Below are 115343 nucleotides of genomic sequence, written 5' to 3'. Positions count from 1 at the left end.
ATTCGATGATTTTGGCCAATTTATTTTTAAATCGGTTAGACGCTGAAGTAAATAGAAGGCGAGACGAAATTCAATTGATTCTGGCGCTTGGCGGAACTCCTAAACAAGCTATTCATAGTATTTTAAATTCCGCAATCAAAGCTAGCATGATTCCTACTGTAGAAAGCCAAAAAACAATTGGACTCGTTCAGCTTCCCGGCATGATGACAGGCCAGATTATTGGAGGGGCAGATCCGATACAAGCAGTCAAATTCCAGCTGCTCATCGTTTTTACTATCCTAGCCTCTGCTACGCTTTCCTGCGTCATCTTAAGCCGCTTAACATATCCTACCCTTTTTAATAGCTATCATCAGCTTATCCGTGAACATACATAAAAAAGAAGAAAGGAGACTCCTTTCTTCTTTTTTATTGAGCAGCTTTTTTTAATCTTGTTCCTACGTCACTTCCAAAGGTCACTCCTAAATCACCGAGCCATCTTCTATAGGCAATACTCAGTCGGTCCGGATTCAAATGAAGCTCTGCTTGTAAGTCAAGCGGCAGCTCTTCGGGTTTTTGACTTTCTACAATGCTCGTATCTTGTTCAATAATAAGCTGCTGAAAATCACGGAAATATTGATCAGGTGCATCAAACGAATAGTTTCTAGAAACCAATGCAAACACAGTCGACTTTCTTTCCTCTTCAGGTAAAACCGCAAACAGCATCGAAAAGATTTCACCCGTTTCATAGTTCACTTTTTTCAACCTTGCAACGGCAGGACGAAGAATTTCAAAAGTATAATAAATAGTCGCAAAGTTACCCGTACCATCTGCATCTGCGTACACAGCGATTTCGTCAGAAATGTATCGGTTATCTTTCCAATGTACCTTATAATCAGGAATTTCGGCGTAATCCGAGTGTCCAAGGCTTCCTTCGTGAACAAAAGCCAAATGGCTTACATCTAGAAAGTTTTCTACGACACGAGGAGCTGCTGCCTGCAGAGTATGAGGATTGGCGCAAACCGTTTTAAATCCGGAGTTAAGGTATTCGTCATACTGAGGAAGAGGAATATCACTTGCCTCGCTGTTCATCTTCACCCATATAATCCCATACTTTTCAACGCAATCATATACCTGTGCTTTTGCTTTTGAAGGAATAGCTCTTCCCGGCGGCTGTTGAGGAATTTTCACACAAGCCCCGGCACCATCGTATTTCCAACCGTGATAAGGGCACACAATGCAATCATCTACTACTTTCCCAAGAGATAACGCTGCACCGCGATGGATGCACAAATCTTTAAATGCTTTAATGGCATTAGTTGTGCGAAACAGCGCAACTCGCTCTTCTAAAATCGTTACTTGCAAGGGCTGATCTGTTAAATCATGTGAATAAGCTGCAGGCAGCCATTCCTTAGCCAATACTAAATCTTTAATCATCTGCATCGCCTCCGTACGATAAGTGAATTTATTTCTTGTTTATAAAAAAAACCGCAGAAATAGAAGGAGTTCTTCTAATTCCGCAGCTTTTTCGTTCCGTAAAACAGACTATAAGCGCGCGAAGATTCTACATAATTGCAGATAGAGCGACCTTAGCACTTCATCTACAATAACAATACGTATTCATCGCTATTTTTTTAATCTCAATACCTAACCCTTGCATATTGAATAAAAAGCGGCCAGCCGCTAAAAGCTTTTCTGTCCACTGATTTCTCTTATTTTTACTTTATCAATTTCCCACTGAAAAATCTCTTGCTTTGTAAGCATCTCTCACATAATTTTTTCGGTTAAACGAATAAAAGCTGCGGTTTTTAAAACCGCAGCTTTCTTTATCATGAGCTCATATAACTGGCTGTATATTTTTTCGTCTGTTTTTGTATTTCTTGATTTAAATGTTTGAAAAATGAGAGCGTTTCTTCATAATCCGTCGCTTTTTCATGAAACTTCAATGTAAGATTTTCTTCAAACAACGTTTCTCCTTGATGACCGACCGCTTTTAGCTGAACATCTGTAACAATACCTTGCGAAATCGAACATAATAAATAATTAAAGCAATGAACCGGAACGATATGCATCAGATGGAAATCATCAATAGTTCTATCACTTTTTGTTTTCTTAAATTCCACAGTGAGTTCTTCCGGATGAATAAACACATTTATATGCTGTTTGGACAAACAAGTAGGATTCATTTTTTGTGTATACTCACAAAATTCCAGTCCAATAAATACAGAATTCTCGGAGTCAGCTTCAATGAAGATTTGCGAATTTTTTACCATTGTCCTCGTCCTCCATATTCAATCTAGTTACCCCACCACTGGCACTTGTTTGTAGAATATTACCAGTTCTTCTCTATTTTATCACTGATTTTTCTCAGTGCCTATTTAACAGACGGAAGTTCTCTTTAAAAGAGAAGGAACTGACAGGCAGTTCTTTATGTGAGAAGAATGAACAAAAGACACCTCTTTTGTTTTATTGAGGTGTCTTTTGGTATCATCAGCCTGTGTTACGCAATCCTGCTGCAATGCCGTTAATCGTTAATAATGCTTCTTTTAAAAGTTCTTCATTTAACGTTTCAGCCTCATCTTCACGCAGCTTGGAAATAACCTTAACTTGCAAGAAGGTTAGAGGGTCCACATACGGATTTCGTAATTTAATAGATTCTTTAATCGTAGGAAGATGATCCATTAATTCTTTTTGCCCCGTGATTTGAAGAATCATTTCTTTCGTAACATTATACTCTTTTTTAATAGCGGTAAAAATCCTCTCTGAAATAACCGGATCTTGTACCATTTCTGTGTATTCTTTTGCTGCCATTAAATCTGCTTTTGTTAAAGCCATTTGCAGGTTATCGACGGTCGAGCGGAAAAATGGCCATTCTTTATACATTTGCTGAAGAAGCTGTATATCTCCGGATTTCTCTACTAAATGCTGTAAGCCCGTACCTGCAGCGTACCAGGCTGGAAGCAGCTGTCTGCTTTGCGTCCATGCAAATACCCATGGAATTGCTCGCAAGTCTTCAAAGCGATCACTTCCTTTTCGACTCATTGGACGTGACCCAATATTTAAAGCCCCGAGCTCAGGAAGAGGTGTAGCTTGTTTAAAGTAGGTTAAAAAGTCTGGATCGTTGAAAACAAGCTCTTGATACTTACGTAACGAAGCAGTTGAAATCTCGTCCATTGTTTCTTCCCATTCATGTGTGCGAATATCACATTGTTCAGCTTCTTGAGAAACATTTGCTGCCGCTGTAAGAAGAGCTGAGACCGCTTGTTCAAGGCTTCGGTAAGCAATGTCATATAAAGAGTATCTAGAAGAAAGAACTTCTCCTTGCTCTGTAATTTTAACACCGTCTCCTAGCGTCTCAACAGGCTGAGATAAAATGCTTCGGTTTAACGGACCTCCTCCTCGGCCTAGTGAGCCGCCTCGGCCATGGAAAAACTTCAGACGAACTTGATACTTCCTCGCCATATCGTGAATTTCCTGCTGCGCTTTGTAGAGCTTCCAATTAGCGGTAAGCGTTCCGCCATCTTTGCTTCCATCTGAGTAGCCAAGCATGATTTCCTGCAAATCCTTCTGTTTTCTTAAGTGCTCTCGATAAAAATCTAATTGAAATAGCTGTTCCATAATCTTAGGACCTGCTGTGAGATCATCGATCGTTTCAAGCAGCGGAGCTATATTTAACTTGCTTTCAATGCGGCCATCTGCATGAAGGCGGTAAATACCCGCTTCTTTGGCAAGTACCATGACTTCTAACAAATCACTTGCAGACTGCGTCATACTGATTAAGTAGACTTCAATGGATCTTTCTCCAAATTCTTTATGTGCTCGATGTATCATGTTAAATACTTCAATTACTTGCTGCGTTTCTTTAGAGTAATTCTCTACAAACGATAGCACAGGTCTTGGGTCTTGAAGAACTTTCCCTAGCAGCTCAACTTTTTTCTCTTCTGTTAACGCTGAATAATCTTCAGCTAAAGAAACAGCATGGAAAATTTCTTTGATTGCCGCTTCGTGTTCTCCGCTGTGATTACGGATATCAAGCGTTGCTAAATGAAATCCAAACAGCTCAACTTGGCGAATTAATTTACACAAGCTTTTCAGCTGATAATCTTGAGGCTGATGCTTTTGCAAGCTATCTTTGATGAGAAACAAATCTTGTAAAAGTTCTTCCGACCTTTGATAACCTGCTTCCGACTCTCCGACTAAATTTAATTTATGAAGCATAATCGTAAGCTTGCAGCGATATACTTCGTGTTTGATTCTCCATCGCTTTTTCTCAGGCAGCAGCGATATTTCTTGATTAATAGAATTAAGAAGGTTATCTGAAACCGCGACTCTTTTTGTAGACTGACTTAACCTTTGTCTCAATTGAGTAAGCGACTCTTTATATTTACGAATAGCTAACTTCCTTTGTTTGACAAGCGTTTGCCACGTTACTTTAGGAGTTACGTTTGGATTTCCATCTCGGTCTCCGCCAATCCATGAACCAAATCGAAGAATATTAGGCACTTTCCAATTTTCTTCGGGGTAATTCTCCTGCAATGAATTTTCCAATTCCTGATGAAGTTGAGGAAGCACTTCAAATAACGTTTCATCAAAATAATATAATCCATTGGATACTTCATCCATTACGGTTGGCTTGCGATCTCGCAGTTCATTTGTTTGCCATAAAATCAACACTTCGCTAAACAGTCTTTCTTCAATTTCTGTACGTTCACGTTTTGTTAACGTTGGATTATCCAAGTTTTTCAGAAGCTCAGCCATTCGTTTATGAATATCAAGGACACTTCGTCTAGTGGCTTCTGTTGGATGTGCCGTGATGATAAGCTCAAGTGATAAAGTTTGAAGCAAATTAGCAATTACATCTGGCGCCACGCCATTATTTTTAAGCGAAACAACGGCGCTTTCCAATGAACCCGGCTGCATAATAGAATCTTCTTGCTGCTGATATTCCCGTCTGCGACGAATTCGATGATTTTGCTCTGCAATATTAACTAAATGAAAATAAACGGCAAACGCCCGAATAACCTGCGCGCGCATCGGCTGTTCAAGAGTAACGATTTCATTTTTTATTTCTTTATAGATGGCTTCATCTTTGTTTTCTCTAAGTGATTTTGCCACTTCGCGTATTTTTTCTACTTTGTTGAGCAGTTCTTCTCCACCTTGATGAACCAGAACTTTCCCTAACAATTGACCGAGAAATTTTACATCACGGCGCAGGGCAGTGCTGCTGTTTTGTCTTTCTGCTGCTTCTACTGTTACCATTAGACACGACACCTTCCTTTATAAATGTTGTACTTTTTAAACTTTTTAGAAAATTATATTAAATTCATATTACCATGAACGAAAATAAATTTCATATAATTTTGTTTCCTCCTCTCGATTAGGAGGAAAGATTCATCAAATATAAAAAAGAGGATGAAGCATAACGAAATGAATCCAACCCTAAGACGAACAAATGGGATACATAAGCTGAACCGCTTGTGACACCGCAGTTGATTGGAATACTTCACCTCTCCTTCCAATCGACTGCTAGAAAGAACGAAACAGCTGAAACCTACGTTCACCATAACAAAAAAAAAACGAACCACTAATCAAACGTGTTGATCAGTGGTTCGTTTTTCACTTGAGCTAAAATACTTTTCAGCCTCTCTTTTATGCTACCAAGGTTGTCCTAAATCCAACACTGAGGCTAGTTCATTGCTTTTTTTACGCACTTGTTTACGTGTGGCAGCACGATCTGCCCCCGTTTGAAACAGGTATTTTTCTTCTTCTGTTTCTGGAATAAGCTCCGGTACTGCGCGGGGCTTTCCATCATCATCCATTGCCACAAAAGTTAAAAATGATGTAGCTGCAATTTGACGCTCCCCGGTTTTTAAATTTTCTTTAATCACTTTCACAAACACTTCCATTGATGAACGACCTGTCCATGATACGTATGACTCCAAACATACAGAATCCTGAGGCGTAATAGGGTGCAGAAAGTGAATAGAGTCTGCTGAAGCCGTCACACACTCTGTACGACTGTGACGATAAGCTGAAATGGACGCAATCATATCAATATCACTCATTAATTTTCCGCCAAATAACGTATTGTGATTATTAATATCATTAGGGAAAATGCGGCTCGTTCGAACGGCCTTTGTATCTTTACAATAATTTGCTTTCATTAGTAAGAACCTCCATTGATGCCTATCATAATAAGAATAAAAGAATGAATGAACCTATACTAGCATATTTCAATAAATTTAGCTTTACAAAAAACTCGTTGATTTATTTACAGAAAACAAAAAAGAGGTTGAGACATAACGAAATAAATCCAATTGAAAGACGAACAAATGAGATACATGAGCTGGACTGCTTATGACACCGCAATTGATTTCCGTGCAAGGCTTCGCTTTCCGCGGGCGGGCGCTGAGCCTCCTCGTCGCTTACGCTCCTGCGGGGTCTCACCTGTTCCGCTTTTCCCGCAGGAGTCTTCGCCTTGCCCTCCAATCAACTGCTAGAAGGAACGAAACAAATAAAACGATATGCATCATCGCAAAAAAACGAACCACTCATCAAACAGATTGATGAATGGTTCGTTTCTTACTTGGGCTCAACTATTTTTGTCCTAGCCTCTTTTTTGTCTATCGAATGTAGCTCGATCCAAACGTTTTACCTAAAGAGTCACTGTATAGGTCACTTGACTTCACAGTCCATTTCCCATCTTCTTTCACCATAAAGATTCGTAGCGGACGACTTCCTTCTTTCGTTTCTAATTCATTTACAATATCTTTGAATTTAGAAGCCGCAAACTCTTCAGAGTGTTTTGTATCGTAATCTTTTGTTTCATCTGTATATGCTCTCTTAAGCTGCGATACGTATGAATATAAGTCTGATAAATTAACAGTAGTGTACTCCACTTCTACTACAGCTTTATTATTTGCATTGGCAATCACATTTGTCTTTACGCTTGCTTTTTCTTTCAAAACATCTTTATACATGTTAAAAAAATCTTTTTTTGCTTTATCGGTTAAACTATTAGAAAACGCACCTTTTAATTCCTCATTAAACGCTTTTTTCTGTTCTTCTATGACAGCTGTTTTGTCCGCTGTTACATATTTATCATAATCTACATTTTCTTTGTTTAAGTAAAGAACTTCCGTGTAAGCTTGCAGAGCTTTTTCTGGGTCTTGCAGCTTATTATAGCTTTTCGCGTATTTCTTCGTATCCAGTGTTAATGTTACTTCGTCAATTTCTTCATCATAATCAGATGATTTTGGCTGAAGCCCAATTTTGTACTTTTTATCTTTTTTGACTTCAAAGACGAACATTAATTTTTTTTGCTTCCCAGCGCCAATCTTGTCAGATGAACTGCTTTCTAGTCCAAGTTCCCTACTGTTCACTCCCGTTTTTGGAGATAATTGTTCATCTCCTTCATATAAATACACACCGTCGTAATCCGATAAAGATATACTGTTTTTGGATACATTTTTCACTTTTAAATCAACTTTCAACAGCCCCTTTTCTTCACTTGTAGCTCCTTCATCACTATCTACTAAAATATAAGAAGCGCTGTCAATAGATGCTTCAATCGCCTTATTTTTAGCCGAAGTGGATCCTCCCGTTTCCTTAGAACTGTTACAAGCCGCTAATACTAGCATAAGTACAAAAACCAAAGCCAAAACATTCATTTTTTTCACAGCTGTCCAATCCCCTTTATTTTGTTTTTTTAGAACTTTATCCCAAATAAAGGTTCCCTCTGTGTAAATCATTAAACCTTAAAATCTATGTTTTTTACAATATTTTGATAAAAACTAAGTCTAAATTCTCCATTCATCTAAATAAAAACACGAGCACCGGCTCGTGTTTTTTTATTTAGATTTAAAATTTTCTTGATTGATTTGTTCAGCTTCTTTCATATATCGGTTAGATTTGCCACTTTTAATTCCCCAGTAATAAAAGGCTAATGATACGCAAGCAATCACTAGCATATCCCATCCGAAAGGTAAAATATTTTTGCCTCCGAATTTTTCGCTTCCTATGTAGGAAATAAAAATCATGCACGCTAAATAGATAAGCATCCAAGCCCCGGTTAAAAATTCTTTTTTAAAGCCCACCCATTTATTTTTCGCTTGGTAATAAAAATAAACTGGCAGGCCAATTGCCATAATAAAAATCACTTCACCTGTAAGTGGCCACCTTGCCCAGTAAAGCGTCAAAGAAGCAAAAACGAAGCCGCATGGCGCAATAACTGATGCCCCTTTTAAATAAAATGGACGGTAAAAGTGTGAAGCCGTTTTTCTTAATGTTATAAGCGCTACAGGGCCCATAATATAAGAGATAAGCGTCGCTACTGAGATCACTTCTGCTAAGACACCCCATCCTCTAAATAAAAAGAGAAACAAAAAGCAGGCTGCTAAATTTAGCCACATAGCTGGGCGCGGGACATTGTAAAGTGGATGAAGAGTACCAAATATCTTTGGCAAATATCCATTTTGCTGCATCCCGTATAACATTCTAGAAGTCGTTGCCGTATATGTAGCACCTGTGCCGGAAGGAGAAACAAATGCATCTGCGTATAACACAATTGTTAGCCAGTTAATTCCAAGCGCAATCGCTAAATCAGCAAAAGGAGAATTAAAATTCAAATGATTCCATCCATCCGCAATTGATGACGGACTTACTGCTCCGATAAAAACAATTTGTAATATAATGTATACAATTCCAGCAATAAAAATTGAACCAATTACAGCTACCGGAATCGATTTATTAGGTGATTTTGCTTCTCCTGCCATATTTACAGGACTTTGAAACCCATTAAATGCAAACACGATACCTGATGTTGCCACTGCCGTTAAAACACTCGCCCATCCGTAAGGTGCTACCCCATGCTCACTTGAAAAGTTCCCGCTATGAAAACCAGCAAAAAATAAAGCCCCTGCCGTTAAACCAGGAATAATTAATTTAACAATCGTAATAAATGAGTTTGCTTTAGCAAAGAGATTTACCGTCCAATAGTTCACAAAAAAGTAAATGAATAATAACAGAGACGCAACTGCCAACCCCTTGGACGTTAAAATGCCATTGTCTACTAATTCATGAGTCCAGCGAGCCCATTTCCACGGCCAAGTACTCATATATTGCACAGATGCAATAGCCTCCACTGTTATCGTTGAAGCGATTGAAATCCAGTTAGCCCAAGCAGCCAAAAATCCAATAAATGATCCGTGTGAATACTGAGGATATTTAACCATCCCCCCTGCTTGCGGAAACATCGCGCCCAGTTCAGCGTACGATAGGGCAATGGTCAAAATAACTACCATTCCAATAACCCATGAAAAAATAGCCGCGGGTCCTGCAATTTGAGCTGCTTTCCATGCTCCAAACAGCCATCCTGAACCGATAATCGAACCTATGCCTGTCATGGTTAAAGCAAATGTTCCCATCTTCCTTTGCATATTGCTCATCCAAATCTACTCCTCTTCCCTAGGAAAATAAAAAAACACTTGCGAAATTTTCTCAAGTGTTTGCCCAGGCGCGCGGCTTATACGCTATATGCTCCCCCATGGTCATCCATGTTGCGCCAGTCACATATAGGAATATATTTTTTATCAGTATATAACATTCATTACTATTACTCAATACACAAAAATGTTTACATTACTTTTACAAAAGTAATTAATTATTCGTAAAATTCCGAATAAATCTTCTTAAAATCTCTTCCTAATTACAAAAAACAACTAAAACTCTAACCTTGCTTATTATTTGATTCTTTTACTTAACGAGCATATCACCTTCTAAAAATTATATTAATATATATTATTCATTTACAAAATACGAATTAACATCTATATATCCATAGAATTCTTGCACTAGCCCCTTTACTTATATACAATATGAAGAAAAGATACTAAAGTAAACTGCCCACCACTTAGCTACGCTTGAAGTGGGAGACTTCTTTTGGGAAAACGTTAACACCTACATATCATGCACTTCGCAACGAATGAAGTACTTCGAGCAAACTTCTCTGTTTACGCAAGCAAAAAACAGGGAAAATTACGAAAAAAGATTGTTAGAGGGATGCTTATGAATTATGCAAATGTAAAAGTTCTTTATTTTGATGACGACGGAACCATTCCAAATCACCCTCGTCTTCCAGTTTTGTTGTATGAACACGTATTTATTAGTAAGAAAGAGAAAGTAGAGAGCATTTTTAATTCTCACAACTGGAAAAACAGCTGGGTAGGCGGCATATATGATTTTCACCATTACCACAGCAATTCTCATGAAGCACTAGGTGTAATTAGCGGATCTGCACGCTTAAAACTAGGTGGACATATGGGAGAAAATATCGTGGTGCATGCTGGGGATGTACTCGTACTCCCTGCAGGTACAGGACATATGCGTCTGCAGTCAACTGCTGATTTTAAAGTGGTTGGAGCTTATCCAGAGGGCATGGATTACAACTTACGAACAGGAAAACAAACTGATCGCCCTCACGTATTTGATGAAATTGCACAAGTACCTATTCCTACAACAGATCCTGTTTATGGCGACAAAGGACCATTGACAGAGTGGTGGAACTAGACAAGCACTTATTGTCTAGTTTTTTTATTTGCTTGTTTTTATAGCTTCCATAAATCTATATTTGAACATACAAATTCTTTTTCTTTAATGCAATAGCAATATACTTTATCTCATCGAGAAAACTACCTTTCTTCTTTTCCGTTCTTTTTTTGTTTCAAAGGCAACTGCGCTTAGGTTCTCCCCTGCTTTTTCTTCCCTAATCATTTCAAATATCTTCTTCTCATACCCTTTTTTTGTTTTTCTAAAAAAATTTTCGTAATTTATAACGAAATTTTCAAAAAACTTATTGCTTTACTATGTCAGACTTGCTATCATAGTGAACATTGTTAGATAAATTTTAGAGGAGGAGTAAAAATTGAACAGAAAATTCATAATATTTATTTTATTCATCATTCCGTTTATTGCTCAATTCGCTTTTTTACCTTTTGTAAATAACATTCATCCAATTATTTTTGGATTACCTCTTTTGCATTTATGGTTATTTTTATGGGTCTTCTTAACGCCTGTGTGTACATTTATCATTTATCGTTTACAAAAATCTTGGGGGGACATTGAATAATGCAAGGAAATTTAACCGCACTTTTAATCACATCAGCAATTGTTCTTGTCGTTATCGCCATTGGCTTTATAGCAGGACGTGACAAATCATCTAGAAGCTCCGTTGAAGAGTGGGCTGTAGGGGGAAGACGTTTTGGAAGCCTGCTCGTCTGGCTTTTAGTAGGAGCAGATTTATATACTGCTTATACATTCCTAGGTCTTACAAGTACAGCTTATCAAGGAGGAAGCATCGCATTTTTTGCCATTCCTTACTCTGTTTTAGCCTTTTTAATTTCATATTTTTTTCTTCCAAAACTTTGGACTGTTGCTAAAAAGCACAAACTTACTACACTTGCTGATTATGCTAGAGAACGTTTTAGCAGTAAATTTCTCTCCTCTTTAATTGCCATAGTAGGTGTATTGATGCTTATTCCATATATCGATCTTCAGCTTAGCGGTATTCAAGATACTCTTCGCGTTGCAGGAACTGGCTACATTAATGTAAAAGCTGTCGTTATTCTTTCATTCTTTCTTGTGGCTCTTTATACTTTTTTCAGCGGAATTAAAGGTCCCACTTATACGGCAATTATTAAAGATATTTTAGTATGGGCGATTATGTTATTTATGGTTGTTTCTCTGCCAATTATGCATTTTGGAAGCTGGGGCAACATGATTGACAATGTTGCAAAGGATGCACCTCAGCTATTAACGATCCCAACACAAGGACCTAAGGGCATTCCATGGTTTATTACAGCATCACTCGTATCTGCTTTAGCTTTATTCATGTGGGCCCACGCTGCTACAGGTGTTTTCACTGCTAAAAGTGCAGATTCGCTTCGTAAAAATGCTGTCTTCTTACCTCTTTACAATATTGTTTTAATTCTAGTCATCTTCTTAGGGTTTATTGCTTATCAAGTATTACCTCAAGATACAACGGATCCTAGATTAGCATTATTAACCTTGATTCAATATTCATATGGTGGCATTGGCCAAGGGTTAGCTTATGCAACGATTGCTCTTGCTTCATTAATTCCATGTTCTATCATGGCTATCGGAGCGTCTAACTTATTTGCAAATAATATATTTAGAGATTTAATTAATCCAAATGTACAGGGTAAAACATTAACAATGGTTACTCGTTCTATGGTTTTTGTTGTTATTGGACTGGCACTTTTATTCGGTTTATTATTCCCACAAGCACTTGTTTCCCTACAGTTACTAGGGGTATCCGGCATGGTACAAATCTTCCCGGCTATTGTTATCAGCCTGTTTTGGAGAAATCAATCGAAAGAAAGTACGATTGCTGGATTAGTAGTAGGGCTGGTTGTAACGTTTACCGTTCATGCCACAGGAAATTCATTTGGCCTTTATGAAGGGTTCTGGGGATTATTATCTAACCTACTCGTAGTTTTTATTTTAAATCCAATCTTTGCTGCAAAAACCAAAGCAGCAACAAATGGCGTGAAAGAAACATTATTTTCTAAAGGCACTACGCAAACTGAATTAAAGAAAAACGCATAAAAAAAAGTTCAGCCAACTGGCTGAACTTTTTTTAGATAATATTCTCTTTTTCAGAAGGGGATGAAGTCGATTCTCTTTCCCAACATTCAATATTCTGATTGTTTTCTAATGCATCTTTATAAAAGACTGGATTTTTCCCTTCCTTTTTCTGCTGAGTATAGTCATGCAAGGCAGAAAAAGCCACTTTCGATAATAGAAAAATAGCAATTAAGTTCACCACTACCATCATCCCCATAAATAAGTCTGCCAGATTCCATACAAGCTGAAGCTGAGCAACCGACCCAAAAATAACCATCGCTAAAACGCCTACACGATAAGACCAAAGCCACATCTTATTTGAATTTAAAAATTCAATATTCGTTTCTCCATAATAATAATTGCCAATTAACGTACTAAAAGCAAATAGAAATACCATGATAGCTAAAAATCCTGATGCCCAAGAACCGATATGTGTACTAAGAGAAGCTTGCGTTAATTCAATGCCGCTTAGTCCCTGCTTATAGGCGGGAGATAAGAGAACGATAAATGCTGTGCTTGTACAAATCACGAGCGTGTCCGTCAAGACACCAAATGCTTGGATAAGACCTTGTTTAACTGGGTGACTCGTCACTGCAGTTGCCGCCGCGTTGGGAGCACTTCCCATCCCTGCTTCATTGGAAAACAGTCCGCGCTTTACTCCGTTGATTAACGTTGCACCAATTGATCCCCCAAGCGCCTGTTCAAATCCAAATGCATTTTTCACAATTAGAGATAGAACGGCAGGCATTTGATCAATATTTTTAAAGATGATGAACAGAGCCATTCCAATGTATAAAACGGCTAATACGACAACGATGTATTCCGATATCTTGGCGATGCGTTTGATACCGCCAAAAATAATTATCGCAAATATAACTGTCATAATAATCCCAATCAATAAGCGGCTCGTTCCGAAAGAGTTCTCAAATGCCAGCGTAATCGTATTAGACTGCACAGCGTTAAACACCAGGCCAAATGACAGTGTAATGAGTACAGCAAATAGCCCGCCCATCCATCTTTTATTTAACCCTTTTTCCATATAGTAAGCGGGTCCTCCTCGAAATCCGTTTGACCCTTTTACCTTATAGATTTGAGCGAGTGTACTTTCTACAAAACTTGATACTGAACCGATAATGGCAATAATCCACATCCAAAATACAGCACCCGGGCCACCAAGAGCAATAGCAATCGCTATACCGGTAATATTTCCTGTTCCTACTCGAGCTGCCATGCTTATGCAGAAAGCTTGAAACGGGGAGACTCCCCCATCTTTAGCCGCTCGTCCTTCTTTCAAAACAAGTACCATTTCTTTCAACATGCGAAACTGCAAAAAACGAGAGCGGATCGTAAAATAAATACCGATTGATACAAGTAAAATAATTAATAAATTCGACCAAAAAAAATCATTGATGACACTAATTACACTTTCGATTGCTTGTTGCACGCCTATCACCTCATTAGAAAATTTGGTAGAACAAATGCAAAACATGAAAGTTTTTTCTCTTGGTGTTTATATTATTGAAGCGAATGAATAGTACGTAAATAGACTAAAAAATACTCAAATCCCATTCTTTTGCGATTTTTTTTAGCAGCGTAACGCCTTTTACGCTATTCCCGTACTCATCAATAGCTGGACTGTAAATTCCGATACCGCATCCGTCTGGAAATGGAGACTGCTTTTTCGTATTAGGTGGCACCAATGACATGATTCCTCCTGATACACCGCTTTTAGCTGGCATACCAACAAATGCCGCAAACTTTCCTGAGGCATTATACATACCGCATGTAAGCATAAGCGCTTTTGTTAATTTAGCTACTTCTTTTGGAATTACTTGTTTGTGAAACACTGGATGATATCCGTCTAATGACAGAATTAATCCGATCAGCGCAATATCTTCAGTCGTTACTTCAATTGAGCACTGCTTTAAGTAAACCTCTAGAACTTCTTCTACTTCTCCTTGTAAGTAGTTTGTTTCTTTTAAATAGTAGGCAAGCGCACGATTTCGATGAGACGTTTGCCATTCTGATTCAAAGACGGTTTCATTAATGAGTGGTGTTTTCCCAGTAAGCATTGTTATTACATCAAACAAATAGCTTAGTTTTTCTTTTGCCGTCTCTCCAGATAAAAGAGATGAAACCGTTAAAGCACCGGCATTAATCATAGGATTGAACGGCTTTCCTGGTTTATGCATTTCCAGTCTTATAATAGAATTAAATGCATCTCCAGTTGGCTCTACATCTACTCTCTCTAGTACGTAGGGAATGCCGCAGCATAAGCAAGCTGCTATAAAGCTAATGACTTTAGAAATACTTTGAAGAGTAAATACCGCTTCATAATCCCCAGACTGGATAACCGTTCCGTCAGCACCAATCAAACAAATACCTAATTGAGACGAGTCCATATCTTTCAGAGCGGGGATATAATCAGCCGTTTTTCCTTCTGACGAAAATTCTTTTATTTGCTCTACCCACTCGTGTAACTGCTCTTTTGCAGTGACCTGTAAGTAAGACATTTCCTGTTCAATTTCTCGTTTCATTAAAATCACCTCATCACTTCATTAACTTTTTATTTTAAAGCGCTTTCATAAAGCGGGATTTCATTTTCGTTTTTAATGTACAATGCAACCTACGAGAGCATACAAAAACCTACAAAACTTTTTGGAATTATATTTTTATCTTTGGTACTCTTCTCCATTGTGCTGGACGCTGTCACAATGTATACTAATTCACGAATCACTTCAGGAGGTGTAATTATCTGAATTTTAAATCTTTCATTCGAAAAGATCCGTACATTTTATTGCTCATGCTCATTACTGTTCCGCTGGCGGGAGAGCTAAAATTTTATCCGTTAAATGAAACGTTTCGAATTACATTTGGAGCTCCAACATTTTTCTTTTTCCTATTGCTTTTAAAACGAAAAACCGTTTTATCTGGCGGATTGTTAACCGCTTTAAGCGTCGTTCTCTTTCGCATTATGCTCGATTATATCACGCTCGATCATTTTCAATTTGCGGCTTCTGCACATACGCATTACCCTACGTTTTTCTTTTACTTTACGTATGCACTTTTATTTTTTATTTTTAAAGTAAGCCGCATGAACTATAGTGCTATTGTGATTGGATTAATTGGACTCATCATTGAAATAGCTGCTGATATAGTCGAACTAACTGCGCAGTATATCGTTTTGCACACAACCATTCATATCGATTCATTATCGGACATGGCCGTTATTGCTTTTGCTCACAGCTTCATTGTACTTAGCTTTTTTAATATGATGACAATTTATGAATCACAGTCACGAGAACGTCAAATTCGCAAACAAAATGAGCACATGCTAATGCTTATTACAAGCCTTTATGAAGAAACCGTTCATTTAAAAAAGACCCTTCATAATACAGAAGTGATTACAAAAGCCTCGTACGATTTATACCGTGTATTACATCAGCAGGAAAAAGATCATTCTGTGCTTAACCAATCGCTCAGTAAAAAAGCGCTTCGGATTGCCGGAGATATTCACGAAGTAAAAAAAGACAACCAGCGTATTTTTGCGGGCTTATCTAAAACAATTTCAAATGAAAGTTTCCAAAATTATATGAAAGCAGAGGAATTAATCGAGCTGATCGTACGCATCAACAAAAAATATGCCGATTCTCTTCACAAACAAATTAGCTTTTTTTCCTCTGTCACCGGGGAACATTTCAGCTACCACGTTTACACAATTTTATCGATCATTAATAACTTGGTAGCAAACGCAGTGGAGGCGATTAAAGATGAGGGAATGATTGTTTTATCCGTACATAGACAAGCTGAATTTGTAGAATTTCATGTACAAGATGATGGTCCTGGCGTGCCTTTGAAGTACGAAAAAGCTATTTTTGAACCTGGTTTCACCTCAAAATACGATCAATTTGGAAATCCCTCTACTGGAATTGGCCTTTCTTACGTAAGAGATATTGTTCAAGAACTTGGAGGTACGATTGAAGCTAAACAAGGAGATAAAGGGATGATTTTTATCATTCAAATACCTCTTTGTAGTCTAATTCAGAAAGGATGAGTTTATGCGATTTTGTATTACAGATGATGATTCAGCCATTCGTTCAACGCTCAGTCAGCTGATTGAAGATGAGGATTTAGGAGAAGTTGTAGAAGAAGTCGTAGACGGCAGCTTTTTAGATGCCTCTACGTTAAATTTAAAGCAAATTGATATTTTATTTATTGATTTACTTATGCCAGGACGAGATGGAATCGAAACGATCCGTCATTTAAAAGATTCATTTAAAGGAAAAATGATTATGATTTCACAGGTAGAGTCCAAAGAATTAATAGGAGAAGCCTATTCATTAGGAATTGAATACTATATTACAAAACCAATTAATCGAATTGAAATTTTAACGGTTATTCGAAAAGTAATTGAACGAATCTCTCTTGAGAAATCAATCGATGATATTAAAACCTCCTTGAATAGTTTAGCGACAGCCCATCACGCTCCTCCTTCAAGCCAGCCGATAACGAAACAAGCCCATCTATACGATGTAGGGAAATTCTTATTAGCCGAATTAGGTATTGTAGGAGAAAATGGTGCAAAAGATTTACTGGATATTTTACAGTTTCTGTACACTTATGACCAAAGAGAAAGTGTGGAAAAACATTTCCCTTCTCTAAAAAATATTTTTGTGAATGTCGCTGAGAAAAAATTGGGAGCTCACGCGTCTTCTATTGAAATTAATCGTGAAACCAAGGCTTGTGAACAGCGAATAAGACGAGCAGTTACTCACTCACTGAATCACTTTGCTTCTATTGGATTAACAGATTTTTCAAATCCAAAGTTTGAAAATTATGCTTCTAAGTTTTTTGACTTTACAGCCGTTCGTAAAAAAATGAAAGAACTGCAGGGAGATTCTAAAATTTTGCCGATTCGCATTAACACCAAAAAGTTTATTCAAATATTTTTTCTTGAAGCCAAGCGTTTGTTAAGCCAAGAAAAAAGCTGGTATTGACAGAAAAGACGGAAAAGGTTCAAATCCCTCATCCGTCTTTTATGCTAATTGATTCAGTTTTACTAAGGCAGGACCATATACAGTACGCAGAAGCAGCGTCTCTTCGCCTTTTGCGTATTCCGCTAGAGAAAAGGCTCCTTTTTCTGTTTCTACCTGTACATCTACAGAAACTGGGCATCTCTTTAGCTTACTGACTATCATTTCCGCTTGTTTCACCGACAAATAAGAAGAAAGGCGAATAAGTACATCTAAATCACTGGTTGTCGTGACAACTTCTTCACCGCTTGCAAGCTCGAACCCTACACTGCCGGTTGGTCCCCACGCAAATTTTTCAAAAATAATAGCCACCTCTTCCAAAGCGCGTATAGCTGGCATGTTTCTAGACTGGGCGTTTTGAAAAAATGAAACGAGATTTTCCGGCCTAATTGTTTGTTTAATGGCCTCCTCAGATAAAAAAGCACCAAAACGCTGATTCCTTCGTTCTCCTCTTACTCCAATAGGTATCAGTTTATCTCGGTGAACAGCACGCCTTACCACTACAAATGGAGCCTTGGCTAATGAATATTCCACCCACTCGGGGATAGGTGTATAACTGATAAGCTTTGCTTCCTCTTTTAACTGAAGCAAATCATGAGCTATATATTCCATTGTTTTTCCAACTCACCTCTTACCCATAAAGAAGCTTTTCGCCCTTCCTTTCTTGCTTGCTCACTGTGCAGCCGGCTGCTTAAATCGTATACACCTTCACAGCGAACATCTTCTACTGCTCCAATTAAAATATCTTGAATCATTTGAACGTCGCGCTCTGTGGGCTGCTCTGCTTGAATACCGCTAACCAGCTCATATAAAGCGCCAAGTGAAGCAAATGATTTAATATCATAAGCCATGGACGGGACTTTCTTTGAAGCTTCCTCAAGTTCTTTTATACTTCTTTTAGTAATGCGCGCTGCCGACTGTTTGGACATGGCGTGAACATTCACTCCTTCGTCTTTTAAAGCCAAAATTCGATTCGATTGGTATCCATGAGCCAAAAATGCTCCTGAAATTGCTTTTCCGACAATTAACGTAATAACCGGATGACCTGCTAAGCGCGCTGCTGCATAAGCATCAGCTGCAGCAGCGCAAGCATAGTGAATACCTAGAAGTTCTTCATGATAGCCATACGCTTGACTCGGTACGTCCACAATGGCAATTATAGGGCGCGGAGATTGATTTCGATCTTCTTGTATTACTTCACGAACGTGCTTAGCAATTGCCCATCCTTCATCTAGTCCTACTTCCCCTTTTCGTGCACGTAAGAAACGATTATAAGGATTAGGTACAACCGATATATATCGGACCTTTTCTCTTCCTAGCAGTGCGTCTTTATAAAGAACGGAAGGAATTTCAAAATCTGCTTCTTCATCATTTATTAAAGCGTTAATCCACACGCGACCGCGGCTGTTAGGCATGCTACCTGGAACTTCGTTCAACGAGTAAGAGACTGCTGAAGGGATATGTTCATTTTTTGTTGCTTTATACAATTCTTGAAATTGATAAGGAGCCATTTTTTCTGAAGGATCAACCTTGCTAAGCAAATGCCTATAAAAATCTACTTGTTCTGTTTTACTAGCTAATTTTTCTTTTTTTTGAAACGTCTCTTGAACCGCTCGTTGAATAGCAGTAACATCATCCTGTGCTAATGTATCTGCAAACCCCGTTTCATAGCGTTGAATACCGCCAATCGTTTTCCAGATTAAGCTTCGGTCTCTTGCATCAAACTCTTCAACCCCCGCTTCTTGTTCGATCACTTCCGGGCCGTTAAGACCAAACCTTGCTTCTTTTGTCACAATGAGATAACTAAAGAGTGAAGCAGTGATAGACATTCCTCCAAAGCAGCCTACATTTCCTGAAATAACTCCGACAACAGGTGTATGCTCACGCAGAGCAACTACCGCTGAGCCAATTTCAGATATCGACAAAAGTCCATAATTCGCTTCTTGCAGCCTTACCCCTCCTGTATCGAATAGAAAAACAGGTCTAACAGGAACACCTTTTTTGTGATTATTAAGAGCTAATTCTAAAGCTCCTGCAATTTTAGCTCCCGATACTTCACCAATGCCTCCCCCTTGAAATCCTCCTTCTATTGAAATGACAACTGCTGGCTCCCCTGCTATTAGCCCACTTGCTATGATGACACCATCATCGCTTTGAGGAACAATATTTTGCTTAGGTAAATGAGGCGACTCGATCCCGTCAAAAGGGCCGAGCAGCTCACGAAATGTACCTTGATCTAAGATTGCCTGGGCTCGTTCTCTTCCATTTAACTCAATAAAGCTTTGATTATTCACTCCCATTTTCACTCACCTCCAAAGCTTGTGCAAGACGCAAAGCGACTACACCGGGCGTAGCACCGAAATCATTAATTACAATTTTCGCTTGAATCATATGAGCACTAAAAAACCGATCTAATACGGCTTTCCAGGTTTCACTAAACCCTTCACTTCCTGTTCGTACTGATACGTGAGCATGTTCTTCATCAGAAGGAACCATTAAGATTTCTAAATCCCCTGAACCAACAACGCCTACATGTGCGCGCTGAGTTAACTTTCGATCGGCTTTGTATTTAAACACTAACGTTTCCATTAGCCACTCACTCCTCCCTGCAGACGTTTATGATTCTTTAAAAAGAGATATTCGATCTAAAAATAATACAGCAGCCAGCAAATCTGCACTTCCACCTGGAGAAGCGTTAGATGATAGAAAAATATGATCTAACGCTTCCAGCCGCTGTTTTCCTATTGATGTAGATACCCCTCCAACTTCTAACACATTGGATGCCGCCATTTTAACCTCCTCTAATACAACTGGACCAGCACGATGCAAAATACACGTATCATCAAGATTGGCTATTAGTGTTACTAAAGTATCAATCCGCGCTGATGTTTCATGTATGCCTAGCTTGCGAGCCTTATGTAAAGCAGGCAAGCCTATATGAATCACGTGAGGAAATCCTTGCTTCGCCTCTCCAGCCGCTCCTTTTGCGCCATACTTTTTTTTCACACGAAGTCCATTAGATGAATGCAGAGTACAAAAGCGATCTGCATAACGAGCAATTTTTCCTGCAGCTTCTGTGATGGATGCAGGTGATGCTTGAATACCGCAAACCGCTGTTGCAGAAGCAAGTAGACCTAATGCCCAAATAGCTCCCTTGTGTGTATTGACACCATCCGTAGCCGCGTACATAATTTGTTCACCTTCGCGTCCAATTCGAGCAATTTCTTCCCTTAGCATCTGACTCGGCTGCTTTCCTTGACTATATAATGCAATCTGTGAGAAGGTCGGTTGTAAAGCATAAGCAGAGGCTAGCAGCGTCTCAATATTCATATCTTGATGAGATCCAGTTGTTGCTGCATCTACAAGCCCCGGCTTAGGTGTAAGTACCGCTTCATCAACCAAAGCGGTAACTGCCATTTTAGCTATCAGGCATGAAGAAAACACAGTTGTTTTTGGCTCTTCTTGAATACGCATATTTTTTACCAGCTCCTAAATTTAGCAGGCGGATTATATAAACCATCTGACCATTCTACTAAATCTTCTACACTTTTCGCCGCTAACAGCGAACGCTTTGCTTCCGTACGGCGAATCTGTAAATCTTCCGGAAAAGCCACTAAGCCATCTCTGCGCATTCTTTCCACTTTATTTTGGTTGTGCCGTAACCCTATAGGCGTTACCCCCGCTACTGCTTCAAGCGCTGCTTTTCTTTCTTCCAAGCTTTGTGCTTTATATAAATAAGCAATTCCTTCTTCAGTCACGACATGTGTCACATCATCCCCGTAAATCATGACAGGAGCAGTAGCTAAGTTTGCTTGTTTAGCTACATTTACCGCATCCAAAGACTCAACGAAAACAGGCTCATTTCCTGATTGAAAGGTTTCAACCATTTGTACAACTAGCTTTCTGCCTCTTGCTAATTCATGCTTATCGTTCATCATATCCAACCAAGCAGACGTAGAATGCCGTCGGCCTCTAGGATCATGCCCCATGTTAGGCGCTCCGCCAAACCCTGATAAACGTCCAGATGTGACGGTAGAAGAATTTCCTTCTCCATCTATTTGCAAAGTTGATCCCACGAAAGCATCTACCGCATATTGACCAGCGACTTGACACATCGCACGGTTTGAGCGCAGGCTGCCGTCGCGTCCTGTAAAAAATACATCTGGACGGGCTGCTGTGTATTGTTCCATTCCTACTTCTCCGCCAAAGCAGTGTACGCTCTCAATCCATCCGCTTTCAATAGCCGGAATTAACGTAGGGTGAGGGTTCAGAGCCCAGTGCTTGCATATTTTACCTTTCAGCCCTAACTTTTCTCCATAGGTAGGCAGCAAAAGCTCAATTGCAGCTGTATTAAAGCCAATGCCATGATTTAATGATTGTACGCTGTGGCGCTCATAGATACCTCGAATCGTCATCATAGCCATTAGAATTTGGAGCTCTGTAATATGACGAGGATCTCGGGTAAATAAAGCTTCCAATTGATAAGGCTGATTGGCCACGACGATACAATCAATCCAAGAAGCCGGAATATCAACTCGCGGAAGTTCTTCAACAAGTTCATTTACCTGCACAATGACAATTCCGTCCTTAAACGCTGTTGCTTCGATAATCGTCGGCGTTTCTTCCGTATTTGCTCCTGTATATAAGTTACCTTGTGCATCCGCTTTATCGGCAGCCACTAATGCAATATTGGGAATTAAATCAATGAAAAGGCGTCCGTAAAGCTCTAGATATGTATGAATTTCTCCCATTTTCAACGTGCCATCTTCAATCATTTGAGATACGCGAAGACTTTGAGCACCGGCGTACGAAAAATCAATTTTTTCAGCAATTCCTTTCTCAAATATGTCGAGGTGTTCCGGGCGTGAAATACTAGACATAATCATATGAAGACCGTTTATTTTATCAGCGCTTACTTCATTCAGCGCCTTTGATAAAAAAGATGCTTGCTTTTGATTGTCTCCTTCAAGCACTACTTTATCTCCGGGTGATATAAGCAATTCTAACGCTTCAATAATGTGTTCATTATCCAATAACTTTCCTTTAAGAAGTTGGTCTATTTTCGCAAGGCGAGCTGCTTTTTGATCTCGGCGGGTTGTCCATGATTTTGAAGTTTTTTTTATTCCACTCATGTTCTAGCTCCTTTCTTCTACTCCTAAATTAATGCGCTTACATTTTTTCTTTCTCCATTAAAATTAACACAGATTTCATAGTAGATTCGGCTGCAGAAATAGCCCTTGCTTCCGGAAAGCTCTTAGCAGTCAAATCCGTTAGTACTCTTCCTGGAGCCATTTCAATATATAATCTTGTACCCATTTCATACATAACTTCCGTCATATCATGCCAACGGACGGGCAGGGCAACACTCGCTGCCAGATCTTCCTTAATATCAGCAGCTTTCCATAATTTCCGAGCTTTACAATTACCTATAAAAGGAACGATCGGGTCTTTTCCTTTCACTTCCGTTATTATTTTTCGTAATTCGCTCGAAACTCCTTCCATAAGAGGACAGTGAGAAGGCACCTTTACATGAAGCATTTTGGTTTTCCTAGCCCCTTTTTTAGATGCTTTTTCAAGAACTTCCTCAATTGCTTTTAAGGTGCCAGAAAGCGTTATTTGATCAGGAGCATTTAGATTCGCTACGTAAACAGGAGCTGCATCGGTGGATATTTCATGTACAATAGAGAGAAGCTGATGTTCGCGCAGTCCCATTACAACCCCCATACCATAACCATCAGGATAGGCATTTCCCATCAGTTCCCCTCTTTTTCCCACAAGAAAAAGAGCTTCTTTAAAAGATAACACTTCAGATATAACTGCTGCTCCAAACGCCCCTATTGAATGCCCTCCTACCACGTCTGGCGAGTAACCTTTGTTTTTAAACGATCTAGCCGTAGCCACTCCTGCAATAAAAAGACATATCTGAACATTTTTATTATATTTTAATTTTTCTGACGAATCTAACGATAATACGTCTTGATTTAAAGCCTCACTTGCTTCTTCAAACGTAGTCGTTAATCCCCATTTATTTTTTATATCATGAAGCATACCAGCATATTGTGCACCTTGTCCTGGAAATAGAAATGCAACACTCATCGTGTTTCTCCTTTCGACTTTATATCACCCAAGGAGATAATGGATACTTTTATTATAAAGAACATAGAATCAATAACTCTAATACATATTTCTTATATATCCTATAACTTGAAATCTATATAAAAAGAGAGTTAGACATAACGAAATCAATGGAATCTGGAATCTAAAGATGAGCGAATTGGATAAATGAAAAAATCCGAACGATTCATCGTTCGGATTTTCCTTTAAGTAAACTGCTTTTGTCTCAGCCTCTTTTTGTTTGCTACATATGAGATGGGAAATGCGGAAGCACTTCTTCACCAAGCTCATGTATGACTTCTTCAGCCGGACGCTTACTATCAAAAAGAGCAAAAAAGAGATGGTTAACTCCTATTTCTTTATAAATAGAAAGAAGCTCAATTAATGTATTACGCCCTGCTCGAAATCCTAAACGAATTGGCGTTGGCATTTCATTTGGATCTTCTGCCAAATCTAGATGCATAGGTTGTGTAAAAGGTTTAAAAACGCCTGGATGATAGATATCAACCAGTTCTCTCCACTGTTTAATGGCTTCTGCTTGAAAATGCGGATGACGAGGATAATACATCCAGCCGTCTCCATGCTGTGCAAACCACTCCATATTTTGCTGGCTGTATCCCGTGATCATCGTTGGAATACGTTTCGTTGGCTTAGGAACAACATTTGCTCCTTGAATGGACCCCAAAGCAGACTGGATAGATGGAAATTCTTTATTTAACGCTTCTTCTAAATAATGAAAAGCCTCTGCAAATCGCTTTCCTCTTTCTTCATGAGGAATACCTAACCCTCGAAAATCTGCTTGACGGTCTCCAGAGGATACGCCCATAATCAAACGCTCAGGAAAAAGCTGATCAATGGTTGCCATTTCTTTAGCTACACGAAGCGGATGGCGTAAAGGTAGCACAATAGCAGATGTACTGAGAGCAATTTCTTTTGTTTGACTGGCAAGGTAAGTCAAATAAATAAGCATATCATAAATTTGACCCGTGGCTGGATCGCCAAATGATGGATCTTGAAGAAGGACATCACGGAACCATAAGCTTGTAAATCCATATTGTTCTGCAAGCTGCGTGAGCTCTACTTGTTTCTCCATCGTAGGCGTGGCATACTGATAATTTTCAAGCGGCATATGCAAACCTAACGTTAACTCATTCTCCTTATACATACGACGATACGCCTTATGATGTTGAAATGTAGTCATTTGCTTCCTCTCCTTTTACAGCTAAGAGATCATCGCAAAAGGCGATGATCTCTGTTTTATTTTGCTTTTGCTTCTATTGAGCGGCTCCATGCGGTTAATAAGACCGCTCCTAAAACCATCACTCCTCCAATCCAAGGAGTATGAACAAGACCAATGGAATCAACAATCAGGCCGCCTACAAAAGAACCAATAGCAATTCCAACGTTAAATGCAGCAATATTCAGCGCAGAGGCTACGTTTACTGCTGAAGGAACATACTTTTCAGCTAAGTTCACGACCAGCACTTGCAGTCCAGGTACGTTCATAAATGCCAATAAGCCCATGGCAAAAATCGTAATTGTTCCCGCTACTTTAAACGATGCAGTAAACGATAAAATAACTAAGATAACGGCTTGAATTAAAAACATCCAAAATAATGCTTTTAACGGATTTTTATTCGCAGCTTTTCCTCCAATCGTATTTCCGATGGCTACTGCTACGCCGTATACTAATAGCAAGATACTAACTGCGCTTGGTGCGTATCCTGTTAACTTTTCAAGAATAGGTGCTAAATACGTATAAGCTACAAACGTTCCGCCATAACCTAAAGCAGTAATAGCAAACGATAGTAAAAGCGGCCCGTTTTTCAAAATTTTTAATTGATCACTAAACTTTGCCGGCGGCGCTTCTTTTAAGTTTTTAGGCACTAAAAGAGCACTGGCAATAATGGCAATAACGCCAAGTAACGCTACTCCCCAAAATGTTGCTCTCCAGCCGAAAGCTTGTCCGATAAATGTACCAAGTGGAACACCTGTAACAGTTGCAACTGTCAAACCTGTAAACATTAAAGCAATGGCACTTGCCCGCTTATCTTCCGGCACCAAATCAGCAGCGATAGTCGCACCGATAGAAAAGAAAATCCCGTGTGAAAATGCAGTAATAATTCGTGCTATAAGCAGCAGCCCAAAGCTTGTTGATAAAGCTGCTACTGAGTTTCCTACGATAAAAATAACCATTAATAGCATCAGCAATGATTTTCTGCTCATTTTACTTGTTAATGCTGTTAATACGGGCGCTCCAAATGCAACTCCCATTGCGTACCCTGAAATTAATAACCCTGCTAGTGTAATGGAAATATTTAAATCATCTGCAAGCGATGATAATAAACCTACTGGAACAAACTCTGTTGTCCCGATTCCAAAGGCGCTAATAGCTAGCGCTAATAGCGGCAAAGCACCGCTTTTTTTACTTTGTTGTGTTTGTGAAAGTGTATTCACTTCTTAACGCCTCCTGTTCGTTATAATAACTTTTTATAATAGCTTCTCTTACAGCTGATTAGCTTAGGTACCCTTCATATATTCGCTAACCGGCCATCAACAATTGTTATTATGAGCGATGTAGAACCAAAGAAAAAGTACGCACTTTCAAGTGATATAGGTACCTGGAGGTTACAATAAGCGTAAATACTAAAGTCATGAACTATTGGGTATTCTAAAAAAATGCTTACACCTAGAAAATTCTGCGCTATAGTGGTATGATAAACATCAGAAAAAATGCGAAACCATGCATTTAACCGTTATCTCTAGAACAAGGAGAGTTGTTAACGTGAAAAAATATAATATTCCAGTGGAAGCGGCACTAGAAGTCATTGGAGGCAAGTGGAAAGTCGTTATTCTTTGCCACTTAATTAAAGGGACAAAACGCCCTGGAGAATTAAAAAGAATTATGCCGCGCGTTACACAAAAAGTATTAACGCAGCAGCTTCGTGAGCTTGAAGCAGACGGCATCATTGTTAGAAAAATGTACAATGAAATGCCGCCTCGAGTAGAATATTCTTTAACAGATTACGGATGGTCTTTAAAAAGCATTCTTGATTCACTATGCTCTTGGGGAGAACATCATATTGAAAAAACGTACCCTGATAAAGAAGCTGTACTTATGCAGCCTGTAGAAGAAGTCACTGTTTCTAATTAAAAAAAGCTGACTAGATAGTCAGCTTTTTCATTCCCTTACTTTCTTTGTTTTTTCAGACGATGTACGTATTCAGGAGGAACCTTTATGACAGAACAACTTAAAAAGAAAATTAGCCTTCAAGATGCTATCAAACAGCAGCTTGCTAATAAGAAAAATCAATCTTCAAGTAAAGCTAAGAACGGCAGTACCAATCAAGCAACCAAAAAGCTGACGAGTCAACAAACCAAAAAAACGAATAATCAGCGAAAGAGAACAGGTGTATAATGAACGGACAAAATAGAAAAGACGTAGCCCCTGGAATTGAAGTCGACATTGTTTTAAAAGCAGATCAGCGTTCTGGAAAACTTACACACGGAACGGTCAAAGACATTCTGACCAATTCAAGCTTTCACCCGCACGGTATCAAAGTTCGTTTAACAGATGGACAAGTCGGACGCATAAAAGAAATTTACCCAAATTAAAAAAGCATGTATTTTACATGCTTTTTTAATTTACACTTCAAATAAATCTACTTATCATTTCCTACTTTTGTTAAAATAAAGAAGCACTGTCGTCCCCTTTCTTTCCCTTGGGAACTCACGCAAGGAAAAAAAAGGTGGTGGATAGTCTGAGACGAATCCTCAAGTCATTTTTCCTAGATGCTGAGAATGTTCAGCTCCTAACGGCTTACGTGGAGCTTTTAGGAGCCATAGTCGCTCTTATTTTGCTATTTTTCCAGTAGTAAAATAAGTAATCACCGATAAGTATCGTCTAAAGGGTTCTTCATCCATAAGGCTCGTGTGCTGATTGTCTTTAGGGAATGGTGTTTGGCGGCACTTCCCTATAGTAAAAAGACAGCTTCCTTGCAGAAATGGACAAGGTGTAATCAACTACGGCCGATTATGGGTGCAGGACCTTTTTCTTTATTAGTCTATGTCTTTTTTTTACTTCCCATACACAAAAATAAAAAAACCTCCGAGTTGGCGGTCTCGAAGGTTTTTTCTAGTGAATCGTTTTCGACAAATCCTCATCCGGGCTAACAAGGTTCAGATCTAATAAGATTATGTGATGAATTTCTTCACCTTACAAGTTAAACTTGTCAAAGCTAAGAATTCATTCGCTTGTTAAGAATAACTGAACGTGCGCTCCGGATTGTCATTTTTCCTAGCCTTAGTATATCATATTTGTTGAAAATAGGTAAAAAAAGTGTTCGACAAAGCTTGTCAGCAGCTCTTTACCTATTTCATATTTTTCAAAACAAAAAACATTTTACAAATATGAAGGAATTTCATACTATTAGATAAAAGATAGAAGATAGAAGTATTCTGACTTGGAGAGGATTTCAATGAAGCAACCACAGTTAGAAAAAGAAATTCGAGCCTTACAATCAGATATTTACCAATTAGCTAAGAAAACAAGCAGCTATTCTCACGGTGAGATCTTAAAATTAAGTCAAAAGCTAGATCAAAAAATTGTTCGTTACCAAAAGCTTTTTAACCATACCAAATAAGAGCCGCGTAGGACTTTCACTTGCTATCCCCCAAGTACCATAAACCTACAGATAAAACAGATGTGTTTTATTCGCAATAGGTACATCTCTGCTTCCCTAATTAATTAGGGAAGTTTTTTATTTAGAAAATTAAAACCTTCTCCTTTCCTTTGGTTAGTTGTCATACAAATTGGGTATTCAATCAGTAGGCCTTAAAACTTATTTAAGAAACTTAAAGGAGAGAATGCATGATGAGTAATGCTGATACTACCGAAACAAAAAAAGGCGCCGATTTACTAGTAGAAAGTTTAGCAAGTCAGAATGTGCCTTATATTTTTGGCATTCCAGGAGCCAAAATTGATGGCGTATTTGATGTTTTGAAAGAAAAAGGACCGGAAGTAATTGTTTGCCGCCACGAACAAAATGCTGCGTTTATGGCAGCTGCTATGGGAAGATTGACAGGTACGCCGGGCGTTTGCCTTGTCACATCAGGTCCAGGTGCCGCTAATTTAGCCACTGGCCTTGTCACTGCTACTTCTGAAGGTGATCCAGTGGTAGCCCTAGCAGGAGCCGTTCCAAGAGCAGATCGATTAAAAAAGACGCATCAATCAATGGACAATGAAGGACTATTTAAATCTATCGCCAAATTCAGCGTTGAGGTAGAAGATGCTGCAAACGTTCCAGAAGTGATAACAGACGCCTTTCGTGAAGCTGTTTCTTCTCCTTCAGGAGCATCTTTTGTCAGCTTGCCGCAGGATGTAATGGATGGCGAAACATCAGCTTCCACTCTATCCTTTCTAAAAACTCCTACGATTGGCGCTGCTAATTTAGACGCTGTTGCCCAAGCTATACACACTATTCGCACAGCAAAACTACCTGTTTTACTTTTAGGTATGAGAGCAAGTAAATCTAAAGCAGTGGAATCAATCCGTCAACTCGTAGCAGAACATGACCTTCCTGTCGTAGAAACGTTCCAAGGTGCGGGAGCTGTTTCACGAGAGCTTGAAACTCACTTTTTTGGACGAGTAGGTCTTTTTCGCAATCAGCCTGGAGACGTCTTATTGAAGCATGCTGACGTCGTCTTAACAATCGGATATGACCCAATTGAATACCCTCCTTCTCTTTGGAACTCAGAAAGTCAAAGAAGCATTATTCATTTAGATGATGTACAAGCACAAGCTGACCACCATTATCAGCCGGAAATTGAGTTAGTAGGGGATATCCCAAGCACCATCGACATATTAGCGGATAAACTCCCACATTTAATACGTTCAAAAGAAAGTGCTTCTTTTTTAAAAACGCTAAAAAGCAAACTTGAACAACCTGACGATCAGTACGAGTTTTCTAATGACACTCACCTTCATCCCCTACAGTTAATTGAAGCTCTGCAGGACTTTGTTGAAGATGATACTACCATCACATGTGACGTTGGTTCGCATTACATATGGATGGCTCGTTATTTTCGTTCCTATGAACCTCAGCATTTACTATTCAGCAACGGCATGCAAACGTTAGGTGTTGCTTTGCCTTGGGCTATTTCAGCTGCACTCGTTCGCCCCCATAAAAAAGTTCTGTCCATGTCTGGAGACGGCGGGTTTTTATTTTCAGCTATGGAGCTCGAGACAGCTGTTCGGTTAAACTTACCAATTGTTCACATTATCTGGAACGATCGAACCTACGATATGGTTGGCTTTCAACAGCAGATTAAATATGGCCGAAAATCTGCGGTAGAGTTCGGGAGTGTAGACTTTGTTACGCTTGCTGAAAGTTTTGGTGCCAAAGGATTTAGAGTGAACTCACCAGAAGAATTTTCGGACACTCTAGCAAGCGCTTTTCGTGAACAAGGCCCCGTTATCATCGACGTGCCTGTAGATTATAAAGATAATGAAAAATTAAATACACAGCTACTGCCAGATCAAATTAACTGAAAGGACTGAGTAAAGAATGAGCAATAAAGAAAAATTAACGATTCACCAAACTTCCACTATGATTGCTTTATTGGACGGAGTATTTGACGGTGTTGTCACATACAGGGATTTAGCTAAGAAAGGTGATTTCGGCATCGGCACGTTTAATCAGCTGGATGGTGAAATGATTGCCTTTGACGGAGAATTTTATCACATTGCTGATGGGAAAGCCGCACCTATTAGTGAAGATGCAAAAACACCTTTTGCCATTATGACAACCTTTTATGAAGATATCTCTTATCGTGTAGAAGAGGAAATGAACCGTGAACAACTAGAAACCTTAATGAACGAGCTTATTCCCAGTCCGAATTTATTCTATGCAGTACGCATTGACGGGAAGTTTAAAGAAGTAAAAACTCGCACTGTTGCAAAGCAAGAGAAACCCTATCCTTCCATGGTAGATGCAGCTGCTGATCAGCCTACATTTACATCTTCAGATGTAAATGGAACACTAGCAGGTTTTTACACGCCAGAATATTCTTCAGGCATCGGTGTTCCCGGGTATCACCTGCACTTTATTGATGAATATAAAAAAGAAGGTGGACATGTTTTAGACGTCTCCGTTCAGGATGTTACCATTCAAATTTGCAAAAAAACGAAATTAAATCTCAATTTATCGGAAACAAGTGAATTTCTAAATGCTAATTTAGAAGACCATGATGTAGAAGAAGAAATTGCGACGGCTGAATAAGAAACGATACTTTTACTGATAAAAAAACTCTCATCGCTGCGCATGACGATGAGAGTTTTTTTATGAACACTTCGTGTATCTTTAAGTTTCCTCCCATTTCTATTAGTAATATAGGTCTCCCATAAAACCACGGAAGAAAGCCTAACACAGAATGATACATAAGAAAGAAAGCATAGTATCATAATTACCATATTGCAACAGCTTTACGCTGTATATAAAAAAGGAGGTTTTTAAGCAATGTTTTCTAAACGGCCCTTATCTGTACTTCTTATCTCGACTTTATCTATGATTATTGCTTTTTCAGTATGGTCTGTCTTCGCGCCTATCGCCGCAGATATTCAAGTGATGTATTCATTAACCAACGCTGAAAAAAGTATCTTAATTGCCACTCCCGTCTTATTAGGTTCACTCATGCGGATTCCGATGGGAATTTTAACAGATCGCTTCGGCGGAAGAAAAGTGTATTCGTTAACAATGCTTGCTCTTTTACTCCCTACCATTTGTGCAGGCTTTACTCATTCTTACTCCATGCTGCTCTTTTGGGCATTTTTTATCGGCATGGCTGGAACAACATTTGCTATTTCCATTACATATGTCTCTAAATGGTATTCACCTCAAAAGCAAGGTTTTATTTTAGGAATTGCCGGGATGGGCAACTTAGGATCAGCGGTAGCAAGCTTTAGTATTCCACTTATCTTTTCTTCTTTTGGCTTGCCTTGGGTATTTTGGAGTTTAGCAATTGCGGTAGCTTTAATGGCTCTTTTATTATGGGTAGGAACTTCAGACCACCCTTCTGCTGCTTCTCCTAAAACGTTGCAGGAATCTTTATCGGTATTAAAATTTAGAGAAACGTGGTTTTTGTCCGTTTTCTATTTTTTAACATTCGGTGGATTTGTCACATTCAGCATCTATCTCCCTACCATTTTGCACGATCAATTTAATGCATCAACCGTAGACAGCGGGCTGAAAACAGCTATTTTTGTTGTATTAGCAACGTTTGTACGGCCTCTTGGAGGATATTTATCGGATGTATTCGGAGCAAAAAAAGTACTCACCTTTGTCTTTACCGGAATGCTGCTAATAGGATTATTTATCGCCTTTACCATCAGCTCCTTCGCGCTATTCAGCGCAGGTTGCTTACTTGCAGCCATTACCCTTGGTATCGGAAATGGAGCTGTTTTTAAAATGGTTCCATCTGTTTCAACAGGAAATATTGGAGCTGTTACGGGGATCGTAGGAGCATTCGGAGGAGTAGGCGGCTTTTTCCCTCCTATTGTGCTAGGCTTTATAAAAGATTCAAGCGGAGATTACGTTGTCGGTTTTTCCTTACTAGCGCTTTTTGCTCTATTCTGTCTCTTACTGAATTATTCTGGATTCAAAAAACAAGATGTACGTATTAACCAAAAGCACCTTGCCTGATTCCACGTAAAAAGCCTCTTTTTGCAAGAGGCTTTTTGCATCAGCATTTTTAATAACTGCTTCTTTTTACAGAAGGGCTAATATTCACGGCACTTACTTTAAAGCCAGGCATCTTACAGGCGGGATCTAATTTCTCAGAAACAAGGTTATTAACATTTTGAGAATCCGCCCAGTGAAAAGGAACAAATACGGTATCTGGCCGAATGCCCTCTGAAAATTTGCTTCTTACCACAATCCTTCCATATGAAGATTCAATTTGTACTAATTCTTGATTCGATATTTCATATTTTTTCGCTGTTGAAGGGTGAATTTCCATAAAAGATTCGAAATTTCTAGCAGATAAAGATGCACTTTTTCGTGTTTGTACACCCGTTAAATAGTGTGACACCACTCTCCCTGTTGTTAAATAGAGAGGATATTTTTTCGTTATTTTTGCTTTAGGAACAATAGCTTGATTCGAGACAGGGACCATCATCGCCTTTCCATCACTATGAGCAAAACGTGTTTCAAACAGGCGCTCGGTTCCTTTATCTGTTAAGCTTCTGCATGGCCATAAAATTCCTTTTTCCGCTCGTAATCGTTCGTACGTAATACCGGAGTAATCCGCGATTCCTCCTTTACTTGCTATTCGCAGTTCATTAAATATTTCTTCAGCTGATGAAAACGAAAAATATTCCTCTTTCCCTAAAACTTTAGCAATTTCACATAGTATTTCCCAGTCGTGTTTGATTTCGCCACGGCGCGGAAAGCTAGCTTCGCGCAATGTAACTCTTCCCTCTACATTTGTCATCGTTCCTTCATCTTCCAAATAAGAGGATGCTGGTAAAATTAAGTTTGCTAATTTTGCCGTTTCTGATTCAAACAGATCTGCTACCACTAGAAATTCAAGCTTTTCAAAAGCCTTCTTAACAAAATTAGCGTTTGGATTTGAAACGGTTGGATTTGAACACACCAGAAACAGCCCTTTAATTTCACCGTCATGAATTTTTTCAATCATTTCATATGCAGAAACACCTTTTCTAGGAAGATCTTTCTCCTCTATGTTCCAAACATCTGCTATATACATCCGATGCTCGTGATTTTCGATTGAACGGTAGCCTGGAAGCTGATCTGCTTTTTGACCGTGTTCTCGGGCTCCTTGCCCATTTCCTTGACCAGTAATGGCTCCATATCCGCAGCGGGGTTTACCGATTTTCCCGACAGAAAGTAGAATATTCAAAAAGTTCCGCACAGCAGCACTCCCGTCTGTTTGCTGCTCTACCCCTCTAGCAGTAAAAATCATTCCTGTTTCTCTTTGACCAAACATACGGGCAGCTTGATACATTTTCTCAAGCGGCACTCCCGTTTTTTCTTCAATGACACTAAATTCTAGAGACGCCACATATTGCATTACCTCTTCAAATCCATTAACACGTTCTTGTAGAAATCGTTCATCTAGATAATTTTCTTCGATAATGACCTTCAAGATTCCATTGGCTAATGCCGCGTCGCTCCCCGGTTTAAGCTTCAGGTGTAAATCAGCTATTTTAGTTGTACCTGTCTCTCTTGGATCAATAGCAATAATAAAAGCTCCGTTTTCTTTTGCTTTTTCAAAATAAGGCATAATCGTTGGCTGGCATTCCGCAATATTTGTTCCAGCTAACATAATACATTCAGTAAACGGAATCTCTTGTAAGCTATTCGTAAATCCTCGGTCCATGCCAAATGTTTTACTAGCAGCAGAAGCAGCAGCTGACATACATAAGCGTCCATTGTAATCAATATACTTTGTTTTTAACGCAACTCGAGCAAATTTCCCTAATAAATAAGCTTCTTCATTTGTAATAGAGGCGCTTCCATAAACACCTAGCGCATCTGCTCCATTCTTCTCTTGAATCTCTGTAACGTGCTCTTTAATATAGTCAAGAGCTTCCCTCCAAGAAATCTTTACAAACTCTCCGTTTACTTTTAACAAAGGATATTGAATCCGATCTTTATGCAAAGGATGCTGGTGCGCATTCATTCCTTTGATACATAATCTTCCTTGAGAAGTAGGGTTGTCTCTTCCAATTGTTTTATACGTTTTTCTTTTTACATGTGTTTGTTCAACTAACTGCATTTTGCACTGCATGCTGCAGTAAGGACACTGCGTATTATAGATACGCTCGGTTTCAACTTGCTTTTGCTGCTCACGAAAATATTTCAACAGCATCTCAGTCATCGTAGGTCACCCTTCTTTCCTATAATAAATATGTGATTGCACGAGAGCGTTCTGAGCTGAGCTGCTTCATTAAATACTCTCGATTGTCTGCCTCAAACAAAACTTCTCTGACATGAACAATTCCTACTCGCTCGATCCAGCTGCCGACAGCTTCTAAATAGTTCCCCGTTTCACGGTAATATTGAATCAAAGAACAGCTGATTTCTATCGCTTCTTCGTTCGTTTCGGCCACATAAAACAGCTCCCCGCTTCTGGCTTCTGTGCTGCTTCCGCCAGCATATATTTCCCAACCTCTGTCTATTCTTCTTAATCCTATATCACTTGTTGTGACATCCTCTGTAATGTGAAAACAAGAAGCAATACTGATTTTGATATCGCATGGGGTCTTTACGTATTCAAGCTGTTTGTCTAATTCATTTGATAAAGCAAGAGCAGGTTCATACTGACAAATACACGTCCCTTTTCCTATATAAACAGATACATTTTTAACTGTACGTTCATATAGCTGCTGAAGTCCTCTATCTATTTCCTCACTTATCAACGAAAGATATTCTTTTTTCACTCCAATAAGTTGAATGCGCTGATCACTTGTTAAACGAATATTCGAGATGTTGTACCTTTCAGCTACATTTGCTATGTTCCTTAATTCCTGTACATTTGTCAGACCACCGTGAATTTGCGGTACCACTGCATAAGTACCGTCATGAAGCAAAACGGCCTGTTCATTCTCCGTAGTAAATAAAGAATGTCGATTATTTTCATAATGAGGATTCATCATATTTAAATAGTAATGAAGACCGCCTTCACATAACGAGCAGCCTTTCATGTCTTTAAACTTTAACATTTCTCTTACTTGCTGAACCGTTTCAAATTGATATTGCTGTATTTCTCTTACCAGCTCATCTTCTGATAGATGTGTACAAGCACAAAAGGTTTTTTGTTCAATGTTTTCATCAAATTCATCGCTTTGAATATACGTTAAAAGATCTGTTACAAGGGGCTTGCATCCTCCGCATGAACCAGAAGCTTTCGTGCAATTTTTTATTTCATCTACTGTCGTTAAATCATGTTTCTGTACTGCTTCAATAATACCTCCCTTGGTTACACCGTTACAGTTACATACCATATCTGTAACTGACATAGAAGCTGCTGCATTTTCCTTTTCATATTGAGAAGGAAATAATTGTACTTTTTCCGCTTGCGACAAATCCTTTTTTTCACTAATCATTTGTGATAGCTTTATAGCCTCACTGGTATCCCCAAAAAGAACGGCTCCCACTATTCTCCCTTCGCGAAAAACTACTTTTTTGTATATACCATCTAACATATTCGAAATCGTAATAGCTTTTGCACCTTGATTTTCCTTAAACTCTCCGACCGAATAAACGTCTATTCCTGATATTTTTAACTGAGTGGAAAGAACGGACCCGCCATAACCTTCATTTTTCATTTGGCAAAGGTGTCGCGCTAAGACTTTTCCTTGTTCGTAAAGAGGAGCAACAAGGCCGTATGTCATCCCCCGATGTTCAGCGCATTCACCTACTGCATAGATATCCGGGATGCTCGTTTCCAAATAATCATTTACGATAATTGCTCTATTTGTTGCTATTCCGCTTTTTTTAGCGAGATTCACATTTGGCCTCACTCCTGTAGCCATTACAACTAAATCAGCTGCAATTTTGCTGTTATCATTAAATCGGACGCCTTCTACTCGGTTTTCCCCTATAATCTCATCCGTATGTTTGTTTAATAGAAAACTCATGCCTTGCTTTTCCAATTCTTCTCTTAACATAGCAGATGCTGCTCTGTCTAGCTGTCGCTCCATTAAAAAACCCGAATGATGAATAACTTGAACATCCATTCCTAAATTTAATAGTCCTCTAGCAGCTTCCAGCCCTAACAGACCCCCTCCAATAACCGCTGCTTTTTTATACCGTTTAGAAATTTCAATCATTTTCCGACAGTCTTCGATGGTACGAAAACCGAGGACCCCTTCTTTTTCAGCCCCTTTAACGGGGAGCATATACGGGCTCGAACCGGTAGCAATAATAAGCTTGTCGTACATCGTCTCTCTGTTTTTATCTGTTTTTATTATTTTTCTCTTGGTGTCTATGTGCGTAACACTTTCTCCTTTAAATAAAGTGATATTATTTTCGTTATACCATGCAAAAGAATGAATGTTAATATCTTCAAGCTTTGTACTGCCTTGTAAAACGGTTGATAATAAAATTCGATTATAGTTAACGTGAGGCTCACTTCCAAAAACAGTAATATCAAAACAATCTGGAGAATGAATAAGAATTTCTTCAACACAGCGCATTCCCGCCATTCCGTTTCCGATTACTATCAGCTTTTGTTTCGTCATATAAAAACCTCCAACACATAGATTCAGACCGTAAAATATACATTTTTTATTATTTCATAAACTTCTCTAAAAGAAATGAACCTTGTTATAACTTCTAACATTAAAATCTGTTTAAAGCGTATGAATACGCCGATACCTTTCGCTGAAAGCAGGCTTTTATATAGAAGATTAATCTGCTTTAAAAAGGGGTAGAAAAAAGGATGCTGTGCTTGCATTACCTTTCTCTACGCTTTATAAGTACTCTATATAAAATTTTGTTATCTTCTTTTTGCCTACTATTTATTTATTTTGGAATCAATTATGATAAAAGAAAGAGTCTGAATTGGAGGTTTAAAACATGTCAATAACCGTTCACGCCACTCAGTGGATTCATTTTCAAATTAAATTGTATAACCTTCATTCCAAAACGAGATCGCTTAAAGATCAAAAACTAGAATTACCTCTACCAGAATTCCATCAAAACCTGATCATATTTACATCAGCAGCACGTCATGGCCTTACGTTTGGATATCAAGCCATTCAATGGGATACACCCTATACTTCTTCTCCGATTTACATAGAGCATCAGTCTATTCCGTGGTCCACTTTAGAACAACTTTCCCATAAGCGTATAACCGAACACATTACAGCTATTTTCTTAGAGACAATGTTTTATAGACAAAGTCAATTCAAACAATGTCAATTTTGTTTTGAATTTATCATTCCTGAGAGTCTTTTTGACCATACAACCTGCCAAAACTGCGCATCACGACATTTTGGAGTGGTGTATTAACAAATAAAAGCCTGAAGAAGTCAGAGGTTTTCTGACATCTTCAGGCTTTTATTACATGACTAGCTGAACAAAAAGTGGAATAACGGCAACTGTGACGACACCTACAATAACGACTGCAATACTTGCCATGGCTGCCTCTACTTCTCCCATTTCAATCCCTACGGCTACTCCTAGCGCATGCCCGGACGTTCCCAGCGCTAATCCTTTTGAAATTGGATTTTTCACTTTGAATACTTTTAAAAATAATGCGCCCAGTGCATATACAATGACTGCATTAAAAATAACGGCAAAGGAAGTAATAGCAGGAATCCCTCCAATATCTTGAGACAATGGCAGTGCAATTGCTGTTGTAGCTGCTTGTGGGAGCATTGATTTCATCACGACTTCATCCATATGAATACCTTTAGCAATCGCAAAAATAATCGCTACTGAACAAACTGATCCTACTGCAATAGAAGAAAGAATTTGCCACCAGTACTTTTTTAATTTATCGGCTTGCTTATATAAAGGGATGGCAAAAGCAATTGTTGCCGGTTCTAAAAAGAAGCTGATAATTTTTCCGCCGCTACTGTACTCCTCATAAGAAAAGTGACCAAGTTTCAAAAAAGCAATCCCGAGTACCATTGCCACAAATAAAGGAGTAAATAAGAAAAACCCTTTTGACTTTTTAAATAAATACGTTCCAATACCGTACGCAGCTAAAGAAACCACGATTCCAAAATACGGATTCATCTTTCCAACCACCTTGTCTCTTTATAATTGATATTACGCAATGCCCTGTTTTTTTGTTTTTTCACTCATATCTACATCTTTTATTTCTTCTTTTGCTTTATTATCTTTTGTCATGCCAAGTATAAGCTGTGAAAATAAGCCTGTAACGCCTAACAAAATAATCGTTGCCACGATGATAACTAAACAAATTTGAATGCCGTACTGCTGCATAACACCTAATGAATTCATAACAGAAATACCTGCTGGTACAAATAAAAATCCGATCAAAGAAGTTAAAGCCGTTCCCAGTGATTCAACTTGCTCTAGTTTAATAATCTTCAAGCAGAGTGCAAGAAATAACAGCACAAGTCCAATGACTGAAGCTGGCATCGGAAAAGGCAAATGCTCTGCAATAAAATCTGAAATCAACATAATTACGGAAAAAATAAATGCTTGTGTTAAAAAGCCATACACTTTTTTAGCACTCATTTCTTTCACCTCTCTCTGTTTGTTGACTTCATTATATAAAATGAAAACACATTAGAAAGCGTTTTCAAATCAAAGAGTCGAATATTTGTGCTCACTTACAAAAATCGAGCCTTGAAATGCAAAAAACAGCCTGCTAAAATGCATAAGCAAGCTGTTTCTTACTTAAATTCCTAAACGCTTCTTCAGTTCTTTAGCATATGTACGGCTGACAGGAACTCGCTTATCGTTTTTCATCACTAAATTATACGTGGAATTAAACCATGGCTGTACTTCGGAAATATGATGTACGTTGACGATATAACCCCGGTGCACACGAACAAACGACTGAGAAGGGAGCTTTTTTTCTAGCATAGCCAGCGTATCTGCAGTATGATAGGATTCGCTTATGGTCTGAATGGTAACTTCTCCTTCTATTAGCCCTACAAACAAGATGTCCTCTATATTTACTAACACAATTGAATCGTCTACAGAAATCGCTAACTTTCCCGTTTGAGAAGAAGACTCTCCTATCGGTTCTTCTTCTTTAACAGCGTGATGAGGAACACGCATTTTTTTATATTTATGAATGGCCTGCACCACTCTTTCTTCATCAAAAGGCTTCAAAATATAGTCAATTGCATCTACTTCAAAGGCTTGTAAAGCGTACTGATCGTACGCAGTTGCAAATATAATAGCAGGCGGTTTTTTCATTTTTTTAAGTCTTTTCGCAATATCAAAACCGCTGTCATCTGACAATTGTATATCTAAGAATAATAAATCCGGCTTTTCATCCATCATTTTATCCAACGCCTCTTCGATACTTTCAGCTTCTTCAATGAAGTCTACTTCTTTCGTTCGGTGGAGTAAATATTTTAATTCATCTCGCGCTAACATTTCATCGTCTACTATTAGTACTCGCAGCATATTACATACCCTCGCTTTTTAATTCAATTGGTATAACAAACGAAACTGCTGTTCCTTCTGTTACGTCAAACTCCAGTGTCGTTTCTTTTCCAAACAATCCATGTAAACGTTGTTTAATATTGTAAAGAGCCGTCCCCGTTCCTTTTTCTGAAAAAACAGGCTCATTGCCAAGCAGTTCCAATCGTTTTGTGTCTATACCTTGTCCATTGTCTTTTACCTTTACATATACATATTTATCTTTTGTCTCAATATAAACTTCTACGCGACAGTGTTTTTGTTTGCGCGGAAACGCGTGCCGAATGGCATTTTCCACAAGTACTTGAAGAATAAACGGCGGAAGCAAGACATCATCTAGTCCTTCTTCAATATACATGTCAATTTCGTATTTATTAGGGAATCTGGCTTGTTCAAGCGATAAGTACGCGTGAACATGATCAAGCTCTTTTGATAACGGAATCAGCAGTTGCCTTGCACCTTGCAAATTGGAACGAAAATAAATGCTTAGCTGCAGTAGCAGCTTTCTGGCTTTTTCTACGTCCTGTCTGCACAGCGCCGATATCGTATTAATGGCATTAAATAAAAAGTGAGGATTCACCTGTGCCTGTAAAGCTTTAATCTCCGCATCTTTTAGCAATTTACTTCGAAGCTCTGCTTCGCCGAGCTCTAGCTGAGTTGAAAAAAGTTTGGCCAATCCTTCTGCCAGCTCTTCCTCCACCCGGCTTAACCCACTCGCATCTTTAAAGTACATTTTTAGTGTTCCAATGGTAGTACCGTGAGAAGTAAGCGGCATTACAATTGCGGCATGAAGCGGGCAGTCTTTATGCTGACAATCAATTTGTTCTCTCGATTTTGCTTTCATAATTTTTCCCGTCTTCAGCACTTCGTGAGACAGCCCGGTAATTAAACTGTGCGAAGGAACATGGTGATCAATTCCTTCTCCCACATGAGCTAAAATTTTGTGCGTATCCGTTAACGAAACAGCGTCCGTACCTGTGAAGCGATGAATAATATTTGCAACATTTTCACATGATTCACTAGTGAGACCCTGCCGAAAATGCGGAAGAGTTTGATCCGCGATTAATAATACTTTGTGTGTCTGAAGCGCTCTCATTTGTTCTTCTTGCCGTAAAATGGACTGAATAATAGATAAGAAAATATAGCTTCCCGTACCATTTACAATAATCATTGGAATAGCAATAATACTCACTAGCGTCCATGCCGAATCAAACGGTTTAGCAAATAATAAAATAATCAGCATCTGAAGCGTTTCCATCGCTATGCCTACAAGTGCAGCAAAGCGCGGTGTAATCGTTCGATGTTTTTTCCGGTAGGCATAACCGATATATCCAGTTAACACTCCTGCCAAAACGGATGAAACAGCGCAGCTAAACGCCGTACTCCCACCTAACATAAAGCGATGAACGCCGGCAAGTAGTCCTACTCCTAAACCAACAAAAGGACCGCCAAGCAGACCGCCCATTTCCACACCCATAATTCGCGTATTTGCAATCGAGCTTGATGGATCTACTTTTAATAATAAATCTTCATTTCGAATAATCGTTCCTTGAATTTCAATTCCAGTGTAGTTGCTAATAATGCTAAAAAGAGAAAAAATAAAAATAAGTACAGCTTTTCCCTTATAACCTTGCTGTTTACGGAGAAATTGCCGAAAAACTTTTGTATGTGCTAGCAAAAAACCTATAATGACAATAACTCCGACTCGTTCTACCATCATAATTAATAAATGAATCATTTCTAGCCACCCTTTGCTGTCTGTTTCTATTTTATATTGTTACATTGATGGTGGCAGAAATCTAGCTGAACAAACAGAAAAAAGGTTCAAAAATGAACCTTTTTCTTTAGCTTAACGTTGGCTGTGTTTGAATATTCCATTTTAGTGTAGGGATATGGCGATGTTGTTCAAACGCGTATCCGATTTGATAGAGAGCAGCTTCAGCAAAATGTGGTCCTATGAGCTGCATTCCAATCGGTAGCCCCTCACGAGAATAACCACATGGTAACGACAGCGTAGGCAAACCAAGTAAGTTAGATGGTTCTGTTAAGCGAAGAAGCTCCGAACGAACTAACTTCATCTGATTATCAACTCTTACCTTTTCTTCTCCAATATAAGGAGGTAGAATCGGTAGCGTGGGAGCAATTAAAGCATCTACCTTTTCAAATACTTGCTGAAATTCTTTCCTAGCCTGTAAGCGAATTTGCTGTGCTTTTGCATACTCATCCTCCGTTACTTTTTTACTTTCTTCTAGCCTTTCAAAAACGGGGATCTGATAGTCTTGTCCATTCGTTTCCATTCGCTTCTCATGAACCATATAGGCTTCACTTTGAATCGTTTTCAACTGTGCCCAAGGTGCTTGTGACAACATAGGAAGCTCAATAGCTTTTACACTTGTACCAAGCTCTTCCAAACATTTTATCGCTTCTTTCAAAGAATTTCCAACTTCTGAATCTAAAGCATCAAAGTAGAAATTAGAAGGTACTCCAATCGTTTTTGTTGAAATAGAAGAACCAATGAATCTACTAAAATGTTCGGTCGGCTTATTTACTGAATAAAGATCTTTTGTATCATAGCCGGCAATTGTTTCTAAAAATAAAGCATTATCTGAAACGGTTCGCGTCATCGGTCCTACATGATCCAACGTTTCAGCAAGTGGAAAAACACCATGCTTACTTACTCGACCAAACGTTGGCTTCATCCCTACGATGCCACATGAGGATGAAGGTATACGAATAGATCCTCCTGTATCTGTACCAATCGCTCCATAACATAATCCAGCTGAAACAGCTGCCCCAGAACCACTGCTCGAACCTCCTGAAATCCTCTTCGTATCGTGCGGATTTTTTACGGCTCCATAATATGAAACATCTCCGCTTGGTCCATACGCGAATTCATGTGTATTAAGTTTTCCAATGATAATCGCTCCTGCATGATGAAGCTTCTCTACTACGGTTGCGTTATAGTCTGGCATAAAATTCTGATAGATCTTAGAACCCATTGTCGTTTTTATATTCTCTGTAAATACAAGGTCTTTAACGCCAATTGGAATACCATGAAGGGCTCCCTTATATTCATTATTCATAATTTCTTTTTCTGCTATTTTCGATTGTTTTACTGCTTCTTCATTCATCGTTATAAAAGCATTTAAATCCGGATTAATATCCTCAATACGCTCTAGCAGGTATTTTGTAATCTCTACCGGAGAGATCTCGTTATTTTTTATTTTTAAGGATAACGTTGTTATATCCATGTTTAAAATAGAATCTGAATGCATAAGTATATGCCTCCTCTTTTTACTATGATATAAGGTTAGCTACTTTGTTTAACAGGAATGATAGGCTTAATAATACGCTTTCCTGGCTTCACAAAAATCATGGCTATCATTCCAACAACAGCGGCTACGGCAGCTGCAGTAAACATCGCTCCGTATCCACTAGCAGCTACTAACGCACCTGTTAATGTCGGTGCTACAATCGTGGCGATATTTGTAAAAAAGTGTGTAACACCACCAAACGTTCCTGCTTTTGACGGCTCTGTATCAATAATTACTGTCCAATACACAGAGTTGGGCAAGAAATTAAATGCATTTCCAATTGTCATTAGCGTCAGTACTGCTGCTACGCTGTTAACCGTAGGAATGAAAATAAAACAGAGAGCTGTAAAAAATAGAGAGACAACGGCTAATCCAGACCTTGCTATGCGCAGGCTTCCTGTTTTTTCTCGTAAGTAATCAGATATTTTCCCTCCTAACAGCACGGTGATGCAAGCTCCTGTCCATGGAATCATACCTAAGTACCATAGTGACCCTAATTGAAAATCAAATGTATCTTGCAAATACTTAGGAGTCCAAGTCAAAATTAAAAAATTCACATATTGAAAAGCAAAGTAACCGATAGCGTTCATGACTAACGCAGGATTTTTAAAGAAGTGATACCAAGGAACAGTTTCTTCATTCTGTCCACTTTCTTTCTCAAACTTTAGCAAACCTTGATTGGATCGTATTTCGGCTAATTCTTCTTGAGAAACTCTTTTATTTTCTTCCGGCTGATTAGTAAATACTTTAATCCAAATCGTAATCCATACAAGACCAATACACCCAAGGATAATAAACATCGTTTTCCAATCTGTAAAAGACAGCAGGGCTACTGCAATTGGAGCAGTTAACAGTGCACCAAGCGGCGTACCAAGTAATCCGATAGAAGCAGCAAATCCTCGTTCTTTCGGAGCTGCCCAGTTAGCCATTGTACGATTAATGGTTGAAAAAGTAGGCCCTTCCGCTAATCCAAATAAAACCCGGAAAACAGCAAATCCAGCAATAGCAGACCCACCAAACAAGGCCATCCCTATTTCACCAGCAAAAGCCGTTCCTATTTCAAATACGGACCAAGCCATACCTGCTACAATCCATACAAATTTAGGTCCTTTCTTATCAGCTAACGCTCCGCCAAATAATGCACCAAACATATAACCATATCCGAAATAGCCTAATATCCCTCCCCATGTTTTAGGGTTTAGATTAAACTCGCTTATAATTGCTTCTTGTGCATACGATATAGCACCTCGGTCGATATAATTCACTACGGTCATAAATACGATCATACCCATAATAAAATATCTGTACTTTCCTCTCATTTTCCTCACTCCCTACGAAAAATATGCTGCCTATAAAACTGCTCTACTTTATTATTAATATCAATTATTTTCTGAAAATTCAATCTCATAAAAAAAGAAACTTATGCGTCTATGCATAAGTTTTTGTGAACGTATTTCTTATAAAAATTTGATAGTTACAGAGTTTATCTCCCTCCTTTTATAATTTATGCACTTTTGCATAGGCATTTTATTTCGATTAAAAGCGGCTTAGCTTTCTACTAATTGTAGACTGATTAACGCCCAGCGCTCTTGCTATTTGTGTAGTGGATTTATATTTCTTCTTAGCCTTTCTCAGCAATTCTTGTTCCACTAAATGAACCGCGGCTTTTAAAGGCATTAGCTCATGAATTTCAATTTTCTTTTCATTTTTTGCACTTACTAGTATGTCACTCATTAACTGTTCTTCTTGAATCCACTCTCCTTCTGTTAATACAAATAATCGCTCTACTAACGCTTTAAGCTCTCGAACATTTCCTGGCCAGCTGTAGTAGTTTTGTAGTTTTTTCAACAGCCTAGGATGTAGCTTTTTCTTACTTTCATACAAGAAATTAATTTTCTCTAAAAAATGTAACGTCAATGGAATAATATCTTCTTTTCTGTTTCGAAGCGGAGGTATTTGAATAGGGATAATACTTAGCTGATAATACAGCTCTTTTCTAAATTCCCCTATTTTTATACTTTCCGTTAAATTAGTTGAAGTCCCCGTAATAAACCGAGCACTAGTATATGAGGATGTTAGTTGCTGTTCTACGAGGTAAGATAACTTCAGCTGTAGTGGCAAAGGCAATAAATCAATTTCATCTAAAAAAACCGTACCGCCGCCCGCTTTTTCAATTGCTCCTATTTCCTCCCCTTGCCCAAAAATCTCCTTTTCTATATTAGATAATAAAATTGCACCACAACGAACTGTTACAAACGGCCCTTTGTTCCGTGGACTACGCTCGTGAATGAAATATGCCATGGTTTCTTTACCAACTCCACTTTCTCCATGGATTAACACACTAGATTCTACTAAAGCTGCTCTCTCAGCTCTAGAAACCGCTGTTTTCATTTCTTCGTTTTCGCTCAAAATGTACATCTGCTTTACCTTTTTGTTATTCAACCTTTCCATCTGACCCTGAGGAAGATGTTCAAATGGAGCAATTTTTTTTTCATTTTGTAAAGACTGGTTCTGTTCCGTAATATCTTTTGAAATATTAACGACTCGAATAATGTCCCCCTTCGTATTTTTTATTGGTGCACCTATTACTTTTAATCGCCTTCCCAACTTTGTAACTTGAATCATTGATACTTTTTCTTTCTTTTCTAACACAAGCCTTGTAATCGATGGACTGTATGCCCCCTCTTTTTCTAACTCATAAATCGTTTTTCCAAGCAACTCTGTTTCCTTGTACCCCCATATCCTTTCACACCCCGAACTTACCTTTAATGTTCTTCCTTCTCCATCAGACACATAAATAGCATCATGCGAAATATCAAAAATAGTTTTTAATTCTCCATCCGCTATTTCATCAATACTATTTAGTTCTTCTCTCTTCCTATTCACGCTGTATCCCCCCTGAGTCTTGTGTCTTAGTATAAATGGAAAAGAGTAAAAACAATAGATATCTTTTATACAAAAAAGCTGTTCGAATACGTACTGTATTCGAACAGCTTGACTTTAAGCTTGAACCGTTTTAAAAAATTGAGGCAAGTAATCTTTATGAGCTTCTAACATCTCATCGACAATTTGTTTAGCTAGTTTATCAGAAGCAACAAGAGGATTAATGGTTAATGCTAAAATAGCTTTGTCATACTCCCCTGTCACTGCTGCTTCAGCAGCAATCCGCTCAAATGACTTAATGGTTTGAACAAGACCGCGGACAGGTACGGGAAGATCGCCGACTGAAATTGGCTTTGGACCATCTTTTGTAATGATACAGCTTACTTCTACAGCAGAATCAGCTGGAATGCTTGCAATAGCGCCATTGTTCACTGTGTTTACAGGTTGAATATCGCCTTTATCCGTATAAATGGATGTAATCAATCGAACCGCTGCATCACTATAATAAGCACCTCCGCGCTGTTCTAATTGAGGCGGTTTAATGTCTAGGTTAGGATCTTTGTACAGTTCAAACAGCTCTTTTTCCAACTGTTTCACGACTTCTGCTCTGGTTTCACCTTTTTCATAATTAACAAGCTCTTTTTCTACCATTTCACGCGTTTTGTAATAGTACATGTGATATGGACACGTTAACGCATTTAGCGCTTTTGTGAATTCTGGCTCCCATCCAAGTCCTGCTACATTTTTCACAAAGCTGCTGTTAGTTGGATCACTCAATAAATCAATAACTTGATCTTTGACACTTACACCATCTACATATACATCTAATCCGTAGACCATGTGATTTAAACCAGCAAAATCAATTCGAATGCGAGAGTGGTCTACATCAAGCAGCTTAGCAATCCCCATTTCCATTCCGATTGGCACATTACAAAGTCCTACAATCTTTTTAATGTTACTATAGCGAAGCACAGCTTCTGTTACCATGCCAGCAGGATTTGTGAAGTTAATCAGCCAAGCTTCTGGACATAACTCTTCAATGTCACGGCAGATATCTAAAATAACGGGAATGGTGCGAAGTCCTTTAAATAATCCTCCCGGTCCGTTTGTTTCTTGACCGAGCACCCCGTATTTAAGCGGGATTCTTTCATCTTTCGCTCGTGCATCTAACAAGCCAACGCGAAATTGAGTTGTTACGAAATCCGCATCTTTTAGTGCTTCTCTTCGATTTAACGTTAAATGAACCTCGATTGGCAAACCTGATTTTTTCACCATTCTCTTCGCTAAATTTCCAACAATCTCTAATTTTTCTTTTCCTTCTTCCACGTCTACTAGCCACAGTTCTCGAACTGGAAGTTCATCATATCGTTTAATAAACCCTTCTATTAGTTCAGGCGTATAGCTTGAACCTCCGCCAATCGTTACAATTTTAATACCTTTTGTCATAATGTAATCCCCCCAGAAATTTTGATTGCTTCATATAAATCTACAAATTCAGTAGCCATTTCTTTTACCGTCATCGCATTCATTAAATGATCTTGAGCATGAATCATGAGCAGAGAAATTTCTGTGCTATCCCCTCTAATTTCTCCTTGAATTAACGACGTTTGGATATGATGAGCAGCATTTAATTCTTCCCCAGCTTGTGTAAGCTTTTCACGCGCTTCTGAAAAATCTCCCTTTTTGGCAGCCGCTATCGCTTCCATTGCTGAACTTCTGCCGTTTCCACCGTGTAAGATTAATTTAAAAATATATTCTTGAACGCTTTCCATTCTTTATCCCTCCTCACACAATATCTTTCTGTGTATCACTTGGTACCCCTTCAACTGCAGGCTGTATACCATGTTCTTCAGTGAATTTTTGTTTATCCCACATTCTAAAGAAAGGATAATAAATGCAAACAGAAATGCCGATGTTAATAGCTTGCATAACTGCACCCGATAATTTTCCTCCTGTGGCCAAATAGCCAGAAATAATCGGAGGCATGGTCCAAGGAACCGCAATACCTGCTGGTTTTGCTACCAGTCCTGTCGACATGGCAATATAGGTTGCTACTACCGTCACAAGAGGGGTAATAATAAACGGAATAAGCATCATTGGATTCATCACCATCGGAAGTCCAAAGATAATCGGCTCATTGATATTAAAAAGAGCTGGCCCTATTCCTAATTTACCAAGCTGCTTCATTTGTTGACTGCGCGCTTTTAAAATCATGGCAACGACTAGAGCTAGTGTCGCTCCGCTGCCTCCGATATTAATCCAAATGTCAAAGAACTGCTGTGTGAAAATATTGGGTAATGCTTCATGGTTAGCAAATGCAATTCTGTTTTCATCCATAGCTCCATACCAAATTGGAGCCATAATTCCACCGACAATATTCGCTCCATGAAGTCCACAAGACCACATGAGCATAATAACAAGCTCGGCAACTAGCGTACCGCCTAAACTGCCGCCTAACACACCTAAAGGCTTTCCAAGCAATTCTCCAACGATATTATGCAGACTTCCAAAATGCGTTTGTTCTACTAACAAACGTAAAATCCAAATAAATGCTATTACCGTGAAGCCAGGAATAAGAGCGGCAAACGATTTTCCAACAGCGGGTGGAACTCCATCAGGCATCTTGATGACAATATCTTTTTGAATAAACCATCTGTAAATTTCCGTAGAGAGAATCGCGACAATCATTGCTACGAAAAGTCCTTTACTTCCCATTAAAGCGGTTGGAATTCCGCCGTCTACTAAAATAGCTTCTTTAGCGCCGCTTGGGAGAAACGACACTTTATACGGAGTAGCAAGTAAAAAGGCAGCAAGTGAAATAGCACCTGCGGACAAAGCGTCTACTCCATATTTTTCAGCTAATCGATAGGCTATTCCGAAACAAGCAAGCAGCGCCATAATATCGAATGTAGCTCCAACTGGATACGCCATTTTTGTGGCCCATTCTTTTCCGAAAATCCCTGCCATAAAGTCGTTGTAACCTGGTATCGGTAAATTCGATAGTATTAAAAATACGGAACCGATAATAATGAGCGGCATTGTTAGAACAATACCGTCTCGAAGTGCTTGTAAATGGCGTTGACCTGCCATTTTCCCGGCGATAGGCATTACTTTGCTTTCAAGCATACTATTAAATTTGCTCATGTAGTCCACACTCCTATTTTGAAACTAGTTGAGCTGCAAATTTTAACACTTGTTCTCCATTACACGTTCCGTAGTGAACAGGATTTATAACGTCAACTGGCACTCCTTTTTCTTCACCTAGCTTCTTAAGCTGCGGCAGCAAGTAGCGCACTTGAGGTCCTAATAACAGTACATCTGCTTGATCAATATGGTTGCGAACAGAGTCACCAGGAACTGCCCAAATTTTATACTCCGTGCTTTGGTCCTGAGCACTTTTTTCCATTTTTGTTACTAGTAAACTTGTAGACATTCCAGCTGCACAACATAATAGAATATTCATCTGTCATTCCCCCGTTTTTTTTATTTTGCTATCTGTTTTGTTGATAGTTTTATCTTAAAATAAAAGCGCTTACATTTATACACAACCTTTTTCCGTTAGTAACGGAAAAATTATGTTTGAACATTCAGATAAAAGAAGAAGCCCCTCTCTTGGACTTCTTTTATCTAATATTTTTCATAAATACCTCTATAAACTCCTCATAATCCTTGCACTTTACTAAGCGCTGCACGACCTGCTTGTCATCCACAACGCGAACCAACAAACTGTACATCTTCTGCAAATCGCCTTGATTATTCGCTTTTACACTTAAAAGACAAATAAATTGCACAAGATTTCCTTCCCACATAATCGGTTTTTTTAACGTGCAAATGGCCCAAAACGTCGTATCGGTTTGAGGAACCATAGGATGCGGAATCGCAACGAGATTGCCAAAACTTGTTGGGGATGCAGCTTCTCTTTCAAAAACAGATTCTATAAATTGAAAAGGAACTAGTCCTAGATGAGTTAATTTCTCTCCTAAAAAATGAAGCACTTCTTCTCTTGTTTGAAATTCTTGCTGTAAATATACTAATTCTTTTTTCGTGTATTCTAACGAAGACTGCGGTTTATTCTTCATTAAACATTCAATTTTTTTAAAATCATTGTTTCCTAGAATTGTACTTACTTGTACTACAGGAACAGGAAGATCCTCTGGAATTGGAATGGTACTAACAATAAAATCTAAAGAGTGCAGCGACATTTGGTGAAGCTTATAATACTGAGTTGTTCCTAAAATAGTAAGATTTAATCCAAACGTAGCCTGCAGCTTATATGATAATAGCTTGGCACTCCCTACTCCCGATGCGCATACAATCAAACAGCGCTTAGGCTGATTGATAATTTTCCGACGTTCAATGGCCCCTCCAATATGTAAAGCTAAATAGCCAATTTCCGTTTCATGCATGTCAATTTCAAGGCGATTTTTTAAAACCTTCCCAGCAATAATTCCAGCTTCAAAAGCAAGAGGGTAATGACTCTTAATTCCTTCAAGCATCGGGTTTCGCAGATTCATTCCATATTTATAGCGGTTGATTGCCGGTTTCAAATGTAAACTCATGCCAAGAATCAGCTCTGAATCTTCACTAATTCCTAAATGAAGTTCTTTTTCAATTGCTTCTAATATAGCCGCTGTTAATTCATAAATATCTGCGGCAATAAACTGCTTTACTTCTTTGTCTTCATGATTGCTATTGTTGAGCATTTTTGTACCTAACAAATGAATGGCGATATACGCTGTTTCTGATTTCGGAAAACGAATCTTGAAGGCCTTTTCAATTTCCCTCACAATTTCAGCTGCTACTTCATATTCTTTATGCTCCATAATTTCAAGCAAGTCTTCTGAATACAAAGAGATAAAATTTTCTTCTTGTATTCGCTTACAAGCTATTGCTAAATGAATGATTAAATTATTTAATCCAATATCTGAAACCATAATATTGTATCGTTTTATTTGATTTAAAATGTGGGCTTTAATCGTTAAGATTGATTCTTGGGGCAGGATGGATATTTCATTGTATACCATATCTACTTCTTTATCTTTTCGGTTAAATATGTACTCAGACATACAGAATCTCATTTTCATTTCGTCCCCTTTAGCTTTCAAGCCATAGTTAGGACGTTTTTCTAAAAGAATATCATACTTACACAGCTGTTTTTTAACATCTCTTAAATCGTTTTGAACCGTTGATTTACTAATATACAACTCGTCTGCTAAATCTTCGAGCTTCAAATATTCGTCTGCTAGCAGCAGTCTTTTAATTAAATAATGCACGCGGTCATCAGGAACGGTTGGAATAGAAGTTGAATCAAATAATTGATTAGCCGAAAGTTCTTTTAATAGCTGATGAAATTGTTTTTCATCTAAAACGCTAAGTTCATATCCCGTCCCTCGAGCTGATTTAATTTTGGCCCCGTACTGAGACAACATGTCATCTAACTGTTTTATATCCGTTCGAATAGTTCGAGAAGATACCTGATTTACTGTTGCTAAATATTCGCTCGTAACGGTTGATAATGTAGACTGTACGGACATTAGTTCTCTTAATATGACGATCATTCTTGAATTAAGCATGTTTGTTTCTCTCCATTCTCAGAAGATTTCCTCTTTATAAAATAAATTAAAAGAGCTGGTTATTTTAAACAAAAGCAAAAAATACCTAAACAGCAACAAACAGAAACTACCTTTTCTGTCCTTGCAGCTTAGGTTTTGCCTGCTTCATCAGTAACAACCCTAAAACAATAGGAATAAATGTCTTTATTTGTAATCTATCATTCTTTCTGTTTTTTTTCAATTTCCACTAAAGCGTTAGGCTTAGTGGCATTAATGAAATTTATGGGGTCTGTTCATACCGGTGTAGCCCCAATACAAACGTACGAATTAAAAAATCTAGTGTCTCATCAGTACTCAACGGCATTCCAAATCCCCCTTTTTGCTCCAAAGAAGAAAATCCATGTAAAATGCTGCGGAGACTTCTAACAGCATGAAGGGCTTCACTTTCCGGAAGATGATACGGTTTTAACACCTCCAGCACTAAAAATACGATGTTATCAGATGCTTTTTGTACTTCTTTATCCTGTATCGTTGGTGCCACCGTTGCCGTTGCTTCGTATATTCCGGGAGACTTTCTTACAAATGAAACGTACGCTTTACTTAGCTGATAAACAGCGTCTTCTGCAGAAGCATGTTCAACAGCACTTTTTAGAAGATAGTGTAGCTGCTGCAGTCCGCTTAAAGCCAGTTCTTTGCGCAGCTCTTCTAACCCTTTTATATGATTATACAAAGACGGAGGGCGAACATCTAATTCTTTGGCTAATGAAGCAATTGTAACAGCATAAAACCCTTCACGATTGGCCAAATTTTCACCTGTTTGAATAACCTTTTTGAAATCTAGTCCTTGTCGTGGCGACATCCCTTCATCTCCTCTTTTCTATTTTTACTTTTGCTTGTTGTATTGCTTTTTCCATCATTTTTAGCGGTTGAGAAAGCATTCTTCCGTGTCCAACAGCAAGAAGTGACGGGTTTAATTCATATAGCTTTTCTGCACTTTTAAGCGCTAGCTCTTTGCTCCACGTTCCAAAGGCAGGAAACGGAAACAGCGGTTTTAACTGACCTGATACGGCAACTCCTCCCCGCACTTGGAAAGAATCTCCCGCAATTAATGCGTTTGTTCTCTGGTCTAAAAAAGACATAGACCCAGGTGTATGTCCAGGTGTAAAAATAGGAGCAAGTGAGCCTATATAAGACTCTTCTTCGATGAAATGATCAATTTTAGTTGAAATCTTTCCTAGTTTTGGTATTCCTCCACGGATTGGGTTTTGAGGTTCTTCAGAATTGAGTGTAAAGTCTCCTGAAAATAATCGATAATCTCTTTGCGACATATAAACAGAAGCATTCGGCAAACTTTTCTTCACATTATCAATTGCTCCGATGTGATCTTCATGAGTATGAGTAAAAACAATTCGAGTAATCGGTTTTCCAATTTGATCTGCAGCTTTCAAAATACCTGACGCGCTGTAAGGAAGAGCCGCATCAATTAACGTAAGACTGTCTTTCTCTTCGACTAAATAACAATTCACTGGAAAAAATCGAGGCAAAAACGTCAATTGATACAACATTTTCTCACGAACTATTCTCATTTCCTCATCCCCTATTATCAAAATAAAAACTAATGGTATTAGTTTTTATTTTAACTAATACCATTAGTTTTATCAATCATATATTGGGAAAAACAAAAAAGAGTGTGAGACATAACGAAATAGAGTGAATTTAAAGACGAACAAATGGAATAAAGGAGCTCGTATAGATCACTTGTTACACCGTCCCCATAAAAAAATCCGAACGCGGCTGATTCTTGATAGAGAATCAACCGCGTTCGGATCTTACTTTAACTAAACTACTTTTGCCCTAGCCTCTATTAAAATTAAACGTCTTTTCTTTCTCCCGTAGCAGCCACTACAATCGCACTGCCTTTCTTTAACTCTTCTTCATATTTTTTAGTTTCGTCTTTTGATAAGCCTAGCGAAGCCATTTTTGTTCGAAGCTCATCTTCTCTTGTTAAAAATAAACTCGCTGCTGAATGTAAAGGACCTTCTTCAGACAGTCGAATAATATTTGTGTCCGTTACTTCAGTTAAATTTTTAGAATTTTCCTTGTCATAGGTAAACACGTATACTTCATTTTTCTCAAAACCTTTATCTGCAAATTGATTAACTGCTTCGTTAATATTCGCTCCGTTTTCTACTACTTCAACATGTTTCATTATTTATAACCTCCTGTTTCTATCGCACATCTTTCTTTTATACTTAGTAAAAGAATGTACTTCTTACTACTATATATACCCGTTTTCAGAAAGGAAAACCCGCATTTAGCGCTTTAAAGAGAGTTTGAAACTTATTCCATATTATCTTTTAATTAAATATATACCTCTTTTTATTAACGGATCTAAAACGATCCTTCAGCTTATTTTCAGCTAACATTCATAAGAACTTCATCTGCATTGCTTACCATAATAAAGAAAAAAGGCGCTAATCAGGTACTTTCTACGCATAATGAATGTCTGTGTCAGAGTAAGCCGGATATGAATGTAACCATTCATATCCGGTTTTTTATATGAAAGAACTTCTAACAACATCCTGTCCTTGCACCCTATAACATACTATAATTCTCCGTATTAACTAAAAATTCAGGTTATATAGGAGGTTACAAATGAACAGCCATCCACAGCCACAGTTAAAAAAAGAGTTAAAGATCCGGCATATCACCATGATTTCTCTTGGAGGAATTATTGGCGCTGGATTGTTTATTGGAAGCGGATCACTCATTAACACCGCTGGACCCGGCTCTATTTTTTCGTACGCATTTGCTGGTTTACTCGTTATTTTAGTCATGCGAATGCTTGGAGAAATGTCTACTGCAAATCCTTCCAGCGGTTCGTTTTCCACTTATGCAAAAGAGGCATTAGGCCCTTGGGCCGGCTACACAATTGGCTGGCTCTACTGGTTTTTCTGGGTTATCGTTATTGCTGTTGAAGCCATTGCAGGTGCAAATATTATTCAATACTGGTTCCCGTCTTTACCGTCTTGGGGAGTTAGTCTGACTCTTACTTTTTTATTAACGATGACCAATCTGTACTCTGTTAAATCTTTCGGAGAATTTGAATATTGGTTTTCTCTCATTAAAGTTGTCAGTATCGTTCTTTTTTTACTTTTAGGTATTGCTATTATTTGTGGATTCATTCCAGGAATTGATTCTCCCGGCACTTCCAATCTTTTGCATAAAGGCGGCTTTTTACCGAATGGAATTAGCTCTGTATTTTTAGGAATCGCCCTTGTCATGTTCTCCTTTATGGGAACAGAAATTGTTGCAACCGCGGCAGGTGAATCTTCTCAACCTGAAAAAGCCATTACCATTGCGACCAATACCGTTATTTATCGTATTTTATTTTTCTATTTAGGATCTATTTTTATTTTAGTAACCGTTCTTCCGTGGAATTCATCAAGCCTAATGAAAAGCCCATTTGTCTCTATTCTTGAATTAGTAAACATACCGGCCGCCGCTCAAATTATGAACTTTATTATTTTAACAGCTGTCCTTTCTTGTCTGAATTCTGGTTTGTATACAAGCTCTCGTATGCTGTTTTCCATGTCTCAAAATGGTAATGCGCCAAAAAGCTTTTCAAAATTAAATAAAAAAGGCGTACCGGTTAGCGCGATATTAGCATGTACAGTTATTTCGTACATCAGCGTCATCTTTAACTATATTTCGCCAGATAAAATCTTTTTGTTCTTAGTGAATGCATCAGGCGGCGTAGCCCTTCTTGTGTACCTCGTTATTGCATTTTCACAAATTAAAATGAGAAAAAAATATGAAAAAGAAAACCCTGAAGCATTAAAAATTAAAATGTGGTTGTTTCCTTACTTAACTTACGCTACAATCCTTGCCATCACTAGTATCTTTATTGCCATGGCATTTATTGATTCATTGCGTTCGCAGTTCTTTTTAACTCTTTTAATTGCTTTACTCGTCGTAGGTTCGTTTTTCTTTCAGCGTACCAAAATGACGAGCGGCTTAGCAGCAAAAGAAAACACATCAAAATAAAAGAGGTTGAGACATAACGAAATGAATCCAACCTAAAGATGAACAAGTGAGATAGATGAGCTGGACTGCTTATGACACCGCAGTTGATTTCCGTACAAGGCTTCGCTTTCCGCGGGCGGGCGCTGAGCCTCCTCGTCGCTTGTGCTCCTGCGGGGTCTCATCTATTCCGCTGTTCCCGCAGGAGTCTTCGCCTTGCCCTCCAATCACCTGCTAGAAGGAACGAAACACATAAAACTATATTTACCATCACAAAAAAACGAACCACCAATCAAACATGTTGATTAGTGGTTCGTTTTTCACTTTGACTAACATACTTTTGTCCCAGCCTCTTTTTATTTAACCCGATAAATCTCCTACAATTTTTGTTCCGTGTAATTCAGTCGCCTGTGTGTCTTTTATAACCCGATCTGCGTTGCCTTCATGAATTCCTCCGCCGGGCAAAATAATAAGACGGTCATTGGCGTATGTGATCAGTTCTCGGATCACCTGCAAGTTTTGCAAAGCAGACCCTTTCCCACCTTTGGTCAAAATGCGGTCTGCTCCCATTTCACTAAGTATATCAATGGCTTTGTATTTATCATTAATCTCATCAAATGCCATATGAAACGTAACGCTTAAAGGACGAGCTTCTGCTATTAATTCTTTAGTGCGTCCGTGATCGATTTCATTTTTTTCTGTTAATATGCCGAATACTACTCCGTTTACTCCAAGGTCTTTACATGCTTTAACGTCTTTTTTCATAATTTGAAATTCTGCTTCCGAATATACAAAGTTCCCGCTTCTTGGGCGAATAATCACGTTGATATCTGTATCAAGATGTTCACTTGCATGTTGAATGGTGCCGTAACTTGGCGTAGTGCCTCCTTGACTGAGATTGTCACACAATTCAATGCGGTCTGCTCCTAGCTTTTCCGCTTTTTTTGCCTGCTCATACCCTTCTACACACGCTTCTTTTATGTACTTCATACTCTCAACTCCTTTATTGGCTGTATAAATAAAGCCCATCTTTAAAAAGATGGACTTCCCTTTATTATTTAATCGCTTTATGAACTTTTAATTTCTTTCCTTTAATTGTTTTGTTTTTCATTGCTTGCAACACTTTGAGACCTTTTCCATTCAGAATCTCTACATACGAGACATTTTCTTGAATCGTAATAATTCCAATATCGTCTGCGGTTACTCCGTCTAATTTTGCGATTGTTCCTACAAAATCGACCGCTCGAATTTTCTTTTTCTTTCCTCCGTTAAAATACAGCTTCATAATGTCTTTATTTAATGACTCGCTTTTATCTTTTTTAACTTCTGGACGCTCATTAATTTTTTCATTAAAAGCGAATGCTGCCTGCTGTACTTCTTCTTTAGAAGGAGGAGTAGATACTGGAATCGAAAAACCAATATATTCTTCAATTTCCGATAGCATTCTCTCTTCATAAGGCGTTACAAATGTGATAGCCTTCCCTTTTTTACCGGCACGTCCCGTTCTTCCCGTACGGTGAACGTAGCTTTCTTTTTCCAACGGAAGGTCATAGTTAATAACGTGCGTGATATTATCAATATCAATTCCTCTCGCAGCTACATCTGTTGCTACTAAATAGCGGAATTTCCCTTTTTTGAAATCATTCATAACCTCAAAACGGTCTTCTTGCACCATTGCCCCATGAATTTTATCACAAGGATATCCAAGATCATCTAAATCATCTAACAGCGTATTTACCTGCTCTTGCGTGCGGCAAAAAATGATGCAGCTGTCCGGATTTTCTACTGTAGTTACGTCTTTCAGCAGTTCAAATTTACGTTCATTTTGTACTGTTATAACAGAATGGTCAATCGTGCTTGTTGTTAATCCGTTCGCTTTGATTTCAACATCAACCGGCTTCTTCATATATTTGCGAGACAGTTCTTCAATATCTTCCGGAAGCGTAGCCGAGAAAAGCATCGTTACACGCTCACTAGGAAGATGTTGAATAATCGCTTCCACTTGGTCAATAAAACCCATATTTAGCATTTCATCTGCTTCATCAATAACCAAATAACGAATTTTCTCTAATGCCAGCGTTTCTTTTTCTATATGATCAAGCACTCGTCCAGGCGTACCTACAACAATATGTGTTTTTTGCTTTAATTCTACTTTTTGCTTTGCAAACGGTGATTTTCCGTAAACAGCTGCTGCTTTAATTCGCTTAAAACGGCCGATATTTGTAATATCTTCTTTTACCTGCGCAGCCAGCTCTCGTGTAGGTGTTAACACTAAGGCTTGGGGCTTATTTTCTTCCCAGTTAACTAATTCACACAGTGGAATGCCGAAGGAAGCCGTTTTTCCACTTCCTGTTTGAGACTTCACGACCACATCTCTTTCTTCTAGCGCAATGGGAAGCACCTTACTTTGTACTTCCGTAGGATGATTGTATTGCAGGCTAGAAAGCGCCTTAGCTACCTTGTCACTAAGACCATATTGACTAAAACTTCTTTGATTCATTTTGTACCCTCATTTATTTTAAATTAGTGATTATCTTTATCATGACCTGATGCACTATGTTTCATTATACTTTAATTCTTCTATGCGCGCTCAAGATTTAATATAGCATTGGTTTGTTAAGCCAAAGAGAAAAGCCGCTCTCTTATTAATAAGAAAACGGCTTTGGTATGAGCGATGAGGGATTCGAACCCCCGACCCCATCCCTGTCAAGGATGTATTCTCCCACTGAACTAATCGCTCGTGATATGTATTGACTATATTATAGAAAGAGTTATCCAATTTTGTCAACTATTTTTCCACAGTCCCCAAGTTGGAAGAACCGTCTTTACTTTTGATAAACTAAAAACATGCCATAAAGGAGCATGACGGGATGAAAGCACACGCTGAATTTTATTTTGATTTTGTCTGTCCACTATGTTTTCTAGCCACTAATCCTTTAAGAGAAGTCAGTAAAGAACAAAAAGCTGAGATTGAAAGAATTTGCTTCCAAAGAAACCATTAAAAAAACGCTGTTACATGAATATTCTGCTAAGCTTAAAGACAAAGAGAAATGATTCACTAAGAGGTGTATTTGATGAATATTAATTATTATTTTAGTCGGTTTTTAGCTAAGAAACCGGATAGTCCAACGTATGAAAACTTAGCTGCTTTACAGAACAAGCATATGCTTCATGTTCCGTTTGAGAACTTAGACGTTTTGTCTCAAACTCCTATTATCATTGATTTAGAACGGATCTTTCAAAAAGTAATTGTAAATTTGCGCGGAGGATTTTGCTACGAATTAAACGGTTTATTTGGCTGGCTGTTAAAAGAAAGCGGTTATGAAGTCTCGTACGTTTCAGCTACCGTCAAAAAACCCGATGGCACGTGGACCATTGAAGGAAGTCACGCTACAAACCTTGTGACAGTTAAAAATCAGTCTTATATCGTAGACGTTGGATTTGGAGATTCTGTTCGCAAGCCAATGCCTTTAAATGGCGAAGTAGTAAGAGATGTAAGCGGCTCTTATCGTATGACAAACGTTGCTGAGCATATGTATGATTTGCAGCGATGGGAAGATGATGTATGGAAAACGCTGTACCGTGTGTCTACGCTTCCTAAGAAACTGACAGACTTTACTCCCATGTGTGAGTTCAATCAAACGTCAGCTGATTCTCCGTTTGTACACAAACGCCTTGTTACGATCGCAACACCTACAGGGCGAATTACCCTCTCTGGTGAAACACTAACTGTAACAGACAGCGGAAAAAAGACGAAAAGAAACGTTTCAGAAGAAGAAGTTCCTGATATTTTGCAAAATCATTTTTATATTATTAAAGGGTTTTATTAATATGTCCTTACACAAAAAACCGGCCTCTTATGGGGTCGGTTTTTGTATAGGAGTAATCATCCTGTTTTCTACAGGCGACTTTAAAATAATTGAGGTATTCACATTTCCATAAGGAATCAGTTCATCCACGAGCATTCTAAGTCCATCCATTCCAGACACGGCTGCTTTGATAAAATAAGAAACCGGTCCCGTTACGCGATGACATTCAAGCACATCTTCATTTTGCTCAATAAAGTCTTCAAATTCCTCTGGTTTTCTTTTTAATTCGCTTACTTGAATAAACAGCTGTGTATCTCTCCCTAAAGCTTTCGGAGACACCGTAGCGCTGAAACGCTGTATCACTCCTCGTTCCTGAAGGCGCTGCAGCCTTTCTGATACGCTTGGACGGCTAAGAGCCAGCTTTTTTGATAAATCACTAATCGTCATACGCCCGTCTCTTTGCAAAATAGACAATAATTGTACATCGATTTGATCCATACAAACCTTTCCTTTCAAAATGAATATAATAAATAAAATCTTTATTCAAGTTGATAACAGAACAAGTATTATTTCCTTCATTTATACATGTGTTTTCTTTATTTAATATCCTATCATTAAAGTAGATAATTGAAAATGAAAATTCCGAAAAAACAAACAAAGGGGTTTATTTATGAAAAAAGTTTTATGGATTATTCTTGGATGTACGATTGCAAGTATTGGTGTTCTTATCTTGCGGCACTCTCACGTAGTGACGGGGGGAACAGCTGGTCTGTCTCTTAGCTTATCATATGCCCTTCCTTTGTCGTTTGCGGTGATTTTTTTTCTCATTAATATTCCTTTTTATCTCTTTTCCTTCTTTCAAATGGGATGGAAATTTACCGTCACAACTATAGGATCAGTGTCTTTGCTATCACTTCTCACTTCACTCGATCACTTGCTTCCTGCTTTTACACTTCCCAGCCTGATGGGTGCTGTTACGGGCGGACTAATTGCCGGTCTTGGCTTATCCATTTTATTTATGAACGGAGCTTCTCTTGGGGGTGCTAATATTCTAGCGTTATTCGCGCAGCGAAAATTCGGTTGGGATCCTGGAAAAGTGAATTTTTCATTTGATTTCCTCGTCGTGCTGTCGAGCATGTATTCAATTGGATTTTCAAAAGGAATTTTCTCTTTTATGTCCATTGCGATTACAGGGTTTGTCATCAGCTATTTCAAACAAAAAATTGCTTTACACAATCAATCGACACCCACTGCTGCCACACAGCCTTTAGATAATGTGCTCTCTAAATAAAAACCACGATTTAACTGTGACTAAATCGTGGTTTTCGTTTAAAGCTTTTCTACTTTTATAAAATCAAATTGGGCCTCATATCCTTCTCCTTGAGGACTACAAGCGTAAATCCCAACTTGAACAGGTTCTTTGGATGAGTGCAATAAGTGAGCGAGTCGGAGCTGAGTCCAGGAATCTCCATCACTTGAATAACAAACGGTGTAATCATCATTTTTGCGCTGAATTTTAAAATAAAGCGCTGATTTGTTTTGAGTAAAATTTTGACTGGACCAATCTGAGAAGCCCTGGTTGGTTACGACTGCTCCTAATTGGTTAGGGCCATCGGGATTGTATTCAACTGATGTTTTGATCCACGTATCTTTTGATACACGAATCATGAGACCTGCTTGATCGTAGCGATTAACTGGATATGTATGCACCTTTGTCATGATTTCAAAGTCGCCTTCTACTTCACGGTAAAGAAAGTGTCCATTGTCCGCTTCAAAGCCATAATGAGTACGCTGCCAAAAATCTGTTTTAGCGTCTGTTTTAATCACTAATCGATTCGTTTCCGTATCAATTTGAAATTGAGCTGGTGGACAATACCAAGAAACGTCTGAATCTAATTTTCCTTCTGAAAAGTTTGTGAAAAATACTAGTTGATTACTCACTCTCTGTCATTCCCTTCTTAGAAGCTATTGTTCTTCTATTTCCATTTTGCCATAATTTAACGAATAAATAAAATATTTTGATTATTTTTCTAGTAAATTCTTTTCTTTCATAAAAAAATAAGACTCTTTTACATAGAGTAAAAGAGTCTTATTTTTAGATTATTGCATTTAGAATAAGTGCTCCTGCAAAAGCAATAAAGGATAGAAGCGTTTCCAGAACAGTCCATGTTTTGAACGTTTCTTTTACTGTTAATCCTAAATACTCCTTCACCATCCAGAATCCAGCATCATTAACGTGAGAGAACATTAGTGAACCCGCGCCCGTAACGATAACCAGAAGTTCTAAATTAACACCAGACATGTGCTCAATGATCGGTGAAACAATACCCGCCGCTGTTGTTAATGCAACTGTTGCTGAACCTGTAGCGATACGAATTAATCCAGCAATTAAAAATGCAAGTACAAGTGGTGATAGAGATAGATGTTCAGACATTTGACCAATCGTTGTACCTACTCCACTATCGATTAATACTTGTTTGAAGCCACCGCCTGCACCAATAATCAAGACAATAGATCCTACAGGAAGCAAACATTCTTCCGTTAGTTTTTTAATCACATCTTTTGTCATACCTTGACGTTTTCCAAGCAGGTAAAACGCTGCAAAACAAGAAATTAAAAGTGCAATTAATGGACTTCCTATTAATTCTACAAACTTCACTAAGCCGCTTGGCAAACCGTTAATAATAGGCACTATTGCTGCTAAAACCATTAATAAAACAGGAAGTAAAATAACAAAGAATGAAACGCCTGTACCAGGAAGATCTTTAGATGTTGTCGTGATACGAATTAAATCCGGCTCTCCTTCTGGAATTACTCGTTTGTTAACCCATTTTGCAAAAACTGGTCCAGCGATAACTGCTGCTGGAATTGAAATGATTAACGCGTATAAAAGCACTTTCCCCGTATTTGCTCCGTAAATACTAATAGCTGCCATCGCTCCCGGATGAGGAGGAACCAGACCATGAACAATTGATAATCCTGCAATAACTGGCAGAGCAATCAATAATATATTTTGTTTTGTTGTTTTATGAATCGAAATAACTAAAGGCAGTAAGATTAAAATTCCTACTTCGAAGAAAACAGGAATACCAATAATGAAACCTGCTACTAGCATTGCCCAAGGCAATCTTTTCACACCGAATATTCTTACAAAATAATCCGCTACCTGCATGCCAGCGCCTGAATCAGCCATCAGCTTACCTAAAATTGTTCCCAGTGCTAAAATTCCTACTAAGTGTCCTAAAACACCGCCCACTCCCGTTTCGTAAGCGGCAACAATTTTATCCATTGATAACCCAGAAGCAATTGCTAAAAACAAACTCGCAACCGTTAAACTGATAAACGCATGCCATTTAAAAACTGAAACACCTACAATAACAATAACAATTGCGACAACCGTAATAGCTAATAAGTATGCATCCATCTTGCTTTCCACCTTCCCTTTAAGTAAACGCTTTCTTTATGTAGCAAAAAAGCTCTAAACCTGTTAATTTTTTAAAAAATACGTTTTAATTATCGAAATCGTTTACATTAATTAAATCAGAAAACGATTTCATCTTTTTATTACTTAAATTATATGAAAAAAAAATTCTTAAATCAATAAAAAAACTCAAAAAAATTTTATCAATTTTCTTCCATAGAGTTTCAACGCACAAAAAAATCCAATCATGTTAATGATTGGATTTATCTTATTTATTTAGTGATGGTGGGATCAGCGGTTTGACTGTCGATAATTGGTTTTTCGCTTGTTTTTAACGTTATTTCTTCATATTCTCCCGGCGCTAATACACTTTTATCTCCTCTCATGAGATACGTATAGGCGATGATAGAAATGAATAGACCAAATGTCCAGGCATTATCCCATAAAAAGCGCAGTCCAGGAATCAGTAAGCCTAAAACAGGTATGGCCACGCCAATTACTAATGCATAAATACCGTTTTTATTAAAACCAGTTGAATAACTATAGCGACCGTTTACCTCGTATAAATCCTTTAATGCCATCTGTCTCCTTCTTACAAGCCAGTAGTCAGCAATGGCGATCCCGTCTATAGGACCAAGCAGCGCTCCGTATGTTCCAAGCCATCCAAAGATATAATTCCCGAAATTAGACATGATGTACCATGGCTGAAGCAAAATAGCAAAGATACCGGTTACTAGCGCTCCCATCGCAAACGTGATTTTCTTTGGATTCAGATTCTCAATTGCACGGGCCGGCGCCACAATATTTGCTCCCACATTAATCGTTAAAGAAGAAAGCACGATAACGATTGTTCCTAAGAAAATGATAAACGGAGGGAATTTAGCTACTAACGCCACTGGATCCCAAATAGCTTCTCCGAATATAACGATGGTTGCCGAGGTAACAGCAATTCCAATAAATGAAAAAATACTCATTGTCAATGGCAAAGAGAAGGTTTGCGCAACCATTTGGGATTTCTGGCTTCTAGCATATCGACAAAAATCCGGAATGTTCAAAGCGAGCGTCGCCCAAAATGCAATGACTCCGGTTAAAGCAGGAAAAAATACAGCTAGAAATTCTCCGGTGGATGTAAATTTAGAAGGTGTAGATAAAATGGGCCCCCACCCTCCTGAGTTTGTATAAGCCCATATAAAAAGAATAATAGCTGAAATACCAATAACCGGAGCAGCAATCGCTCCTAACACTTTAATTGCTTGCGGTCCTTTATACGCCACTCCTACATTTAAAAGCCAAAAGAGAGCAAATACAATGGCTGTATGACCAGCTAAACCATTCCAAGATGAAAATGAAGCGCTTAGCAGTGTATCAATTGCTTCCGTTCCAATCCATGTATTAATTCCAAACCATCCAGCAGCCACAATAGCCCTAGCCAGTGCTGGGATATGTGCTCCTTTATCTCCAAACCACAGGCGGGCAAATACCGGATAAGGAATGCCAAACTTGGTTCCAGCGTGAGAATTAAGCAAAATAGGAATAAGAACAATTACATTTCCTAAAAAGATTGTACCAATTGCCTGCCACCAGTTCATTCCAAGCGTCATCATTCCGCTCGCCATTGTGTAAGCTGGAATACACAGACACATCCCAATCCAAAGCGTGGCAAAGTTAACTCCTTTCCAAGAATGTTCTTTCATCGTAGTAGGACGTAAATCTTCATTCCAAAGATCGCTGCCGCTCAGCTGATTGTGCGTCTCATCTGTGAGCGTCACAATTCCATCTTGCTCGATTTGTGTTTTCATCCATAAAACCCCTTTTCATAAAATAAGTTCATTTCAAAAAACAAATTTTATTTGAATTTTCTGAAATATAAAGGCGTTTGTGACGATTCCTTCTAGTATGTGATCAATACTAACGTTATTCCTTATTATATTTAATGCGAAACAGGGATACACTGGACAAATTGTAACATTATTTGAGGGAACTTTTATATATTGTGTAGTGTTAACTCTTTTGGTTGTTAGATAACCTAACACACAAAAAATCATCGCCTGAAAGCTTCAAGCGATGATTTTTGAACTTAATGTACGTATTTTTTTTGAAAAGCCGTAATGCTTTCGTATTCTTCTTTAAATAAACGAGCCAAACGAATATAGATAGTCGTTAACTCTTTATATACTTCACTGTTTTCTTTGATTGGATAATGATGATTAGTCGCTCCAACCATATCGGAAACAACGTTTAATGAGTCGACTTCGCCAAGGCTATATAAGCCAAGAATAACTGCTCCTAGACATGAACTTTCAAAGCTTTCCGGCACGGATACTTCTTGGTTAAAAATATCTGCCATCATTTGGCGCCAAAGTGCGGAACGTGCAAATCCGCCTGTTGCCTGAATTTTTGTAGGTTCTCCAATTAACTCTTCAAGTGCTAATAATACCGTATACAAGTTAAAAATAACGCCTTCTAATACGGCGCGAATCATATGTTCTTTTTTATGATGCAAACCTAGGCCAAAGAACGAACCTTTAGCATTTGCATCCCAAAGCGGCGCACGCTCTCCTGACAGGTATGGATGAAACAATAAGCCGTCTGCTCCAGGTTTCACTAAAGCCGCAATATCCGTTAATACTTCATATGGATCTTTTCCAAGACGTTTAGCTGTTTCGACTTCCGACGCTCCAAATTGATCACGAGCCCATCTAAAAATCATGCCTCCGTTATTTACAGGGCCGCCAATTACCCAGTGGTCTTCTGTCAACGCATAACAGAAAATACGACCTTTAGGATCGACTACTGGCTTGTCAGTGACTGCTCGAATAGCTCCGCTTGTCCCAATTGTTACTGCAACAACGCCTGGTTCAATCGCATTTACACCTAAGTTTGATAATACGCCATCGCTTGCACCTACAATAAAGGGCGTATCCGGCAGTAAGTGCATCTCAACTGCAAGCTCTGTGTTTAGCCCTTTCACTTGATGCATAGTTGAAACAGGAGTGGATAGCTGATCTGTCGTCACACCTGCTACTTTTAATGCTTCTTCATCCCACGCAAGATTTTTCAGATTAAATAAACCTGTTGCTGATGCAATCGAATAGTCGATCACATATTCGTTAAACAACTTAAAGAATACATATTCTTTAATTGAAATAAACTTATGTGTTCCCTTCACTAATTCAGGCTGTTCATTAGAAAGCCATGTTAGCTTGGAAAGTGGCGACATCGGGTGAATAGGCGTGCCTGTACGTAAATAAATCTCATGGCCGTTGTATTCATTTTTAATTTTTTCCGTCCATTCTGCACTTCTATTATCGGCCCACGTAATACATTTTGTCAGCGGCTTTCCCTGCTGATCAACGGCAATAACACTGTGCATAGCTGAGCTGAATGAAACGCATAAAATATCCTCAGGTTTTACATCGCTTGTTTTTACAACCGTTTGAATGGTACGTACAACTGCTTGAAAAATTTCTTCAGGATCTTGCTCAGCCATCGCGGGCGTAGGCGAGTATAGTGGATACTCAATCCCATGGTTAGCAATGACTGTACCGTCTACTGAAAATAATACAGACTTTGTACTCGTTGTTCCGATATCTACACCTATTGCATATTTTTTGCTCATGCTGCTGTCCCCCTACTTTACTACTTTACTTATTTACAACACCGTGACCGCCGAATTCATTTCGAAGTGCTGCTACAACTTTTCCTGTAAATGTATCTTCCTCTAATGAACGATAGCGCATCATTAGCGATAAAGCAATAACAGGAGTTGCCGTTTGAAGATCAAGGGCAGTCTCTACGGTCCATTTCCCTTCACCAGAAGACTGCATGACTCCTTTAATACTATCTAGTTTAGGATCTTTTGAAAACGCATTTTCCGTTAGTTCCATTAACCAAGAGCGAACGACAGATCCGTTATTCCAAACGCGCGCTACGGCTTCATAGTCGAAATCAAACTGACTTTTTTCCAGAACTTCAAATCCTTCAGCAATGGATTGCATCATTCCATATTCTACACCATTATGAACCATTTTTAAAAAGTGACCGCTTCCGCTTTTGCCTGCGTACATAAATCCATTTTCTACGCAAATATCACTAAAAATTGGTTCAATTGTACGGAATGCTTCTGCATCTCCGCCAATCATTGTACACGCTCCGTTTCTTGCACCTTCCATTCCGCCGCTTGTCCCTACATCAAAGAAGTAAATACCTTTTTCCTGAAGATCCTGAGCACGTCGAACAGATTCTTTATAATTAGAGTTTCCTCCATCTATTACAATATCTCCTTCTGACAGAAGGTCTTTTAGTTCTGTAATCACATTTTCCGTTACTTCTCCAGCCGGAACCATAACCCATACAACTTTAGGTGAAGGGGGAAGTTCGTTGACTAGCTCTTCAATAGTAAAGGCACCAGCTGCTCCTTCATTTGAAAGTTTTTCTACCGCTTCTTTATTCACATCATAAGCTACAACTTCATGATGGTTGTCCATTAAATTTAATGATAAATTATATCCCATTTTTCCTAAACCGATTAATCCAATTTTCATTTTATAAACTCCCTTTGAAAAAAAATTTCACATTACCTCCATTATACGAATTATTTTTCATTTTGCAATCGTTTACAAGAAAATTTTTTTCACACATATTTTTGTGCTATACTCTTTTTACTACTAAATTCGTGGAAAGGAACATCAGTTATGACGCAAAATTGTTTAGGAAAAATTCGTTCTCACTATGCTAGATTCAGTGAAAAAGAGAAAAAAATTGCAAATTATATTTTAGAACAGCCGGAACAAATTATTCACAGTACCATTAACGAAGTAGCAGACGATTTAAATGTAGCTGATGCAACAGTCTTTCGCTTTTGTAAACGAATTGGCTTCAAGGGCTATCAGGCGATGAAAATAGCGCTGGCTGCTGAAATTATGACGCCTATTCAGCAGATTCACGAGGAAATTGCTGAAACGGATAATGAAAAAACGATCGCTGAAAAAATCTTTCGCTCCAACGTGCGAACGCTTGAGAATACATTACAAATACTAGAGGGCAATGCTATTGAAAAAGCCGTCAAACTTTTAATGAAGGCCGATAAAGTTCAATTTTATGGCACGGGAGGCTCTTCAGTCGTAGCTATGGATGCTTTTCATAAATTTGTGCGAACAGGAATTAAAACGTTTGCATTTATCGATTCCCATTTCCAGCTTATGTCCGCTTCTCAATTGACGAAACAAGATGTAGCGGTAGTGATTTCTCATTCTGGAACAAATAAAGACACGATGAACATTTTAAATACAGCAAAAGCGAACGGCGCCAAAACGATTGGGATCACGGGTTTTCCTAAATCTCCATTAAGTCAAAACGTTGACGTTTCTCTTTATACAAGTTCAGAAGAAACCGAATATCGATCTGAAGCTCTCGCCTCGAGAATTGGACAGCTAAGCCTCATTGATGCTTTGTATGTTAATGTAATGATTGCGAATAAAGACACCTCTAAACACTCGCTTGAAAAAGTACGCGATGCTATTGCTGAAACTAGAATTTAATGTTTCGCCCTTATATATTCTTCAACTACAACATCAAACAGAGCATAAAATATATGCTCTGTTTAGTGCGGTTCTTCACTTAAAATTTTCAGGTTTTCATTCTCATTTAACATTTTCTAAGTTGCTACATATGATAAAGCACAACTTTTAAAAAGTAGGTGAAGTGTGTATGGATATTATCTATCGCACTGCAAAACTAGATGATTATACAGAAGTAAATAAAATATTAGGGGAATCACTAGAACTCCACGCAAATGCGCTCCCTTCTATGTTTGATAACCAAATGGCTGTTTTATCTCCAGAACAATATCAAGCTACCCTTTATTATGCAACCATTGATATTCTTGTAGCTCAATATCGAAATCAAATTATTGGAGCGTCTGTTGTTGAATTAAAATATAACCCTCCCACCACGTTAGCTCCGCTTTCCTACACAGCATACATCCAATATTTTGGTGTAAAAAAAGGCTTTCAAAATTATGGGGTAGGAAAAGGTCTTTTTTCTGCTACGAAACAGTGGGCTGTACAAAAAGGAGCAAATGACCTCCAGCTTACCGTATGGGCATTTAACGAAAAAGCACGTGCTTTTTATGAAAGTCTTGGACTGGAAAACTTAAGCTATCTTATGACTACTTCACTACAGCCATAAATCGTTCCATTAACGCAGGCTAGGCACGTATCTCCTACGTGCCTAGCCTCCGTTATTCAAATAAAAGACTAAATCATTTTAACGCGTTAATTTACGCAGCTTATATACATACTAAAAGAAGTTTATTACGTAGCCGGATTGCCTTCTTGCAGCTGTTCTTGTTCATCACGCTGACGGTGAGCCAAACGACTTGCCGCACTAGAAGCTACGCTCGCTACCAAATCATCTAAAAAGGTATTAACTCCTTTTTCTTTTTTACAGTCCAGCTTTTCAATAATACCTACTTTTACTTTATCTAAATAGCCAAAGGTCGTAACAGCGATACTGCCATAGGTTAAAACGGCACCTAAAGCAATCGTTTCGTCAACGCCAAACAACCCTTCGTCTTGTTCTACAATACTTTGAAGAGGTTCTGATAATTTATTTTGCTCAGCTAACTTATCAAGTTCGATTCCAACTAGAAGGGCATGCTGAATTTCTCGCTTTTGCAGTACTCTCTCTACGCTTTCAGCGCATTCCTGAATGGTTAGAGCTGGATGATAAGGAAGCTGTAAATCATACACAATTTCAGCAATATCCAAAACTGTTACGCCACGCTCTTCCAGCAAATTAAATGTTGCCTTTGCTACTTCTTTGCTCGTTGGGATTTTTTTCGCTGTCATGTCTCTCTCTCCTTTTCAAGTTGTTGTCTCTCTTTATACTAAATTCGATGAGAGCCGCTAAAAACCTTTTTTGTTCATCCGCCTGAGTTCATAAACTCGTCACATATCTCTTTAGGCGCTCATTACATTTACTTGCTATAATAAAATTATCGAATCAGGAGGTTTGTCTACTGTGGAAGAAAAACAAAGTAAATTTAGCAGAGGCTTATTATTATTTTTCATTGGCGCAACAGCCCTTTTCTTTATCATCTTAATCGTTCTGTTTCTCATGTCTACTTTTGGAAAAAGCGAAAAAGAAGCTGTGGCTCTGCTCGCAGGAAATCACTATGCTATCGTTAAAGAAGAGAATTCATATACTCTTTATGATCAAAAAGAAAACAAGCCTATTTTGAAAGATGTAAACGGCTATTTCGGTGCTCGCAATATCCGAAGTTATGTAAAGAATGACACAGAATTGGTTTCGATTGATGAAAAAGAAGAGGAATATACGAAAAAACCGCTAGAAAAAGCCACTCAAGCAGAAAAAGATATGTTTAAAAAGATGAAAAAATTAGATTAACAAAAAAACGAATCATCAATCAAACTGTTTGATTGATGATTCGTTTTTTTTGTTAAAGTGGACGCAGATTTTATCTGTTTCATTCCTTCTATCAGTTGGTTGGAGGGCAAGGCGAAGATTTCTGCGGAAACAGCGGAACAGGTGAGACCCCGCAGGAGCACAAGCGACGAGGAGGCTCACCGCCCGCCCGCGGAAAGCGGAGTCTTGCACGGAAATCAACTGCGGCCGAGCAAGCTGCCCAGATTATATATCCAGATTGTTCATGCTTGGATGAAATTCATTTCGTTACGTCCCAACCTCTTTTTTTAGCAACGCATGCCTCTTTCTCGTCATTCGCTAAAAAATTCGTTACAATAAAATAAAGAACGATTTTTAGAAAATGTGTTACAATAAAGGTAACGCTTTCATTCAAATGCATAGGAGTCGATTATTCATGTCAGAAAGTAAGCGGAAGTTAGAAGAAATTTCTTTTTATAGTGACGCACTGCAAGAAGATGTCACGTTACTAGTCTATTTGCCGTCAAACTATTCTACGCTCTATAAGTATTCTCTACTTATCGCCCAAGACGGAAAAGATTATGTTATGTACGGACGTACACCTCGTTTAATCGATGATTTAATGAACGAGTCAGAAATCGATCGTACTATTTTTGTTGGAATTCCATATAAAAGCGTGGAAGACAGACGCGATAAGTATCATCCAGAAGGAAAGCAGGTAGATGCTTACATTCGCTTTTTAGCACATGAACTTGTGCCATTTTTGGATAAAACATATCCTACATATCAAATGGGAAAATCGCGTGTTCTAATTGGTGATTCGCTTGCTGCTACAGTTTCACTGCTGACGGCCATTGCGTATCCTCACACGTTCGGGAAAGTAATTATGCATTCTCCTTTCGTGAACGATGCTGTATTACAAACGGTCAACTCATTTGCTTCTCCTTCACTTCTGGATTTGTATCATGTTATTGGAACGGAAGAAACGGATGTCAAAACAACACAAGACGGTATATTGAACTTTATTGAGCCTAACCGCCTGTTGCACGAACAAATGAAGCAGCGTGGATATTCTGTTTTCTACGAAGAATTTAATGGAAATCATACGTGGAAATACTGGCAAAAAGACGTAAAGCGGTCGCTTCAATATATGTTGAAGTAGAAAGATATCATATTTTTTGAAAATTTGTTATAATAAGCTCGCTTTATACATATTTTATGATCTTACTTTGGAGGGATTTTTTATGAAATTTGGCGTTGTACTTTTTCCATCTAAAAAATTGCAAGATGTAGCGAATTCTTATCGAAAGCGCTATGATTCTCACTATTCATTAATTCCGCCTCATCTTACATTAAAAGAAGTCTTTGAAGCTACAGAAGACCAAATTGACGAAATTGCGGCTAATTTGCGTAAAATTGCCGAAGAAACAAATCCATTTACATTAAATGTAACGAAAGTAAGCTCATTTTCACCAGCCAATAACGTTATTTACTTAAAAGTGGAACAAAAGCCAGAACTGACGTCACTTTACAATAAACTTCATGAAGGCAATCTCGAACAACCAACTGAGTATTCATTTATTCCACATATTACAATTGGTCAACGACTTTCAGATGATGAGCACTTAGATGTGTATAGCCAGTTGAAGCTTGTAGATGTCGCTCATGAAGAAACAGTTGATCGCTTTCATTTAATGTACCAGCTTGAAAATGAAACATGGACTGTGTTTGAAACATTTCGTCTTGGAAAGGGATAAGATACGTGAACATCAAAGTACTAACGAACAAACAAGATCCTTCTGATGCTTACTTCGTACGTCAAAAAGTATTTGTAGAAGAACAGCAGGTTGATGTAGAGCAAGAAATCGATGAATACGATTCCGAAGCCCTGCATTTAGTTGTATACAAAGGAAATGCACCAATTGGGGCAGGACGCTTCCGTATGGTAGAGGACTATGGAAAAGCCGAACGAATCTGCGTTCTTTCTTCTTATCGAAAAGACGGTGTAGGAAAGCTTTTGATGGATAAGTTAGAAGAGATCGCAGCAGAGCATGAGATTGAAAAGATTAAGCTGCATGCTCAAACGCATGCGGAAGGATTTTATAAAAAGCTAGGCTACGTAACGGTTTCAGGTGAATTTATGGATGCTGGAATTCCACATGTGGAGATGGTAAAGAAACTAAGTAAAAAACACTAGGAATTGAACCTGGTGTTTTTGCTTTTTTAAAGGATAAGAACCTTTGCTTTGCTTATACTAATACCTAATCATGTGAATTAGGTGAAAATATGGATGAACTTATCGGAATTGCACTAGAACTCTTTATCGGATTTATCTGCTTGTTTATCTTAACTAAATTTTTAGGCAGAGCGACGATCACTCAGCTTACCACTTTTGATTTTATCTCTGCTCTTGTATTAGGAGAGTTAGTAGGAAATGCGTTATATGACTCAGAAGTAGGCATAGGCAAAATTTTATTTGCTGTTATCTTTTGGGGAGCGCTTATTTATGTCACCGAAGTTATTACTCAAAAAAATATTCGCCTGCGCTTGTTTTTAGAAGGACGGCCATCTATTATTATTCGAAAAGGGAAAATTTCGTACAAAGAACTTAGCAAAAATCGATTAGATATAGATCAGCTTCTTCATATGCTGCGTTCAAAAGACATATTTTCCATTCGTGAAGTTGAATATGCGATTTTAGAAACAGATGGCTCGCTAAGCGTATTGCCAAAATCTGATTATGCTAAGCCAACAAGAAGCGATCTGCAGCTGCCTCCTTCTGAACCTGTTTTATCTATCGCCTTCGTCAGTGATGGACGTTTGCTTTTGAAAAACTTAATTCAGTCAGGCTTTGATGAAGACTGGCTAAAGAAACAATTAAAAAAACAGGGATTTACCGATTATAAACAGGTGCTTTATGCTGAATGGCAGCAGGGCCGTACACTTTTTATTGAATCTTACTAAGGTGTTTTTTACTTGTTCATTACTTTGTTAAAAATCGTGAGCGCATTCATTCTGCTGCGTTCACGATTTTTTCTATTATACCCGTGTATTAATCACTAGGCCCTTATTTGTTAGCTTGCTGTATACACGCTCTGCTGCTTGAAGGTTTTTTCGCTTTTGTACTGAACTTGGCGTCAATTCCAATGAGTGAGAACGCGATTCAAACTCTTCGTCAAAGCTTTTTTTCTGGACAGGCCAAATACGATTTGAAAAAGAAGCATTATTTTTTTGAAGGCGATTTGCATATTGAATAGACTGATAAGGCGTGACGGGCAGTATATATCCCATATGAACCCTCCTCTTTTTCAAAATACCTTCTACTCCCAGACCTCAGTATTTTTCGCAAGAAGTATCGACATTGAAACAGCTCACTTACGCCCTCTTCTAGACTTGTTCAAAACAGATAGCACTTTGTATCTATACCTCCTTTTTTTGAACATATGTGATCTCTTACTCAATATATACCCTTTTTTATATCGTATCCCTCCAAAAATATCCGTACTCTTTTTAAAAAAAGATGATTTTGATATGATAGACTTTGATTATAGAATAAAAACTGTGCGTATATACACATCTATATCGATGTAGAACAAGAGCGGCTTCTTGCTTTAACTCCCTCTTATTTACTATTGATTGTTCATGTTTTACAAAGGAGGCCATGTTTTTTGCAACGTGCACTTTATCAAAAACAGATACTTAATCTTGCTATAACGGCTAGAGACCGATTTCAATATTTATATGAAGCTAGTCTCCGAGGAGAAATAACATGTGCTCACTGCGGAGAACCAGTTAAATTATATCTGGGGATTGAACATTCTCCTTACTTTTATCATGCTCAAGTTCCTCATGAAAGAGAAGAGTGTTCAGACACACTATCAGAAACAACAGCTGTACAACAAATAAAAGAAACTCCGGCTGAATACAGAGAAACCAATGGATTTCGTATTCCTAAAGGACGAGCTATTGGTGAGAAAAATTCAACTGTAAAAGAGAAAGCGACATGGAGGCCTTCCGCGCCTTTTTCAAGTGTTCCTGCTTTTCGCTCAAAACCACCTGTTCCTAAACACTCTGACTCTACTTATTTAAATGAATTTAAAGAGAGCGGTATTGAATTAGATTCGAACCAATGGAAAGCTGTTACACATTCAGAAGGACCTCTTCTTATTCTAGCCGGTGCAGGAAGCGGAAAAACGCGTGTGTTAACAGCTCGCACCGCATATATGATACAAGAAAAACAAATTGATCCAAAATCCATTATGCTGGTGACTTTCACGGCTAAATCAGCTAAAGAAATGAAAGAACGATTGGCTACATATCCAAAGATGTCCGGCTTACATCTTCGTCAAATGCTAGTTGGAACTTTTCACAGCATTTTCTTACGTATGATTGTTCATCACAATCCTCAAGCGTGGCAAATGGATCGCCTGCTGAAATGGGATTGGCAAAAAGAACAGATCGTGAAAGAAGCAGCAAGAGAGCTCCACGTGGATGAAAAAGATTTCCCGTTTGATCAGGCACTTCAGCAAATCGGCTATTGGAAAAACACGCTTGTTGGCGTGAAAGATGTTCGCCCAAAAGACAAATGGGAACAAGATGTGCACTTTTTATATCGTCGCTATGAAGAAGTCAAAAAGCAAAAACAGCTATTCGATTTTGATGACATGCTGTATGGATGTTATGAAATGCTAAAACAAAATCCCGATTTGCTAACTCGTTATCAAAAAAGATTTCGCTATTTTTTAATTGACGAATTTCAAGATATCAATAAAGTTCAATATAAAATTATGAAAATGCTAAGTGAAGACTCTAAAAACTTGTGTGTCGTAGGAGATGATGATCAATCAATTTACGCTTTCCGCGGAAGCGACCCTTCGTTCATCTTAAACTTTGAAAAAGATTTTGCTCATACAACTGTTATTACGTTAAACCAAAATTATCGTTCAGCTCACGCCATCGTTTCTTCCGCTAATAAAGTAATTGCACGAAATACAGCGCGCCGACAAAAAGAAATGGCTGCCCAGTTTGATAATGAGTTAAGACCTACCTTCTTCTTTCCATACGACGAAGAAGAAGAAGCAACAATGATTGTAACGGATATGAAAGAAAAGATTAAGCAAGGAGCTTCTCCAACTGACTTCGCGGTCTTGTACCGAACTCACGCTTCTTCACGCGCCATCTTTGAACGTTTATCGCAGTCAAACCTGCCATTTTCAATCGAACAAGATGCGGATTCGTTTTATAAAAGAAGAATGGTTCGAAGTTTACTTTCATTTCTACGCTTGAGCGTGAATCCAAATGACGCAAGTTCGCTACAAGATTTAGTGAACGCACTCTTTTTAAAGAAAACAGCAGTCAATGACTTAAAAGCAGCAAGTATTCTTCATGATGGTACATTTATTGATGCGCTTGAATATCTTCAAGATTTAAAACCGTTTCAGCAAAAAAAGCTCAAGAAAGTAATTCCTTTATTCAAGTCGCTAAAATCAATGTCTCCTTCTTTGGCACTTGAGACGATTTCTAAGGATATGGGATTCGATGATTTTGTCAAAAAACGCGGAAATGAAGGAAATATGATGGAAAAAGGTTCGGATGACGTGCGGGATTTAAAAGTTGTAGCACGTAAATTCAAAACCGTACCTGAACTGTTAGAGCATGTGGATCATATGATTGCCATGAACACAGAGATGAAAGCTTTAAGCAAGCAATTTAATGAAAGTATTCAGCTAACCACCATTCACCGAGCAAAGGGTCTTGAATATAAGCATGTATACGTACTGAGCAGCGTAGACGGAGGATTGCCTCATGATTATGCACTCGAAGCTTATCGAGGCGGAGATGATGTGCCGCTTCAAGAAGAACGCCGCCTTTTATATGTAGCCATGACGCGTGCACAGAATTCACTTTACTTATCTGTTCCGCAAACTAGAAGAGGTAAAACCGCTTATCCTTCGAGATTTCTGAAGTCTTTTATAAAAAAAGTATAAAGCAAAAAAGGCTGGGACAAAAGTATTTTAGTCAAATTGAAGTACGAACGGTTAATCAAAATTATTGATTAACCGTTCGTACTTTTTATTGTCATGTACATGTAGAGTTAATATATTTAGTTGCTTCTAGCTGTTGATTGGAGGGCTCTTTGGGGAAAAGCGGAAGGGATGAGACCCCGTAGGAGCTCATGTATCCAATTTTCTCCTCTTTAGATTGGATTGATTTCGTTACGTTTCAACCTCTATTATTAACCAAACATTCCACTAAGAGGTAGATATTCATAAGTAGATGCGTTACACTACGTTATGTACTGCATTACTATATTTTAGGAGGTTCCATTATTGAACGCAAAGCTTATTCATGAAAATGAAAAGATTTTTTTCATTTTGTGTATGGTTATCAGCTTATTAACCTATTTGTTTTTAATTATTTCACTCGTCGGCATTCTCTACATTGCAATCGGTTTTTTCATTACATTTATGCTACACGGTTTCTCTATTGCTCAAATTCGCAATAATGGAGTTAGATTGACAGAGAAGCAGTTCCCGCATACTTATCATCAGGCAAAACATTTATCTTCAGAGCTGGATTTAGAGCTGCCCGATATTTATATTGTTCAATCAGGCGGCTTATTAAACGCGTTTGCTACACGTTTTTTTGGACGTCACTTTGTCGTTTTATACTCCGACATTGTTGAAATGATTGAAGATAATCAAGAAAAAGAACTTTCTTTTATCATTGCCCACGAATTAGTTCATATCAAACGTAAGCACACACTCTACCACTCACTTATTCTACCTGCTCTTTGGGTTCCTTTTTTAGGAAAAGCTTACTCTAGGGCCTGTGAATATACATGTGATCGCATAGCTTCCGTTGCGATTGGTGATGCAAAAGCTGCCACTCAAGCACTCACTATACTTGCGGTTGGTCATTGTCTAAATAAAAAAGTAAATCAGGAAGAATTTGTTCATACGCACTCACAGGAAAAAGGTTTTTTTATGTGGTTGAATCAAGCTACTTCAACTCACCCTCCTATCGCTCATCGTATTAAAGAAATTAATTACTTAGCACAGCATCCCGAACTGTTTGATCTTGATTCTAACGCATTTCAAACAAATGAAATTGCCTAAATGGAAAAAAGCCCTGACACCTCAGGGCTTTATATAAAAATATTAAATTATTTTTTCTCATTTAGCATTTTAGCGATGGTCGCAAAATCAATGGATTGATTATTGTTTGCAATCGCCTTAACAATTTGTTCTTCTTTTTGTTTTGAAATTGGCTTATTCGCAATTTGTGCTACTCGCTTCACAATATTACGCACCGTTTGCTCATCTTTAAAATTAGCATTTTGTACAGAATTCGCAAGTTCAAAAATATCCTTCATATTAACGCCTGTTTTCTTTTCTATATTTTTAAACATATTATTATCCATTTTGCATGACCTCCTTTATTTATACTTCATCGTATGCACCATGTGCCTAGATGGTGCCCTTTACATTTAATAAAAAAATAAAGTGCGAGTGAAACTTCACCCGCACTTTTCGGTGCCTTATTCATAGAAGGGATTAATTGTAAAAACAAACACAACCAACAATAATTAATAGAATGAATAATACAACGATTAACGCAAAACCACCGCCGTAGCCACCACCGTAACCACAACCACCGTAGCCAAATCCGCAGCCCATAATATTACACCCCCTCTGTTTTACTCTCTATACTGTATGTTCAATAATATGATTTTGTATGGGCTTTTCAACTGTGTACATTAAATTTCATTGTCCAAACGGATCTTCAGCATCTTGCTCATCAAGTCTTTTTACATTTTGCTGCAGTTTCCTCTCTTGCTGTTCCATCTGATTTTCTGCTTTTTCTACTTCTTTCATTCTCTTTCGATGTTCTCCCATCATATGCTGTTCAAAAAACCGTTCAAATTCATCGAAAAAATCTGGCATCTCTACACCTCTCTCCACTCCATGTAAAAAAGCATTGTCCGAGTGACAATGCTTCTATTGCTTATCGCTTTGGTAACTTTGAACCGCAGCCGCAACCACCTTGTTTTGGAGAAGGGTACTGGACTGGCTTAGGAATGGCATGCCCTTTCTTCACCGATTGTTTTGTCATTGGTTGTGGATGATAAGGCAGGGGCTGAGGGTATTGATTAGGATTATAATTATAATGATAATACATCATGTTTCCCTCCTTTTCACAGCATCCTATCTATAACATTATATTCAGGACTAAAGAAAGACGTTCTATCTTATTTGTCCATTTTGCGCTGCAGGGACAAAAATAAATCCGTGCTGTTTTTTTGTTTCCTCACTCTCGGTCTTTCTCCTCCCTTTTGCTCTGTCACTTCACGCAGCCGATTTTGCAGTTCTTGAATTGTCCCTTGAGCTTGATGATTGTACTGTACAATAGACTGTTCGGTTTTTGATTTTTGTTCATTGACGCATGCTTTAAGCCAATCTATTTTTTCCTCTAGCTTCTTTTTTTCTTCTTCATGCTTTTGCTGTAATTCCAATAACTCTTCCTTCATATCTTCATATTCAAATTCTTGGTGCTTGAATTTTTGATATTCTTCTTTATAAAAAGCCAACTCCGACTTCAATGAAGCAATATATTGTTTTGTTTTTTCCTCGCTCATGCCCTTCACTCCTCCATTATAAATAACCCACAGCTTCTAAAAAATCAGTTAAAGATGAATAACACTTTTTATTAACATGAATATGCTGTAATTGAGTTTATTATTTCCTTCATTTTTTATGCTCGCTCCAACTAGGATTTATTCCGATAAATTCCGCTTTTACTAAGGAACATAAAAGCAGGTCATTCATACACTATAGTAGTCCGATACCTAGTAACAAAAAGCGTAAAGGAAGGACAATTACAATTAGGAGGTTTAAAAATGGCAGAACTTTTTGAATCATTATGTATCCGCGTACCTAAAGTGTACGACTGGGTTAGACGTCAAGTTGTTTTACCACAAATCTTTACGAACGACACTTCATTATTTGAAGAAGAAGCACTTAAAGATTTAGGCCATGACGTAGAAGTGGAAATTGTTTTAACAGATAGTGAAGGTCACCCTGTAGATCCTTCAGATGAAGACGCACTTGATAACGTGATTGAGCTTGTGCCGCACGGTGGTCGCAGACCTAAAAAAATTGTGTTACCAGATGGAGAAGTTGTTGTTCTTCATGAAGTAAAATTATCAATTAGCGGCTTTTACCGAGTTAAGTTAATTGAATTGAATGGACATCACAAACACGATGAGGTTGAATCTAGCGTTATTCCTTGGAAAATACATCAAACATTCTATTTATGCGCCCCGGAAGGAACAGAACCTGTTGTCCACCTTGAATCTTTTGAAGGAACTGACGGTTCTCTCAGATTATCAGATTGTCACTTACAGCAATTAAGCTTTGATCTTATGTTATGCCTAAGTGTTCAAATTGAAAAAGATGTTAAAGTTGAAGTAGAAGGAAGCTTCTGCTACCCTCGCCCTGAAATCATTTCTACAAGCAGCTGCTCACCTATTGAATATCCACCTCAATGTGATGCTATTTTCCCTGGAAGACCACATCACGATGATTTTGATGGAGACGATGTAGAGTCAGGCTTCGACCATCACGAATTTGATTAACAAGATAAAAAGCCAGAGGAGAATATTTCTCCTCTTTTTTCATCCTTTACGCGCTTTCTGCATACATATAAATAAAACTGCTATGGGCAGCTCTAACGACCAGATTAATTTATAGCTCAGCAGGAAAGGAGACTACTAGATGAGTCGTAACTCCCCTTCCCCTAAAGATGATCTAACTCAATTAAAACAAAAGCTCATACACTATAAATCAGAAATTCGAAACGTGCAAAACCAACTAAAAAGCTATGAACGAGCTTTAGAGCGAGAAAAAGAAAATACATCGTTTTGGAAAAAGAAACACGCTGAGACGCTTTCTACATCTGAAAAAGAAGTAGAAATTGAAGAATTAGAAAAAGAACTGGATCTACTGAGAAACGAGCTTTCCGAACAAAAAATTATTGCCGAAGCGTTTCGAGAAAAAGCTTCAAGGAAACAGCCCGTTATTGAAGAAAAAATCGTGGAGAAAGTAATTGAAAAGATTGTAGAAAAACCCATAGAAAGGTTCGAAAAAAGCGATATCCTCTGTTTCTTCCAACATTCCATACTGCTGCCAGAACAAGATGAAAGCGAGCTGATGATGTTCGGCAACGTAATTATTCAAAATCAAACGAGCAGTACTTTACGCTCTCCGGTGCTTTGCTTAAAGATGAAGCCTACTGCTTCTGCTATGTTAAGCGGGAAGATCATTGATGAAAAAGATATTGAAGCTTCTAGTATCCCCTCTTCTTCTTTAGAATGGCGCTACGCTCATCCAAAATGGAACGAAAAAATTCAAAATGACGGTGAATATTGGATTAAACCCATTAAGCAAACAGTATTAAAGCCCAAAGGCAAATTACTATTTGACTCTTTTCAAGTAGTCATTCCTCTCTCCACTGATACAACTTCATTTATTCTAGAAGGCTTTTTCTATAGTGAAGAGTGGCAGGAAGGTATTCCTTTTTTAAATAAAGTTGTGCTAAATTTCCCTTAATCATTAAAAGACATATTGACGATCAATATGTCTTTTAACTCGTCCATTTATTTCATAAAAGATTCTATAATTCCTGCACACCCTGCAATAGCTAAGATCGTAATAATAGGAATAGCAATGTGCGGGACCGCTACATAACTAAAATAAATCCCTACCGCACACCATATGCCTGTACACCAATAGCAGCTGAGCAGTTCTCCAATCCACCTTTGCAGCCCCTTCCCTTTTATCTCTAGGTAAGTTACTGTATTTCCTTGTTCATCTTGATCTTCTACGATTTTATGAAACGGTTTACGAATAAACGCTGTAATTTTATCAAAAACAATTAGACGAGTAAGTCGAAACGTCGCAAAGACAAATAATGTTAGATAAATCCATGTCATCTTCATTCCTCCGTGCATTCACAAACTTATGAAAATAAAAGCTAACGTGCTTCTTCACTGTTAGCTTTTAAAATTACTTAAATTTTAACGATAGATATGGTTTGAATATCATGAAATGTCAATACTGTTTTCTCTTTATTAGGAGGAACGCTTACGTATAAACTTCCTTCTTTTAATTCTAAAATTGTTCCTATATATTTTTGATTTTGGCACGTAATTTCACAAATTGGCTGAGACATATGAGGCGGGAAGCTGCATAGAAATTCAACTTTTTCTTTAATCGTCATAGACTGAAACATTTTATTTGGCTTTTTATTCTCTGATTGCGGTATATCCACGGGAACAATTGAACGCTCTTCCTTTTTTTCATTCTTAATCTCTTCCACTTTTTCTACGTCAGGCTCTTTGACTTCTTGAATAGAAGAAAAGCTGGGCTCTTCTTTTAACACATGCTCTTTCTCTATTCCTTTATTGTCTTGCTGTTTTGAACTAAAATAATATTGCATAGAACGCTGGTTTTGCGTAGCGTTTGGCTGGACAATGTACATTAGCGGCTCATTTTCTTCTGACTTAGATTTTGAGTTAGTCATGAAGCATACCTCCAATTGCTTGTTATCGTTCTTTTAAAAATGTATGCTTGCACACGGAAAAACTTGTTTATTTTTTTGCGGCAGCCTTTTTAGAAATAAAAGCAGCACTATACTTTTTTATATAATTTAGGAAAATACCACAAAAGAAGTTGAGATATAACTAAATTAATTCAATCTAAAGACGCATAAATAGGATACATGAGCTGAACGCTTGTTACACCGCCGTTGATTTCCGTGCAAGACTTCGCTTTCCGCGGGCGGCCAATGAGCCTCCTCGTCGCTTGCGCTCCTGCGGGGTCTCACCCCTTCCACTTTTCCCGCAGGAGTCTTCGTCTTGCCCTCCAATCAACTGCTAGAAAGAGCTAAACAGATGAAACTTATTTTCAAAACAACAAAAAAAAACGAACCACTAATCAAACATGTTGATCAGTGGTTCGTTTTTCACTTGAGCTAAAATACTTTTGTCTCAGTCTCTTCCTCTCATTCAATCAGGTAGAAAACTAAATCCAGCTAAATACCTTTATCTAATTTTATACTCAAGAAGCATACGCAATTCATTCACATACGAACGAGACCCCGTTACAATCAAACGATCATCAAATTCAAGCTCTGTATCGCCATGAGGTACAATAGAATCTTTCCCTCTGAAGATTCGAACAAAAATCACATCTCCTGTAAACGGGAACTTACGAAGCTCTACCCCCTCGTATTTAGGATTACGCATATTAATTTGATAAAGTGCTGTTTCTTGATTCGTTAAGATATTTAAAATATTTGGCGATTCGATTAAAGCTTTTAGCAATGCCGTTGTAGATAACAGCACAGAAAAAACTTCAATGTTATTTTCTTTCATCTTTTCATCTAAGACAGGACTTTCTACGCGGGCAATAACCCGTTCTGTACCATACTCTTTTGCAAATAGAGCAATGTCGCTATTTCTTTCTTCTTCCCCTGTTGTTACAACTAATACATCCGCATCTAAAATCCCCATACTTCTTAACGTTTCCTTACTATATCCATCGATGTCGACGATATTAAAAATGGAATCCGACGTACGGTTTTCAATTTTGTCCTGAGTAGGATGATAAATCGTCACATCATATAAATCAAGATCCATTTCTCGAATAACCGGGAGTGTAAATTGATTTGCACCAAGCATATTGACCTTCAGCTTTCTATCACTGATTTCTGGCTTTGGAAACAGCTTTCTAAAGATAATAGGTGTAATAATACATGTAATAATCGCCACCAAAATCAGCGCACCGGACATTTGTGAATCAATCACACCAATATTTTCACCAACCGTTGCTGCCGCAATAACGAGTGATAAAGTCGATGTTAAAAGAAAACCCGATGCCAAAACGGTTTTCATATCATACCATTTTCTTAAGATTAACGCTGGAACTAGCTTGGATATTAATAATGCAATGAATAATAAAGGCATTAAAATCAGCACTTTTTTATCACTGAACAATGACCAAACGTCAAGCTTCACTCCTACCATCACAAAAAAGATAGGAATTAAAAAACCGTAGCCAAACGAATCTAATTTATGAACTAAGTTTTTATTAGGCGCAAGAAGAGAAACGAGTGATCCCGCTAAAAAAGCGCCTAAAATGTTTTCAACACCAATTGACTCCGAAAGGCCCACTAGAATGATAATGAGTGCAAATACGGCGCGCGTGTCAATTTGAATTGTACCTTTAGACATTGTCTCAAGAAACGATCGGTTTTTAAACTGCTTCCCTATGAAGTATAAAATCACTCCTACTCCAAATAAAATTAAAATCAACCATGTATTGCTATTTCCTGATTTATCATAGACGGAAGCAAATACGGCTAGTAAAATCATCGTGACTAAGTCCGCAATAACCGCAATCAATAAAATGGTTTGTCCAATTGGCTTTTTCATAATCTGTGCATCTTTTAAAGTCGGCACTACTACTCCTAGTGAAATGGTAGAAATAATAAGCGTCATCAAAAAGGCATTATCAATAAAACCGGTCCATACAAAAACATAGGACAAAAATAGTGAAACCGCAAAGATAGCTGCAAACACTAGTATAGAAATGGAAAAAGCATTCGGCACCTTCGCTCCTGATGCCTTTTTGTCTTTTGAATTTCCTCCAGCAAAAGCAGAAAAATCAATTTCCAAACCACTTAAAAACATCAAAAAGATAAAGCCTAAAGTGGAAAGTGTTTCAAGCCACATATCCTGCTCCACAAGGTCAAAACCACTTTTCCCTATAATTAATCCCATAATAATTTCAGCTACGACTACAGGTATAATGTTGAGTTTAAACCGATGCAACAGTATAGGCGTTAAAAAGGCCAAACTAATGACGATAACAAGTGATGTAAAGGACGCGTGCTGTTCCATTAGATTCCCCTCCTTTTACCTTCGCTATTTATAAAACGAAGACGTTAGTATTCAAAATTAAAGGTTAATCATAAAAGCTTGAAGGTTCTCTGTCAACTATATGAACTGATAATGAAAATCCGACATGATTACTCATGTCGAATTCCAAAGTCCCTTCATTATTTTAAATAACTCATAAATGTTGTGGCTAGACCGAAGTAAATTAAAATACTGATAAGATCATTGATCGTTGTAATAAATGGTCCTGATGCGACTGCAGGGTCAATTTTGAATCTGTGCATGAGAAGCGGGATAAACGCTCCTGCTAGTGTAGCCACAATCAATGTTGAAAATACAGAGACGCCTACCAAAGCGCCTAAAACCAGATCTCCCTGCCAAATATAAACAATTAATACAACTAAAAGTCCACATGATGCGCCCGTAATCATTCCGGTAGCTGCTTCTCGGATTAACAGCTTAAATTTGCTTTCTTCTTCGATTTCTCCCGTCGCCAGTCCGCGAACCGCAACGGCTAGTGCCTGTGTTCCTGTATTACCAGCCATACCGCCAATTAAAGGTATAAATACAGCTAAAATAGCTACTTGATTCAACGTATCTTCAAAACGTCCAATTAAACTCGCTGTCATCATTCCTAAAAACAGCAAAATAATCAGCCAAGGCAGCCTCTTTTTGGCCGCTACTAAGGGATTGTGGTCAATCGTATCATCTACATCACTAATACCGGCTAATTTAGAATAGTCATCCGATGCCTCTTCATCAAGAACATCCATCACATCATCAACCGTAATAATCCCTAGAAGATGCTGCTGAAAATCAACAACTGGAAGCGCAAGAAAGTTGTAATCGCGCATAATGCGCGCAACTTCTTCTTGGTCTTCTGCTACTGACACGGATACAACTCGTTCATTCATAACTTCGCTTATCATGGTATCTTCATCTGCTATAATTAAATCACGAAGAGAAATAACACCTGCTAGATGCTTTTGTTCATCAATAACAAATACATAATAAATCGTTTCCGCTTCTGGAGCTTCCCTGCGTAGAATGTGCATAGCTGAATGTACGGTTTGATTTTCACGAATGGCCACAAACTCAGTAGTCATAATACTTCCAGCGGTATATTCCTCGTAATGAAGCAGCTCTTTAATTTCATCGGCTGCTTCTTCATCCATAATCGTTAAATAGCTCGCCACTTGTTCTTTATCCAATTCATTTAATACGTCAACGGCATCATCCGCCGACATTTCCGACAGCATGTCTGCTGCAAAATTGGGATGCATTTCTGAGAGAATTTCTTGATAATCTTCTTCTCGTATCTCTACATTTTCAAAGATATCCGCCATTTCTTCCGGAGATAACATCTCGTACAGCGCAAACCTAGAAGGCTCATCTAATTCTTCAAAAAATTGAGCTTGGTCATACGTATGCATATGTAAAAATTCTTCACGAAATGCATCGATTTCATTTTTTTCTAGAAGTGATAATAAATGTTCGGCGAACCATGCTTTTTCTTCTTTTTCAATTGAATCTGTCATGTCTTCAACCTCCCTGTCGCACAAAACTCATTTAACTTTATGATGAATTTTGTTTTTTTTCAACTCATAGCTCTTTACTCTTTTCCCAATAATATATAAGTTCTACACATAGTTTGCTCCATATAAGGGTAATTTTATATCGTCAAAGGAAAAACCTTTTAAGGATGTGGATAAAAGATGAAAGTAGATATAATAGGCGATATCCATGGATGCTATGATGAATTAAAAGCGTTAACAGAAAAACTTGGGTATGAGTGGCAAGACGGAATTCCTGTCCACTCTGACGGACGGCGCCTTGGATTTGTAGGTGATTTAACAGACCGAGGACCTCATTCACTAAAAGTGATTGAGCTCGTATGGTCACTTGTGATCAAGCATCAGCAAGCTTACTACTGTCCAGGCAATCACTGTAATAAGCTATATCGCTTCTTTTGCGGTAACAAAGTGGAAATTACTCATGGGTTAGAAACGACCGTTGCTGAGTACGAAGCCTTGCCTTCAAGAGAACAGAAATTCATTAAAAAAAAGTTTATTGAGCTTTATGAGCAATCACCTCTATATGTGCAGCTTGATCAAAATCAATTAATTATTGCTCACGCCGGCCTTAAAGCTAAATACATCGGCAGAACAGATAAAAAAGTTAAAACCTTTGTGCTATACGGAGACATTACGGGTGAAAAACATCTAAACGGTATGCCTGTCCGACGGGATTGGGCCCAACATTATAATGGAAAACCTTTTATCGTGTATGGGCATACACCCGTAGTAAAAGCCAGAAAAATTCATAATACCATTAATATTGATACGGGCGCAGTTTTTGGAGGGGCTTTAACGGCGTTTCAGTATCCTGAAGGGAATATTATATCGGTGCCTTCATCTATGCCTTATGTAGAGGAAAAATTTAATCACTTCGCGTAAAAAGAAAGTCGCTTTTCATTTAAAAAGCGACTTTTATCTTACGATTTGAAGTTTCTGCATATCTGGCGGCAAAGGTGCTGTAAAAGACAACGTTTTTTGTAAAAAAGGATGAAAAAAAGTGAGCTCATAGCTGTGGAGAGCTTGACGAGAAATAAGATGATTCGTTCCGCCATATAGGGTATCTCCAAGCAGTGGATATCCTTTATAAGCCATATGAACACGAATTTGGTGAGTTCTCCCCGTCTCAAGCGAAAGAGCAACTTCTGTAAAAGAAGAATACGGACGAAGCGCCGTATAGTGTGTAATAGCAAACTGCCCATCTTCTCTTACTTCCCGTTCGATGATACTTGACTCTTTTCGGCCAATCGGTGCCTCTATCGTTTCCTTGCCAACAAGCTTACCATGAACAAAAGCTCGGTACACGCGTTTAATTTCATGTTCTTTTTGTGCTTTAGAGAATAAGTAATGAACGTGCCTATGCTTAGCCACAATAAGCAGCCCAGATGTGTCTCGGTCTAACCTGTTCACAAGATGAACAGTCGAGTTAATGTTATTTTTCTCATAATAATAGAGCACAGCATTACTTAGTGACCACGTTAGATGTTCTCGAGAAGGTATACTTGGCATGTTTGGCTGCTTATTCAAAACTAATATATACTCATCTTCGTATACAATATCCAAAGGTATAGCTTTAGGAAGAAGACTTTCACTTGCTTTTTCTGGTGGAAACGCCACCTTGATTTCGTCACCTTTTTGCAGAATATATCGAACCGTTGCATGCTTTCCATTTACTTCAATCGCTCCTCCTCTGAACTTAATGTCCGTCAGCGAAGCTTTGGAAATATCATGTTCTTTTAAAAATTCACGAACCGCTACACCCTCGAAAGAATGATCTACGGTCCAACTCAACGTAAAAACTTGTTTCATTCTCTTCCCTGCCTTTAATCATCACATACAAAAGAGTCTCTGACACGCTGCCAGAAAGGAAACGCGCGAAAGCGAGCAAATCGAATTTTTTCGCTTGCTACCCGAAATTGAATCGACTTTACATCTTTATGTAAAAGAGTTAAATGATCAATGGTAATTTGAAAGTCTGCGTCGTTAACAGGCTTTAACAGCGCTGTATGATGTCCAGGAAGAACCAATGGAGAACCTATCGTACGGAACACTCGATTGTTAATAGAAGCCATTTCAGCAATTTGAATAGCTTGAAGCGAAGGATGTAAAATCGCGCCTCCAAGGGATTTGTTATAAGCTGTACTTCCCGAGGGAGTGGATACGCAAAGGCCGTCTCCTCGGAATGTCTCAAATCGCTGCCCTTTAATTTCCACATCCATTACTAAAGAGCCTTCTACACTTTTCACCGTACATTCATTCAGAGCTAAATATCGAGCTTCGCGTCCACCGTTCGTATAGCGGATAATCACTTCGAGCAGTGGATACTCTACAGTCTGATAGGGTGTCTTTGCAATAGCAATCACCAGCTTCTCAATCTCATCAGGCGTCCAATCTGCGTAAAAGCCTAAATGACCGGTATGAACCCCAATAAAAGCCGTCTTGTCAAGTCGGTTTCGATAGCGGTGAAACGCGTAGAGAAGCGTTCCATCCCCCCCTACTGACACTACAATATCAGGCTGGTTTTCATCATATTCTAAATGAAAATCTAATAAATACGTTTTCATTTTTTGCATAAGCGTATTTGATATTTGGTTGCCTTTTGATGTAATAGCAAATTTTATTTTCTCCACCTAATTCTCTCCCCCTATCCATCCAGTGTACAAAGCTGTTGCTGAGTCATACCTAAGATTCTTCCGCCGATTCTTTTTTTCGTGAGAAAATAGCCTGGGCTTCTTGAATCTCACCTCGTATTTGAGACATTTCTTCATCGAGCTGAGTAGCCGCTTCAGAAGCACGCTGAAGTCGCTTTTTGATATTCTCAGGAAATTTCCCGCTGTACTTATAATTTAAAGAATGCTCAATTGTAGCCCAAAAATTCATAGCCAGTGTACGAATTTGAATTTCCACTAAAATTTTCTTTTCACCTTTAATTGTCTGAACAGGATAACATACGACCACATGATATGAACGATAGCCGCTTTCTTTTTTATGAAGAATATAGTCTCTTTCTTCAATCAATTCAAAGTCTGTGCGCTGACGAAGGAGCTCTACGACCGCTTTAATATCGTCCGTAAATTGACACATCATACGGAGTCCCGCAATGTCCTGCATCTCTTCCTCTAAGCGATCGAGAGAAATTCCTTTTCGAGTCGCTTTATCCAAAATACTGGCGATAGGCTTTACTCGTCCCGTCACGAATTCAATAGGTGAATGCGTAGACTTCATATCATACTGTGAACGAATTCCTTTTAATTTCACCTTAAGTTCTTCAACGGCTTGTTTATACGGTGCTAAAAATAAATCCCAATGCCTGATCATTAATAACACCCCCCTTTTTTCTCTCTGTTACTTATTTTCTTTATCTAAAAAAACTTCCTCTACTCTTGCTACCATCTCGTCTCCATAATTCACGTTTCCTTCGATGTTACTGATGAGATAAGACAGCTCTTCTTTAACGGCTGATAGCTCAATTACTTCCTTATTAATTTCTAAAAATACTTTCATATCTTTATGTAAGACGTGCTTTAAATTCGCCCAAATATTATCACTAAGGCCAACATACATAAATTGATCATTAATATCTACAACATATACAAATGACATGTTATCTGAGTCAACAAGCATTTGTTTTGTATCTTCCAATTGTTCAATTTCCGTCTCAATAGGGTCTGCTTTTAAATGTAATTCATTTGATTTCATCACACAGGTAGTGATGTCAATTCGATTGTGCATAAATAAACTCCTTCCAACTATACAATTCGTTACTATTTTAACACATTCCAGGAACGTTTAATAAAGGTAAAACCTAAACAATCCGTATTTCTTCATTTTCCAAGTTCCCCATATGGATATTCCTGTTAGGAAATGTAGTTTTACTGTCTCAAAAAGTGTGATAAATTAAGATGGAAAGTGCCTTACCAAAAGACCTAAATTAAAAGGATGATTTCATTGAAACAAGAAATTGAAATTGAATTTAAAAATATAGTAACGAAAGAAGAGTTTGATCGTCTCCGCTCACACTTTCAATTAACTGAAGATCAGTTTATTTCTCAAGAAAACCACTATTTTGATACACCTGCTTTCTCATTGAAAGACTGCGGAGCTGCCCTGCGAATTCGAAGCAAAAAAAATAAATCCGTTCTCACGCTAAAACAGCCTCATCAAGAGGGCCTTTTAGAAACACATGAAGCATTAACAAATGAACAAGCTAAAGAATTGCTAGATGGCAGCGCCAAGATTCCGTCAACAATTCAACAGCTTATTACTGATTTACAAGTCGATAGCCATGCGCTAACTTATTTTGGCACTTTGCGTACAAGTCGAGCAGAAATTCCATATAAGAACGGGTTACTTGTACTCGATCATAGCTTTTATCTAGGTGCTGAGGACTATGAACTCGAATACGAAGTAACCGATGCCAATGAAGGGGCAAAATATTTTGAGCAATTGCTTACGGAGCTTGATATTAAAAAGAAACCAACGGAAAACAAAATTCGACGGTTTTACAAGCGAAAGTATACGTTGATGGATGGAGAGTAAATTCATGAGCATGAATATTAACCATTACATGTCTTCCGTTCAATTTCCTGGAACTCAGCCATTTTCAGTTAACAACCAGCTGCCAACAGCTAACGTGATGCTTGGTACAACTTTACTCTCTGTATTTGCTCAGCTTTTTCAAGACTACGTCAATCAAGAGCCTCAAATGAGTACCAATCTTTACTTGCAGGCAGCGCAGATGTTTCCAGCTACAGCGGTTCAAACGCAATCCCAGCCATCTGTTTCTTCTTCAGATAAGGCAGCCGCTTCAACTGCTGCCTTACCTGCACAAAAAAACGAAATGGCAAAGGCCAGTTCTCATGATGTACAAACGATAATTAATGAAGCAGCTGCACGCTACCAGCTGGATCCTAAACTTATTCGTTCTGTTATTAAACAAGAGTCAAATTTTAATCCCTCTGCCAAAAGTTCTGTCGGAGCGGCTGGGCTTATGCAGCTAATGCCAGCAACCGCTAAAGCTCTTGGTGTAGAAGATCCGTATGACTCCAAGCAAAATGTATTTGGAGGAGCCAAATATCTTCGACAAATGTTAGATAAATACGACGGAAACGTGAAATTAGCGTTGGCAGCCTACAATGCTGGACCAGGTAATGTCGATAAATACGGCGGAGTACCTCCTTTTCAAGAAACGCAAAAATATGTAAATAAAATTATGTCTTCTTATCTCGTGTAAAAGAGTCCAATCATTCGCGACTCGACCATGGAATGACTGTAGTTTGTCGAGGTTACACTATATAAATAGAAGGAAACGTTTGTGAAAGGATTCCTTTGTTTCTCATACTAAGTGATTCGCCACAGCATCATAGACTTTTCTTATGTAAAATTCCACTTTATCTCTTTTCCAGTAGAAGAAGTAAGCGGATAGTTTGAGTTAACGAAATGACACTGCTAAAATTAAGGAAAGTAAAAAACACCAAAGAGTTAAGACGTATATTTCTTATAACAAAGGAGTTATCAACATGAGAGAAAAAATCCACTCCCCTTACGAATTATTAGGCGGTGAACATACGATTTCAAAACTTGTTGATGCTTTTTATACACGCGTTGGACAACATCCTGAGCTCGCGCCAATTTTTCCTGATGATTTAACAGAAACAGCACGAAAGCAAAAGCAATTTCTGACACAATATTTAGGAGGGCCTTCGCTATACACTGAAGAGCATGGTCACCCTATGCTGAGAGCTAGGCATCTTCCTTTTGAAATTACACCGTCAAGAGCCAAAGCCTGGCTGACGTGTATGCATGAAGCAATGGACGAAATTAATTTAGAAGGCCCTGAGAGAGATGAACTTTATCATCGTCTTATTTTAACTGCCCAACACATGATTAATTCACCGGAACAGACAGATGAGAAAGGATTTTCACATTGAGTAATCTAAACAGCCAATACCCATCCTTGCATCAGCTTTGTCAAGGTTCAAATAAAAAACCGCTTGAAATCTATGTATTTGTTGACCCTCTTTGTCCAGAGTGCTGGGCACTCGAGCCTATTCTAAAGAAGTTACAAATAGAATATGGTCAGCTGTTATCCCTCAAGCATGTGCTTGGCGGAAACTTGCAGCAATTAAATATTGGAGCACAGCAGAGATTTGAACATATTGCAAAATCGTGGGAGAAAACTGGAAGCCGCTCCGGCATGTCATGTGACGGCAACCTGTGGCTTGAAAACCCCATCGATACTCCTTACGCTGCATCAATTGCAATTAAAGCGGCCGGGCTGCAAGGAAAGAAACAGGGCATTCGCTTTTTGAGAAGACTTCAAGAAGTAGTATTTTTAGAAAAACAAAATGTTACAGAAGAATCTGTCTTAATACAATGTGCAAAACATGTGGGGCTAGATGTTAATGAATTTGTAAAAGATTTGCATTCAGATTACGCTGCGAAGGCTTTTCAATGTGATTTAAAAATCACATCGGAAATGGATGTCGATGAGATTCCAACTCTTGTGTTCTTTAACGAAAAAGTTGAAGAAGAAGGCATTAAGATATCAGGATACTATTCGTACGAAACATATGTACACATCATTAAAGAGATGTTAGAAATTGACCCAGATCCAGCTTGTCTTCCGCCTCTTCGTTCATTTTTAAGCTATTTTCAATTTGTTGCTTCAAAAGAAGTTGCAGTTGTGTATGGTTTATCATTAGAAGAGGCTGAAAAAGAATTGAAAAAACTTCAGCTTCAGCAAGTTGTTGAAAGAGTTCCTGTCAAATATGGAACCTTTTGGAGAAGTACTGAAAAGAGCTGTTAATTATTAAATGTTGATGCTTATCCTAAGCATCAACTACACAAAAAAGACTTGGCTTTCGCCAAGTCTTTTCGTTTGTCTTAAGACAACAAGGGGATGGGAGAAATTTTTCACGGTCAAACAAAGGGGTATATGTTTGTTTTGTGATAAACTTCACGATTAATACTATAGCAAATTATGTCGACTTTTGGCAACCCCTTTTTTCAATTTTATTCACTTTTTTATAAAAAAACTTCATAAACAGCCAGATTCACTCATATAGTACAACCAATTATGCTTTTAATAGAGGTGTTAACTATGAAAATTGCTGGAATTACTCTAGGGGTTGTGATTCTTTTGTTTTCTTTTTTATTCTATATTTTATCTCTTATGCAGCTTGTTCCTCTCATTATCGCAGGCCCTCTCTTATTTTTAGCTATTCTTATTATTTTTACATTGCTTAACAATCACAACAAATTTCGGGGATTTAAAAAATGAAGCAGGATACAGCTCCTGCTTCATTTTAATTTTATTGATTTAATAAACGTTCCATTTCCGTTAACTTCTCTTCAAATACGGCTAGCGCTTCTTCGATAGGCTGAGATGTTGTCATGTCCACTCCTGCTTTTTTCAACACTTCAATTGGATAATCAGAGCTTCCTGACTTTAAGAAACCTACATAGCGCTCAACAGCTGCATCTCCTTCTTCAAGGATTTGCTTGCTTAATGCCGCTGCTGCACTGAATCCTGTAGCATATTGATAAACGTAGTAATTGTAGTAGAAATGCGGAATACGAGCCCATTCTAACCCAATCTCTTCGTCAATTACTAAGTTGTCTCCAAAATATTTTTTATTTAAGTCATAATATAATTTTGTTAATAATTCAGGTGTAAGCGGCTCTCCGTTTTGAGCACGCACGTGCACATCGTGCTCAAATTCAGCAAACATCGTTTGACGGAATACCGTACCGCGGAATCCTTCTAAATAATGGTTAAGCAAGTACAAACGCTGCTTTTCATCATCAATCGTTTTTAGTAAATAATCGTTTAGAAGCGCTTCATTACATGTGGAAGCTACTTCTGCCACAAAGATTGAATAATCTCCGTAAGGATATGGCTGCGTTTTTCTTGTGTAATAACTGTGTACAGAATGGCCAAATTCATGGGCTAGTGTAAACAAGTTATTTACATTATCCTGCCAGTTCATTAAGATATAAGGATTGGTGCCGTACGTTCCTGAAGAATAAGCACCGCTTCGCTTGCCTTTGTTCTCATGAACATCTACCCAACGATTTTCAAATCCTTCTTTTAACACATTAAGGTAGTCTTCACCTAGTGGTTTCAGACCTTTTAAAATATAATCTTTTGCTTCTTCATACGTTACTTCCATTTTTACGTCTTTTACTAAAGGCGTATAGAGATCATACATATGAAGCTCTTCAATTCCCAATACTTTCTTACGTAAATCAATATATCGATGCAATAAATGCAAATTATCGTTCACTGTTTTAACTAAGTTATCGTATACTTCTTCTGGGATATTATTTGTGCTAAGAGCTGAGTGACGAGCTGAATTATAGTGACGAACGCGGGCGCTAAAATTATCTTTCTTCACCGTGCCGCTTAATGTACTTGCAAACGTATTTTTAAATTTACCGTACGTTTCGTACACCGCTTTAAACGCTTCTTCTCGTACGCGGCGATCGCTGCTTTCTAAAAAACGAATATATCGTCCGTGCGTAATTTCTACTTCTTCTCCATTTTCGTCTTTAATAGAAGGAAATTCTAAATCCGCGTTGTTTAACATTCCAAACGTGTTGCTTGAAGATCCTAATACTTCAGAAGCCTGAGCCAGAAGCGCTTCTTCGCTTTCTGATAAAATGTGCGGACGCTCGCGAGTAATTTCATCTAATGCATGAGCATATAACGTTAGCTCTTTATGTTCCGCCATGTATTGTTTAATTTTTGATTCTTCAATAGACAAAATTTCTGGTGTTACATAAGATAGTGCACTTGCAATTTGAGTATAAAGTGTTTTGATGCGATCATTTAACCCTTGATAAAAAGAATTAGTGGTATCTTGATCGTAGCGCATATGAGCATATGTATAAAGTTTACTAACGCGCATTGTGAGCTCGTCTTGCTCTTGAAGAGCGTCGTATAAAGTTTGAGCGGACTCTCCAAGTTTCCCTTTGAATTTTTCCATTTTTGGAATAAGAGCTTTTACTTCTTCAAATTCTTTTTCCCATGCGTCATCTGAAGCAAAAATATCTTCTAGTTTCCACGTATCTTCTACTTTTATCTCGCTTCTACTTGGTAACTTTTTTACTTTTGATTGTTCACTCATGGTCATCCCTCCATCTTTTTCTACCTGTCTATAACTGTTCGCTTTTTCTAAGGCGAATCCTTTTTATTTCTTTCGTTATTGTATGTTGTTTTAAAAGAATTAATCAAAAGTCAGTACGCTTTTGAAAAAAGGATTCTTTCTTAAGCGTACTGATTTTCAGTGGTTATGTCACTTCTTTTGCTTGATTTAACCACTTTTTCATCATCTGTCCATCTTCTAAAAAAGCATCGGATGTTTGCTTTGGAATCGTATAAGGCCTTCTGATTTTGTATAACCCAGAAATTATAGACGTTAGTATCCCTAACCGGCATAATACCTCTATATACTCAAACAAGGGCTGTTCCACAACAACAGGGGCCATCGGCAAAGACCGAAACACAATATGCCTCTGATGAATTCTGTAGAGCCATAGCCTGCATAACTCTTTTTCTGTAACTAAATCCCCTACCTGCTTCTGCTGCATTAAATCAAGAAGCAGCCACGTTTGCCATATAGTAGCAGACGTTTCAATCATGTATAAAGAAGGCAGCGGCATGCCCGCTTCTGCTGGAATATGAGAAGGAGGAATATTGTTTTCATAAAGAGCGTGTAAAAAAGGCTGAAGCTTCTGATTAGGATAGAGGATATAATGCGTTCTCCATGCCTTCTTTTTCTTTACCCATGAAGAGAAAAATTGAGGCTGTGTATGTGTAGAAAAAAGATCATGAAAGGTATGCTCGTGAGGAGAGAGCACGACAAGCTGTGCATAACAAATTTGAGATGAAAAAGGCATAAGATGTTCAAGTTTCAACAGCTGATTAGTAGAAGGTGAAAAATAAAGAAGTGTGGGCGTATAATCGGAAAGAGTGAGAAACTGCCACTCTTGAAAAGAAAGTTGATACATATAAGTGGATAAGCGTTTCATTCTTTTTGCCCCCATAATCCAAAGAGGCATATAATTTCCTTTCTCATAGTGAATAGAACGTTTGGTTAGCACTGAGGAAGATAAGGACGCACATTGAAATTCGATTGCATATTTTTGCGAAGGGGTATCTATAAGAAGATCTGGACGCTGCATAATGGCAGGAAGGTAACTTTCTAACTCGACTTCAAGATGAGAACTAAACCAGTGAAACAGCTTTCGCTTTCCGTCAAGATGATAATCTGTTTCACCTTCATGCTGAGCGACGCACGTTTTTTTCAGGTGAGCAAAATGAGGGATTTTTTTTGTACCTACCTTTAACTGTACAGGGGATTGACAAGAGGGACAGTAGAACTGCTTTTCTTTTTTCCACAGCTTAAGCTGTTCAAGCGAAAAGCGCTGAGCTAGTGAAATGAGGCCTTCTTCTGTTCGGGCAACTAACAATCGTACATTTCTCCTTCCTATAGTAGCGAGCTATACCCTTGTATTCGACATCTTTCTACTAAACCCTTTTCTTTCAAAAAAAAACCACATTGCAGCATACGCAATGTGGTTTACAGCGATTATAATAGCGGTGAAAGCAAACGAGCTGTTGATTCAAACAGCCGCTGTATAAATGGCCGCTTTTCAAAGTCTTTAAAGTGAAGCTCACTCGTTTCTTCTAAATCTTGCATATATTCATATACGAGCTTTTGGGTACTAGCTGTGCGATATAAAAAAGCATTTACTTCAAAATTCAGATGAAAGCTTCTCATATCCATGTTAGCTGTTCCAATAGAGGCAATTTCTCTATCAACAATCACAATCTTGCTGTGCATAAATCCTTTTTTATACTCGTAAATTTTCACACCTGCTTCTAGCAGCTCAGGAAAATAAGAGCGTGATGCATGAAAAACAATTTTTTTATCGGGCTTCTGAGGTACAAGAAGCCTTACATCTATACCGCTTAAAGCAGCTACTTTGAGAGAAGTAAAAATATCTTCATCAGGTATGAAGTAAGGAGAAGCAATCCAAATGGACTCTTTCGCAGACGTAATCATCGAAAAAAATAAGTGTTTAATAATTTCCCACTCACGGTCTGGTCCGCCGGCAATCATTTGAACACCGCCGCACTTTTCCATATCAATGTCAATTAAATCCGGCGATAGATATGTTTGAGTAAGCATTGTCTGTCCTGTCATATAATACCAGTCTTGTAAGAAAATAAGCTGTAATGAACGGACTGCCTCACCCTTCACCATCAAATGAGTATCTCTCCAAAAGCCAAAATGCCGACTTTTTCCGAGATATTCATCACCAATGTTCAAACCTCCTACAAATCCAATTGTTCCATCAATGACTACAATTTTACGATGATTACGGAAGTTGATTTTATTATTGAGAAATGGAAGTCTCACCGGCAAGAACGGAATCATTTCTACGCCCGCGTTTCTTAACTCGTGAATATAATGCGGTGAAAGCTGAAAACTGCCCACGGCATCATACAAGAAACGTACATAAACTCCTTCTTGTACTTTCTGAATTAAAATATCTTTAATTTGTTCTCCTAAGTGATCATGTCGTACGATGTAATACTCTAAATGGATATGATGCCTTGCATGCTTTAAAGATTCCATAATTTCGTGAAATGTCTCTTTTCCATTCGTCAATGCGCGCGTATCTGAAGAAAAAGAAATGGGACTCTTGCCAAGCCTCACGGCTAGCTTCAGCATTTGCTTCCTACTGGTGCCCAACTGTTCAAAGTGATTTTCTAATATACCAGAATCTCTTTCCATCTTTAAAAGCACCTGTTCATCCAGCTTTGCTTTTTTAGCAAATAAACGCCGTTTTCGCGTATTGCGTCCAAATAACAAATAAAAAAAGAACCCTATTACTGGAAAACCGCCTAATACTACGAGCCACGTTAGCGTTTGAGTTGGATGACGGTTTTCTAATGAAATAACAAGACCGATGAAAACAACACTAATCGTAATTAAGATACTTAGCACGCCAATAAATTTACCGTCCCAATACCCTTTTGTAAAATAAAGCAAGGCAATAATACCAACAACAAAAATTAAAAGCTGTAATCTATTTTTCAACTTGTTTTCACCTATCCTAAAACCAATCTTTCATCATTCATAACAGGTCTCTATACTGTTATTATCCTCAAACTTGGTATTTTAACACTACACTTTCCCGTGTAGGAACCAGCCGCCTGCTTTTTCTACCTATACTGTTCGATATGAGCGGAGAGCTTTTCCAAAAAAGAGGACAAAACAAAGACCGATTTCATATACATGAAATCGGCTGCTATTATCGTAAAGGAAAATACTGTTTTACTTGTTCAAGTGCATTTTCACTGATTAATTCTTTTCCATATTCCATTAAACGATGAACTGTTACATTTGATTCATTTGCATATTCTAAAATGATACTTAAAATGTTATCAATTTCAGCTACAAAGTCTTCATCATCTGTAAACTCAACGTATAAATAATATTTCCCTTCAAACACGTACATGCTGTTGATGATATCATCTAACTCTAAATGGTGACTTAAGGAAATTAAATGTTCTAAGTCTTGAAAGCGTGCGACGAACTGTAGCCCTTCGTCTTCTATAATTTCTTCTTCAAAATCAGCTTTTTTATTTTGATTCGCTTGATGATCAAGCAACGCTTCAATTTTTCCATCTACAGGGATATCGATTTTATCATTTTCACCAACAGGTACTTCGAACTTTTGACCGTCTTTTGAAACTTGTGCTCTTGTTACGATAACCTCTAGCCCCTTCTCAAGCGCATGTACTTGAATCCAAAGAGGACCTTCTGCTACAAACTCTTCTTCTTGATGAATTTCGTCCATCATCTCCCAGAATAGCTCTTCACTGCGCTCACGGCTAAACCAAATTTCATTGCGATCAAATCCACGTTCTTCAATATCTACGTAAGTGACAAAGAATTTTACTGTGTTTTCATTAATGCGTTCGATTTCCATTATCATCTCTCCCTTCGGAAAAATCAGTGAAGGTAATCCGGCCATTTCGAACATTACCCCTAAACGATGAAGGGACTATTTTACCCCCGTGTTAAAGCAATATTACATGTACTTTCTCACTTTGTAAAGCATTCTAACTTGGGATATACAAGCATACACTATTTGAGTGAACCTTGTATATCTATTTTATGACAAAATGCGAAAGAAAGGAAATAAAAAATACTCTGACAACTCATAGCCACCTTACACCTTACTTTGTTATATACATAATCTCTTTACCCTATGAACGCTTTTTGTTAAAAATGAACACAGATAAAGCAATATGAGCTACTTATCCTTACATATTGGGAGGGAAGACTATTGGATTTAGAATTAATAACCTCCATTCTTCTTATTATCGGTATCGATATTGTATTAGGTGGAGACAACGCTATTGTTATTGCCTTAGCAAGCCGCAATTTACCTGAACATCAACGAAATAAAGCTATTTTTTTAGGGACTGGCTTAGCTGTGATCGTTCGCATTGTACTTACTATTTTAGCTGTTTATTTACTAACTATTCCTTACTTGCAGCTCATCGGCGGTTTTTTATTAGTGATCATTGCCTTTAAGCTGCTTGTATCAGAAGGTGACGATGCATCTTCAATTCGTGCAGGTGTGACGTTAGGCGCCGCTGTGAGAACGATTGTATTTGCTGATATTGTAATGGGACTAGATAATGTAATAGCTGTGGCAGGCGCAGCTCATGGAAATATTATCTTGGTTGTCACGGGACTACTCGTATCCGTCCCTATTATTGTTTGGGGAAGCAAGCTCATTTTGTATTTGATGGAACGGTTTCCCCTGCTTGTTTACGGCGGAGCAGCTATTTTAGCTTATACTGCTGGAAATATGATTGGACATGAAAAGAACTTACATTCATTCTTTGCAGACCATACATCTCTAGGAACATTTATTCCGTTTATAACAATTGCTGTTGTGCTGATAAGCGGCATGGCTGTTAATAGCTTTCGTTCAACTAAATGATAAAGAAAAGGCCATACTAAACATTTTTATTTAGTATGGCCTTTTCTTTAGTTTAATGAGCACAGCAGTCTTTTATTCATAAAACACTTTGTACACTTAAAAAATAATCTCTGTGAGTAAAAAAAGAATAGATGGTACGAGCAAGCAACCAAGACCTGTATAAAATGTAGCTGTCATGGCTCCGTAAGGTACAAGTTTTACATCTGTCGCAGCTAAACCAGCTGCCACACCGCTCGTCGTCCCCATAACTCCTCCATAGATCATTGCTGTACGAGGGTTGTTTAATTTGATTTTCTTAGCAAATACCGGTGTCAAAATCATAACTGAAATGGATTTAATTAATCCTACAGCTATACTTAACGCGATAATATCAGAAGAGGCTCCAATCGCAGTTCCAGAAACCGGCCCCACAATATAGGTCACGGCTCCTCCTCCGATTGTAGTCAAAGCAACGGGATCTCTATATCCAAAACAAAGAGCAATAATTACACCTAGTACAAAGGAATAGAAAACCCCAAAAAACAAGGCCGTAATCCCGCTGATTCCCGTTTTTTTGACTTCGCTAAAATTGGCACCGAACGCAGTAGCAATAATGGCAAAGTCTCGCAGCATCCCCCCGCCCATTAAGCCAATTCCTGAAAATAACTGTATATCAGAAATCCCTTTTTCTCCTCCTGTATTCACTCCACCTATATAAGCAAGAATTAATCCAAACATAATAGCAATAGCAGATCCGTGAACTCTTCCTTTTGTTAATTTATCTGATAAAAAATAGGCAATATACATGACAATCCCAATAATAGCAAATGCCGTAATCAGTCCGTTATTTTCTAACCCTTCTTTAATCATATTCATCATTTTATCTGCTCCTTAGGTAAAATAGAAAGCTCTATTTCTTGTTCCTTCACCTTCGCTTTCTCTCCTATTCTGCTGATAAATGGTATGGATAAAAAGCCTACTACGACTACTACCACCCCTGCAAGAATCGCCATGCCTCCTCCATCAAGAGCAGCTACAACATTTTGCTGTGCAGACATCGCTACCACGATAGGAATATAAATTCCTCCCCAAAAAGCAATGCCTTCTTCGGATTTTACTTGGAGCTTATTTTTCTTCTTTAAATAATCCACCGCTAGTACAAGAAGAAGCATGGATACCCCTACTCCCCCAACGTTGGCTTCTACTCCCATTAGCCCTCCTAATGCGTCCCCTACAATTACTCCTATCAACATGCAAATAGACAGCAGCGCTACACCGAAGATTATCATATTACTTCCTCCCCAACCTATCATTGAAAGCGTTTACTTTATGGTTTAAAAATAGTGTAAAGGAAAAAAGTTGAATAACCTATGCATTTTTAGTTATATACTTATATCAAAAATGACATAATGCAGTTTTCTCTACTGTTCATTTTAGATTTATTCGAAAAAGAAATAAAAATCATGACATTTAGTCATGATTCTTATATGTATTCATGAGGCATATCGGAGGGTAAATGTTTAAAATAATCAATCACAAACTGCCTGAAGATTTGTTGTAAATCCGTCACGTAGCCTCCATTGTTCCAAGCTAAAAAGATTGTACGTTCAAATGTTTCTTCTTCAATTTTTAGCAGTTTTACATCTTTTCCTGTAGAACCTCCCCACGTCACTTCAGGAATAAAACCTATTCCTTGCTTCGCTCTAATCAAACCTCTCACTGTTGCTGGATCATCGCTTTCAAACGTAATTTGAGGTACAAAATTCTGTTCCTTACAAATCGCATCCGTTATTTTTCTTAGCTCTTTCCCTTTCTTTAGCACAATGAATTTCTCATTTTTAAGTTCATTTAACTTTACACGTGATTGCTTGGCTAAATGATGATCAAGAGGGACTGCAAGCAAAATCGATTCACGAAGTAAAGGAGTATGTTCGATCTGACGGGTTGTTAATGGAAAAGCTGAAATACATAAATCAAAATCAGGCTGTGAATAGCTATTAGTCAAATGCTGCATTAGCCGAAAACGCACCTGAGGATATTGCTCACGAAACCTGCTTAATAGCTCTGGAAGTAAATGTGAACTAGCTAACACAACAAGACGAATTTCTTCACATGGATCGTTCGACATATCCTTTAGCTCATGCTTTGCGTCTTCTAATGTTTTTAAAGCACGTTCTACTTTGGAACAGAACGCTTTACCGTACCGATTTAATTTAATGTATTTACCGTTTCGATCAAACAAACGAATGCCTAGCTCTTTTTCCAACTGTGAAATCGTTTTGCTGAGCGCAGGCTGAGATACGTATAGCTCTTCAGCCGCTTTGCTGATATGTTCTAGTCTAGCAACTACTTGGAAATATTTTAGCTGTAAAAGCTCCAATCCGTTCACCACCACTTTTATATGTTTAATTACTCTCTTTCTTTATTAATTACATATATACTTCATTTTCCCTGCTATTTCGACAAAAAATAAGCAGCAGAGGCCATTTGGCTCCCTGCTGCTTATTTTTTATATACCAACTTCAAGCAAACGTTACTTGGTTGGTTTCGTATTTAAATCTTAAACAGACAAATATAAAAATTAACCATTCACAAGTCTTTGAGCTTCGCGAAGTTGGAAAGTACGCACTTTACGTGGTAAGAAACGACGGATCTCGTCTTCATTATAACCAACTTGTAGACGTTTTTCATCAATGATAATCGGACGGCGCAATAAGCCAGGATTTTGCTGAATTAATTCATACAAATCTTGTAAAGGCATAGCGTCTACCTGAACGTCTAGTTTTTGGAAAGTTTTCGAACGTGTTGAAATGATTTCATCTGTTCCATCTTCTGTCATACGTAAAATTTCTTTAATCTCATCGATTGATAACGGCTCTGAAAAGATATTACGCTCTGTATATCCAATATCATTTTCCTCTAACCAAGCTTTCGCTTTACGACAAGATGTACAACTTGGTGATGTATATAATGTAACCATTTACTCCTTCACTCCTTCTATCATAATCGGTCATAACATTCAAAACATGAACTGTAAATCATGTTGTTTTATACAAACTTCAACGAGTGTAAATATTTAATGACTGATAATGAAAATCGATACTACTTTATAATTACTTTTAAAAAATAATATCTATTTGCATTATACTATAAACTTCATCGGAATGATATACTTTTTAAAGTGAACTAGTACATTAGTTCGTTCCTTCACTGTCATTATTTTCATTACCGATTTTCTTCATTATTTATTTACCACACTACTATTACGAATAAACCTGTAGATTAGTTTCATTTTTTTTATTATTTTTTTCTTTCACAAATTCCTCGAACTTTTCAGTCACTAAAAAAGCCTTGCAGAAGAAATGACGTTTCTGCAAAGCTTTTAAGATAATCTCTTATTTATTTAATAGCTGATGTGCTTTTTCCTCGTCTCATTAAGATAGGATACAGTAAAAGCCCGATTAAAAATAAGCCAATACCTAGGAAAAATGTTTTTAAATCAGCTGTCCCTGTCTTAATCACCCATAGCGAATAAATAAGTGCTAACGAAGCAATAATTCCGTCTTTTACTCGCGATCCTTTAATCGTGTCGTACGTCTCACCCGTCACAATAAGCTTTAATTGATAAACTGTCGTCACGAAATAAGGAACTAAATAGGCGAGAGTAGCTACAACGATAGCGAAATTATAGGCTTGCGAAACTGTGCCTGAAATAGTCGCAAACAAAAACAACTGTGTTAAGCCATTTGTTAATGTTAGTGAGCGGGCTGGACTATTGTTCTGATTAGTTTTAGCAAACCACTGTGGAAACAACCCTGATTTTGCTGCTTGATAAGGAACTTCTGCACTAACAACAATCCATCCAACAGTAGAACCTAATAAAGATATAAGTGCTAAAATGGCCATTACGTAAGCACCTTTATGTCCAATAACCATTTCTAACGTATCTACCAAAGGCTTTTGAGACTGCTGAAGCTGAGCTGTCGAAAGAATCCCCATAGCTAGAAGTGTAATCCCCACATAGATAACCATTGAGATTAATAATCCAAGCAGCGTTGCTTTCTTTACTACTTTTTGTGATTTTGCACGATTAGATAACAGTACAGCTGATTCAATTCCGATAAATGCCCACAGCGTAGCAATGGCTGCTCCATTGACCTGACTTCCTAATCCTACATTTATACCCTTTGAATTAACAAATTCTGTACTGACGAGGTTGGATGCGCTAAATAGCGATAGCGCCACAACAATAAATAAACCGAATCCAATAATTTTAGCTGCCGTTGTGATAAAGTTAATATTACCGGCGCTATTGATATCTCGCTGCAAAATAGCTTGAATTCCCCATAATACAACAGAACATACTAAAAACGTAATAAATTTCCCATCTTCTAATTGAAAATCTCCGACTGAAAATAAAATATCCTTACTCTCCATTACTGGAAAGAACGTTGTTAAATATCCCGCAAACGATATGATGACAGATGCTGTTGCAGCCCAGTTTGCTGCCCAATAACCCCAAGCCATACTATACCCAGCTACTTTACCTGCTTTAGGCGATGAAAAAAGGTTCGCTGCATAACTTTGAGGCCCTCCTTTTAATTCAGGCTTTCTCATAACTAAGTTCCCGAACACAAGAGCAATCATGAACACGCCAAGACCTGTTGCAATCCAAGCAAGTGTTGAACCAATTGGACTTGATACGTTTGCTAAATTAGAAGGAAGCATAAATACTCCGCCGCCTACCATATTACCAACTACAAAGGCTGTTAAAAACCAAAGTCCCCATTTTTTGTCTTTCATTTGCTGTGTCTCCTTTTGCTTTCTAAAAGCTTAAACTTTTGACATAGAAAGCTCGATGCTAATCTATTAAAACATAGAAATTATTTATTTCTTCATTTGTTTAACAATATAATATATTAGCACACTAAAGCAAAAAGTGAAATAATAAATCCTTCATTTTCTTTTGGAAAAAAATGCGGCTGAGACATAACTCCATTCATCTATAGATGAACAGACGGGATATATGAGCTCGTGTGGATTGCGCTTGTGACACCGCTGTTCATTTCCATGCAAGACTTCGCCTTCCGCGGGCGGGCGGTGAGCCTGTCTCGCTTTTCCCGCAGAAGTCTTCGCCTTGTCCTCCAATCAACAGCTAGAAGCCCCTACATACAGTAAACCTACGTTCACCCTACAAACAAAAAAATCCGAACGCGTTAGATTCTTAATCAAGAATTCAACGCGTTCGGATTTCCCTTCAACAAAAATAGGTTTGTCTCAGCCTTATTTTTTATCTTTTATGAAAACCTTTTGAATAGTAAATAATAACCAACAAAATAAACCATATCGGACCTACAATAAGGGCTATTCTTGTATCAGAGGAGAAACCCATCACCACTACTACCCCCGCTAAGAAAGCAAGAGCGAGATACGACGTATACGGGAAGAACGGAAGCTTATATTTTAAATCACTTACCTGCTGATCACTTAATCCTCTGCGGAAGCGAATTTGAGAAAGTAAAATAATTCCCCATGTCCAAATCGCTCCAATAGTAGCGATACTTGTCACCCACGTGAACACCTTATCAGGAACAACATAGTTTAAGCCAACTCCGAGTAGCAGTACAACAGCTGAAGCAATAACTGCTGCACCAGGCACGCCGCCTTTTGTTAAATTGGCATAGCGTTTTGGTGCTTCCCCGTGCTGAGCTAAATTAAATAACATACGGCCTGTACTAAAAATCCCACTGTTACAAGAAGATAAAGCCGCTGTTAACACTACAAAGTTTATAATCCCTGCTGCAGCGGGAATTCCAGCTTTATCAAATGTTAAAACAAATGGGCTTCCTTGTGTTCCGATCTCTGGCCAAGGATAAATAGACATAATAACAAACAAAGCTCCGATGTAAAAAATCAAAATTCTCCACAGTACATTATCAATTGCTTTTGTTAACGTCTTTTCCGGATTTTTCACCTCTCCTGCTGTTACCCCAATCATTTCAATACCGAGGTAAGCAAACATAACCATTTGAAGTGATAGAAGAACACCTTTCATACCATTCGGGAAAAAGCCACCGTGATTCCATAAATTACTGATTCCTGTTGCAATGCCGCCATTTCCAATTCCAAAGATAATCATGCCTAGACCAAGCACAATCATAAGGATAATCGTTACTACTTTAATAAGAGAAAACCAAAACTCTAGTTCACCATATGCTTTTACAGCTAAAAAGTTAACGCCTGTCATGATAACGAGCGCTGCAAGTGCCCATATCCACTGGGGCACACCCGGGAACCAAAAATCCATATATACTCCAACGGCTGTAATTTCAGCCATACATGTAATAATCCACATAAACCAGTAGTTCCAGCCTGTTAAATAACCAGCGAGTGGTCCCAAATAATCGTTAGCATACTTACTAAAAGAACCGGCTACTGGATTTTGTACTGCCATTTCACCTAACGCTCTCATAATAAAAAACATAATAAGACCACTGATTCCATACATGATAAGAATACCAGGACCTGCTAACCGAATAGCGGATGCAGAACCTAAAAACAGTCCAACTCCGATAGCTGCGCCTAAAGACATTAAGCTAATATGTCTTTCCTCAAGTCCACGGCTTAATTCTTTTTCTTGCGTGTTCCCTTGCATAATTCTCTCTCCTAACATGTCCATTTCATTTAATAGCGGCTAATTAACTTATTTTTCAAACAAATAATTCTAGGCATTGTATGTACTAAAAATCTGATATTGCAAGTTCCACACCTGCATTTTTACCGCTATCACATCTATAAAATACAATATTAAAAAAACTTCACTTTGTTCATTTTATCAAAAATCACAAAAAATGCGATAGTTTTTTGTGATTTTCACAAATAAACTTACAATAAAAATATAATAAAAACCATTTTTTACATTATATGTTCTTATTCCGCTATAATTTTCTAACTATTAAGAATAATAAATCTATTATTTTTCCTTATTTTCAATTATAGATGCTTATTTTTCCCTAAAAAGGGTAAAGATAAGATAACTGTTTAAACACTATTATGAACATCATCATGAAAAGATCAGTAGGAGGGTGCTATGAATTGGTATGAAAAACTAAGTCAATATTTTCCCATTGAAGAAATGAAATCAAAGAAGCATATCGAAACGCTTTTACAAGAACGCAGCGATATTTATCATAAAAATGAAGGACCTCATCACGTATTAATGTACGTGGAAACAGACCAATTTATCTTTATTGATTACCTCTTTGTTTCAAAAGACGCTAGAGGTCAAGGGCTTGGCGGTAAATTAATTGATGAGTTAAAACAACATAACAAACCAATTATCCTAGAAGTAGAGCCTATAGACTATAAAGATTCAGACTCAGCAAAAAGACTGCATTTTTATAAACGTGCAGACTTTAAGCATGCTCAAACAATCGGCTATAACCGCCGCTCATTAGCTACAAATGAAGTTAATCAGATGGAAATTCTATACTGGTCTCCTACCTCTGAAACAGAGGAAAGCATTTTAAATAAAATGAAAAAAACGTACGAGTTAATTCATACTTACAAAGACAAAGAAATATATGGTGCGTCTTATCAGCCGGCAGATCAAGTATTAAAAATTGACAAAAATCGTAAAGACGGCGATATCTTAGCAGATTTATAAAAAGAAGGTAGGCATACGTCTACCTTCTTTTATATTTTTGAATTATTATTCAACAAACAACATTATTAATCACTTATATTCCTTTAGTTATAAGGTTTTAACATAGATATTTTGTCTTAAATATAAAATTCTGAAAATTTTTAATAGTATTTTCTAATCCTGTATTGTATAATACCTGTAAAGCGCTAATGTCACTTGTTCTTACATGTTTTTTCCAATTTAAAGTTTAGCGTTCTTTGATAACTAAATAAAAAACGACCTCGTTGTGAGATCGTTTTTGTTAGGTTGTATATGCGGCAAACTCTGCTTGAGAACAAGACACGTAGTGACCTGGAGATACTTCTCTAAGCTCCGGTTCTTCACCGTTATAATCATGGATACTTGGATCATAAATTTTGCGCTGACGCGTTTTTTCACTGTCAGGATCGGGAAGCGGAATAGCTGAAAGCAACGCTTTTGTATATGGATGAACAGGGTTTCGATAAAGTTCATCACTTGGTGCAAGCTCTACAATCTTACCTCTGTACATAACGCCGATGCGGTCACTAATGTATTTTACCATTGACAAATCATGGGCGATAAATAAATAGGTTAGTCCACGTTCACGCTGTAACTTCTTCATTAAGTTAACAACTTGAGCTTGTATAGATACATCCAAAGCTGAGATTGGTTCATCTGCGATGATAAAATCAGGTTCTACTGCCAGTGCTCTTGCGATACCGATACGCTGACGCTGGCCGCCACTAAACTCATGTGGATAGCGATTTGCATGTTCTTTGTTGAGCCCCACTGTTTCAAGAAGCTCGTGAACCTTTGCCATACGCTCTTTTCTCGTCTTAGCTAAACCGTGGATGTCAATGCCTTCTGCTATGATATCTGCTACGGTCATACGAGGGTTAAGTGACGCATATGGATCTTGGAAAATCATTTGCATTTTACGATTGAATTTTTTAAGCTCCGAGCGAGATTTGCGACCATGTACATTTTCGCCATTAAATAGCACCTCACCGCTAGTAGCGTCATATAAACGAATAATCGTTCTGCCTGTCGTTGACTTTCCGCAACCAGATTCACCTACAAGACCTAACGTCTCTCCGCGGAAGATGTCAAACGTCAGACCATCAACCGCTTTAATTGTTCCTTTACTTGTGAAAAAATGTTGCTTTAAGCCTTTAATCTCTAATAATTTATCTGTCATGTTATTCACCATCCTTCGCTACGAGTACAGGTGTACTGTATACATTATCAACTTTACGCATGCGGCGCTGAACTGAAGCAGGCGGCTCTACTTTTGGTGCATCCGGATGTAAGAGCCATGTTTTTGCATAGTGCGTATCCGATATTTTGAACATTGGAGGTTCTTGCTCAAAATCAATTTTCATTGCGTACGGATTTCGCGCTGCAAATGCATCTCCCTTTGGAGGATTCGTTAAATCTGGCGGCGTTCCAGGAATAGCAGCCAGCTCTTCTTCCGCCTCGTTATCTAAGCTTGGCATAGAAGCTAGGAGTCCCCACGTATACGGATGTTTTGGGTCGTAAAACACTTCATCCACTGTGCCCGTTTCAACAATTTGACCAGCGTACATAACGGCTACTCGATCTGCTACATTTGCTACTACACCAAGATCATGGGTGATAAAGATAATAGATGTATCCGTTTTTTTCTGAATGTCTTTCATCAACTCTAAAATTTGAGCTTGAATTGTTACATCAAGCGCCGTTGTTGGTTCATCAGCAATCAGTAATTTCGGATTAGAAGCAAGAGCCATCGCAATGACAACACGCTGTCTCATCCCTCCGCTGAATTCATGCGGATATTGATTCACACGCTGTTCTGGAAAAGGAATGCCTACAAGCGTTAATAACTCGACTGCACGTTTTTTCGCTTCCGCTTTAGATACTTTGGAATGCTTGATTACGACTTCACCAATTTGAGCTCCAACTTTCATTGTTGGATTTAAAGAAGTCATCGGATCTTGGAAAATCATACCGATATCCTTACCGCGAATAGCTTCCATTTCTTTATCCGTTTTCTTTGCTAAATCAATGCCGTCAAACAGCATTTCACCGCTTTTAATTCGGCCAGGAGGCATCGGGATAAGGCGCATGATTGTTTGTGAAGTTACACTTTTACCAGATCCTGACTCACCAACAATTGCTAGCGTTTCACCTTTATTTAAGTGGAAGTTAACGCCGCGAACAGCTTGAACTTCTCCGCCATATGTTTTAAATGATACAGCTAAATTTTTTACTTCTAATAAACGTGACATATGAGTTCACTTCCTTACTTACGTAGTTTTGGATCTAACGCATCTCGTAATCCATCACCAATTACGTTGAACGCTAAGATTGTTAAACAGATAAACAAACCTGGGAAAAATAAGCGCCAAGGATAGTATTCCAAAGCAGGTAAGCCTTCTGAAGCCATTGTTCCCCAGCTTGCAAGCGGTGCCGGAACGCCTAGTCCCAAGTAGCTTAAAAATGCTTCTGTAAAGATTGCTGAAGGAATCGTTAGTGTCATTGTTACTAAAATTGGACCTGTTGCATTCGGAATAAGATGTTTAAATAAAATACGCTTTGTTGTTGCTCCTAATGTTTGTGAAGCCATTACGTACTCTTGGTTTTTCAACTGCAATACTTGTCCACGTACAATACGGGCCATGTTAATCCAGCCGGTAATGGTCATCGCCAAGATCATCGTGCCTAACCCTTGGCCAAGCATAACCATTAAAATAATAACCAGTAAAAGGTAAGGAACACCATATAAGATATCCGCAACACGCATCATTGTTTCATCCGTACGGCCGCCGCGGTATCCAGAGATGCTTCCCCAAACTACGCCGATGAATAAATCAATTAAAGCTGCTGCTAACCCGATAAATAATGAAATACGAGCGCCTTCCCACGTACGAGCAAACACATCGCGCCCTAATTCATCTGTGCCGAACCAGTGCTCAGAAGATGGTGCCTGATTGGCATTCAATAAATCATTGGTTGCATAATCGTATTTCACCATCAATGGACCAAATATCGCCATAAAAACAAGGAGAACCATTAGTACTACACCAAACATAGCAAGCTTATTTTTGCGAAAACGAATAAAAACATCTTGCCAGAACGAAAGACTCGGTTTTTCAATCTTTTCTGCTTGAGCATGGTCAATCCCTGCTGTTTCAAACATTTCTTTAGGAATTTTCGGAAGTTGCTGCATAGTTACTCTCCTTTCTTAGCACCTGTAAGTTTAATTCGAGGATCAATAAAGCCGTATGCAATATCTACAAGCAGGATACATACAAGTAGTAAAATACTGTAGAACACCGTTACGCCCATAATCGTTGTATAATCTCGGTTTGAGATACTGAGTACAAAGTGTGAACCTAATCCAGGGATACCAAATATTTTTTCAATAACAAAGCTACCCGTTAAAATCCCTGCTACTAAAGGTCCCATATAGGATACGACTGGAAGCATCGCATTTCGCATGGCGTGCTTAACTGTAATAACGCCTCTGCTTAAACCTTTTGCTTTCGCTGTACGAATATAATCATTGCTTAATACTTCAAGCATACTCGACCGAGTTAATCGTGCGATAAACGCCATAGGGGTTGAAGCAAGCGCGAGAGCTGGTAACACCGTGTGTGCCCAAGATTCCCAGCGTGCAACCGGAAAAATTTGTAGTTTCATAGCCAGAACGTATTGTAATACCGCTGCCATGATAAAACTTGGAACTGAGATTCCTAGAACTGCAATAACCATCGCCGTGTAATCTTGCCATTTATTATGTTTTAAAGCAGCAATAACACCTAGTACTACGCCAATAGCAATTGCTATTAAAATAGCTTCCATCCCTAGCATGAATGAAACAGGGAATCCGCCGTTAATCAAATCATTTACCGTTTGGCCTTTATATTTGAAAGATGGACCAAAATCCCACTTTAAAATTGATGTTAAGTAATCAAAGTACTGATGGTACCAAGGCTGATCTAAACCGTAATACTGATTTAGATTTTTTTGAATTTCAGGGGGAAGCTGCTTTTCTGATGTGAATGGACCTCCTGGAACAGCACGCATTAAGAAAAAGGTCGCTGTTACGATCAGCCATAATGATAGAAACATATAAATAAGTCGTTTTCCTATATATTTGAACACCCTGACACACCTCCATATTTTTACAAAATTCGCGCACAAGAAAGAAAAGTATATGGAGCACCAGGCCCCATATACCCTTTGTCATAATTGATGTTACTTACTCAAAATGAGCCCACTTAATCTGAATGTCTCCAAGACCAGACATCACAACATCTTTCAGCTGCTTGTCTTGTACCCAAGCATTTGTGTAGAAGTAGATTGGTGCCACTGGCATTTCATCCATGAAGATACCTTCTGCTTTTTTCAACATTGCCTGACGTTTTTTAGGATCTGTTTCTTTTTGAGAGTCAATTAATAACTTTTTATATTCTGGATTTTCCCAGTTTGTATCATTATTTCCGCCTTTTTTGTCACGGAATAACTCTAGGAAGTTGATTGGATCGTTAAAGTCTCCTAACCAGCCCATACGCCCAACTTGATAATCTCCTTGGTGTAACTTTTCAATGTAAACAGCCCACTCAGAGTTGTCTAACTGTACTTTAATACCAAGGTTTTTCTTCCACATATCTTGAACAGCTTGTGCAATTTTTGCATGTTTTTCATCCGTGTTGTATGACACCTTAATTGCTGGTAGTTCTGAAGCATCTTTAAGGCCCATTTCTTTCAAGCCTTTTTCTAAATATTCTTTTGCTTTTTTCACATCATTGTCTTTGAAGTAGCCTTTTTTGTTATCTTCAAACATTGTTGGTGGTACAGCCGCCATCGCTGGAACTGAACCGTCTTTTGTAATTTGTTCTGTAATACCTTTACGATCAATTGCATAAGCTAATGCTTTACGAATGTTCACATTGTCTAAAGGTTTTTGTTCTGTATTAAACTTGTACCAGTAAGTACCTGCAATCTCTTGAATGTTTAATGAACCGTCTTTCTTTAATTCAGGAAGTGCATCAGCTGGTAATTGACCGGTAGGCATACCCGCCCAGTCTAATTCACCGTTTTTGAACATTGAAAGTTCAGTGTTGTTATCATTGATCATGTACATTTCAACTTTTTTAAGTTTTACAGCATCTTTATCCCAATAGTTTTCATTAGGAACTAACTCAATTTTGTCGTTATGTTTCCAAGTTTTAAGCTTGAAAGGACCGTTTGACGTATAGTTTTCGCCTGCATTTGTGTACCATTTTTCATTTGATTCAGCAATTTTCGTATTCACTGGGAAGTACGTATAGAAAGCTGTTAATTCTAAGAAATATGGCGTTGGGTTTTCTAATGTTACCTCAAGCGTTTTATCATCTGTTGCTTTAACGGCAACATCATCTAATGAACCTTTTCCTTCATTAGCAGCCTGTGCATTTTTAACATAGTATAATTGATATGCATATTGAGATTCGTTTTTAGGATCTAACGCCCATTTCCATGCATATTCGAAATCTTTTGCTGTTACAGGGTCACCATTTGACCATTTTGCATCGTCGCGAATCGTAAACGTATATTTAGTTTGATCATCGCTGACCTTTACATCTTTCGCCATGGCATTTTCAGGTTTTCCATCTTTACCAATACGAGTTAAACCTTCAAATGTTTGTAATAATACGTTTGATGACGTTGAATCATTAGCTAAGCCTGGGTTCAGTGAGAAAGGCTCAGTTTTAATGTTTACGCGAAGCTCTTGCTCTTTTTTCTTGTCGCCGCCATCACTGCTAGCATTTTCACTGCCACCAGATTCTTTGTTAAATCCACATGCAGCTAAAAACAAGCTCATTACAAGCAGCAAACTGAAAAGAATTGACAACCTTTTCTTCATTGCGTGTTACCCCCTATTAAATTTTGTTTGTGTGGCAACCATATTTTTTTGATATGCACTAATTTCTTAATCCTCTTTCAATACAAAATAATCAGTTATTTTTTCACGTAGTAGAGTGCTAAAGACCTCACTGCAAAATTATTCTTCTACCCTATGAAACTGTCATCAATTGTTTACATGCTGTAAATCCAATGTATGCGCTTAATATGTAGAAGACTCATTCATTACAAAATTCGCTAATTGAAACAAAACATTGGCTATTTTGTTTTTTCTGAAAAATTAAGAAATTGTAATACCTTTGTAAAAAATATGTTTGTTACGCCTATTATAAATATTTTAAAAATTTATTGCAATACTATTATTTAATGGTATTTTTTTGTCATGAGGGAAAAAACCTTATCTTATAAGGATTGTGCCTACTTGTCAGACGTCTAAAATCTTTTTTGTAGTATAGGTATTACAAAGGCATTAGAAATACTAAATAAAAGATTTTTACCAAATCCTCCACCAAATTTTCATTAAGAAATGCTTTAATTAAAAGGTTCTTGTCTTTTTTTGCCGAAGAAAAATTCCAGTAAATTGTCTTATAAACCTTTTTAGCGATAAGATGTTTAAATTCCTGCTTTTTCGCGTTATAATAATGAATAACTATATAATTAAAGCTGTGAAAAAGAGTAGTATGCAGAATTTTCATTTTTAGAGAGTTTGTGGCTGGTGAGAACAAACATTGAAACCTGCAGAATGGACTTTGGAGCTTTCAAGTGCAAAGCTTGAACGTTGATCTCAACGTTACATGAATAAAGATAGTTCACAATAATGTGTGCTAATTAGGGTGGCAACGCGGTCCATTCGCCCCTAGCTTATGCTAGGAGCGGATGGGCCTTTTTATGTTGTATACGTAAACTAGCATCATATATGTGCAGATGAAAGGAAGATTTGATGAAAACAATTTTTTCAGGTATTCAACCAAGCGGTACAATCACTTTAGGCAACTACATTGGAGCGATGAAGCAATTTGTTGAACTTCAACATGACTATAACTGTCATTTTTGTATTGTAGATCAGCATGCAATTACAGCGCCTCAAGACCGTTTAGCACTTCGTAAAAACATTCGCAGCCTTGCTGCTCTGTATGTAGCAGTAGGAATTGATCCAGCAAAATCAACTTTATTTATTCAATCAGAAGTGCCCGCCCACACGGAAGCAGGATGGATGTTACAGTGCGTAGCGTATATCGGTGAACTTGAGCGTATGACTCAGTTTAAAGATAAGTCCGCTGGAAAAGAAGCAGTATCAGCAGGATTATTAACTTATCCTCCACTAATGGCAGCTGATATTCTTTTATACAACACCGATTTGGTGCCAGTTGGTGAAGATCAAAAGCAGCATTTAGAATTAACGCGTGACTTAGCTGAGCGCTTTAACAAAAAATACAATGATATCTTCACTATTCCTGAAGTACGTATTCCAAAAGTGGGCGCACGCGTCATGTCTCTTCAAGATCCTACGAAAAAAATGAGCAAGTCCGATCCAAACCAAAAAGCTTTTATTACGCTCTTGGATGACGCTAAAACGATTGAAAAGAAAATCAAAAGTGCCGTAACGGATTCAGAAGGTATTGTTCGCTACGATAAAGAAAATAAGCCAGGTATTTCAAACTTATTAAGCATTTATTCAATCCTAGCAAATAAATCAATCGAAGACATTGAAGCAATGTACGAAGGCAAAGGTTATGGTGACTTTAAAGCTGACACAGCTAAAGTAGTAGCTGAAGCACTTGCTCCAATTCAAGAAAGATATTATGAATTAGTTGATTCTAGCGAGTTAGATGATATTTTAGATCAAGGTGCCGATAAAGCAAATGCAACGGCTAATAAAATGCTTCGCAAAATGCGAAACGCAATGGGAA

Annotated in this window: 111 protein-coding genes, 1 tRNA gene, 1 riboswitch and 1 other annotated feature (2 of these 114 running past the window's edge); of the genes, 37 read left to right on the top strand and 75 right to left on the bottom strand. The window is 38.1% G+C overall.

The annotated features are described in order from the left end of the window. Positions 1-374: the final stretch of an ABC transporter permease gene (locus LJY09_RS04155; protein WP_228307490.1), read on the top strand. It extends 382 nt beyond the left edge of the window; only the last 374 of its 756 coding nucleotides appear in the window; its start codon lies off the left edge, out of view; its stop codon occupies positions 372-374. 31 nt (positions 375-405) lie between these two features. On the opposite strand, the gene LJY09_RS04150 is transcribed toward LJY09_RS04155, so the two are convergent. The 7 genes from LJY09_RS04150 to LJY09_RS04120 form a co-directional block, all read right to left on the bottom strand. Continuing rightward, complete coding sequence (locus LJY09_RS04150) at positions 406-1413, bottom strand: aromatic ring-hydroxylating dioxygenase subunit alpha (protein WP_028412092.1); 1008 nt, start codon at positions 1411-1413, stop codon at positions 406-408. A 392-nt stretch (positions 1414-1805) separates the two neighbouring features. After that, a complete protein-coding gene (locus LJY09_RS04145) occupies positions 1806-2249 on the bottom strand; it encodes a hypothetical protein (RefSeq protein ID WP_014461480.1) in 444 nt (147 codons plus the stop codon). 217 nt (positions 2250-2466) lie between these two features. Next, positions 2467-5235 carry a phosphoenolpyruvate carboxylase gene (ppc, locus tag LJY09_RS04140; RefSeq protein ID WP_155010419.1) on the bottom strand — a complete coding sequence of 923 codons (2769 nt, stop codon included), beginning with the start codon at positions 5233-5235 and terminating at the stop codon, positions 2467-2469. Between the two features lie 395 nt (positions 5236-5630). Beyond that, the gene (locus tag LJY09_RS04135; protein WP_013055518.1) at positions 5631-6140 is read right to left on the bottom strand and encodes an acyl-CoA thioesterase; all 510 of its coding nucleotides are present in this window, start codon (positions 6138-6140) and stop codon (positions 5631-5633) included. Positions 6141-6331: 191 nt separating this feature from the next. Then, entirely contained in the window at positions 6332-6469 is a 138-nt protein-coding gene (locus LJY09_RS04130) for a hypothetical protein (RefSeq protein ID WP_167387308.1), read from the bottom strand. A gap of 130 nt (positions 6470-6599) precedes the next feature. Further along, complete coding sequence (locus LJY09_RS04125) at positions 6600-7646, bottom strand: DUF5105 domain-containing protein (RefSeq protein ID WP_205689700.1); 1047 nt, start codon at positions 7644-7646, stop codon at positions 6600-6602. A gap of 180 nt (positions 7647-7826) precedes the next feature. Beyond that, positions 7827-9422, bottom strand: coding sequence for a glutamate/serine transporter AimA (locus LJY09_RS04120; RefSeq protein WP_028412286.1), 1596 nt, complete (start codon positions 9420-9422; stop codon positions 7827-7829). Positions 9423-9477: 55 nt separating this feature from the next. Then, positions 9478-9556: riboswitch (ZMP/ZTP riboswitch) on the bottom strand. A 386-nt stretch (positions 9557-9942) separates the two neighbouring features. Here LJY09_RS04120 and LJY09_RS04115 point away from each other — a divergent pair. From LJY09_RS04115 to LJY09_RS04105, 3 genes are all read left to right on the top strand, one after another. Continuing rightward, the gene (locus LJY09_RS04115; RefSeq protein WP_080754378.1) at positions 9943-10542 is read left to right on the top strand and encodes a cupin domain-containing protein; all 600 of its coding nucleotides are present in this window, start codon (positions 9943-9945) and stop codon (positions 10540-10542) included. Between the two features lie 355 nt (positions 10543-10897). Next, a complete protein-coding gene (locus LJY09_RS04110) occupies positions 10898-11101 on the top strand; it encodes a DUF3311 domain-containing protein (protein WP_013055514.1) in 204 nt (67 codons plus the stop codon). After that, entirely contained in the window at positions 11101-12600 is a 1500-nt protein-coding gene (locus LJY09_RS04105; protein WP_028412288.1) for a sodium:solute symporter family protein, read from the top strand. Before LJY09_RS04110 ends, LJY09_RS04105 begins: the two co-directional genes overlap by 1 nt. 31 nt (positions 12601-12631) lie before the next feature. Here the strand turns inward: LJY09_RS04105 and LJY09_RS04100 are convergent, their stop codons facing one another. Together LJY09_RS04100 and LJY09_RS04095 are read right to left on the bottom strand one after the other, a co-directional pair. Beyond that, positions 12632-14062 carry an alanine/glycine:cation symporter family protein gene (locus LJY09_RS04100; RefSeq protein ID WP_028412289.1) on the bottom strand — a complete coding sequence of 477 codons (1431 nt, stop codon included), beginning with the start codon at positions 14060-14062 and terminating at the stop codon, positions 12632-12634. A 103-nt stretch (positions 14063-14165) separates the two neighbouring features. Then, complete coding sequence (locus tag LJY09_RS04095) at positions 14166-15155, bottom strand: glutaminase (protein ID WP_028412290.1); 990 nt, start codon at positions 15153-15155, stop codon at positions 14166-14168. 266 nt (positions 15156-15421) lie between these two features. Here LJY09_RS04095 and LJY09_RS04090 point away from each other — a divergent pair, with 266 nt between their 5' ends. Together LJY09_RS04090 and LJY09_RS04085 are read left to right on the top strand one after the other, a co-directional pair. Continuing rightward, positions 15422-16672 (top strand): ATP-binding protein, encoded by a 1251-nt coding sequence (locus LJY09_RS04090; protein ID WP_033578101.1) that lies wholly within the window; start codon positions 15422-15424, stop codon positions 16670-16672. Positions 16673-16676: 4 nt separating this feature from the next. Then, positions 16677-17615: a response regulator gene (locus LJY09_RS04085; protein ID WP_028412292.1), complete on the top strand. Its 939-nt coding sequence runs from the start codon at positions 16677-16679 to the stop codon at positions 17613-17615. 39 nt (positions 17616-17654) lie between these two features. On the opposite strand, the gene LJY09_RS04080 is transcribed toward LJY09_RS04085, so the two are convergent. The 8 genes from LJY09_RS04080 to LJY09_RS04045 all read right to left on the bottom strand — a co-directional run bounded on the left by LJY09_RS04080 (position 17655) and on the right by LJY09_RS04045 (position 26222). Then, positions 17655-18263, bottom strand: a complete 609-nt coding sequence (locus LJY09_RS04080) for a malonate decarboxylase holo-ACP synthase (RefSeq protein ID WP_028412293.1) — start codon at positions 18261-18263, stop codon at positions 17655-17657. After that, positions 18251-19951, bottom strand: a complete 1701-nt coding sequence (gene mdcD / locus LJY09_RS04075) for a biotin-independent malonate decarboxylase subunit beta (protein ID WP_028412294.1) — start codon at positions 19949-19951, stop codon at positions 18251-18253. Before mdcD ends, LJY09_RS04080 begins: the two co-directional genes overlap by 13 nt. Continuing rightward, on the bottom strand, positions 19938-20240 hold the full coding sequence (locus LJY09_RS04070) for a malonate decarboxylase subunit delta (protein WP_028412295.1): 303 nt from the start codon (positions 20238-20240) through the stop codon (positions 19938-19940). The genes mdcD and LJY09_RS04070 overlap by 14 nt, the downstream gene beginning before the upstream one ends. Positions 20241-20267: 27 nt before the next feature. After that, complete coding sequence (locus LJY09_RS04065; RefSeq protein WP_028412296.1) at positions 20268-21125, bottom strand: triphosphoribosyl-dephospho-CoA synthase; 858 nt, start codon at positions 21123-21125, stop codon at positions 20268-20270. Between the two features lie 5 nt (positions 21126-21130). Next, positions 21131-22783 (bottom strand): malonate decarboxylase subunit alpha, encoded by a 1653-nt coding sequence (gene mdcA, locus LJY09_RS04060; protein ID WP_154973544.1) that lies wholly within the window; start codon positions 22781-22783, stop codon positions 21131-21133. Positions 22784-22820: 37 nt separating this feature from the next. Next, positions 22821-23747: an ACP S-malonyltransferase gene (locus LJY09_RS04055; RefSeq protein ID WP_028412298.1), complete on the bottom strand. Its 927-nt coding sequence runs from the start codon at positions 23745-23747 to the stop codon at positions 22821-22823. A gap of 262 nt (positions 23748-24009) precedes the next feature. Further along, on the bottom strand, positions 24010-24966 hold the full coding sequence (locus LJY09_RS04050) for an LLM class oxidoreductase (RefSeq protein WP_028412299.1): 957 nt from the start codon (positions 24964-24966) through the stop codon (positions 24010-24012). 56 nt (positions 24967-25022) lie between these two features. Beyond that, positions 25023-26222, bottom strand: a complete 1200-nt coding sequence (locus LJY09_RS04045) for an MFS transporter (protein ID WP_014461498.1) — start codon at positions 26220-26222, stop codon at positions 25023-25025. A 328-nt stretch (positions 26223-26550) separates the two neighbouring features. Between LJY09_RS04045 and LJY09_RS04040 the strand changes: the two genes are divergently transcribed. The 7 genes from LJY09_RS04040 (at position 26551) to LJY09_RS04010 (ending at position 32464) form a co-directional block, all read left to right on the top strand. Next, positions 26551-26919: a winged helix-turn-helix transcriptional regulator gene (locus LJY09_RS04040; protein WP_013055500.1), complete on the top strand. Its 369-nt coding sequence runs from the start codon at positions 26551-26553 to the stop codon at positions 26917-26919. 84 nt (positions 26920-27003) lie between these two features. After that, a complete protein-coding gene (locus LJY09_RS04035; RefSeq protein WP_028412301.1) occupies positions 27004-27183 on the top strand; it encodes a hypothetical protein in 180 nt (59 codons plus the stop codon). Beyond that, positions 27183-27380 carry a YwbE family protein gene (locus tag LJY09_RS04030; RefSeq protein ID WP_013055498.1) on the top strand — a complete coding sequence of 66 codons (198 nt, stop codon included), beginning with the start codon at positions 27183-27185 and terminating at the stop codon, positions 27378-27380. The genes LJY09_RS04035 and LJY09_RS04030 overlap by 1 nt, the downstream gene beginning before the upstream one ends. Positions 27381-28243: 863 nt before the next feature. Further along, positions 28244-28408 (top strand): aspartyl-phosphate phosphatase Spo0E family protein, encoded by a 165-nt coding sequence (locus LJY09_RS04025; RefSeq protein ID WP_080754377.1) that lies wholly within the window; start codon positions 28244-28246, stop codon positions 28406-28408. A 227-nt stretch (positions 28409-28635) separates the two neighbouring features. Continuing rightward, positions 28636-30315, top strand: a complete 1680-nt coding sequence (alsS, locus tag LJY09_RS04020; RefSeq protein WP_081732846.1) for an acetolactate synthase AlsS — start codon at positions 28636-28638, stop codon at positions 30313-30315. A 16-nt stretch (positions 30316-30331) separates the two neighbouring features. After that, positions 30332-31045: an acetolactate decarboxylase gene (budA, locus tag LJY09_RS04015; protein ID WP_028412303.1), complete on the top strand. Its 714-nt coding sequence runs from the start codon at positions 30332-30334 to the stop codon at positions 31043-31045. Between the two features lie 237 nt (positions 31046-31282). Continuing rightward, the gene (locus tag LJY09_RS04010; protein WP_028412304.1) at positions 31283-32464 is read left to right on the top strand and encodes an MFS transporter; all 1182 of its coding nucleotides are present in this window, start codon (positions 31283-31285) and stop codon (positions 32462-32464) included. Between the two features lie 49 nt (positions 32465-32513). On the opposite strand, the gene nasC is transcribed toward LJY09_RS04010, so the two are convergent. After that, positions 32514-34664: an assimilatory nitrate reductase catalytic subunit NasC gene (gene nasC, locus LJY09_RS04005; RefSeq protein ID WP_028412305.1), complete on the bottom strand. Its 2151-nt coding sequence runs from the start codon at positions 34662-34664 to the stop codon at positions 32514-32516. Positions 34665-34683: 19 nt separating this feature from the next. Further along, positions 34684-37029: a nitrite reductase large subunit NirB gene (gene nirB / locus LJY09_RS04000; protein ID WP_228307489.1), complete on the bottom strand. Its 2346-nt coding sequence runs from the start codon at positions 37027-37029 to the stop codon at positions 34684-34686. Positions 37030-37366: 337 nt separating this feature from the next. On the opposite strand from nirB, the gene LJY09_RS03995 reads away from it, so the two are divergent. Then, positions 37367-37801 (top strand): hypothetical protein, encoded by a 435-nt coding sequence (locus LJY09_RS03995; protein ID WP_028412308.1) that lies wholly within the window; start codon positions 37367-37369, stop codon positions 37799-37801. 51 nt (positions 37802-37852) lie between these two features. Here LJY09_RS03995 and lrgB read toward each other — a convergent pair whose 3' ends face one another. The 15 genes from lrgB to LJY09_RS03920 all read right to left on the bottom strand — a co-directional run bounded on the left by lrgB (position 37853) and on the right by LJY09_RS03920 (position 53877). After that, complete coding sequence (lrgB, locus tag LJY09_RS03990; protein WP_028412309.1) at positions 37853-38533, bottom strand: antiholin-like protein LrgB; 681 nt, start codon at positions 38531-38533, stop codon at positions 37853-37855. A gap of 33 nt (positions 38534-38566) precedes the next feature. Then, positions 38567-39001 (bottom strand): antiholin-like murein hydrolase modulator LrgA, encoded by a 435-nt coding sequence (gene lrgA, locus LJY09_RS03985; protein ID WP_028412310.1) that lies wholly within the window; start codon positions 38999-39001, stop codon positions 38567-38569. Between the two features lie 162 nt (positions 39002-39163). Continuing rightward, complete coding sequence (locus tag LJY09_RS03980) at positions 39164-39904, bottom strand: LytR/AlgR family response regulator transcription factor (RefSeq protein WP_028412311.1); 741 nt, start codon at positions 39902-39904, stop codon at positions 39164-39166. 1 nt (position 39905) lies between these two features. After that, positions 39906-41657, bottom strand: coding sequence for a sensor histidine kinase (locus tag LJY09_RS03975; RefSeq protein WP_028412312.1), 1752 nt, complete (start codon positions 41655-41657; stop codon positions 39906-39908). Between the two features lie 106 nt (positions 41658-41763). Beyond that, positions 41764-43194 (bottom strand): amidase, encoded by a 1431-nt coding sequence (locus LJY09_RS03970; RefSeq protein ID WP_228307488.1) that lies wholly within the window; start codon positions 43192-43194, stop codon positions 41764-41766. Between the two features lie 35 nt (positions 43195-43229). Next, positions 43230-44552 carry an MFS transporter gene (locus LJY09_RS03965; protein WP_028412314.1) on the bottom strand — a complete coding sequence of 441 codons (1323 nt, stop codon included), beginning with the start codon at positions 44550-44552 and terminating at the stop codon, positions 43230-43232. A 217-nt stretch (positions 44553-44769) separates the two neighbouring features. Continuing rightward, the gene (locus tag LJY09_RS03960) at positions 44770-46119 is read right to left on the bottom strand and encodes a sigma 54-interacting transcriptional regulator (RefSeq protein ID WP_051418547.1); all 1350 of its coding nucleotides are present in this window, start codon (positions 46117-46119) and stop codon (positions 44770-44772) included. A gap of 114 nt (positions 46120-46233) precedes the next feature. Next, the gene (locus tag LJY09_RS03955) at positions 46234-47562 is read right to left on the bottom strand and encodes a 6-phospho-beta-glucosidase (RefSeq protein WP_028412315.1); all 1329 of its coding nucleotides are present in this window, start codon (positions 47560-47562) and stop codon (positions 46234-46236) included. Beyond that, the gene (locus tag LJY09_RS03950) at positions 47559-47888 is read right to left on the bottom strand and encodes a PTS lactose/cellobiose transporter subunit IIA (RefSeq protein ID WP_028412316.1); all 330 of its coding nucleotides are present in this window, start codon (positions 47886-47888) and stop codon (positions 47559-47561) included. Before LJY09_RS03950 ends, LJY09_RS03955 begins: the two co-directional genes overlap by 4 nt. A 13-nt stretch (positions 47889-47901) precedes the next feature. Further along, positions 47902-49260, bottom strand: a complete 1359-nt coding sequence (gene celB, locus LJY09_RS03945; RefSeq protein ID WP_028412317.1) for a PTS cellobiose transporter subunit IIC — start codon at positions 49258-49260, stop codon at positions 47902-47904. 13 nt (positions 49261-49273) lie between these two features. Further along, positions 49274-49579 (bottom strand): PTS sugar transporter subunit IIB, encoded by a 306-nt coding sequence (locus tag LJY09_RS03940; protein ID WP_028412318.1) that lies wholly within the window; start codon positions 49577-49579, stop codon positions 49274-49276. A 160-nt stretch (positions 49580-49739) separates the two neighbouring features. Then, the gene (locus LJY09_RS03935) at positions 49740-51689 is read right to left on the bottom strand and encodes a BglG family transcription antiterminator (protein ID WP_028412319.1); all 1950 of its coding nucleotides are present in this window, start codon (positions 51687-51689) and stop codon (positions 49740-49742) included. Between the two features lie 259 nt (positions 51690-51948). Beyond that, positions 51949-52527 carry a TetR/AcrR family transcriptional regulator gene (locus LJY09_RS03930; RefSeq protein ID WP_028412320.1) on the bottom strand — a complete coding sequence of 193 codons (579 nt, stop codon included), beginning with the start codon at positions 52525-52527 and terminating at the stop codon, positions 51949-51951. A gap of 4 nt (positions 52528-52531) precedes the next feature. Then, positions 52532-53254, bottom strand: a complete 723-nt coding sequence (locus LJY09_RS03925; RefSeq protein WP_028412321.1) for an MBL fold metallo-hydrolase — start codon at positions 53252-53254, stop codon at positions 52532-52534. A 284-nt stretch (positions 53255-53538) separates the two neighbouring features. After that, positions 53539-53877 carry a YflT domain-containing protein gene (locus LJY09_RS03920; protein ID WP_028412322.1) on the bottom strand — a complete coding sequence of 113 codons (339 nt, stop codon included), beginning with the start codon at positions 53875-53877 and terminating at the stop codon, positions 53539-53541. A 446-nt stretch (positions 53878-54323) separates the two neighbouring features. Here LJY09_RS03920 and LJY09_RS03915 point away from each other — a divergent pair, with 446 nt between their 5' ends. Then, positions 54324-55715 carry an amino acid permease gene (locus tag LJY09_RS03915; protein ID WP_028412323.1) on the top strand — a complete coding sequence of 464 codons (1392 nt, stop codon included), beginning with the start codon at positions 54324-54326 and terminating at the stop codon, positions 55713-55715. A gap of 69 nt (positions 55716-55784) precedes the next feature. Here LJY09_RS03915 and LJY09_RS03910 read toward each other — a convergent pair whose 3' ends face one another. From LJY09_RS03910 to LJY09_RS03895, 4 genes are all read right to left on the bottom strand, one after another. Then, a complete protein-coding gene (locus LJY09_RS03910) occupies positions 55785-55922 on the bottom strand; it encodes a hypothetical protein (protein ID WP_197028695.1) in 138 nt (45 codons plus the stop codon). A gap of 129 nt (positions 55923-56051) precedes the next feature. Further along, positions 56052-56681, bottom strand: a complete 630-nt coding sequence (locus LJY09_RS03905) for a copper homeostasis protein CutC (RefSeq protein ID WP_028412324.1) — start codon at positions 56679-56681, stop codon at positions 56052-56054. A gap of 64 nt (positions 56682-56745) precedes the next feature. Beyond that, complete coding sequence (locus tag LJY09_RS03900) at positions 56746-58191, bottom strand: DEAD/DEAH box helicase (protein ID WP_028412325.1); 1446 nt, start codon at positions 58189-58191, stop codon at positions 56746-56748. 168 nt (positions 58192-58359) lie between these two features. Further along, positions 58360-58431: transfer RNA gene (locus tag LJY09_RS03895), tRNA-Val, on the bottom strand. A gap of 334 nt (positions 58432-58765) precedes the next feature. On the opposite strand from LJY09_RS03895, the gene LJY09_RS03890 reads away from it, so the two are divergent. Further along, complete coding sequence (locus LJY09_RS03890) at positions 58766-59521, top strand: arylamine N-acetyltransferase family protein (RefSeq protein WP_028412326.1); 756 nt, start codon at positions 58766-58768, stop codon at positions 59519-59521. Between the two features lie 27 nt (positions 59522-59548). Here LJY09_RS03890 and LJY09_RS03885 read toward each other — a convergent pair whose 3' ends face one another. Further along, positions 59549-59998, bottom strand: coding sequence for an Lrp/AsnC family transcriptional regulator (locus tag LJY09_RS03885; protein WP_028412327.1), 450 nt, complete (start codon positions 59996-59998; stop codon positions 59549-59551). Positions 59999-60170: 172 nt separating this feature from the next. Here LJY09_RS03885 and LJY09_RS03880 point away from each other — a divergent pair, with 172 nt between their 5' ends. Then, positions 60171-60791 (top strand): YitT family protein, encoded by a 621-nt coding sequence (locus tag LJY09_RS03880; RefSeq protein ID WP_028412328.1) that lies wholly within the window; start codon positions 60171-60173, stop codon positions 60789-60791. A gap of 38 nt (positions 60792-60829) precedes the next feature. Here LJY09_RS03880 and LJY09_RS03875 read toward each other — a convergent pair whose 3' ends face one another. The 5 genes from LJY09_RS03875 to gnd all read right to left on the bottom strand — a co-directional run bounded on the left by LJY09_RS03875 (position 60830) and on the right by gnd (position 67465). Continuing rightward, the gene (locus tag LJY09_RS03875; protein WP_028412329.1) at positions 60830-61441 is read right to left on the bottom strand and encodes a DUF1349 domain-containing protein; all 612 of its coding nucleotides are present in this window, start codon (positions 61439-61441) and stop codon (positions 60830-60832) included. Positions 61442-61595: 154 nt separating this feature from the next. Next, complete coding sequence (locus LJY09_RS03870) at positions 61596-62924, bottom strand: GntT/GntP/DsdX family permease (RefSeq protein ID WP_028412330.1); 1329 nt, start codon at positions 62922-62924, stop codon at positions 61596-61598. 269 nt (positions 62925-63193) lie between these two features. Continuing rightward, complete coding sequence (locus LJY09_RS03865) at positions 63194-64720, bottom strand: NCS1 family nucleobase:cation symporter-1 (RefSeq protein ID WP_028412331.1); 1527 nt, start codon at positions 64718-64720, stop codon at positions 63194-63196. Positions 64721-64998: 278 nt separating this feature from the next. Beyond that, complete coding sequence (gene gntK, locus LJY09_RS03860) at positions 64999-66540, bottom strand: gluconokinase (RefSeq protein ID WP_028412332.1); 1542 nt, start codon at positions 66538-66540, stop codon at positions 64999-65001. Positions 66541-66565: 25 nt separating this feature from the next. Then, a complete protein-coding gene (gnd, locus tag LJY09_RS03855; protein ID WP_028412333.1) occupies positions 66566-67465 on the bottom strand; it encodes a phosphogluconate dehydrogenase (NAD(+)-dependent, decarboxylating) in 900 nt (299 codons plus the stop codon). Positions 67466-67615: 150 nt separating this feature from the next. On the opposite strand from gnd, the gene LJY09_RS03850 reads away from it, so the two are divergent. Together LJY09_RS03850 and LJY09_RS03845 are read left to right on the top strand one after the other, a co-directional pair. After that, positions 67616-68461: a MurR/RpiR family transcriptional regulator gene (locus LJY09_RS03850; protein ID WP_014461544.1), complete on the top strand. Its 846-nt coding sequence runs from the start codon at positions 67616-67618 to the stop codon at positions 68459-68461. Between the two features lie 169 nt (positions 68462-68630). Then, complete coding sequence (locus LJY09_RS03845) at positions 68631-69110, top strand: GNAT family N-acetyltransferase (RefSeq protein WP_028412334.1); 480 nt, start codon at positions 68631-68633, stop codon at positions 69108-69110. 125 nt (positions 69111-69235) lie between these two features. Here the strand turns inward: LJY09_RS03845 and LJY09_RS03840 are convergent, their stop codons facing one another. Next, complete coding sequence (locus LJY09_RS03840) at positions 69236-69772, bottom strand: phosphatidylglycerophosphatase A family protein (RefSeq protein WP_028412335.1); 537 nt, start codon at positions 69770-69772, stop codon at positions 69236-69238. 172 nt (positions 69773-69944) lie between these two features. Here LJY09_RS03840 and LJY09_RS03835 point away from each other — a divergent pair, with 172 nt between their 5' ends. The 5 genes from LJY09_RS03835 (at position 69945) to LJY09_RS03815 (ending at position 73292) form a co-directional block, all read left to right on the top strand. Further along, positions 69945-70331 carry a hypothetical protein gene (locus tag LJY09_RS03835; RefSeq protein ID WP_028412336.1) on the top strand — a complete coding sequence of 129 codons (387 nt, stop codon included), beginning with the start codon at positions 69945-69947 and terminating at the stop codon, positions 70329-70331. A gap of 433 nt (positions 70332-70764) precedes the next feature. After that, the gene (locus tag LJY09_RS03830) at positions 70765-71490 is read left to right on the top strand and encodes an alpha/beta hydrolase (RefSeq protein ID WP_028412337.1); all 726 of its coding nucleotides are present in this window, start codon (positions 70765-70767) and stop codon (positions 71488-71490) included. Positions 71491-71572: 82 nt separating this feature from the next. Then, the gene (locus LJY09_RS03825; RefSeq protein WP_013055455.1) at positions 71573-72085 is read left to right on the top strand and encodes a YjcG family protein; all 513 of its coding nucleotides are present in this window, start codon (positions 71573-71575) and stop codon (positions 72083-72085) included. A gap of 5 nt (positions 72086-72090) precedes the next feature. Then, positions 72091-72525, top strand: a complete 435-nt coding sequence (locus tag LJY09_RS03820) for a GNAT family N-acetyltransferase (protein ID WP_028412338.1) — start codon at positions 72091-72093, stop codon at positions 72523-72525. Positions 72526-72614: 89 nt separating this feature from the next. After that, positions 72615-73292: a DUF421 domain-containing protein gene (locus LJY09_RS03815; RefSeq protein ID WP_028412339.1), complete on the top strand. Its 678-nt coding sequence runs from the start codon at positions 72615-72617 to the stop codon at positions 73290-73292. 75 nt (positions 73293-73367) lie between these two features. On the opposite strand, the gene LJY09_RS03810 is transcribed toward LJY09_RS03815, so the two are convergent. After that, complete coding sequence (locus LJY09_RS03810) at positions 73368-73619, bottom strand: hypothetical protein (protein ID WP_028412340.1); 252 nt, start codon at positions 73617-73619, stop codon at positions 73368-73370. Positions 73620-73996: 377 nt separating this feature from the next. Between LJY09_RS03810 and LJY09_RS03805 the strand changes: the two genes are divergently transcribed. Both LJY09_RS03805 and LJY09_RS03800 read left to right on the top strand, forming a co-directional pair. After that, positions 73997-76315: an ATP-dependent helicase gene (locus LJY09_RS03805; RefSeq protein ID WP_028412341.1), complete on the top strand. Its 2319-nt coding sequence runs from the start codon at positions 73997-73999 to the stop codon at positions 76313-76315. Positions 76316-76657: 342 nt separating this feature from the next. Further along, entirely contained in the window at positions 76658-77446 is a 789-nt protein-coding gene (locus LJY09_RS03800) for a M48 family metallopeptidase (protein ID WP_028412342.1), read from the top strand. 47 nt (positions 77447-77493) lie between these two features. On the opposite strand, the gene LJY09_RS03795 is transcribed toward LJY09_RS03800, so the two are convergent. The 5 genes from LJY09_RS03795 to LJY09_RS03775 all read right to left on the bottom strand — a co-directional run bounded on the left by LJY09_RS03795 (position 77494) and on the right by LJY09_RS03775 (position 78966). Next, complete coding sequence (locus LJY09_RS03795) at positions 77494-77751, bottom strand: sporulation-specific transcription regulator SpoVIF (protein WP_013055449.1); 258 nt, start codon at positions 77749-77751, stop codon at positions 77494-77496. A 133-nt stretch (positions 77752-77884) separates the two neighbouring features. Continuing rightward, positions 77885-78007: a YjcZ family sporulation protein gene (locus LJY09_RS03790; RefSeq protein ID WP_013055448.1), complete on the bottom strand. Its 123-nt coding sequence runs from the start codon at positions 78005-78007 to the stop codon at positions 77885-77887. Positions 78008-78094: 87 nt separating this feature from the next. Then, the gene (locus tag LJY09_RS03785; protein WP_014461555.1) at positions 78095-78274 is read right to left on the bottom strand and encodes a hypothetical protein; all 180 of its coding nucleotides are present in this window, start codon (positions 78272-78274) and stop codon (positions 78095-78097) included. Positions 78275-78335: 61 nt separating this feature from the next. Next, positions 78336-78512, bottom strand: a complete 177-nt coding sequence (locus tag LJY09_RS03780) for a hypothetical protein (protein WP_167387307.1) — start codon at positions 78510-78512, stop codon at positions 78336-78338. A 67-nt stretch (positions 78513-78579) separates the two neighbouring features. Beyond that, positions 78580-78966 carry a hypothetical protein gene (locus LJY09_RS03775; protein ID WP_028412343.1) on the bottom strand — a complete coding sequence of 129 codons (387 nt, stop codon included), beginning with the start codon at positions 78964-78966 and terminating at the stop codon, positions 78580-78582. Between the two features lie 261 nt (positions 78967-79227). Here LJY09_RS03775 and LJY09_RS03770 point away from each other — a divergent pair, with 261 nt between their 5' ends. Both LJY09_RS03770 and LJY09_RS03765 read left to right on the top strand, forming a co-directional pair. Next, a complete protein-coding gene (locus tag LJY09_RS03770; protein ID WP_028412344.1) occupies positions 79228-79965 on the top strand; it encodes a BMQ_0737 family morphogenetic spore coat protein in 738 nt (245 codons plus the stop codon). A 139-nt stretch (positions 79966-80104) separates the two neighbouring features. Further along, the gene (locus LJY09_RS03765; protein ID WP_028412345.1) at positions 80105-80938 is read left to right on the top strand and encodes a hypothetical protein; all 834 of its coding nucleotides are present in this window, start codon (positions 80105-80107) and stop codon (positions 80936-80938) included. A 47-nt stretch (positions 80939-80985) separates the two neighbouring features. Here LJY09_RS03765 and LJY09_RS03760 read toward each other — a convergent pair whose 3' ends face one another. The 5 genes from LJY09_RS03760 to mgtE all read right to left on the bottom strand — a co-directional run bounded on the left by LJY09_RS03760 (position 80986) and on the right by mgtE (position 85826). Further along, entirely contained in the window at positions 80986-81321 is a 336-nt protein-coding gene (locus LJY09_RS03760; protein WP_034327373.1) for a DUF1360 domain-containing protein, read from the bottom strand. Between the two features lie 77 nt (positions 81322-81398). Then, positions 81399-81911, bottom strand: coding sequence for a CotO family spore coat protein (locus LJY09_RS03755; RefSeq protein WP_033578056.1), 513 nt, complete (start codon positions 81909-81911; stop codon positions 81399-81401). Between the two features lie 214 nt (positions 81912-82125). Further along, entirely contained in the window at positions 82126-82260 is a 135-nt protein-coding gene (locus LJY09_RS27575) for a hypothetical protein (RefSeq protein WP_255256918.1), read from the bottom strand. Positions 82261-82431: 171 nt separating this feature from the next. Beyond that, positions 82432-84291, bottom strand: a complete 1860-nt coding sequence (locus LJY09_RS03750) for a monovalent cation:proton antiporter family protein (protein ID WP_028412348.1) — start codon at positions 84289-84291, stop codon at positions 82432-82434. Between the two features lie 158 nt (positions 84292-84449). Beyond that, positions 84450-85826: a magnesium transporter gene (gene mgtE / locus LJY09_RS03745; protein ID WP_028412349.1), complete on the bottom strand. Its 1377-nt coding sequence runs from the start codon at positions 85824-85826 to the stop codon at positions 84450-84452. A gap of 177 nt (positions 85827-86003) precedes the next feature. Between mgtE and prpE the strand changes: the two genes are divergently transcribed. Further along, positions 86004-86744: a bis(5'-nucleosyl)-tetraphosphatase PrpE gene (prpE, locus tag LJY09_RS03740; RefSeq protein WP_028412350.1), complete on the top strand. Its 741-nt coding sequence runs from the start codon at positions 86004-86006 to the stop codon at positions 86742-86744. 33 nt (positions 86745-86777) lie between these two features. On the opposite strand, the gene LJY09_RS03735 is transcribed toward prpE, so the two are convergent. The 4 genes from LJY09_RS03735 to LJY09_RS03720 form a co-directional block, all read right to left on the bottom strand. Next, positions 86778-87671, bottom strand: coding sequence for an RluA family pseudouridine synthase (locus LJY09_RS03735; protein ID WP_028412351.1), 894 nt, complete (start codon positions 87669-87671; stop codon positions 86778-86780). Positions 87672-87685: 14 nt separating this feature from the next. After that, positions 87686-88483, bottom strand: coding sequence for an NAD kinase (locus LJY09_RS03730; RefSeq protein ID WP_025749877.1), 798 nt, complete (start codon positions 88481-88483; stop codon positions 87686-87688). Positions 88484-88544: 61 nt separating this feature from the next. Further along, positions 88545-89180, bottom strand: coding sequence for a GTP diphosphokinase (locus tag LJY09_RS03725; RefSeq protein WP_014461566.1), 636 nt, complete (start codon positions 89178-89180; stop codon positions 88545-88547). A gap of 27 nt (positions 89181-89207) precedes the next feature. Continuing rightward, the gene (locus tag LJY09_RS03720) at positions 89208-89594 is read right to left on the bottom strand and encodes a UPF0738 family protein (RefSeq protein ID WP_014461567.1); all 387 of its coding nucleotides are present in this window, start codon (positions 89592-89594) and stop codon (positions 89208-89210) included. A gap of 216 nt (positions 89595-89810) precedes the next feature. On the opposite strand from LJY09_RS03720, the gene LJY09_RS03715 reads away from it, so the two are divergent. From LJY09_RS03715 to LJY09_RS03695, 5 genes are all read left to right on the top strand, one after another. Beyond that, positions 89811-90401 (top strand): CYTH domain-containing protein, encoded by a 591-nt coding sequence (locus LJY09_RS03715; RefSeq protein WP_028412352.1) that lies wholly within the window; start codon positions 89811-89813, stop codon positions 90399-90401. 4 nt (positions 90402-90405) lie between these two features. After that, entirely contained in the window at positions 90406-91095 is a 690-nt protein-coding gene (locus tag LJY09_RS03710) for a lytic transglycosylase domain-containing protein (protein WP_028412353.1), read from the top strand. A 286-nt stretch (positions 91096-91381) separates the two neighbouring features. Beyond that, positions 91382-91792, top strand: a complete 411-nt coding sequence (locus LJY09_RS03705; protein ID WP_013055433.1) for a globin domain-containing protein — start codon at positions 91382-91384, stop codon at positions 91790-91792. A gap of 26 nt (positions 91793-91818) precedes the next feature. Then, a complete protein-coding gene (locus tag LJY09_RS03700) occupies positions 91819-92670 on the top strand; it encodes a ClpXP adapter SpxH family protein (RefSeq protein ID WP_028412354.1) in 852 nt (283 codons plus the stop codon). Positions 92671-92964: 294 nt separating this feature from the next. Beyond that, positions 92965-93144, top strand: coding sequence for a hypothetical protein (locus LJY09_RS03695; protein WP_014461572.1), 180 nt, complete (start codon positions 92965-92967; stop codon positions 93142-93144). A gap of 31 nt (positions 93145-93175) precedes the next feature. Here LJY09_RS03695 and pepF read toward each other — a convergent pair whose 3' ends face one another. The 4 genes from pepF to mecA all read right to left on the bottom strand — a co-directional run bounded on the left by pepF (position 93176) and on the right by mecA (position 98870). Next, a complete protein-coding gene (gene pepF, locus LJY09_RS03690; RefSeq protein ID WP_028412355.1) occupies positions 93176-94993 on the bottom strand; it encodes an oligoendopeptidase F in 1818 nt (605 codons plus the stop codon). 163 nt (positions 94994-95156) lie between these two features. Beyond that, the gene (locus tag LJY09_RS03685; protein ID WP_228307487.1) at positions 95157-96338 is read right to left on the bottom strand and encodes a competence protein CoiA; all 1182 of its coding nucleotides are present in this window, start codon (positions 96336-96338) and stop codon (positions 95157-95159) included. 119 nt (positions 96339-96457) lie between these two features. Further along, positions 96458-97975 carry a cardiolipin synthase gene (gene cls / locus LJY09_RS03680; protein WP_025749882.1) on the bottom strand — a complete coding sequence of 506 codons (1518 nt, stop codon included), beginning with the start codon at positions 97973-97975 and terminating at the stop codon, positions 96458-96460. 214 nt (positions 97976-98189) lie between these two features. Further along, positions 98190-98870, bottom strand: coding sequence for an adaptor protein MecA (gene mecA, locus LJY09_RS03675; protein WP_013055427.1), 681 nt, complete (start codon positions 98868-98870; stop codon positions 98190-98192). 360 nt (positions 98871-99230) lie between these two features. On the opposite strand from mecA, the gene LJY09_RS03670 reads away from it, so the two are divergent. Then, positions 99231-99896 (top strand): TerC family protein, encoded by a 666-nt coding sequence (locus tag LJY09_RS03670; RefSeq protein WP_028412357.1) that lies wholly within the window; start codon positions 99231-99233, stop codon positions 99894-99896. 96 nt (positions 99897-99992) lie between these two features. On the opposite strand, the gene madM is transcribed toward LJY09_RS03670, so the two are convergent. From madM to LJY09_RS03640, 6 genes are all read right to left on the bottom strand, one after another. After that, the gene (gene madM / locus LJY09_RS03665) at positions 99993-100754 is read right to left on the bottom strand and encodes a malonate transporter subunit MadM (RefSeq protein WP_028412358.1); all 762 of its coding nucleotides are present in this window, start codon (positions 100752-100754) and stop codon (positions 99993-99995) included. Next, entirely contained in the window at positions 100751-101164 is a 414-nt protein-coding gene (gene madL, locus LJY09_RS03660) for a malonate transporter subunit MadL (protein ID WP_028412359.1), read from the bottom strand. Before madL ends, madM begins: the two co-directional genes overlap by 4 nt. Before the next feature lie 194 nt (positions 101165-101358). Beyond that, on the bottom strand, positions 101359-102255 hold the full coding sequence (locus LJY09_RS03655) for a LysR family transcriptional regulator (protein WP_028412360.1): 897 nt from the start codon (positions 102253-102255) through the stop codon (positions 101359-101361). Between the two features lie 201 nt (positions 102256-102456). Continuing rightward, positions 102457-102855: a transcriptional regulator SpxA gene (gene spxA / locus LJY09_RS03650; RefSeq protein ID WP_013055422.1), complete on the bottom strand. Its 399-nt coding sequence runs from the start codon at positions 102853-102855 to the stop codon at positions 102457-102459. 419 nt (positions 102856-103274) lie between these two features. Beyond that, positions 103275-104678, bottom strand: a complete 1404-nt coding sequence (locus LJY09_RS03645; protein ID WP_028412361.1) for an amino acid permease — start codon at positions 104676-104678, stop codon at positions 103275-103277. Positions 104679-105165: 487 nt separating this feature from the next. Beyond that, positions 105166-106530: an amino acid permease gene (locus LJY09_RS03640; RefSeq protein ID WP_028412362.1), complete on the bottom strand. Its 1365-nt coding sequence runs from the start codon at positions 106528-106530 to the stop codon at positions 105166-105168. Positions 106531-106965: 435 nt separating this feature from the next. Between LJY09_RS03640 and LJY09_RS03635 the strand changes: the two genes are divergently transcribed. Beyond that, positions 106966-107541, top strand: coding sequence for a GNAT family N-acetyltransferase (locus tag LJY09_RS03635; RefSeq protein WP_028412363.1), 576 nt, complete (start codon positions 106966-106968; stop codon positions 107539-107541). 280 nt (positions 107542-107821) lie between these two features. Here LJY09_RS03635 and LJY09_RS03630 read toward each other — a convergent pair whose 3' ends face one another. From LJY09_RS03630 to LJY09_RS03610, 5 genes are all read right to left on the bottom strand, one after another. Continuing rightward, a complete protein-coding gene (locus LJY09_RS03630; protein ID WP_028412364.1) occupies positions 107822-108739 on the bottom strand; it encodes an ABC transporter ATP-binding protein in 918 nt (305 codons plus the stop codon). Between the two features lies 1 nt (position 108740). Continuing rightward, entirely contained in the window at positions 108741-109811 is a 1071-nt protein-coding gene (locus LJY09_RS03625) for an ABC transporter ATP-binding protein (protein WP_028407470.1), read from the bottom strand. Positions 109812-109825: 14 nt separating this feature from the next. Further along, entirely contained in the window at positions 109826-110752 is a 927-nt protein-coding gene (locus tag LJY09_RS03620) for an ABC transporter permease (RefSeq protein WP_014461585.1), read from the bottom strand. Positions 110753-110754: 2 nt separating this feature from the next. Beyond that, entirely contained in the window at positions 110755-111690 is a 936-nt protein-coding gene (locus LJY09_RS03615; protein ID WP_028412365.1) for an ABC transporter permease, read from the bottom strand. A 97-nt stretch (positions 111691-111787) separates the two neighbouring features. Continuing rightward, positions 111788-113434 (bottom strand): peptide ABC transporter substrate-binding protein, encoded by a 1647-nt coding sequence (locus LJY09_RS03610; RefSeq protein WP_014461587.1) that lies wholly within the window; start codon positions 113432-113434, stop codon positions 111788-111790. Between the two features lie 655 nt (positions 113435-114089). Then, positions 114090-114294, top strand: a binding site (T-box leader). 76 nt (positions 114295-114370) lie between these two features. Between LJY09_RS03610 and trpS the strand changes: the two genes are divergently transcribed. Continuing rightward, a protein-coding gene (trpS, locus tag LJY09_RS03605; RefSeq protein ID WP_028412367.1) for a tryptophan--tRNA ligase crosses the window boundary here: on the top strand, positions 114371-115343 show its 5' portion. 17 nt of this gene lie beyond the right edge of the window; the window shows 973 of its 990 coding nt (coding positions 1-973); it begins with the start codon at positions 114371-114373; the stop codon falls past the right edge of the window.

This window comes from Priestia sp. J2, assembly GCF_020790095.1.
Taxonomy (GTDB): domain Bacteria; phylum Bacillota; class Bacilli; order Bacillales; family Bacillaceae_H; genus Priestia; species Priestia zanthoxyli.
The sequence above is the reverse complement of the archived record's forward strand: the minus strand, read 5'-3'. Positions and strand labels throughout refer to the sequence as shown.

Bases quoted from the DNA above. Each gene is read 5' to 3' on its own strand.
- LJY09_RS04150 (WP_028412092.1), bottom strand. From the start codon at position 1,413: ATGATTAAAGATTTAGTATTGGCTAAGGAATGGCTGCCTGCAGCTTAT.
- LJY09_RS04145 (WP_014461480.1), bottom strand. From the start codon at position 2,249: ATGGTAAAAAATTCGCAAATCTTCATTGAAGCTGACTCCGAGAATTCT.
- ppc (WP_155010419.1), bottom strand. From the start codon at position 5,235: ATGGTAACAGTAGAAGCAGCAGAAAGACAAAACAGCAGCACTGCCCTG.
- LJY09_RS04135 (WP_013055518.1), bottom strand. From the start codon at position 6,140: ATGAAAGCAAATTATTGTAAAGATACAAAGGCCGTTCGAACGAGCCGC.
- LJY09_RS04125 (WP_205689700.1), bottom strand. From the start codon at position 7,646: ATGAATGTTTTGGCTTTGGTTTTTGTACTTATGCTAGTATTAGCGGCT.
- LJY09_RS04120 (WP_028412286.1), bottom strand. From the start codon at position 9,422: ATGAGCAATATGCAAAGGAAGATGGGAACATTTGCTTTAACCATGACA.
- LJY09_RS04115 (WP_080754378.1), top strand. From the start codon at position 9,943: ATGCACTTCGCAACGAATGAAGTACTTCGAGCAAACTTCTCTGTTTAC.
- LJY09_RS04105 (WP_028412288.1), top strand. From the start codon at position 11,101: ATGCAAGGAAATTTAACCGCACTTTTAATCACATCAGCAATTGTTCTT.
- LJY09_RS04095 (WP_028412290.1), bottom strand. From the start codon at position 15,155: ATGAAACGAGAAATTGAACAGGAAATGTCTTACTTACAGGTCACTGCA.
- LJY09_RS04090 (WP_033578101.1), top strand. From the start codon at position 15,422: ATGCTCATTACTGTTCCGCTGGCGGGAGAGCTAAAATTTTATCCGTTA.
- LJY09_RS04085 (WP_028412292.1), top strand. From the start codon at position 16,677: ATGCGATTTTGTATTACAGATGATGATTCAGCCATTCGTTCAACGCTC.
- LJY09_RS04080 (WP_028412293.1), bottom strand. From the start codon at position 18,263: ATGGAATATATAGCTCATGATTTGCTTCAGTTAAAAGAGGAAGCAAAG.
- mdcD (WP_028412294.1), bottom strand. From the start codon at position 19,951: ATGGGAGTGAATAATCAAAGCTTTATTGAGTTAAATGGAAGAGAACGA.
- LJY09_RS04070 (WP_028412295.1), bottom strand. From the start codon at position 20,240: ATGGAAACGTTAGTGTTTAAATACAAAGCCGATCGAAAGTTAACTCAG.
- LJY09_RS04065 (WP_028412296.1), bottom strand. From the start codon at position 21,125: ATGCGTATTCAAGAAGAGCCAAAAACAACTGTGTTTTCTTCATGCCTG.
- mdcA (WP_154973544.1), bottom strand. From the start codon at position 22,783: ATGAGTGGAATAAAAAAAACTTCAAAATCATGGACAACCCGCCGAGAT.
- LJY09_RS04055 (WP_028412298.1), bottom strand. From the start codon at position 23,747: ATGAGTGTTGCATTTCTATTTCCAGGACAAGGTGCACAATATGCTGGT.
- LJY09_RS04050 (WP_028412299.1), bottom strand. From the start codon at position 24,966: ATGACTACATTTCAACATCATAAGGCGTATCGTCGTATGTATAAGGAG.
- LJY09_RS04035 (WP_028412301.1), top strand. From the start codon at position 27,004: ATGACAGAACAACTTAAAAAGAAAATTAGCCTTCAAGATGCTATCAAA.
- LJY09_RS04030 (WP_013055498.1), top strand. From the start codon at position 27,183: ATGAACGGACAAAATAGAAAAGACGTAGCCCCTGGAATTGAAGTCGAC.
- LJY09_RS04025 (WP_080754377.1), top strand. From the start codon at position 28,244: ATGAAGCAACCACAGTTAGAAAAAGAAATTCGAGCCTTACAATCAGAT.
- alsS (WP_081732846.1), top strand. From the start codon at position 28,636: ATGATGAGTAATGCTGATACTACCGAAACAAAAAAAGGCGCCGATTTA.
- budA (WP_028412303.1), top strand. From the start codon at position 30,332: ATGAGCAATAAAGAAAAATTAACGATTCACCAAACTTCCACTATGATT.
- LJY09_RS04010 (WP_028412304.1), top strand. From the start codon at position 31,283: ATGTTTTCTAAACGGCCCTTATCTGTACTTCTTATCTCGACTTTATCT.
- nasC (WP_028412305.1), bottom strand. From the start codon at position 34,664: ATGACTGAGATGCTGTTGAAATATTTTCGTGAGCAGCAAAAGCAAGTT.
- nirB (WP_228307489.1), bottom strand. From the start codon at position 37,029: ATGACGAAACAAAAGCTGATAGTAATCGGAAACGGAATGGCGGGAATG.
- LJY09_RS03995 (WP_028412308.1), top strand. From the start codon at position 37,367: ATGTCAATAACCGTTCACGCCACTCAGTGGATTCATTTTCAAATTAAA.
- lrgB (WP_028412309.1), bottom strand. From the start codon at position 38,533: ATGAATCCGTATTTTGGAATCGTGGTTTCTTTAGCTGCGTACGGTATT.
- lrgA (WP_028412310.1), bottom strand. From the start codon at position 39,001: ATGAGTGCTAAAAAAGTGTATGGCTTTTTAACACAAGCATTTATTTTT.
- LJY09_RS03980 (WP_028412311.1), bottom strand. From the start codon at position 39,904: ATGCTGCGAGTACTAATAGTAGACGATGAAATGTTAGCGCGAGATGAA.
- LJY09_RS03975 (WP_028412312.1), bottom strand. From the start codon at position 41,657: ATGATTCATTTATTAATTATGATGGTAGAACGAGTCGGAGTTATTGTC.
- LJY09_RS03970 (WP_228307488.1), bottom strand. From the start codon at position 43,194: ATGCATTCAGATTCTATTTTAAACATGGATATAACAACGTTATCCTTA.
- LJY09_RS03965 (WP_028412314.1), bottom strand. From the start codon at position 44,552: ATGAGAGGAAAGTACAGATATTTTATTATGGGTATGATCGTATTTATG.
- LJY09_RS03955 (WP_028412315.1), bottom strand. From the start codon at position 47,562: ATGACAAAAGGTATTAAAATTGTAACGATTGGCGGAGGTTCAAGCTAT.
- LJY09_RS03950 (WP_028412316.1), bottom strand. From the start codon at position 47,888: ATGGAAAGCGTTCAAGAATATATTTTTAAATTAATCTTACACGGTGGA.
- celB (WP_028412317.1), bottom strand. From the start codon at position 49,260: ATGAGCAAATTTAATAGTATGCTTGAAAGCAAAGTAATGCCTATCGCC.
- LJY09_RS03940 (WP_028412318.1), bottom strand. From the start codon at position 49,579: ATGAATATTCTATTATGTTGTGCAGCTGGAATGTCTACAAGTTTACTA.
- LJY09_RS03935 (WP_028412319.1), bottom strand. From the start codon at position 51,689: ATGCTTAATTCAAGAATGATCGTCATATTAAGAGAACTAATGTCCGTA.
- LJY09_RS03930 (WP_028412320.1), bottom strand. From the start codon at position 52,527: ATGTCGCCACGACAAGGACTAGATTTCAAAAAGGTTATTCAAACAGGT.
- LJY09_RS03925 (WP_028412321.1), bottom strand. From the start codon at position 53,254: ATGAGAATAGTTCGTGAGAAAATGTTGTATCAATTGACGTTTTTGCCT.
- LJY09_RS03920 (WP_028412322.1), bottom strand. From the start codon at position 53,877: ATGAAACATGTTGAAGTAGTAGAAAACGGAGCGAATATTAACGAAGCA.
- LJY09_RS03915 (WP_028412323.1), top strand. From the start codon at position 54,324: ATGAACAGCCATCCACAGCCACAGTTAAAAAAAGAGTTAAAGATCCGG.
- LJY09_RS03905 (WP_028412324.1), bottom strand. From the start codon at position 56,681: ATGAAGTACATAAAAGAAGCGTGTGTAGAAGGGTATGAGCAGGCAAAA.
- LJY09_RS03900 (WP_028412325.1), bottom strand. From the start codon at position 58,191: ATGAATCAAAGAAGTTTTAGTCAATATGGTCTTAGTGACAAGGTAGCT.
- LJY09_RS03890 (WP_028412326.1), top strand. From the start codon at position 58,766: ATGAATATTAATTATTATTTTAGTCGGTTTTTAGCTAAGAAACCGGAT.
- LJY09_RS03885 (WP_028412327.1), bottom strand. From the start codon at position 59,998: ATGGATCAAATCGATGTACAATTATTGTCTATTTTGCAAAGAGACGGG.
- LJY09_RS03880 (WP_028412328.1), top strand. From the start codon at position 60,171: ATGAAAAAAGTTTTATGGATTATTCTTGGATGTACGATTGCAAGTATT.
- LJY09_RS03870 (WP_028412330.1), bottom strand. From the start codon at position 62,924: ATGGATGCATACTTATTAGCTATTACGGTTGTCGCAATTGTTATTGTT.
- LJY09_RS03865 (WP_028412331.1), bottom strand. From the start codon at position 64,720: ATGAAAACACAAATCGAGCAAGATGGAATTGTGACGCTCACAGATGAG.
- gntK (WP_028412332.1), bottom strand. From the start codon at position 66,540: ATGAGCAAAAAATATGCAATAGGTGTAGATATCGGAACAACGAGTACA.
- gnd (WP_028412333.1), bottom strand. From the start codon at position 67,465: ATGAAAATTGGATTAATCGGTTTAGGAAAAATGGGATATAATTTATCA.
- LJY09_RS03850 (WP_014461544.1), top strand. From the start codon at position 67,616: ATGACGCAAAATTGTTTAGGAAAAATTCGTTCTCACTATGCTAGATTC.
- LJY09_RS03845 (WP_028412334.1), top strand. From the start codon at position 68,631: ATGGATATTATCTATCGCACTGCAAAACTAGATGATTATACAGAAGTA.
- LJY09_RS03840 (WP_028412335.1), bottom strand. From the start codon at position 69,772: ATGACAGCGAAAAAAATCCCAACGAGCAAAGAAGTAGCAAAGGCAACA.
- LJY09_RS03830 (WP_028412337.1), top strand. From the start codon at position 70,765: ATGTCAGAAAGTAAGCGGAAGTTAGAAGAAATTTCTTTTTATAGTGAC.
- LJY09_RS03825 (WP_013055455.1), top strand. From the start codon at position 71,573: ATGAAATTTGGCGTTGTACTTTTTCCATCTAAAAAATTGCAAGATGTA.
- LJY09_RS03815 (WP_028412339.1), top strand. From the start codon at position 72,615: ATGGATGAACTTATCGGAATTGCACTAGAACTCTTTATCGGATTTATC.
- LJY09_RS03810 (WP_028412340.1), bottom strand. From the start codon at position 73,619: ATGGGATATATACTGCCCGTCACGCCTTATCAGTCTATTCAATATGCA.
- LJY09_RS03795 (WP_013055449.1), bottom strand. From the start codon at position 77,751: ATGGATAATAATATGTTTAAAAATATAGAAAAGAAAACAGGCGTTAAT.
- LJY09_RS03790 (WP_013055448.1), bottom strand. From the start codon at position 78,007: ATGGGCTGCGGATTTGGCTACGGTGGTTGTGGTTACGGTGGTGGCTAC.
- LJY09_RS03785 (WP_014461555.1), bottom strand. From the start codon at position 78,274: ATGCCAGATTTTTTCGATGAATTTGAACGGTTTTTTGAACAGCATATG.
- LJY09_RS03780 (WP_167387307.1), bottom strand. From the start codon at position 78,512: ATGATGTATTATCATTATAATTATAATCCTAATCAATACCCTCAGCCC.
- LJY09_RS03775 (WP_028412343.1), bottom strand. From the start codon at position 78,966: ATGAGCGAGGAAAAAACAAAACAATATATTGCTTCATTGAAGTCGGAG.
- LJY09_RS03770 (WP_028412344.1), top strand. From the start codon at position 79,228: ATGGCAGAACTTTTTGAATCATTATGTATCCGCGTACCTAAAGTGTAC.
- LJY09_RS03765 (WP_028412345.1), top strand. From the start codon at position 80,105: ATGAGTCGTAACTCCCCTTCCCCTAAAGATGATCTAACTCAATTAAAA.
- LJY09_RS03760 (WP_034327373.1), bottom strand. From the start codon at position 81,321: ATGACATGGATTTATCTAACATTATTTGTCTTTGCGACGTTTCGACTT.
- LJY09_RS03755 (WP_033578056.1), bottom strand. From the start codon at position 81,911: ATGACTAACTCAAAATCTAAGTCAGAAGAAAATGAGCCGCTAATGTAC.
- LJY09_RS03750 (WP_028412348.1), bottom strand. From the start codon at position 84,291: ATGGAACAGCACGCGTCCTTTACATCACTTGTTATCGTCATTAGTTTG.
- mgtE (WP_028412349.1), bottom strand. From the start codon at position 85,826: ATGACAGATTCAATTGAAAAAGAAGAAAAAGCATGGTTCGCCGAACAT.
- prpE (WP_028412350.1), top strand. From the start codon at position 86,004: ATGAAAGTAGATATAATAGGCGATATCCATGGATGCTATGATGAATTA.
- LJY09_RS03735 (WP_028412351.1), bottom strand. From the start codon at position 87,671: ATGAAACAAGTTTTTACGTTGAGTTGGACCGTAGATCATTCTTTCGAG.
- LJY09_RS03725 (WP_014461566.1), bottom strand. From the start codon at position 89,180: ATGATCAGGCATTGGGATTTATTTTTAGCACCGTATAAACAAGCCGTT.
- LJY09_RS03720 (WP_014461567.1), bottom strand. From the start codon at position 89,594: ATGCACAATCGAATTGACATCACTACCTGTGTGATGAAATCAAATGAA.
- LJY09_RS03710 (WP_028412353.1), top strand. From the start codon at position 90,406: ATGAGCATGAATATTAACCATTACATGTCTTCCGTTCAATTTCCTGGA.
- LJY09_RS03705 (WP_013055433.1), top strand. From the start codon at position 91,382: ATGAGAGAAAAAATCCACTCCCCTTACGAATTATTAGGCGGTGAACAT.
- LJY09_RS03695 (WP_014461572.1), top strand. From the start codon at position 92,965: ATGAAAATTGCTGGAATTACTCTAGGGGTTGTGATTCTTTTGTTTTCT.
- pepF (WP_028412355.1), bottom strand. From the start codon at position 94,993: ATGAGTGAACAATCAAAAGTAAAAAAGTTACCAAGTAGAAGCGAGATA.
- mecA (WP_013055427.1), bottom strand. From the start codon at position 98,870: ATGGAAATCGAACGCATTAATGAAAACACAGTAAAATTCTTTGTCACT.
- madM (WP_028412358.1), bottom strand. From the start codon at position 100,754: ATGATGAATATGATTAAAGAAGGGTTAGAAAATAACGGACTGATTACG.
- madL (WP_028412359.1), bottom strand. From the start codon at position 101,164: ATGATAATCTTCGGTGTAGCGCTGCTGTCTATTTGCATGTTGATAGGA.
- spxA (WP_013055422.1), bottom strand. From the start codon at position 102,855: ATGGTTACATTATATACATCACCAAGTTGTACATCTTGTCGTAAAGCG.
- LJY09_RS03645 (WP_028412361.1), bottom strand. From the start codon at position 104,678: ATGAAAGACAAAAAATGGGGACTTTGGTTTTTAACAGCCTTTGTAGTT.
- LJY09_RS03640 (WP_028412362.1), bottom strand. From the start codon at position 106,530: ATGCAAGGGAACACGCAAGAAAAAGAATTAAGCCGTGGACTTGAGGAA.
- LJY09_RS03635 (WP_028412363.1), top strand. From the start codon at position 106,966: ATGAATTGGTATGAAAAACTAAGTCAATATTTTCCCATTGAAGAAATG.
- LJY09_RS03630 (WP_028412364.1), bottom strand. From the start codon at position 108,739: ATGACAGATAAATTATTAGAGATTAAAGGCTTAAAGCAACATTTTTTC.
- LJY09_RS03625 (WP_028407470.1), bottom strand. From the start codon at position 109,811: ATGTCACGTTTATTAGAAGTAAAAAATTTAGCTGTATCATTTAAAACA.
- LJY09_RS03620 (WP_014461585.1), bottom strand. From the start codon at position 110,752: ATGCAGCAACTTCCGAAAATTCCTAAAGAAATGTTTGAAACAGCAGGG.
- LJY09_RS03610 (WP_014461587.1), bottom strand. From the start codon at position 113,434: ATGAAGAAAAGGTTGTCAATTCTTTTCAGTTTGCTGCTTGTAATGAGC.